This window comes from Jannaschia halovivens (genome assembly GCF_046452375.1).
In the GTDB taxonomy this organism is placed as follows: domain Bacteria; phylum Pseudomonadota; class Alphaproteobacteria; order Rhodobacterales; family Rhodobacteraceae; genus Jannaschia; species Jannaschia halovivens.
In genome coordinates, this window is sequence record NZ_JBKFDJ010000001.1 from 54,100 (window position 1) to 163,051 (window position 108,952).

The 108,952-nt window shown below is 67.7% G+C and carries 113 protein-coding genes and 2 tRNA genes (1 of these 115 cut by a window edge); 53 read left to right on the forward strand and 62 right to left on the reverse strand.

All coding sequences use genetic code 11. The annotated features are described in order from the left end of the window. Positions 1–505: 505 nt before the first annotated feature. The 6 genes from ACK8OR_RS00305 to ACK8OR_RS00330 are packed head-to-tail and all read right to left on the reverse strand — an operon-like array spanning position 506 to position 3,233. Positions 506–904 (reverse strand): DUF6527 family protein, encoded by a 399-nt coding sequence (locus tag ACK8OR_RS00305; RefSeq protein ID WP_410187493.1) that lies wholly within the window; start codon positions 902–904, stop codon positions 506–508. A gap of 5 nt (positions 905–909) precedes the next feature. Beyond that, positions 910–1,527 carry a ThiF family adenylyltransferase gene (locus ACK8OR_RS00310; protein WP_410187494.1) on the reverse strand — a complete coding sequence of 206 codons (618 nt, stop codon included), beginning with the start codon at positions 1,525–1,527 and terminating at the stop codon, positions 910–912. Then, a complete protein-coding gene (locus tag ACK8OR_RS00315; RefSeq protein ID WP_410187495.1) occupies positions 1,463–2,389 on the reverse strand; it encodes a ThiF family adenylyltransferase in 927 nt (308 codons plus the stop codon). Before ACK8OR_RS00315 ends, ACK8OR_RS00310 begins: the two co-directional genes overlap by 65 nt. Continuing rightward, entirely contained in the window at positions 2,317–2,697 is a 381-nt protein-coding gene (locus tag ACK8OR_RS00320; RefSeq protein WP_410187496.1) for an E2/UBC family protein, read from the reverse strand. Before ACK8OR_RS00320 ends, ACK8OR_RS00315 begins: the two co-directional genes overlap by 73 nt. Next, positions 2,694–2,864, reverse strand: a complete 171-nt coding sequence (locus ACK8OR_RS00325; protein ID WP_410187497.1) for a multiubiquitin domain-containing protein — start codon at positions 2,862–2,864, stop codon at positions 2,694–2,696. The genes ACK8OR_RS00320 and ACK8OR_RS00325 overlap by 4 nt, the downstream gene beginning before the upstream one ends. Positions 2,865–2,879: 15 nt before the next feature. Next, positions 2,880–3,233 (reverse strand): multiubiquitin domain-containing protein, encoded by a 354-nt coding sequence (locus ACK8OR_RS00330; protein WP_410187498.1) that lies wholly within the window; start codon positions 3,231–3,233, stop codon positions 2,880–2,882. Positions 3,234–3,555: 322 nt separating this feature from the next. On the opposite strand from ACK8OR_RS00330, the gene ACK8OR_RS00335 reads away from it, so the two are divergent. From ACK8OR_RS00335 to dgt, 5 genes are all read left to right on the forward strand, one after another. Next, complete coding sequence (locus tag ACK8OR_RS00335) at positions 3,556–4,113, forward strand: hypothetical protein (protein ID WP_410187499.1); 558 nt, start codon at positions 3,556–3,558, stop codon at positions 4,111–4,113. Then, positions 4,110–4,520 carry a hypothetical protein gene (locus ACK8OR_RS00340; RefSeq protein ID WP_410187500.1) on the forward strand — a complete coding sequence of 137 codons (411 nt, stop codon included), beginning with the start codon at positions 4,110–4,112 and terminating at the stop codon, positions 4,518–4,520. Before ACK8OR_RS00335 ends, ACK8OR_RS00340 begins: the two co-directional genes overlap by 4 nt. After that, on the forward strand, positions 4,520–5,293 hold the full coding sequence (locus ACK8OR_RS00345; RefSeq protein WP_410189844.1) for an ImmA/IrrE family metallo-endopeptidase: 774 nt from the start codon (positions 4,520–4,522) through the stop codon (positions 5,291–5,293). Before ACK8OR_RS00340 ends, ACK8OR_RS00345 begins: the two co-directional genes overlap by 1 nt. A 420-nt stretch (positions 5,294–5,713) precedes the next feature. Next, positions 5,714–5,959, forward strand: coding sequence for an HD domain-containing protein (locus ACK8OR_RS00350; RefSeq protein ID WP_410187501.1), 246 nt, complete (start codon positions 5,714–5,716; stop codon positions 5,957–5,959). Between the two features lie 75 nt (positions 5,960–6,034). Further along, a complete protein-coding gene (dgt, locus tag ACK8OR_RS00355; RefSeq protein WP_410187502.1) occupies positions 6,035–7,069 on the forward strand; it encodes a dGTP triphosphohydrolase in 1,035 nt (344 codons plus the stop codon). Between the two features lie 879 nt (positions 7,070–7,948). On the opposite strand, the gene ACK8OR_RS00360 is transcribed toward dgt, so the two are convergent. Together ACK8OR_RS00360 and ACK8OR_RS00365 are read right to left on the reverse strand one after the other, a co-directional pair. Then, positions 7,949–11,398, reverse strand: a complete 3,450-nt coding sequence (locus tag ACK8OR_RS00360; RefSeq protein WP_410187503.1) for a hypothetical protein — start codon at positions 11,396–11,398, stop codon at positions 7,949–7,951. A 57-nt stretch (positions 11,399–11,455) separates the two neighbouring features. Beyond that, positions 11,456–14,191 carry a DUF3427 domain-containing protein gene (locus ACK8OR_RS00365; RefSeq protein WP_410187504.1) on the reverse strand — a complete coding sequence of 912 codons (2,736 nt, stop codon included), beginning with the start codon at positions 14,189–14,191 and terminating at the stop codon, positions 11,456–11,458. 506 nt (positions 14,192–14,697) lie between these two features. Between ACK8OR_RS00365 and ACK8OR_RS00370 the strand changes: the two genes are divergently transcribed. Continuing rightward, the gene (locus tag ACK8OR_RS00370; RefSeq protein ID WP_410187505.1) at positions 14,698–16,761 is read left to right on the forward strand and encodes an SEL1-like repeat protein; all 2,064 of its coding nucleotides are present in this window, start codon (positions 14,698–14,700) and stop codon (positions 16,759–16,761) included. Positions 16,762–16,765: 4 nt separating this feature from the next. On the opposite strand, the gene ACK8OR_RS00375 is transcribed toward ACK8OR_RS00370, so the two are convergent. Continuing rightward, positions 16,766–18,712 carry a tetratricopeptide repeat protein gene (locus ACK8OR_RS00375; protein ID WP_410187506.1) on the reverse strand — a complete coding sequence of 649 codons (1,947 nt, stop codon included), beginning with the start codon at positions 18,710–18,712 and terminating at the stop codon, positions 16,766–16,768. 361 nt (positions 18,713–19,073) lie between these two features. On the opposite strand from ACK8OR_RS00375, the gene ACK8OR_RS00380 reads away from it, so the two are divergent. Together ACK8OR_RS00380 and ACK8OR_RS00385 are read left to right on the forward strand one after the other, a co-directional pair. Beyond that, positions 19,074–19,337 carry a hypothetical protein gene (locus tag ACK8OR_RS00380; protein WP_410187507.1) on the forward strand — a complete coding sequence of 88 codons (264 nt, stop codon included), beginning with the start codon at positions 19,074–19,076 and terminating at the stop codon, positions 19,335–19,337. A gap of 289 nt (positions 19,338–19,626) precedes the next feature. Then, positions 19,627–20,304 carry a DUF3800 domain-containing protein gene (locus ACK8OR_RS00385; RefSeq protein WP_410187508.1) on the forward strand — a complete coding sequence of 226 codons (678 nt, stop codon included), beginning with the start codon at positions 19,627–19,629 and terminating at the stop codon, positions 20,302–20,304. Between the two features lie 152 nt (positions 20,305–20,456). Here ACK8OR_RS00385 and ACK8OR_RS00390 read toward each other — a convergent pair whose 3' ends face one another. The 13 genes from ACK8OR_RS00390 to ACK8OR_RS00450 all read right to left on the reverse strand — a co-directional run bounded on the left by ACK8OR_RS00390 (position 20,457) and on the right by ACK8OR_RS00450 (position 30,346). Further along, complete coding sequence (locus tag ACK8OR_RS00390) at positions 20,457–21,428, reverse strand: IS1595 family transposase (protein ID WP_410187509.1); 972 nt, start codon at positions 21,426–21,428, stop codon at positions 20,457–20,459. Positions 21,429–21,499: 71 nt separating this feature from the next. Then, positions 21,500–22,108, reverse strand: a complete 609-nt coding sequence (gene ureG, locus ACK8OR_RS00395) for an urease accessory protein UreG (RefSeq protein ID WP_410187510.1) — start codon at positions 22,106–22,108, stop codon at positions 21,500–21,502. Continuing rightward, positions 22,105–22,482, reverse strand: coding sequence for a carboxymuconolactone decarboxylase family protein (locus ACK8OR_RS00400; RefSeq protein WP_298430877.1), 378 nt, complete (start codon positions 22,480–22,482; stop codon positions 22,105–22,107). The genes ureG and ACK8OR_RS00400 overlap by 4 nt, the downstream gene beginning before the upstream one ends. After that, a complete protein-coding gene (locus ACK8OR_RS00405) occupies positions 22,479–23,123 on the reverse strand; it encodes an urease accessory protein UreF (RefSeq protein WP_410187511.1) in 645 nt (214 codons plus the stop codon). Before ACK8OR_RS00405 ends, ACK8OR_RS00400 begins: the two co-directional genes overlap by 4 nt. After that, complete coding sequence (locus ACK8OR_RS00410) at positions 23,107–23,556, reverse strand: urease accessory protein UreE (protein ID WP_410187512.1); 450 nt, start codon at positions 23,554–23,556, stop codon at positions 23,107–23,109. Before ACK8OR_RS00410 ends, ACK8OR_RS00405 begins: the two co-directional genes overlap by 17 nt. Then, positions 23,556–25,292: an urease subunit alpha gene (gene ureC, locus ACK8OR_RS00415; protein WP_410187513.1), complete on the reverse strand. Its 1,737-nt coding sequence runs from the start codon at positions 25,290–25,292 to the stop codon at positions 23,556–23,558. The genes ACK8OR_RS00410 and ureC overlap by 1 nt, the downstream gene beginning before the upstream one ends. A gap of 10 nt (positions 25,293–25,302) precedes the next feature. Further along, the gene (locus ACK8OR_RS00420) at positions 25,303–25,710 is read right to left on the reverse strand and encodes a carboxymuconolactone decarboxylase family protein (protein WP_410187514.1); all 408 of its coding nucleotides are present in this window, start codon (positions 25,708–25,710) and stop codon (positions 25,303–25,305) included. Between the two features lie 102 nt (positions 25,711–25,812). Continuing rightward, complete coding sequence (locus ACK8OR_RS00425; protein ID WP_410187515.1) at positions 25,813–26,175, reverse strand: lysozyme inhibitor LprI family protein; 363 nt, start codon at positions 26,173–26,175, stop codon at positions 25,813–25,815. Positions 26,176–26,179: 4 nt separating this feature from the next. Next, positions 26,180–27,001 (reverse strand): cyclase family protein, encoded by an 822-nt coding sequence (locus ACK8OR_RS00430; protein WP_410187516.1) that lies wholly within the window; start codon positions 26,999–27,001, stop codon positions 26,180–26,182. Continuing rightward, positions 26,994–27,332, reverse strand: coding sequence for an urease subunit beta (locus tag ACK8OR_RS00435; protein WP_410187517.1), 339 nt, complete (start codon positions 27,330–27,332; stop codon positions 26,994–26,996). Before ACK8OR_RS00435 ends, ACK8OR_RS00430 begins: the two co-directional genes overlap by 8 nt. A 10-nt stretch (positions 27,333–27,342) precedes the next feature. Then, entirely contained in the window at positions 27,343–27,645 is a 303-nt protein-coding gene (locus ACK8OR_RS00440; protein ID WP_298430894.1) for an urease subunit gamma, read from the reverse strand. A 1-nt stretch (position 27,646) separates the two neighbouring features. Then, positions 27,647–28,540 carry an urease accessory protein UreD gene (locus ACK8OR_RS00445; protein ID WP_410187518.1) on the reverse strand — a complete coding sequence of 298 codons (894 nt, stop codon included), beginning with the start codon at positions 28,538–28,540 and terminating at the stop codon, positions 27,647–27,649. Between the two features lie 84 nt (positions 28,541–28,624). Continuing rightward, entirely contained in the window at positions 28,625–30,346 is a 1,722-nt protein-coding gene (locus tag ACK8OR_RS00450; RefSeq protein ID WP_410189845.1) for a chloride channel protein, read from the reverse strand. 40 nt (positions 30,347–30,386) lie between these two features. Between ACK8OR_RS00450 and ACK8OR_RS00455 the strand changes: the two genes are divergently transcribed. Next, positions 30,387–31,760: an FAD-binding oxidoreductase gene (locus ACK8OR_RS00455; protein WP_410187519.1), complete on the forward strand. Its 1,374-nt coding sequence runs from the start codon at positions 30,387–30,389 to the stop codon at positions 31,758–31,760. Positions 31,761–31,772: 12 nt separating this feature from the next. Here ACK8OR_RS00455 and ACK8OR_RS00460 read toward each other — a convergent pair whose 3' ends face one another. The 4 genes from ACK8OR_RS00460 to cobS all read right to left on the reverse strand — a co-directional run bounded on the left by ACK8OR_RS00460 (position 31,773) and on the right by cobS (position 37,244). After that, positions 31,773–32,114, reverse strand: a complete 342-nt coding sequence (locus tag ACK8OR_RS00460; RefSeq protein ID WP_410187520.1) for a DUF427 domain-containing protein — start codon at positions 32,112–32,114, stop codon at positions 31,773–31,775. Between the two features lie 58 nt (positions 32,115–32,172). Continuing rightward, positions 32,173–33,948, reverse strand: coding sequence for an aminopeptidase P family protein (locus ACK8OR_RS00465; protein ID WP_410187521.1), 1,776 nt, complete (start codon positions 33,946–33,948; stop codon positions 32,173–32,175). Positions 33,949–34,315: 367 nt separating this feature from the next. Continuing rightward, complete coding sequence (cobT, locus tag ACK8OR_RS00470; protein WP_410187522.1) at positions 34,316–36,184, reverse strand: cobaltochelatase subunit CobT; 1,869 nt, start codon at positions 36,182–36,184, stop codon at positions 34,316–34,318. Between the two features lie 73 nt (positions 36,185–36,257). Further along, a complete protein-coding gene (gene cobS, locus ACK8OR_RS00475) occupies positions 36,258–37,244 on the reverse strand; it encodes a cobaltochelatase subunit CobS (RefSeq protein WP_410187523.1) in 987 nt (328 codons plus the stop codon). A 103-nt stretch (positions 37,245–37,347) separates the two neighbouring features. On the opposite strand from cobS, the gene ACK8OR_RS00480 reads away from it, so the two are divergent. Further along, a complete protein-coding gene (locus tag ACK8OR_RS00480; RefSeq protein ID WP_410187524.1) occupies positions 37,348–38,484 on the forward strand; it encodes a phospholipase effector Tle1 domain-containing protein in 1,137 nt (378 codons plus the stop codon). Positions 38,485–38,518: 34 nt separating this feature from the next. Here the strand turns inward: ACK8OR_RS00480 and ACK8OR_RS00485 are convergent, their stop codons facing one another. Further along, on the reverse strand, positions 38,519–39,130 hold the full coding sequence (locus ACK8OR_RS00485; protein ID WP_410187525.1) for a J domain-containing protein: 612 nt from the start codon (positions 39,128–39,130) through the stop codon (positions 38,519–38,521). A gap of 91 nt (positions 39,131–39,221) precedes the next feature. On the opposite strand from ACK8OR_RS00485, the gene ACK8OR_RS00490 reads away from it, so the two are divergent. Together ACK8OR_RS00490 and ACK8OR_RS00495 are read left to right on the forward strand one after the other, a co-directional pair. After that, entirely contained in the window at positions 39,222–39,479 is a 258-nt protein-coding gene (locus ACK8OR_RS00490; RefSeq protein ID WP_410187526.1) for a BolA family protein, read from the forward strand. Between the two features lie 74 nt (positions 39,480–39,553). Next, positions 39,554–40,480, forward strand: a complete 927-nt coding sequence (locus tag ACK8OR_RS00495; RefSeq protein WP_410187527.1) for a hypothetical protein — start codon at positions 39,554–39,556, stop codon at positions 40,478–40,480. Here the strand turns inward: ACK8OR_RS00495 and ACK8OR_RS00500 are convergent. The 3 genes from ACK8OR_RS00500 to gatB all read right to left on the reverse strand — a co-directional run bounded on the left by ACK8OR_RS00500 (position 40,461) and on the right by gatB (position 43,456). After that, positions 40,461–40,886: a DUF4177 domain-containing protein gene (locus tag ACK8OR_RS00500; RefSeq protein ID WP_410187528.1), complete on the reverse strand. Its 426-nt coding sequence runs from the start codon at positions 40,884–40,886 to the stop codon at positions 40,461–40,463. The two genes, ACK8OR_RS00495 and ACK8OR_RS00500, sit on opposite strands and share 20 nt — an antisense overlap. A gap of 78 nt (positions 40,887–40,964) precedes the next feature. Then, positions 40,965–41,876 carry an alpha/beta hydrolase gene (locus tag ACK8OR_RS00505; RefSeq protein WP_410187529.1) on the reverse strand — a complete coding sequence of 304 codons (912 nt, stop codon included), beginning with the start codon at positions 41,874–41,876 and terminating at the stop codon, positions 40,965–40,967. 65 nt (positions 41,877–41,941) lie between these two features. Then, the gene (gene gatB, locus ACK8OR_RS00510; protein WP_410187530.1) at positions 41,942–43,456 is read right to left on the reverse strand and encodes an Asp-tRNA(Asn)/Glu-tRNA(Gln) amidotransferase subunit GatB; all 1,515 of its coding nucleotides are present in this window, start codon (positions 43,454–43,456) and stop codon (positions 41,942–41,944) included. A 66-nt stretch (positions 43,457–43,522) separates the two neighbouring features. On the opposite strand from gatB, the gene ACK8OR_RS00515 reads away from it, so the two are divergent. Together ACK8OR_RS00515 and ACK8OR_RS00520 are read left to right on the forward strand one after the other, a co-directional pair. Continuing rightward, positions 43,523–43,981: a hypothetical protein gene (locus tag ACK8OR_RS00515; RefSeq protein WP_410187531.1), complete on the forward strand. Its 459-nt coding sequence runs from the start codon at positions 43,523–43,525 to the stop codon at positions 43,979–43,981. Positions 43,982–44,182: 201 nt separating this feature from the next. Continuing rightward, positions 44,183–45,082, forward strand: a complete 900-nt coding sequence (locus ACK8OR_RS00520) for a transglycosylase SLT domain-containing protein (RefSeq protein WP_410187532.1) — start codon at positions 44,183–44,185, stop codon at positions 45,080–45,082. A 5-nt stretch (positions 45,083–45,087) separates the two neighbouring features. On the opposite strand, the gene ACK8OR_RS00525 is transcribed toward ACK8OR_RS00520, so the two are convergent. The 4 genes from ACK8OR_RS00525 to ACK8OR_RS00540 form a co-directional block, all read right to left on the reverse strand. Continuing rightward, the gene (locus ACK8OR_RS00525; protein WP_410187533.1) at positions 45,088–46,014 is read right to left on the reverse strand and encodes an AEC family transporter; all 927 of its coding nucleotides are present in this window, start codon (positions 46,012–46,014) and stop codon (positions 45,088–45,090) included. A 29-nt stretch (positions 46,015–46,043) separates the two neighbouring features. Further along, a complete protein-coding gene (locus ACK8OR_RS00530) occupies positions 46,044–46,844 on the reverse strand; it encodes an MBL fold metallo-hydrolase (RefSeq protein ID WP_410187534.1) in 801 nt (266 codons plus the stop codon). 123 nt (positions 46,845–46,967) lie between these two features. After that, complete coding sequence (locus tag ACK8OR_RS00535; RefSeq protein ID WP_410187535.1) at positions 46,968–48,749, reverse strand: SLC13 family permease; 1,782 nt, start codon at positions 48,747–48,749, stop codon at positions 46,968–46,970. Between the two features lie 67 nt (positions 48,750–48,816). Then, complete coding sequence (locus ACK8OR_RS00540) at positions 48,817–49,623, reverse strand: class I SAM-dependent methyltransferase (protein ID WP_410187536.1); 807 nt, start codon at positions 49,621–49,623, stop codon at positions 48,817–48,819. Between the two features lie 150 nt (positions 49,624–49,773). On the opposite strand from ACK8OR_RS00540, the gene ACK8OR_RS00545 reads away from it, so the two are divergent. Together ACK8OR_RS00545 and ACK8OR_RS00550 are read left to right on the forward strand one after the other, a co-directional pair. Then, positions 49,774–50,514, forward strand: a complete 741-nt coding sequence (locus ACK8OR_RS00545) for a YebC/PmpR family DNA-binding transcriptional regulator (protein WP_410187537.1) — start codon at positions 49,774–49,776, stop codon at positions 50,512–50,514. 72 nt (positions 50,515–50,586) lie between these two features. Next, a complete protein-coding gene (locus tag ACK8OR_RS00550) occupies positions 50,587–51,252 on the forward strand; it encodes a DUF998 domain-containing protein (RefSeq protein ID WP_410187538.1) in 666 nt (221 codons plus the stop codon). A 6-nt stretch (positions 51,253–51,258) separates the two neighbouring features. On the opposite strand, the gene ACK8OR_RS00555 is transcribed toward ACK8OR_RS00550, so the two are convergent. Then, positions 51,259–52,137 carry an ArgP/LysG family DNA-binding transcriptional regulator gene (locus ACK8OR_RS00555; protein ID WP_410187539.1) on the reverse strand — a complete coding sequence of 293 codons (879 nt, stop codon included), beginning with the start codon at positions 52,135–52,137 and terminating at the stop codon, positions 51,259–51,261. 69 nt (positions 52,138–52,206) lie between these two features. On the opposite strand from ACK8OR_RS00555, the gene ACK8OR_RS00560 reads away from it, so the two are divergent. The 3 genes from ACK8OR_RS00560 (at position 52,207) to ACK8OR_RS00570 (ending at position 54,485) form a co-directional block, all read left to right on the forward strand. Continuing rightward, positions 52,207–52,803, forward strand: coding sequence for a LysE/ArgO family amino acid transporter (locus ACK8OR_RS00560; protein ID WP_410189846.1), 597 nt, complete (start codon positions 52,207–52,209; stop codon positions 52,801–52,803). 46 nt (positions 52,804–52,849) lie between these two features. Next, entirely contained in the window at positions 52,850–53,746 is an 897-nt protein-coding gene (locus ACK8OR_RS00565) for a DMT family transporter (protein WP_410187540.1), read from the forward strand. Positions 53,747–53,819: 73 nt separating this feature from the next. Continuing rightward, positions 53,820–54,485 carry a thermonuclease family protein gene (locus tag ACK8OR_RS00570; RefSeq protein WP_410187541.1) on the forward strand — a complete coding sequence of 222 codons (666 nt, stop codon included), beginning with the start codon at positions 53,820–53,822 and terminating at the stop codon, positions 54,483–54,485. A gap of 42 nt (positions 54,486–54,527) precedes the next feature. Here the strand turns inward: ACK8OR_RS00570 and ACK8OR_RS00575 are convergent, their stop codons facing one another. The 3 genes from ACK8OR_RS00575 to ACK8OR_RS00585 all read right to left on the reverse strand — a co-directional run bounded on the left by ACK8OR_RS00575 (position 54,528) and on the right by ACK8OR_RS00585 (position 57,690). After that, positions 54,528–54,983 carry a CoxG family protein gene (locus ACK8OR_RS00575; RefSeq protein WP_410187542.1) on the reverse strand — a complete coding sequence of 152 codons (456 nt, stop codon included), beginning with the start codon at positions 54,981–54,983 and terminating at the stop codon, positions 54,528–54,530. A 48-nt stretch (positions 54,984–55,031) separates the two neighbouring features. Beyond that, entirely contained in the window at positions 55,032–56,411 is a 1,380-nt protein-coding gene (locus tag ACK8OR_RS00580; protein ID WP_410187543.1) for a helix-turn-helix domain-containing protein, read from the reverse strand. Positions 56,412–56,472: 61 nt separating this feature from the next. Then, a complete protein-coding gene (locus ACK8OR_RS00585; protein WP_410187544.1) occupies positions 56,473–57,690 on the reverse strand; it encodes a multidrug effflux MFS transporter in 1,218 nt (405 codons plus the stop codon). Between the two features lie 221 nt (positions 57,691–57,911). On the opposite strand from ACK8OR_RS00585, the gene ACK8OR_RS00590 reads away from it, so the two are divergent. The 10 genes from ACK8OR_RS00590 (at position 57,912) to ACK8OR_RS00635 (ending at position 64,935) form a co-directional block, all read left to right on the forward strand. Next, positions 57,912–59,444: an acyl-CoA carboxylase subunit beta gene (locus tag ACK8OR_RS00590; RefSeq protein WP_410187545.1), complete on the forward strand. Its 1,533-nt coding sequence runs from the start codon at positions 57,912–57,914 to the stop codon at positions 59,442–59,444. Next, the gene (locus ACK8OR_RS00595) at positions 59,441–59,806 is read left to right on the forward strand and encodes a hypothetical protein (protein ID WP_410187546.1); all 366 of its coding nucleotides are present in this window, start codon (positions 59,441–59,443) and stop codon (positions 59,804–59,806) included. The genes ACK8OR_RS00590 and ACK8OR_RS00595 overlap by 4 nt, the downstream gene beginning before the upstream one ends. Next, entirely contained in the window at positions 59,803–60,192 is a 390-nt protein-coding gene (locus tag ACK8OR_RS00600; RefSeq protein WP_410187547.1) for a DUF6497 family protein, read from the forward strand. The genes ACK8OR_RS00595 and ACK8OR_RS00600 overlap by 4 nt, the downstream gene beginning before the upstream one ends. Positions 60,193–60,292: 100 nt before the next feature. Continuing rightward, positions 60,293–60,424 (forward strand): hypothetical protein, encoded by a 132-nt coding sequence (locus tag ACK8OR_RS00605; protein WP_298430955.1) that lies wholly within the window; start codon positions 60,293–60,295, stop codon positions 60,422–60,424. 243 nt (positions 60,425–60,667) lie between these two features. Then, positions 60,668–60,811 (forward strand): hypothetical protein, encoded by a 144-nt coding sequence (locus ACK8OR_RS00610; RefSeq protein ID WP_410187548.1) that lies wholly within the window; start codon positions 60,668–60,670, stop codon positions 60,809–60,811. Positions 60,812–60,892: 81 nt separating this feature from the next. Beyond that, positions 60,893–61,282, forward strand: a complete 390-nt coding sequence (locus ACK8OR_RS00615) for a hypothetical protein (protein WP_410189847.1) — start codon at positions 60,893–60,895, stop codon at positions 61,280–61,282. Positions 61,283–61,589: 307 nt separating this feature from the next. Beyond that, positions 61,590–61,796 carry a hypothetical protein gene (locus ACK8OR_RS00620; RefSeq protein ID WP_298430959.1) on the forward strand — a complete coding sequence of 69 codons (207 nt, stop codon included), beginning with the start codon at positions 61,590–61,592 and terminating at the stop codon, positions 61,794–61,796. Between the two features lie 90 nt (positions 61,797–61,886). After that, positions 61,887–62,081: a hypothetical protein gene (locus ACK8OR_RS00625; protein ID WP_298430961.1), complete on the forward strand. Its 195-nt coding sequence runs from the start codon at positions 61,887–61,889 to the stop codon at positions 62,079–62,081. A gap of 108 nt (positions 62,082–62,189) precedes the next feature. Then, positions 62,190–64,217, forward strand: coding sequence for an acetyl-CoA carboxylase biotin carboxylase subunit (locus ACK8OR_RS00630; RefSeq protein ID WP_410187549.1), 2,028 nt, complete (start codon positions 62,190–62,192; stop codon positions 64,215–64,217). Between the two features lie 4 nt (positions 64,218–64,221). Beyond that, positions 64,222–64,935 carry a hypothetical protein gene (locus ACK8OR_RS00635; protein WP_410187550.1) on the forward strand — a complete coding sequence of 238 codons (714 nt, stop codon included), beginning with the start codon at positions 64,222–64,224 and terminating at the stop codon, positions 64,933–64,935. Positions 64,936–65,062: 127 nt separating this feature from the next. Here the strand turns inward: ACK8OR_RS00635 and ACK8OR_RS00640 are convergent, their stop codons facing one another. Beyond that, complete coding sequence (locus ACK8OR_RS00640; RefSeq protein ID WP_410187551.1) at positions 65,063–65,524, reverse strand: DUF4174 domain-containing protein; 462 nt, start codon at positions 65,522–65,524, stop codon at positions 65,063–65,065. A gap of 168 nt (positions 65,525–65,692) precedes the next feature. Between ACK8OR_RS00640 and ACK8OR_RS00645 the strand changes: the two genes are divergently transcribed. The 5 genes from ACK8OR_RS00645 (at position 65,693) to ACK8OR_RS00665 (ending at position 71,193) form a co-directional block, all read left to right on the forward strand. After that, entirely contained in the window at positions 65,693–66,679 is a 987-nt protein-coding gene (locus ACK8OR_RS00645) for a hypothetical protein (protein WP_410187552.1), read from the forward strand. After that, complete coding sequence (scpA, locus tag ACK8OR_RS00650) at positions 66,600–68,765, forward strand: methylmalonyl-CoA mutase (RefSeq protein ID WP_410187553.1); 2,166 nt, start codon at positions 66,600–66,602, stop codon at positions 68,763–68,765. Before ACK8OR_RS00645 ends, scpA begins: the two co-directional genes overlap by 80 nt. A 73-nt stretch (positions 68,766–68,838) precedes the next feature. After that, positions 68,839–68,913: transfer RNA gene (locus tag ACK8OR_RS00655), tRNA-Gln, on the forward strand. A gap of 122 nt (positions 68,914–69,035) precedes the next feature. After that, on the forward strand, positions 69,036–70,010 hold the full coding sequence (locus ACK8OR_RS00660) for a quinone oxidoreductase family protein (RefSeq protein WP_410187554.1): 975 nt from the start codon (positions 69,036–69,038) through the stop codon (positions 70,008–70,010). A 139-nt stretch (positions 70,011–70,149) separates the two neighbouring features. Then, entirely contained in the window at positions 70,150–71,193 is a 1,044-nt protein-coding gene (locus ACK8OR_RS00665) for a Gfo/Idh/MocA family protein (RefSeq protein ID WP_410187555.1), read from the forward strand. Here the strand turns inward: ACK8OR_RS00665 and ACK8OR_RS00670 are convergent. Next, on the reverse strand, positions 71,145–72,350 hold the full coding sequence (locus ACK8OR_RS00670) for a BaiN/RdsA family NAD(P)/FAD-dependent oxidoreductase (RefSeq protein WP_410187556.1): 1,206 nt from the start codon (positions 72,348–72,350) through the stop codon (positions 71,145–71,147). The genes ACK8OR_RS00665 and ACK8OR_RS00670 overlap by 49 nt on opposite strands. A gap of 116 nt (positions 72,351–72,466) precedes the next feature. Here ACK8OR_RS00670 and selD point away from each other — a divergent pair, with 116 nt between their 5' ends. Continuing rightward, complete coding sequence (gene selD, locus ACK8OR_RS00675; protein ID WP_410187557.1) at positions 72,467–74,629, forward strand: selenide, water dikinase SelD; 2,163 nt, start codon at positions 72,467–72,469, stop codon at positions 74,627–74,629. Here selD and mnmH read toward each other — a convergent pair. The 7 genes from mnmH to ACK8OR_RS00710 all read right to left on the reverse strand — a co-directional run bounded on the left by mnmH (position 74,626) and on the right by ACK8OR_RS00710 (position 79,610). Then, positions 74,626–75,672 carry a tRNA 2-selenouridine(34) synthase MnmH gene (gene mnmH, locus ACK8OR_RS00680; RefSeq protein WP_410187558.1) on the reverse strand — a complete coding sequence of 349 codons (1,047 nt, stop codon included), beginning with the start codon at positions 75,670–75,672 and terminating at the stop codon, positions 74,626–74,628. The two genes, selD and mnmH, sit on opposite strands and share 4 nt — an antisense overlap. After that, a complete protein-coding gene (aroQ, locus tag ACK8OR_RS00685) occupies positions 75,672–76,091 on the reverse strand; it encodes a type II 3-dehydroquinate dehydratase (RefSeq protein ID WP_410187559.1) in 420 nt (139 codons plus the stop codon). Before aroQ ends, mnmH begins: the two co-directional genes overlap by 1 nt. Before the next feature lie 5 nt (positions 76,092–76,096). Further along, a complete protein-coding gene (pcaG, locus tag ACK8OR_RS00690) occupies positions 76,097–76,648 on the reverse strand; it encodes a protocatechuate 3,4-dioxygenase subunit alpha (protein WP_410187560.1) in 552 nt (183 codons plus the stop codon). Further along, positions 76,645–77,361 carry a protocatechuate 3,4-dioxygenase subunit beta gene (gene pcaH, locus ACK8OR_RS00695; protein ID WP_410187561.1) on the reverse strand — a complete coding sequence of 239 codons (717 nt, stop codon included), beginning with the start codon at positions 77,359–77,361 and terminating at the stop codon, positions 76,645–76,647. The genes pcaG and pcaH overlap by 4 nt, the downstream gene beginning before the upstream one ends. Beyond that, positions 77,358–77,735, reverse strand: coding sequence for a carboxymuconolactone decarboxylase family protein (locus tag ACK8OR_RS00700; RefSeq protein WP_298430989.1), 378 nt, complete (start codon positions 77,733–77,735; stop codon positions 77,358–77,360). Before ACK8OR_RS00700 ends, pcaH begins: the two co-directional genes overlap by 4 nt. Before the next feature lie 87 nt (positions 77,736–77,822). Further along, a complete protein-coding gene (glnA, locus tag ACK8OR_RS00705; protein WP_410187562.1) occupies positions 77,823–79,229 on the reverse strand; it encodes a type I glutamate--ammonia ligase in 1,407 nt (468 codons plus the stop codon). 42 nt (positions 79,230–79,271) lie between these two features. Then, positions 79,272–79,610 carry a P-II family nitrogen regulator gene (locus ACK8OR_RS00710; protein ID WP_298430992.1) on the reverse strand — a complete coding sequence of 113 codons (339 nt, stop codon included), beginning with the start codon at positions 79,608–79,610 and terminating at the stop codon, positions 79,272–79,274. A gap of 151 nt (positions 79,611–79,761) precedes the next feature. On the opposite strand from ACK8OR_RS00710, the gene ACK8OR_RS00715 reads away from it, so the two are divergent. Beyond that, positions 79,762–81,270: an NAD(P)H-hydrate dehydratase gene (locus tag ACK8OR_RS00715; protein ID WP_410187563.1), complete on the forward strand. Its 1,509-nt coding sequence runs from the start codon at positions 79,762–79,764 to the stop codon at positions 81,268–81,270. Between the two features lie 291 nt (positions 81,271–81,561). On the opposite strand, the gene ACK8OR_RS00720 is transcribed toward ACK8OR_RS00715, so the two are convergent. Together ACK8OR_RS00720 and ACK8OR_RS00725 are read right to left on the reverse strand one after the other, a co-directional pair. After that, positions 81,562–82,062 (reverse strand): Hint domain-containing protein, encoded by a 501-nt coding sequence (locus ACK8OR_RS00720; RefSeq protein ID WP_410187564.1) that lies wholly within the window; start codon positions 82,060–82,062, stop codon positions 81,562–81,564. Positions 82,063–82,248: 186 nt separating this feature from the next. Next, on the reverse strand, positions 82,249–82,755 hold the full coding sequence (locus ACK8OR_RS00725) for a Hint domain-containing protein (protein WP_410187565.1): 507 nt from the start codon (positions 82,753–82,755) through the stop codon (positions 82,249–82,251). Between the two features lie 133 nt (positions 82,756–82,888). On the opposite strand from ACK8OR_RS00725, the gene ACK8OR_RS00730 reads away from it, so the two are divergent. The 3 genes from ACK8OR_RS00730 to ACK8OR_RS00740 all read left to right on the forward strand — a co-directional run bounded on the left by ACK8OR_RS00730 (position 82,889) and on the right by ACK8OR_RS00740 (position 84,721). Next, a tRNA-Leu gene (locus tag ACK8OR_RS00730) sits at positions 82,889–82,973 on the forward strand. A gap of 71 nt (positions 82,974–83,044) precedes the next feature. Further along, on the forward strand, positions 83,045–84,235 hold the full coding sequence (locus ACK8OR_RS00735) for a glycerate kinase type-2 family protein (RefSeq protein ID WP_410187566.1): 1,191 nt from the start codon (positions 83,045–83,047) through the stop codon (positions 84,233–84,235). Positions 84,236–84,265: 30 nt separating this feature from the next. Further along, complete coding sequence (locus ACK8OR_RS00740) at positions 84,266–84,721, forward strand: DUF1499 domain-containing protein (protein ID WP_410187567.1); 456 nt, start codon at positions 84,266–84,268, stop codon at positions 84,719–84,721. 378 nt (positions 84,722–85,099) lie between these two features. On the opposite strand, the gene ACK8OR_RS00745 is transcribed toward ACK8OR_RS00740, so the two are convergent. Beyond that, positions 85,100–86,128, reverse strand: coding sequence for an aldo/keto reductase (locus tag ACK8OR_RS00745; protein WP_410187568.1), 1,029 nt, complete (start codon positions 86,126–86,128; stop codon positions 85,100–85,102). Between the two features lie 46 nt (positions 86,129–86,174). Next, positions 86,175–86,957, reverse strand: a complete 783-nt coding sequence (gene xth / locus ACK8OR_RS00750; RefSeq protein ID WP_410187569.1) for an exodeoxyribonuclease III — start codon at positions 86,955–86,957, stop codon at positions 86,175–86,177. Positions 86,958–87,193: 236 nt separating this feature from the next. Between xth and ACK8OR_RS00755 the strand changes: the two genes are divergently transcribed. Continuing rightward, positions 87,194–87,412, forward strand: a complete 219-nt coding sequence (locus tag ACK8OR_RS00755) for a hypothetical protein (protein ID WP_410187570.1) — start codon at positions 87,194–87,196, stop codon at positions 87,410–87,412. 36 nt (positions 87,413–87,448) lie between these two features. Here ACK8OR_RS00755 and ACK8OR_RS00760 read toward each other — a convergent pair whose 3' ends face one another. The 3 genes from ACK8OR_RS00760 to ACK8OR_RS00770 form a co-directional block, all read right to left on the reverse strand. Continuing rightward, positions 87,449–87,997, reverse strand: coding sequence for a pyridoxamine 5'-phosphate oxidase family protein (locus ACK8OR_RS00760; protein WP_410187571.1), 549 nt, complete (start codon positions 87,995–87,997; stop codon positions 87,449–87,451). A 62-nt stretch (positions 87,998–88,059) separates the two neighbouring features. After that, the gene (locus tag ACK8OR_RS00765; RefSeq protein WP_410187572.1) at positions 88,060–88,458 is read right to left on the reverse strand and encodes a hypothetical protein; all 399 of its coding nucleotides are present in this window, start codon (positions 88,456–88,458) and stop codon (positions 88,060–88,062) included. Between the two features lie 10 nt (positions 88,459–88,468). Then, positions 88,469–89,671: a pyridoxal phosphate-dependent aminotransferase gene (locus ACK8OR_RS00770; protein WP_410187573.1), complete on the reverse strand. Its 1,203-nt coding sequence runs from the start codon at positions 89,669–89,671 to the stop codon at positions 88,469–88,471. A gap of 76 nt (positions 89,672–89,747) precedes the next feature. On the opposite strand from ACK8OR_RS00770, the gene ACK8OR_RS00775 reads away from it, so the two are divergent. The 4 genes from ACK8OR_RS00775 (at position 89,748) to tig (ending at position 92,705) form a co-directional block, all read left to right on the forward strand. Beyond that, on the forward strand, positions 89,748–90,143 hold the full coding sequence (locus ACK8OR_RS00775) for a helix-turn-helix domain-containing protein (RefSeq protein ID WP_298431016.1): 396 nt from the start codon (positions 89,748–89,750) through the stop codon (positions 90,141–90,143). Between the two features lie 29 nt (positions 90,144–90,172). Continuing rightward, positions 90,173–90,406, forward strand: a complete 234-nt coding sequence (locus tag ACK8OR_RS00780; RefSeq protein WP_410189848.1) for a succinate dehydrogenase assembly factor 2 — start codon at positions 90,173–90,175, stop codon at positions 90,404–90,406. 80 nt (positions 90,407–90,486) lie between these two features. Next, positions 90,487–90,984, forward strand: coding sequence for a MarR family winged helix-turn-helix transcriptional regulator (locus tag ACK8OR_RS00785; RefSeq protein ID WP_410187574.1), 498 nt, complete (start codon positions 90,487–90,489; stop codon positions 90,982–90,984). A 395-nt stretch (positions 90,985–91,379) separates the two neighbouring features. After that, a complete protein-coding gene (gene tig, locus ACK8OR_RS00790; RefSeq protein ID WP_410187575.1) occupies positions 91,380–92,705 on the forward strand; it encodes a trigger factor in 1,326 nt (441 codons plus the stop codon). A gap of 346 nt (positions 92,706–93,051) precedes the next feature. Here the strand turns inward: tig and ACK8OR_RS00795 are convergent, their stop codons facing one another. Beyond that, positions 93,052–94,248, reverse strand: a complete 1,197-nt coding sequence (locus ACK8OR_RS00795) for a PQQ-dependent sugar dehydrogenase (protein WP_410187576.1) — start codon at positions 94,246–94,248, stop codon at positions 93,052–93,054. 64 nt (positions 94,249–94,312) lie between these two features. After that, positions 94,313–94,981 (reverse strand): GntR family transcriptional regulator, encoded by a 669-nt coding sequence (locus ACK8OR_RS00800; protein WP_410187577.1) that lies wholly within the window; start codon positions 94,979–94,981, stop codon positions 94,313–94,315. 141 nt (positions 94,982–95,122) lie between these two features. Here ACK8OR_RS00800 and dctP point away from each other — a divergent pair, with 141 nt between their 5' ends. The 5 genes from dctP (at position 95,123) to ACK8OR_RS00825 (ending at position 100,794) form a co-directional block, all read left to right on the forward strand. Then, complete coding sequence (gene dctP / locus ACK8OR_RS00805; protein ID WP_410187578.1) at positions 95,123–96,100, forward strand: TRAP transporter substrate-binding protein DctP; 978 nt, start codon at positions 95,123–95,125, stop codon at positions 96,098–96,100. Positions 96,101–96,186: 86 nt separating this feature from the next. Beyond that, positions 96,187–96,732 carry a TRAP transporter small permease gene (locus tag ACK8OR_RS00810; RefSeq protein WP_410187579.1) on the forward strand — a complete coding sequence of 182 codons (546 nt, stop codon included), beginning with the start codon at positions 96,187–96,189 and terminating at the stop codon, positions 96,730–96,732. Positions 96,733–96,736: 4 nt separating this feature from the next. Then, positions 96,737–98,044, forward strand: a complete 1,308-nt coding sequence (locus tag ACK8OR_RS00815; protein ID WP_410187580.1) for a TRAP transporter large permease — start codon at positions 96,737–96,739, stop codon at positions 98,042–98,044. Beyond that, positions 98,041–99,279 carry a malonyl-CoA decarboxylase gene (locus ACK8OR_RS00820; RefSeq protein ID WP_410187581.1) on the forward strand — a complete coding sequence of 413 codons (1,239 nt, stop codon included), beginning with the start codon at positions 98,041–98,043 and terminating at the stop codon, positions 99,277–99,279. The genes ACK8OR_RS00815 and ACK8OR_RS00820 overlap by 4 nt, the downstream gene beginning before the upstream one ends. Positions 99,280–99,291: 12 nt before the next feature. Beyond that, complete coding sequence (locus ACK8OR_RS00825; protein WP_410187582.1) at positions 99,292–100,794, forward strand: malonate--CoA ligase; 1,503 nt, start codon at positions 99,292–99,294, stop codon at positions 100,792–100,794. Between the two features lie 104 nt (positions 100,795–100,898). On the opposite strand, the gene ACK8OR_RS00830 is transcribed toward ACK8OR_RS00825, so the two are convergent. Further along, a complete protein-coding gene (locus ACK8OR_RS00830) occupies positions 100,899–102,860 on the reverse strand; it encodes a bifunctional 2',3'-cyclic-nucleotide 2'-phosphodiesterase/3'-nucleotidase (RefSeq protein ID WP_410187583.1) in 1,962 nt (653 codons plus the stop codon). 431 nt (positions 102,861–103,291) lie between these two features. On the opposite strand from ACK8OR_RS00830, the gene ACK8OR_RS00835 reads away from it, so the two are divergent. Continuing rightward, positions 103,292–104,302 carry a Hint domain-containing protein gene (locus ACK8OR_RS00835; RefSeq protein ID WP_410187584.1) on the forward strand — a complete coding sequence of 337 codons (1,011 nt, stop codon included), beginning with the start codon at positions 103,292–103,294 and terminating at the stop codon, positions 104,300–104,302. A 78-nt stretch (positions 104,303–104,380) separates the two neighbouring features. Here the strand turns inward: ACK8OR_RS00835 and rplI are convergent, their stop codons facing one another. The 4 genes from rplI to ACK8OR_RS00855 all read right to left on the reverse strand — a co-directional run bounded on the left by rplI (position 104,381) and on the right by ACK8OR_RS00855 (position 106,296). Beyond that, positions 104,381–105,019: a 50S ribosomal protein L9 gene (gene rplI / locus ACK8OR_RS00840; RefSeq protein WP_410187585.1), complete on the reverse strand. Its 639-nt coding sequence runs from the start codon at positions 105,017–105,019 to the stop codon at positions 104,381–104,383. Positions 105,020–105,029: 10 nt separating this feature from the next. Next, on the reverse strand, positions 105,030–105,257 hold the full coding sequence (gene rpsR, locus ACK8OR_RS00845; RefSeq protein WP_298431043.1) for a 30S ribosomal protein S18: 228 nt from the start codon (positions 105,255–105,257) through the stop codon (positions 105,030–105,032). A gap of 12 nt (positions 105,258–105,269) precedes the next feature. Next, positions 105,270–105,623 carry a 30S ribosomal protein S6 gene (rpsF, locus tag ACK8OR_RS00850; protein ID WP_298431044.1) on the reverse strand — a complete coding sequence of 118 codons (354 nt, stop codon included), beginning with the start codon at positions 105,621–105,623 and terminating at the stop codon, positions 105,270–105,272. 208 nt (positions 105,624–105,831) lie between these two features. Then, the gene (locus ACK8OR_RS00855) at positions 105,832–106,296 is read right to left on the reverse strand and encodes a PRC-barrel domain-containing protein (protein WP_410187586.1); all 465 of its coding nucleotides are present in this window, start codon (positions 106,294–106,296) and stop codon (positions 105,832–105,834) included. Between the two features lie 196 nt (positions 106,297–106,492). On the opposite strand from ACK8OR_RS00855, the gene ACK8OR_RS00860 reads away from it, so the two are divergent. Together ACK8OR_RS00860 and ACK8OR_RS00865 are read left to right on the forward strand one after the other, a co-directional pair. Further along, positions 106,493–107,068: a YceI family protein gene (locus ACK8OR_RS00860; RefSeq protein WP_410187587.1), complete on the forward strand. Its 576-nt coding sequence runs from the start codon at positions 106,493–106,495 to the stop codon at positions 107,066–107,068. Between the two features lie 55 nt (positions 107,069–107,123). After that, positions 107,124–108,017: an AAA family ATPase gene (locus ACK8OR_RS00865; RefSeq protein ID WP_410187588.1), complete on the forward strand. Its 894-nt coding sequence runs from the start codon at positions 107,124–107,126 to the stop codon at positions 108,015–108,017. A gap of 10 nt (positions 108,018–108,027) precedes the next feature. On the opposite strand, the gene ACK8OR_RS00870 is transcribed toward ACK8OR_RS00865, so the two are convergent. After that, on the reverse strand, positions 108,028–108,555 hold the full coding sequence (locus ACK8OR_RS00870; RefSeq protein WP_410187589.1) for a DUF4329 domain-containing protein: 528 nt from the start codon (positions 108,553–108,555) through the stop codon (positions 108,028–108,030). Positions 108,556–108,643: 88 nt separating this feature from the next. On the opposite strand from ACK8OR_RS00870, the gene ACK8OR_RS00875 reads away from it, so the two are divergent. Then, on the forward strand, positions 108,644–108,952 hold the start of the coding sequence (locus tag ACK8OR_RS00875; RefSeq protein ID WP_410187590.1) for a vWA domain-containing protein. Its footprint extends 921 nt past the window's final position; the window shows 309 of its 1,230 coding nt (coding positions 1–309); its start codon is at positions 108,644–108,646; the stop codon falls past the right edge of the window.

Below are 108,952 nucleotides of genomic sequence, written 5' to 3' on the forward strand. Positions count from 1 at the left end.
ATTCCAAAGATATCGCAACCGGCGCGCGGCGTCGCTGCCGTAGGATTGCAGCTGTGCTGCGTCTATTTTGCAGCCGAAGTAACAACTGACCGCCTGGCCTCGAGCCTTTCGGCTGGCTCGCGTGCACGGATTGAAAGCCAATCTTCGGCAAGGAAGCGGCAAATGATAAAGATTGATGTGGTCTCCGGCAATCGCCTGCAGCCGGTTCCTAAGAGTAACGCTCGAGGGCCGTAGTTCACGCCAAAATTACGCTGTCCATGTTGCCACAGCTGTAGCTACACTCCTGCAAACATTCGTCAAACATCGGTCCTTGCATTCACGCTTTGGCAGGCGACTGTACTGCAGTGACCAGACAGAGCTCCGACCGAAAGGGTCGAAGCTGCCGCGTTTGGGGATACATGCCATGCTCTCAGTTTGTAGTACCAGTTGTGCAGAGAACGGGCCTTTCCTTTTGGTGGGCAAAGAGCTTTGACGGTTCGACGAAAGCAGACGTTCAGAAACCGAATCATTTTTGCCTAGGTCGCAATTTAGGCTGGATAGTGCCTTGGCATCTTTTGCCGGAACTGTCCCTACACCAGTCTATCCGCCCCTGCCGGATCCAGAAGTGACACCGGCATTCGTTCGTCTGGCGGACCGAGGGCGAGATGGTCGGGCGCCTCAGCCAGTCTGACATGGCCGTCCACCTGGGCCTCCGGTTCTTGCTGAGGGACAGCTTGATGGTCTCGCCGCACCCACCGGGGCAGTGGAAGCAGGCCCATTTGTCGACGCCATCGCGCACGATGATCATCTCCCCCGGCACGATCTGATCCGGCGTCGGGTGTGTGGGTGTTACTCTGGCAAGCAGGTCACTTCGTGGAATGAGGCGGAAGAGCTCAAGGCTCTTCCGCACAATGTCGATCATCATTCCACTCACCCGATACGATCCAGGAACGGGTCGACGTCGCCGAGGCCCCAGTATTCCTCGCTGCCGCAGACCGGGCAGTCCGATCGGGGCTGCGCCGCCTGTGAACGCTCGAAACCCTTGTCGAGCTTGCGATAGCGTTGCCATGTCCATCCACCGACGCCGCGGAAGTCAACGAGACCGGCAAGGAGTTCGTTTACCGCCATGGTGGCCGCCTCGGTGGTGAAGGTCACCACGGACGGTGCCGGATTGCCCCCGCCGCGGACGTAGGCCTCGGTCTTCTGCCGTTCAAATTCGGCGGGGTCCGATCGCTGGAGATCCTCCTCGCGGGCCTTGACGCGATTGACCGTGCCGCGGCAGCCGTGGCACGCCGACGTTGGATAGAGCACGCTGACCCGCGCGGCCATCTCGAGGAGGCCGGGCTCACCATCGTCACGGGGCATCAGGACCAGCCCGACATCGATCACCGGAATCAGGTAGAAATGCGCGACGCGGTTCAGGTAGAGGCGCCCGGCGTGATCGTCCGTGCATCCGAAAATGACGTCGCAGGATTTCAGCGCGTCACGGATATGCGGCGCATCCACCCAGCCGTTCATGGACCGGATGTCGACGTCGAGGCCCATCATCGTCACCTCGCGCGCCATGACGTCGACCTTGGGCACCGCGTTTGTCAGCATCCTTCCGGGTCGCGCCATACAGGCGGTTTAAGTTGGATTGCTCGACCACGTCATCGTCGATGACCACGATGCGCCCCACGCCGAGGCGAGCGAGGAGCTGGACTACCGGGCTTCCGATGCCGCCGCAGCCTACTACGGCAACGGAGAGCTGATTGAGGAGTCCGTTGACCTCCGGCCCGAAGGCCAGTGCCTGCCGGGCCAAAGCTTCCGACGGAGTCGGCACGTCGGTCGACTGGATCTCGAGCCGAGTGCCGATGACTGTCACGCGATGACAGGGCAGGTGTGTCATGTCGTCTTCCCAGACCCGCGCCCGGTAGAGGCCGTCACCGACCTGCACGACGCTCACCAGGCGTGTCCCCTTGCCGTTACGGTTCCGGGCCATGGTGAACAGGTCCCGCTCGTTGCGATCGTCCTGGTCCGAGAAACCGTCGAAGCCTGCCGGGTGACTATGAACGATCGCCGGCACCAAGCCTTCCTCCTTGGCCCGGCGACAGAGCTGGGCGAAGGAAATGGTATTCCACGTGACGTGCTTGTCGCTTGCATCGACGCGGTCCTCCTGCGGGATCGCGATGACCTCGTAGGAGGTGTAACGGGTCCGCGGCTCGAGGTCCCAGGGGTCCTGCGCGATCTCGCTTTTGCCGAGCAGCATGTAGGCGGCGCCCTCGTGCCCACGGGGGTGCGCGAGCAGCGCCTGCAGCTTGTCGCGGTGACGGGCGTGGAGAGTGATGTCGCTGCGCTTTATGCCGCCACCTCCAGGGCCTCTTCGACCCGCTTCAGCATGGTCCAGATGCCGTCGGTGCCGGGACGCCACTGGTTGTTATGGCGAGACCAGCGCTGCCAGTTCTGGCCATCGAAGGCCTGGCGTGCCTGCGTGCAGCGGGGCTCATGCTGGCCGGTAAGGAGCTTCAGGTGCGGCACGGCGTAGAACATGTCGGGGGCGACCTCGGGATACGAGGGCGGCAGCAGGATCAGGATATCCGCCTGGGCGACCTGATACTTGCCTTCCGGCAGCGTGATCCCGGTGAGGATCACGCCCTTCTTTCCGCCTTCGATGACCTCGCGAACGGTGATGCCGCGACCCTCGAGGTAGCGGCGATCCTGACGGGGGAGGAGGCTCATGCCGCACCCCCTTCCGTGGTCTGGGGCACGCCGGTGAAAAAGTGCTCCAGGCCCGCATCCGCGAGGCAGATCAGATCGGTGTCGCCAACCAGGATGTCATCCTTGCCCGGGATCACCTGCCAGACGGCGAACTTGGCGGGATCGACCCCGGCCAGCGTCTTGAGCACGCGCCCGCTGATGACCTAGTGGCCCCACTCGAGGCGTTTGCCATCGATGTCGAAGCGGAAGGATTCCGCGCTCGGGAAGACCAGGAAGCGCTCTACCTGGCCGGGGCGCAGATCCGTGGTTTCCTCGAGGCGCAGTTCCTCGAGTTCACCGTTGCGCAGCACCTGGAACACGAGGTGTTCCTCGGCCTTGCGGAAGCCGGCCTCCTCGATGATCTGGCGGCCGGTGGGCTTCGGATCGTCGATGACGGCGTCGGTGAACTCCAGGTCGTGGTCGCCGACCTTGACCTTGTAGGGGCCGTGGTCGCGGGGCTTGCGGCCGGCCTTCACGGCGGCCTGGAGATCTTCGATTTCGATCGGTTCGGTAGACATGGCAGCAAATCCTTTTCTTGTCTGCTCGACGCCAGCAGCAGGCGCCTTATGCCCCCTATGCTCCCGAGAGGCGGCCCATCGGACGCTGCCGTCAGAAAATTCGCAAAAGAGTTTCGCGCCGCCTGATGCCGGTCCTATGGCGGCACGGCGAGGTCGTCGCTTCTACCAGATATTGTCGATGAATTTTCAGGCACAACATGGTATGGTGTGCTCTCCGTCGGCGCTCCCGAAAAACGAAGCCCTCGGAAAATAATCTTCGACGAAGGTGTCCGATGGGCGTCTTTTCGGGAGCATATACGAGTGACAGGCAATCGAGCGGCTCATGAAAGACGACAAAGACGTAGACAAGTTCTACACCCCAGAAGACGCCACCGAGGCAACTCGAAACCTGTCAGCCGAACAGAAGCGAAGGCTTGAGGCGGCGGCCAGAAGGCGCGCCTGGTTCACGGGCGACCATAAAGGCCTGCTGTATGAGGCCATCGCAAGCACAGCAGAGGGGAGGAGACGATGGAACCGTTCCGTCGATATCGTGCGCCATCTGGACAAGGCGATGCAGAGCATCACCTCCAATGCCGCGAAGCGCAGAAAGGTCGCCGCCGACAATCGCGAAGAGCTATTGGCACGAGTCGAATGGCGGGGTGAGGAACCATCGACCGAGGCCGCCCTCGAGGCCCGCGAGTTCCGTGAAGAGCAACACGCTAAGGCCATCGAACTGTGCGGTGACGATTGGGAAGTGCAACTTCTCGTAGAAGGTCTGCTGAACAACAGCACGCCGGAAGAGCTAGTCGAGCTCTTCGGTAGCAAGACCTCATATGAAACGGTCCGGAGAAGAATGAATCGAAAAATTGAGAAGTACCGGGCCCAGGGTGATAACCGATGACGAAAAAGAAAGACCCCGGAGTGACCCGTCTCGAAGACGAGTTGGTGGAAGATGTCTTTGCCATGAGCGACGCTGAGATCGAGGCGGAGCTGCGGGAAGAGGGCGTCGATATCGACACGTTCGACAAGGAAATGGACGGTCTCTTTGCGTCCGCCCTCGCAGAGGGTGGACAACGGCGCCTGCAGGACGCTCGCAAGGCGGTCGACCTACATAATGAAAGACAGAAGCGGAAAGAGCAGCACAAGTCCCAGGACGAGCTTCGCGCACAGATCGCCGCGATCGTGGCCGGCAACCCTGACCTGACGATGGCCGCCCGCAACTTCGAGAAGGAGCACGACGGCGATCTAGAGGGAGTCCTTGAGGACCTGCAAGAGCTCACGGGTGATGATTGGGATGAAGATGAGTGATGCGCATCATCCGTGATCCAGAGGAGTTGCTCAGGGAATTCGGTGTCTCGCGCCCCGACCAGATAGACTTGGAGGCTATCGAGTGGACACAGAACGCGCGTGTTCAGTACCGCACCTTACACGGATGCGAGGCACGGATCATTGGTGCCGGGAACCGTGCGAAAATCTCCCTACAGCCGGATGGGAACCCGCGCCGGAGACGGTTTTCGCTCGCACATGAAATCGGTCACTGGCAATGCCACCGTGGCAAGACGCTAATGTGCCAGGCTGGCGATATCGAGACGGGTAGCACGATCGGGAAGCTTCCAGAGCGCGCGGCTGATCGCTTCGCCGCGCAGCTTCTGATGCCCGAGTTTCTGATCCGTGAGAGCCTTCGTGGTTACAACAGTCGTTTCGACATGGGAACGATCAGGGCCATGGCGGATGACTTCGACATGAGCCTGACGGCTGCAGCAATCAGGCTGGTCGAGCGCAATACGCAGCCTAGCTTTCTCGTCTGTCATACTTCGAAGGGTCGGAAGTGGTTCACTCGCTCCCCGAAGGTGGACCAGCGATGGTTTCCCATGGACCAGCTGGATAGAGACAGTCTCGCGTTCGACGTCCTGTTCGGCGGAGTGCCCGACGACAGTATGCTGCGCGCGAGCGGAGCGGATGCCTGGTTCGACAAACCATGGGCGGACGAGATACCGATCAAGGAACAGACAGTTCGCATCTACGACGATGAGGTGCTGACGCTATTGGTCGTGCAGGATGAGCGCATGCTTGCGAACTGACATTGGAAACTGCCAACTAGGCGTGCGAGCGGGTGAGCTAGCTGGTCATCTCTCTGCTCCCGTATCTCGGCCTACCATCCCGACTATCGGCTCGACTGGCCGATGAACGGCAGACTGTTGCCCTGAAGGCGGTCGATGGACTTCGTAGTCCAGAGCGCGGATAGAGGCTAGATGCAGACAGGTTCATCTGCTAATCCACTACCCATTGTATGAGCTGCACTTGAGTCCAGTGCGAGCCGGGGAGTTCGTCATCGAATGATGGATTGGAACTGTTTGCTCAGTGGCAAGCGATTCGGAGATATGCTCGGGCGTAGGAAGCCAGAGGGTAAACCAGCCGGCCCAGCGTTTGCGGGCGGCCAGTTCCGTCTACCGCAAGAGCGCGACCATGATCGCATCCTTTTCTCAACTCCTTTTCGTAGAATGGGCGACAAGACCCAGGTCTTCCCTCTCGAAAGTATCGAGAGCATTAGGACCCGTTTGACCCATTCCTATGAAGTGGCAAATCTGGCGCGTTCGCTTGGCGTAGAGATTGCGCACACGCTTTCCGACAAGTTGCCCGAGGACGCCATCAGGGTACTGCCCGCGGCACTTGCTGCCGTGGGTTTGGCGCATGATATCGGCAACCCTCCGTTCGGACATCAAGGCGAGTTCGCAATTCGGGCGTAGTTCGAAAGAAACAAAGACGTTCTCTTCGTCCCGCCCACTGAACCAGAGCTCTCCGAGGTAGCCGCAGACGTCGACTTGCTCGAAGATCAGCACAAGAACGACTTCCTTCTTTTCGAGGGTAACGCGCAAACGCTGCGCGTGCTCACGAAGCTGCAGGTTATCGGTGACGATCTTGGGCTAAATCTATCTGTCGGCACGCTCGCTGCGGTAATGAAATACGTTGCGTCATCGGACACTCTCGACAAGTCCAAGCAAGCCCGCAAAAAGGTCGGATACTTCGCGTCGGAGCGGTATCTTGTCGAGCGAATTCGCGAAGAGGCTGGTCTCAAGAACGATAGCCGACATCCGCTCGCCCTGGTCATGGAGGCTTGCGATGATATCGCCTATTCCGTTTTGGATGCAGAGGACGCGATCAAGAAGGGGCTGGTCTCGCTCAACGATCTGCTCGCGGCGTTGGATTATCACCCTGACGGTGAGGATAAGCTGGACGCGGTGACAAAGCACCTATGCGAGCTTGCGCGTTGGGAGCTGGATTTCCTGCGACGTCAGCAGCTTCATCCGAGCGAGCTTCAAGATGTTGCAACCCAGAAGTTCCGCGTTCATGCAATCCACCTGATGGTTTCGGCGGTGGCCGAAGCTTTCAGGAAAAACTACGCATCAATAATTGCGGGGTCATTCGAAGGTGAATTGATAAAAGCGTCGGAGGCTGCGAAGCTCTGTAGTGCTCTCAAGAAATTTGACCGAGAGAACGCGTTTAGTCACAGGTCAGTGCTCGAAATCGAGTTGAATGGGTACAACGTTCTCAATCGGTTGATGGATTTCTTGTGGGTTGGAATCAGTGAGCGCAAAGCCTTCCAAGACCTGGCGAGCGATCGAACAACGCCTTTTGCGGCGTATGTTTACAGCCGGATTTCAAAGAACTATCGGCGCATGTTTGAAGGCAAGGTTGATCAGTACCACCCCAATCCCAAACTGCCCATACGCTACAAGGAGATGCAGCTACTCACGGACATGGTGTCTGGTATGACGGATCAATTCTGCATTGATCTTTATCAGGACTTTGAGCCGCATTATCGGGAAATGAGACGGGTCGATGGAACGCCAGCTTGAGCGTAGGGTCCAATACTTTTTCAGGTCGCGCTATCGCGGGCGTGAGGATGTGCGCAACGTATTGAAGGATCTCCGTAGGCACGGACGTCTTGTGTTGGTTGGAGGCATGCTGCGCGACCTTGCACTTTTTGGGAACGCTGGCTTCAGATCAGACTTGGACTTCGTGATCGCGCCATATGATCTCAGCAACTTCGAAAATCATATGGCATCGATTGGAGCGCGCGTAAATCGATTTGGTGGCTACGCCCTACCGTCCAGAAAGTGGCAGATAGATGTATGGCCGTTGGAGCGAACTTGGGCGCATGTAGCTGGTCATGCGAGGGTGCGCACAGTCGGAGACCTTCGAAGAGCAACGTTCTTCACATGTGACGCCATTCTCTATGACCTTGATTATCGGAAGTTAAGGGCAGCTCCAGACTATTTTGGAGATCTTACCAAGAAGGTTCTTGAGATAAATCTTAGACCAAACCCCAATCCCAAAGGAAACGCGGTTCGCGCTTTCAAATACGCCTTGATAAAGGGTTTTCGGTGGGGGCCCCAGCTCTCCGAGTTTGTCGATGAAGTAATAGAGCGCGAGGGTTGGAGCGCACTGCTGGAAGCAGAACAGCGTTCGTTCTCTTCACGGCATCTCGAACGAGTTTGCTTTAAAGACCTAATACGAGAACTTCGGTCGCATGTTTCGGGAGGCCAGAGTGACCCTTTCGACGCCGCATCCTTTCAGAGGAATTCTCAGCTTGCACTGCCCTATTGCTGATCAGCGCCATACTCTGATCCTATCGGAGTTAACTACCTCCACAAGATAAGATGCTGATCGACTAGGGGCCCAGAGCGTCAAACACGTAAGATCAATCTCGGCAGGGCTCCAAAAAAGGTCTCAGTCTACCATCTGGCTTCGAAAATGACGGCAACCCGGCTCAGTACATCGATCGATTGCCCCTCTGACAATGCCGTGCACCGAGCAAAGAGTTCCTGCATCCTTTCACTTACAGCCGAGCGGACATCGTCTGGCTGTTCTTGGAAAGCTCGGTAGATCGCGTCGATCCCGAGGTAGTCGGGTATTTCGCCGCCAGATGCACTCCTTTGGCTAACCGTCTCCTTCGCCTCGATCCAGAACACATCGAGCTCGTGTGCCCAAGCTTCTGCCAGCTTTTCCAGCGTCGGCAGAGTTGAGGAACCGAAGAGCCTTTGACCGGCATCACCTGTGTCGTGCCCTGACAGAAAACTAGCGAGAGAGGAAAGAAGGGAAACCGTTCGAGCTGGCCGAACATCCCAGTGGGTCAGATGCGCAAGGGTGCTGCCAAGCCGGCTGAACGTAGCTGATATCGCGTTCAGTTCTGGGCGGTGGCTTTGCATGTCTCGGCGACGCGTTTCGGCATAGGCGGCGGATAGGAGCCTAGCTGCTTCAACCTGGTCGCCAATGATCTCTGCGCGCCCATCGACATCTCGAACGGCAATCAAGCGAGGCGGTAGCACCGTAGGGTCTTGGGGGCTGCCTGTGCGACCGCCCAAGAGGAGGATGGTGACTGGCTCAACCGAGGACAGAAGGCAGAGTTCCGCTCCCCAGAGACCTCGAGGGTTTGCGTTCCAGACCCGGCGCAGAACGTCAGCCGGCAGCACACGCCGAAGCTCTTCAAGCTGATCGAAGTAATTGCTGGGGCGGAGGATGCGCGGTTTCTTGACCTGTTCGAGAACAAGATCGGTCAGATCACCGGCAGAAAACTCAACCAACTCTGATGGTAGGTCTTCGGCGCCAACACCTGACAGGAGAGCGATGCTGGCGACACGAGCACGCGCCTTGTGATCCGATGACAGAACCAGCCCGGGCAGGTCGAAGGTGTAGTAGTGGATGCGGGAATTGGGACTGTCGATCCGGTCGATCCGGCCCAACCCCTGAATGAGGCTCTTGACGTCGGACGTGACGCCAATGATCCCAAGCGCCGAGGCGATTTGGAGGTTGATCCCTTCCGCCATCTGGAATGTGAGGAACATGGCCCGTGGCTTTAGCGGGTCGACATGTTTCCCATCGATGCCGAAATACTCCTGCGCATCTGCTCCCGATCGGATGTGATGCAGCTTCTTACCGGTCTTGATCCGTGCACCAGGTGCGACCACGAAGACTTCGGGTCCTCTTCCGCGATGCCCAGCAAGAAGCCTGGCATAGACCTCGAGCACGCCGACCCGCTCAGCAAGGAAGATGGCATGGCCATGCTTTCGAAGGATGCCTCGCATGACGTCGGCCCGGGCTTCATCAATGCTGTCGAGGCTGGAGTGATTCAGAAGCCTGCTGATCCGGTCACAAATCGGCGTTTCGCTGTCCTCAGCTTTGGCATCGACTTCTTCGGTTAACGCGCCATCCGGAATGGCAATACCGCGGGCGTTCTGTTTCTCGGCGCGTCTTAGGTTTTCTCCGATTGATGCCCGCCCTCGTTGATCGGCTTCGCTGTCGCGCTCGCGGGCCCATTCTTCGCGCGCAAAGGTTATCGACGCACGCAGCAGTGCAAGAAAGTTCCGAATGTGGATACGCGATTTGTCATGGAATTTGATTTCTGTGTGGGCGGCGCGTTGGGGATCAGCAGAAACAAGGGTCACCCCAGTCGTAATGCATTCCGCCAATGCCTTGATCCGCTCAATAATTTGGCGCTGCTGATCACTCAGCGCCGTATCCTCTCGGTGGCTTCGGATCGTTGGGTAGACGAAAGCGCCGGACTTTCGATTCGCACTCTCCCCAATGCAATCCCGTTGGCGCCGCACGACGTATGGCGCCAGGGCGTCGGCCAATCCTTCCTGAAGCGCACTGATTTGCAGCCCGCCGGTCTCTAGCTGGCGTTCCACTTTGTTGACTTCGCCCTGTAGTGCTTCCGCGCTGTCGAACAGGTCGTCCTGCACGCTTTGATCTTCGATCCGGCGGTTCATCTGGTCGAGGTGGCGCACGAGCTCTCCCCGCGTTCGAACCTTGGCCATGTGTTGGTTGATCTGCTCCGTGATGGGCGGAGGCACATAGATCGAGGCGCGCTTCTCATGGAATGCAAGCAAGCCGTCCAGGCCTTGGTTTCCCATTAGCGTCGCCGACAAACAGGCGGTCCAGATCGCCGGACTGCGTTCGAAGACAAGCGAACGTGCAGAAGGTGCAAGGTATCGCGAGCTCAGTCGGTGGCTTTCATCGACGATCATTGATGCAGACGAACGGACCGCCCGGTTGATCTCGTCCAATTCCGCAGTCTCCTCCTTACTTCGCCGCGACAGGTGACTGTGCTTGATCGGTTTGAAGTTCGCAGGCGCGTTTGTTGTCCAGTTCTTCAGAACGCTTGCGGGTATCAGGGCGAGCGAGCCAAGCCGTTGTTGATCGGCGCGCTCTCCCCAGGAAAAGGCTGTTTGCCCATGGCTGACCGGTAGAACTGTTGCCAGGTGTTTTCCGATGTCGGTCTTCCCCGCACCAGTTGGCGCTTCGACAAAGGCAAAGCCGTGTTCATAGACCGTCCCTGCAGCCTCATAGACAAGATCGGCCTGGAAGGGTTGAGGCGGACGTCCGGCGCTGGTTTCGCCCGCGACACGCCAGGGGGTGAAGGTTGTGGCTTCGTGAACCGTTCTGGCCACTGCTTCTTCGGGTGAGACAAGGCGGATCAGCGCTCGCAGGATTTCCAGCGCTGATTCAGTCCAATCGCGCCCCATGTCCCAATACTGCTCAGCGGCCGCGCGACGTGCAGTCGCAAGTTCGGGCCAGGCATCGGCGTCGTCCATGAATTCCAGATTCCGGCGCAGACCATTGATCGAGAAATTAGCACTTCCTGAAAGTGCATTATCCTCGCCAATAAGGAGCTTCGCATGAAGCATTGGTGGGCGCCGCCCCAGTCTATCTTCTGCTAGTTCCGGATCGAAAATGCGGAACTTGATAATTCCGCGCTCGATTGCGTTCATTGCAAGAACTGCGCGCAGGTCGGCCAAATCAACAACCGAAAAGCCCCTTGCGCCAAGGAAATGCTGGCGTACTTCTTCGGCCACTGACCGGCCGCTGCCACCTAAAGCCTGTCGTGTTTCGGAGTTGGAGCCAAAGACGATGCGGACGCTGCCTGCTGGGCGTTCGCTGAGGTTGTCGACTGTTTCGAGCAAGATGGTCAGAGAAGACAGGAAGTCCTGATAACCTGTGACAATCAAGCAACTCGGTTGCCTTAGAACGGGCTTGACCAAGTCACTTACCGAGCGCGTTGCATTGTCGCCCCAGGCCTCATGTCCAGACGCAGGAGGCACTTCGGCCGTGCGCTCATCTCGATCAGAGTCGCCTCCGCGCGAGAAGAACCGTGAAATCAGTCCCTGCCGCTCTGTGGTTGCCATGTGCCGTTGTCTTCCTATGCCGCCGGGGGCAACGCTAAATTGGTTTTTTCTAAGCTATCAGTCTTGATTTGGAATTCCGAGCTCCGCCCAAAGCTCGCGCGGTACTGGCGAGACTAAATCCCACTGTACTTCGATTGGCTTCTCACCCTTCCATCCGGCGAACCTGGGCTTCCCGCAATAGATGAACGGATTAACCTTGCCGTTCACCTTGTTCCCGCGGCGGATAAACAGGTGCACTTCGTGGCCTTCCTCGCCGTTGATGACCCGGCCATGCTTGCTGTCCTGCCGCGTCTGGTTCTGGCTGAACCATTTCAGTCGTGACGGGCTGAGAAACGCGTTTTCGTAGGTCAGGTCCTGGGTCGAGACATTTGCGAGAAGGATCATGATCTTCTTTTCGGGCAGTGCCTTCATCCCGGTGCGCCAGACGTTTTGCTTGTACTCTTCCCCTAAGAACTCAGCGATGTCCGACACATAGTAGCGCTGCCAAAGCGCCAGTTCTTTCGGTTTGCCGACAAAGGTCGCGGATGCCTCGGCGGCCTCGCGAACGATGGGCGTTTCCGCCAAGCGCCATTCGACCAACTCGCGCACAAGCGGTTCCAGCTCCCCAGAAGCGTCAGGTCGCGCCAGCCGAAAGCCGTCGCTGCCCTGCGCCAGGTGCGGGTTGAACGCCAGCTCTGACGCGCCATCGCTCGGTTGCCGCCCGGCCACGATGTCGCGCAATCCGGTCAAGGCGGATCGGGACAAACCCCTGGGCCGTTCCAATTCACCCAAGAGACGACCGTGAGTGGCGAAAGGACGTTCGGGTAAGGCATCGCCCATGTCCCGGACGAAGTCGAACCAGCCGCCGTGGCCGGAAGCGCGGGGATCGAAGCCGTTTCGGAAGACTTCGACAGCCGTAGGGCGAATACCGTTCCGGTCCCGGAAGTCGACATAGAAGGCTTCGAGCTCCGCCGCGCCTTCCTTCGGACGGAGGAGATTGCGCAGGATGTCGATGACCTCGAGCTCATAGGTGATCTCGCAGCCCTTCGGCATCTGGAATTCACCGGTCTGAAGCGCGTCCAGCTTGGTCGAGATCGAGCGATCGCCTGTGCCGGCCTGCAGAAGGGTCGCGACCTTGGTCAGGAAGCTGCGGTGGTTGCCGATATAGTCGATTACTTGCAGCACCTTGCCTTCGACGCGGCGGAGGCCGCGGCCGAGTTGTTGCAGCCAGATAATCGCGCTTTCGGTGGGGCGCAGCATTAGCACGGTGCCGATCTCGGGCACGTCCACACCTTCGTTGAACATGTCGACCGCGAAAAGGATGTCGATCTCTCCGCGACCGAGCGCTGCCAGGGAACTCGCCCGCGGTGCGGAGCTTCGACCCGAATGGACCGCGACTGCGTTCAACCCGGCGGTGCGGAAGTAATCCGCCATGTAGTCGGCGTGGCGCATCGAACAGCAAAAGCCGATTGCGGGGCCGGTTGCGCGTTTTCGGTATTGTTCCAACGCGTTTAGGGCTCGCGTCTCGGTGGCCAGGGCCGCGTCTAGCGCGGTCGGATCGAACTGGCCGGATCGCCAGGGGATCTGTGCGTAATCCACGTCATCCGGCACGCCGAAATAGTGGAAGGGTGACAGGTGCCCCGCATCGATCCCGCGAAACAGGTCGCATTCGTAGACGAGGTTTTCGCCGCAAAGGCCAAGCAAGTCGGCGCCATCCGTCCGGTCTGGCGTTGCGGTGAGGCCCAACAGGAAGCCGGGCGTGAAATGCTCGATCAGCTTCTGATAGGTGCGGGCGGCGGCGTGGTGGAATTCATCAACCACGATATAGTCGAAATGATCCCGGTCGAATTGGCGCAAGTGACCGACGCGGCCAAGCGTTTGGACCGAGGCGAAGAGGATTTCTGAATCTGCCTCCTTCTCGGTACCCGTGTAGCGGCCGAGCATGGCTTCGGGGCGCACCTTGCGAAAGGCTGCCATCGCTTGGGTCAGGATTTCGTCCCGGTGAGCAACGAACATTATGCGGCCCGCCCTGGCACGGATCGTGTCGAAGGCGGCGAGCCAGGTCTTTCCCAACCCGGTGGCCAGCACGACAAGCCCGGCGCGGTGGCCGTTCAAACGGCTTTGTGTAAGCGCCGCCAGCGCCTCCTGCTGGATCGTATGCGGCTCCGGTGGTGGACCTTCCTCTGCCGCAACGCGTGCGGTGAATTCGGGCATTGGCCGGGCCCGGCGGCGCTTGGAATAGGCATCGATCCACTCAGCCGTAAGTGGTTTCACCTCCGGACGTGCGAGAAGATCGTCAAAGGCGGCGGCCACGCTGTCTGCCGCCTCCTCGGAATGTAGGTTCCATTCCACACCATCGGTCAGCGCCGATTGAGACAGGTTCGAACTGCCGACGATCGCCGCCCCACGTGCATCGGCGGCCCGGAACAGCCAGGCCTTCGGGTGAAAGCTGAGGCCTCCCGTTTCGAACACGAAGAGATCGGCGCCTTCCAGGTCCAGCAGACGCGCCAAGGCGGTAGGGTCGGTCGTGTCGAGATAATCGCCCACCACGATCCTGAGCCGTCCGCCACGTGCCAGCAGCTCGCGGAACCAGGGCTCGAGCAAGGCCACGCCGCTGTCCATGGCAAAGGCAATCGCAAGGTCGACCGATTGCGCGGCGTCCAACCGTTCGGCGAGCAGAGGCAAGAGCGGATCGCGGCCGCCGGTCGTCAGGCGTGCGCCACTGGCTTCCCGGAGGTGGAAATGGCCGTGATCGGATGAGGCAACGAAACCAGCCGTGCCGCGACCAAGTGCGGCGCCGACCTCGGCCAGCATGGTCATCTGTTCCGGGCCGGTCAGGTCATCCCACGCGGGCACATGCCGAGGGGCGGGGATTAATCCGGCCTCACGGTGCATGCAGATCGGGCAGCTGAGGCGCGGGTTAGTCACACTCGTCCAGATTGATCTTTTCTACTGAGACCATTGGTAAGGATCGCCGCTGCCATGTCCAGGCGCTGGGGCGATGCGGTGCCGGTAAGAGCTGTGATTTCCGGCCGCAATCCCCTTCGAAAAAGTGGGACACAAATCCGAAAAAATCCGATAAACATGGTGAAAGAAAAAAGTCCCACCACCTCGTAACTTATTATAATACAAACAACAGGTTATGCCGCCCCCGGGCACCATATTTACCCCGTCATGGCCCGTGCCGCGCATGGTTCGGATGTGGTCCCTGTGTAAACGGTGCGCAGGTGCGCGATCCAGCCTATCGCCTGACCGTTGACCGACGCCGCATGACCCGGCCTAATACGCCTCGTGTATTGGGTGCGTTCGGAAGGTTTGGCATGACGGGACTGAACCTTTTGCGGGGTGCCGCGAGCGCATTTCTCCTGTTGATGCCCGTCGGGGTCGCCGGTCAGACAGTGGACGCGGGGGTCGGGCCGCTTTGGGAGCAGCTATCGACTTCCGACGATACGCTCGCGCTGAAAGCGTTCATCGACATCTTTCCGTCCAGCCCACAGGCCGACGCGGCACGGGCGCGGCTCGATCGGCTCGCCTCGGGGGCGGAGGCCGCGCGGTTCGAGATTACCGATTGCGACCGCCTGGCCGCCCACCCGGAGGACGTGGACCGCCGGGTGGCTGTGGGCGTGTCGATGGACGAATTGCGATCCGCTCCCGAAGCGGCTATCGACGCATGCTATGCGCGTGCACTGATCGATCCTTCGGGGCGCGCGGCCTTCCAACTCGCACGCGCCTACTTCGCGATCGATGATCAGGTCAGCCGTCGCAAGTGGCTGCAACGCGCGGCGGATGCCGGCTACCCGCGCGCCGTGATGCGCGAGCTCTACCTGTTGGCCGACGGGGCTGACGGCGCCACCCCGAGCGTCGCGGACTACGAGGATTACGCCCGCCGCTTTACCGAGATCGGAGCCACCTACCCGGTGTCCTATGTCAAGGCCGCCCGCATCCACTGGGATCACCTCGGCGGCCCGCGCGAGGACGCCGCGCAGATCGTTTCGCTGCTCGAGCGCGCGGTGGCAGGCGGCTGGTGGCAGGCGCGCCGTGAACTGGCGCTCTTCGCGCTCGAGGATCAGCCGCTTCTCTCGATGTTCGACCATGTAATCCTGCTCACCGGCTTGATCGATGACGACCAGTCGTCCCGTTGGGCGCAGGTCGGCCTGGCGCTCCAGATCGACGCGATCTTCGAGATGTATCGCAACGGTGAGTTCGACCGGAACGAAACGCTTACCACGACGACCGGTGCGCGGATCGGCGAGGACGGAGTCATGTCCGAGGCAGAGTTCCAGAGGGTGATCGACTGGATGCTCGATGGGATCGAGTTCTCGAACGACGTCGAGCGCCTGCCCGTGGAAGACCGCATGGCGTCGCTTCTGCGGCTTCTCTACGTCTATCCGCGCACGGTCCCGGCGCAGACGCTCGTCATGAACCGCAGCGACGAGCCGCAGTCGGACGACCGGATCGAGCGCATGTGGGCGTCGCTCTGCACGATCTTCCGCGCGCCGATGCCGACCGAGACGCAGAAGCGGCAGGTCGATGACCTCTGTCGCGAGTTGCGGGCGACGTACGACACCGAGACGATGCAACCGGCGATGAAGCGGCACGACGCTCGCCTGCAGGTGCAGGGCGAACTGGCGGAGGTTCGGCGGTTCCTCGGACGGGGACCTGGTGACCCCCTAGAGCTACGCGACTGCATCGAGGTGTCCAACACGAGCCGGATGCCGCCTGCCCGACAGGGGGAGCCTTTCACCTACAGGGCCGATGTCGCGAACAGGTGCCCGATCCCGGTACGGGCCGTGATCCAGCTGCGGACCTATGCAACGGCGCCCAACGGAAAAACGGATGCCCGCCTCAATGGGATCGTCGCACCGGGCAACACCGAACGTCTGACCGCCGAGACCGATACTGATTTCGCCTATTCGGGACGCTGGGCGTGTCACCGTCTCTGGCAGGGTGTCCGGAGCGGCGGCACGCTACAATGCGACACCGAACTGAACACCGGCATCCAGCCGATCAAGGGGTTCGTTTCCAGCTTCGGATACGTCGTCGACAGGGACGCGATCCTCGGCAGGGTGGGCGCCATCGCGCGCGGCGAAGTCGCCGGGGGCGCCGGCCCGGGCGCTGTCGGCATCCCGGCGGACCAATGTGCGCTGATCGTCGCCTCGCGCCAGACCCTTGCCGAGGCCCAGTCTTATATCGATGGATTCCCGAACACCGAGGAGTGGTTCTGGAAGGTCTTCGAGGCGCGGAACGGCTGGCTCGCGATCTCGGCAAGTCTTGTCATCGCCGAGCAGTCGTCCCAGTCGCTCGCGGAGCTGAAACGCGATGGGCTGATTCCCGACGACAGCTATTGCGCGAAGGGCGTGGGCTTCGTGCGGCGACTGCTCTAGGCGCTCATTCCAGCCCTTGGTCCTCGCCATAGACGAAGTCGTAGAGAGCGTCGGCCGACACGGCGCCCGCGTCGTCGGCTTGTTTCCCCCAGAGTGCCGCAAGTCCCTCGTCTTTCGGCAGGACCGTGCCGGAGAGATAGAGCTGCTCCAGTTCCCGGAAGGCGTTGGCGTAACCCTGTCCGGCGGCCAGGTTGATGTAGGACAGTCCCTCGCGCTGCATGTCCGTCGCCTCCTCCTCCCCGGCGAGGAGGGCGGCGTCCAGCAACCAGGCCCCGAGGACGAACTGGGCCTCGGCCATGCCTGTACCCGCGGCGGCGCGGGCCCATTCGATTGCCCTGTCGGTTCGGTCGGATTGATGCAGGTTGCGGGCGTAGCGGTATTGCGCCTCGGCATTGTCCCCGAAGGCCGCCAGACGGAGCCATGCCGAAGCGACCCAGACGGTGCCGAGACCGTTGACCGATGGACGACGACCTGCCCGGATATCGACGGCGCGCTGCACCATCTCCGCAGCCGTCAGCCCCTGCGGTGCCTGGCAGGCCAGGAAGGCGGCCTCCGTCAGGTCTGGTCCTGCCCCGTCCGAAAGCTCCTCGGCCAGATCGACCACCCCGCCGGCATCCGATCCGAATGTGAAGGGAAGGCGGGTCTCGGTCGTCAGCACCCGCGACGCCCAGCACAGCGCGGCCGCCGGGTCCCGCGTCGCGGCCGTCTGTCCGAGCGGGTCGGTTCGGGAGTAGATATAGGCCAATCGCATCCGCGCGGTGGGGCTGTCCTGAGCCCGCCTCAGATACCACGCCAGCGGGCGGGACCAATCGGCCAGATCCTCGCCCAGTTCCTGGGCGAGTTGTTCGATCGCAATCTGAAACCGGGGGTCCTGTGCCGCCTGCGCGCGTCTCAGAAGGGCCAGGGCATCGGTCTTGGTGGCGGCATCGGGCGTCGGGCCGTCCAGCGCCATCCGCGAAGCCGTGATGACCAGCGCCCCGACATTGCCGTCCTCGACCATCCAGGGCAGCCATTCCTCCAGACGCTCCTCCATGGCCGAGGCGTCGGTGCGGCCGTCGAACGTCAGACCCAGCATCAGGTCCTGTGCGGCCCGGTCGCCGGCGCGGGCGGGGGGCAGAAGGCGGGCGATCAGCGCGTCGAAGTCCGGATCGTCGCCCTCGAGTTCGGCGTGGACTGCGTCGAGGTCCGGCCCGGTCGCGGCCGGTTCGGTGATGTCGGGCGCCGGTACCGGCGTACCGCTCAGCCCCGTGCGGGCCAGCCATTGCAGGGATTGCACGCGGCCCGCCTCGGCGAGGGGCCGGTGGTATTGGGCCGCGCGCGCCAGATCCGGTTCCAGACCCAGCCCGCCGACCTCGTAGGCTTCGGCGAGATCGCGGTTGGCGAGCGCCGATCCCCCCGCCGCCGCTGCCTCGAGCGAGGTCAGCATCTCGTCGGGTCTCAGCGCGAGATCGGGCCATTCGGCGAGGGTTGCCCCGAGGCGGTAGTGCGCGTCCACGTCGCCAATCGCGATGCCCCGGCGGCTCCACTCGATGGTCGCGGCCGCGCGATCGGCCGCGTCGATCTCGGGCAGGCAGACATCGTTGAAATAGAGATAGCTCATCGCCCCGATCGCCGCCTCGAATCCCTGCGCGGCCGCCGAGGCATAGAGCGAGAAGCAGGCCTCCGCATCGAAGGCCGTGCCCTCTTCGAGAAGGTACATCGTGGCCGCGCTGTGCTGTGCCTCGGCGTAGCCCTGGTCGGCGGCCCGTCGAAACCACGCCAGGGCCTTCTCGTGGTCCTGAGCCACGCCGTCGCCGTTGTAGTAATGCCGTGCGAGCGCGTCCTGCGCCGACCGATCCCCCGCGGCGGCCTGAGACAGGAGATCCGCCATCGGGGATGTCTGCGCCGTCGCGGGCACCGCTCCCGACCAGACGGCGCCCAAGACGAAGACGAGGAGGAGGGACACACGCATGGGACAGATCTCTTGAAACAACCTCAGAAGCGTAGCGGAGCGAATACGGACTGCATAGCGACCTCATCGGCCCGCTGACCGTGAGCCCTCCGTCTGCGTCTGGCGGCCGTGCAGCCTTGGCACGCACCGGGGGCCGTCCACTGCGCCTCGGGGTGCCGCCATGGGCGACCTTTCGGCCCGTGAGACTAGAGGTGATCTTCGAGAGGCGGGCTTCGTCCGATGCCGCCCCGCGCCGTCCTGTCGCGTGGGCGACGACGAACGGACGATGCCGACCTTTCCCCCCTTTAAAGGGCGATTGTATATTTGACAAACCCGCCATGCAGAAGCATGTTCGAGCTCCGTTAGTTAGGAGATTCGGACCATGTCGCTTTTCGCCGTCACCTACGATCTGGTTGCCGCGAAGGACTACGGCAGCCTCATTGACCGCTTGAAAGAACTGGACACCGTCCGGGTTCAGGATTCGCAATGGCTGCTCTATGCGGAAAACACAGCCAAAGAGGTCAAGGACCACCTCGCCGAGTACATTGACAGCGACGACAGACTGATGGTCATCGAGTTCAACAAGAGACCGGCCTACACGCTGGCGCTGAAAGGAACGAACGCCTGGCTGGACAGGTTCCTCTAGCCCCTGTCTTGCTCCACCTTTGCGCCGTGAGCGCCGTAAGGCAGGCCGTCGACTTTGAATGTGATGCCGAATAGCCGGGCGATAGCGTTTAGAATGCGAAGTTTCATGGTATGATAGTACCCCATACGAGTGAGGTGTATCAATACCTCATTCGCCCTTGTCGTCGTCCTTCGGCTTCTGCTTCGCCAACTTGCGTAGCCGTTCGTTGAAGCGGGCCTCGTCGTCGTCCGCCTCTAGTTCGCGAGCGGCCTTGCGGAAGCGCTCCATCTGACTATCCCTGTTCTCTGACATGGTTACTGAGCCTCCCGCCCAAACTGATCGGTATCTGTTTTCAGACGAAGCGGGATGCTTCACCTTCGCAAGACGGCAGAACGTCAGCCGTTACTTTATCCTATGCACTGTCACGATGTCAGATCTATCCGTAAGCGAGGACTTGGCCCAACTTCGTCGTGACCTGCTTTGGCGCGATATCGAATGCGACGACTATTTCCACGCCACGACCGATACCCAGCAAGTCCGAAATGCCGTGTATGAAGCTATTTCAGGCCACAGCTTCCGAGTTCAAGCTACGGTCTGCGAGAAATCAAAGGCGCAACCGCAGGTCCGAGAGACCAAAGCGCGCTTCTACAAGTACCCATGGTTCTATCACTTCAAGTTCGGCATCTCGCCGCGCCTCAAGGCTGGCGACCGGCTGCTGGTTACAGCGGCTGCTATCGGGTCGAAGAAGGAGAAGCTGACTTTCTCGCAAGCGCTAAGCGATACCATCGGCCAGAGCGCGGAAGGCACCCCCTTTCGGATCGATTTCCGGCCGGCTAAGTGCGATCCGTGCCTGCAAGTCGCTGACTACTGCGCATGGGCGATTCAACGTCAGTGGGAGAGAGGCGACGATAGATCGTACAAGCTAATCCAAGATCGAATTACCTACGAGTATGAACTTTGGGAGAAAGGGCAAACCCACTACTACTAGCCCGCTGGCCATGGCCCGCCATATCGGCAATCTTGGCTATCGACTGAAGCGCCCAGGGGCGCGTATCACCAAGCAAGAGCCACCCAGCCAGCAGTACTAGCTGCCTACATAGTTGCCCCTAACACTCCGAAAGTCAAGTCTTGGGCTTCCCCTTAAACCGCTGATTTCGCGTGAGTTCCTTCATACTTGAGACGCTTGCCGACAGCGGCGCTAAGTGCAAGGCCAGCCCGCTCAGTGTCGTCCACACCGTTCGCCACGCGATTACTGTAGCGGAAGTCGAACTCAGCCGCGTAGCGATGCAGGTGTTGCTTGCCGCAGTGCTGATACACGCCCTTCATGCCGCGCTTGAAGATGCTGTAGAAGCCTTCGACGGTGTTCGTGTGAACCTCGCCCCGACCGTACTCGCCTTGACCGTGGCGGGTGAAGTCATGGTCGGCAAACTCACGCTTGAGGTTGCGATACTGGCCCGCTTCGTCGGTGTAGACCACGGCCTCACGGGAGATGTTCTCGCGCAGGATCGGCACCAGCGTGGTGGCCTTGAGGTCGTCCACGATGATCGACTTGGCGCGGCCCGTGGTGCGGTCCACCAGCGTCAGCATCTTGTGCTTGTGGTGGAAGCCACGGCCCTTCTTCTCGCCGTGGGGTTTCTTGGTGCGGTCATTGCCAATGAAGGTTTCGTCTACCTCGACCGCGCCGCCGTTGCCGCCCATCGGGGCCAGATCGCCGGAGCGCATGCACTCGCGGATGCGGTGGGTCAAGAACCACGCGCTCTTGTAGGTAATGCCCAGAACGCGGTGAAGCTGGTGGCTGCTGATGCCCTTCTTGCTGGACACCATCAGGTGAATGGCCTGTAGCCAGAGGTGAAGCGGCAGATGGCTTTCTTCGAAGATGGTGCCCTTGCGGACGGTGAATTGCTTGCGGCACTCGCGACACTTCCAAAGGCCATGGCGGACCTTGCCTTCGGGGTTCTTCTTACTAGGCTTCGTCATCACGCCTTCAAGGCGGTAAGCGCGATCCACGACACCACAGTGCGGGCAGACCGGACCGTCAGCCCAAAGCATCGCCTCGACGTGCGCGAACGCAGCGGCTTCATCGTACATGTAGGGGGCGGACAGAACGGACATTGCGGAGACCTCTAACGTGTTGAGTTAGATATAGGCTTTCCGCGTGGGTTTGTCAAATATACAATCGCCCTTTAAAGACCCCCGACGGCGCGCAGCGTGGCCACGATCGCGTCGACGCCGTCCCCGTGGCGCAGTTGCGCGAAGACCACCGGGCGGTCGCCGCGCATCCGGGCGGCATCGCGGGCCATCACGTCGAGGGACGCGCCGACATGGGGGGCGAGGTCGGTCTTGTTGATGACCAAGAGGTCCGAGCGGGTGATCGCGGGGCCGCCCTTTCGCGGGATCTCCTCGCCCGCGGCGACGTCGATCACATAGATCGTCACGTCCGCCAGCTCGGGGCTGAACGTCGCCGAGAGGTTGTCGCCCCCGCTTTCGATCAGCACGACGTCGAGATCGGCGTGGCGGCCGCGCATGTCGGCCACGGCGGCGAGGTTGATCGACGCGTCCTCGCGGATGGCGGTGTGTGGGCAGCCGCCGGTCTCGACGCCGATGATCCGGTCTCGCGGCAGGATCTGCATCCGCATCAGCGCCTCGGCATCCTCCTGCGTGTAGATGTCGTTGGTGATGACGCCGACCGAATGGGTGTCGCGCAGCGCCTCGGCCAGCCGCGCGGTCAGCGTGGTCTTGCCTGCGCCGACAGGGCCGCCAATGCCGACGCGAAGGGGGCCGTGATCGCTCATGCGTCCTCCTCCGCGAAGACCTCGAGTGCTGCGTTCAAGCCGTTGATCGCCGCAGGCAGGCCGCCATAGAGGCTCATCTGCCAGATCGTCTCGGCGATCTCCTCGCGGCTGAGGCCTGCCCTGCGCCCGGCGGCGATGTTGACCTTGAGTTGGGGCCGGGTCTGTCCGCCCAGGGCCGTCAGGGCGGCGATGGTGGCGATGAATCGATCCCGCAGGGGCAATCCAGGGCGGGCGTACTGGCGCCCGTAGGCGAAATCGACGACGCCTTCGGCCATTCCCGGCAGAAGGTGGCCGTAGCGCGCGTCGAGCGCGGCCTCCATGCCGGGGTTCAGGGTTTCGGACAAGGCGCGCCCGGTCTCGGTGCTGTCGGTCATGTGCGGAAGATCCTCGGGGACAGGGTTTCGTGGCGCATGGATGCGATGTCGGAGAGGAAGGCCGTGCTGCGCAAGGTGGCGAGGTCGCCCCCGGCGGTCTCGGTCGCGATGCGGGCGCAGGCGGGTGCCAGGTCGCGGAGGATACGCTGGCCATCGGTTTGGCCCAGCGGGATCAGGCGCATCCCCACCGCGGCGAGGTTGCCCACGAACGCCTGGAGCGCCATCTGCGCCGCGAGGATCGGGGGCAGGGCGGCCAGCCGCGTCGCCCGCCCGAGCGCCACCGGATAGGTCAGCCCATCCAAGTCGCCGGGCCAGAGCGCGGCGGTAATCTCGCAGAAGGCCGCGCCCATCAGTTCCGTCTCGCGCAGGCGCTCGGCGCTGGCGGCGAAGGCGCGGGCGGTGGCGTCGATGCCGGGAATGTCGGCGGCGTCGGCGTGATGGGCGGCGGCGAGGAACGTCGCGTCGGCGCGGCCCGCCCCGTGTTCGAGCACGCCCGTCGCCCAGTCCGTCAGCCGCCCCGCATCGGTCACCGTGCCGTCGGCGATGGCCGCTTCCAGCCCATGTGAATAGGCGAAGGCCCCGACCGGGTAGGCGGGCGAGAGCCATTGCGTGAGTGTCAGGATCTCAGTGGCTGTGACCATGGGTCCGTCCGTGGCCATAGGCCCCGCCCTCCGGCGTGAAGGGCTCGGTGACCTCGACCGCCTCGGCCCCGATTCGCGCCAGCATGTCGGCGATGACGTGGTCGCGTTGGATCAGCAGGCGATCCGGCTCGATCTGGCAGGGCGTGTGGCGGTTGCCGACATGCCACGCGATGCGGACCATGTCGGGCCCGGTGACCGCGAGCAGCGGCTCGGCGGCCGCGACGACCTCGACATGGCCGCCGCCGGACAGGACCAGCGCATCGCCATGGTTCAGTGATGTCGTATGCGCAAGGTCCACGAGAAGGCGCGCGCCGCCTTCGGTGGTCAGTACCTTCCGCCGCAGGAAGCGGTCCTCGTAGGTCAGGACGCAGCGATCCGTCGCACCGGTCCACGTCGCGGCCATCGCGACCGCCTTTGCCGTCAGGTCGGCCATCAGAACAGGAAATACCGCTGCGCCATCGGCAGTTCGGTCGCGGGTTCGCAGGTCAGGAGTTCGCCGTCGGCGCGCACTTCGTAGGTTTCGGGGTTTACGTCCATCCGGGGGAGGGCGTCGTTGAGGATCAGGTCGCGCTTGCCGATGCCGCGGGTGTTCTCGACGGCGAGCGTCGTCTTGGCGAGGCCGAGGCGCTGGCCGATCCCGTCGGCCTGCGCGGCCTCGGACACGAAGGTCACGGCCGCTTGCTCGACCGCGCGGCCATAGGCGCCCCACATGGGCCGGGTGTGCACCGGCTGCGGCGTCGGGATCGAGGCGTTGGGGTCGCCCATCTGGGCCACGACGATCATGCCGCCCATCAGCACCATTTCGGGCTTCACCCCGAAGAAGGCCGGATCCCAGAGCACGAGATCCGCGCGCTTGCCCGCCTCGACCGAGCCGATATGCCCGGAGAGCCCGTGCGCGATGGCCGGGTTGATGGTGTATTTGGCGACGTAGCGGCGGACGCGCAGGTTGTCGTTCTCGCCCGTCTCGTCCGCCAGTCGCCCGCGCTGCTTCTTCATCTTGTCGGCGGTCTGCCAGGTGCGGATGATCACCTCGCCCACCCGCCCCATGGCCTGGCTGTCCGACGCGATGATGCTGAACGCGCCCATGTCGTGGAGGATGTCCTCGGCGGCGATGGTCTCGCGGCGGATGCGGCTTTCGGCGAAGGCCACGTCCTCGGGGATCGAGCGGTCGAGATGGTGGCACACCATGAGCATGTCGAGATGCTCCTCGAGGGTGTTCACCGTGAAGGGCCGGGTCGGGTTGGTCGAGGAGGGCAGGACGTTCGGATCGCCGCAGATCTTGATGATGTCCGGCGCGTGGCCGCCGCCCGCGCCCTCGGTGTGGAAGGCATGGATCGTGCGACCCTTCAGGGCGGTGACGGTGTTCTCGACGAACCCGCTTTCGTTCAGCGTGTCGGTGTGGATCATCACCTGCACGTCCATCGCGTCCGCCACGGACAGGCAGCAGTCGATGGCCGCCGGGGTCGTCCCCCAATCCTCGTGCAGCTTCAGGGCGCAAGCCCCGCCGCGCACCTGCTCCTCGAGAGCGGCGGGCAGCGACGCATTTCCCTTGCCCGCGAAGGCGAGGTTCATCGGGAAGGCGTCCGCGGCCTGGAGCATCCGGCCGATATGCCACGGTCCCGGCGTGCAGGTCGTCGCCAGCGTGCCATGTGCGGGGCCGGTGCCGCCGCCCAGCATGGTGGTCAGGCCGGAATGGAGCGCGTCCTCGATCTGTTGCGGACAGATGAAGTGGATGTGGCTGTCGAATCCGCCCGCCGTCAGAATGCGACCCTCGCCCGCGATGGCCTCGGTGCCGGGGCCGATGACGATGTCGACGCCGGGCTGGGTGTCGGGATTGCCCGCCTTGCCGACGGCATGGATGCGCCCGTCGCGCAGGCCGACATCCGCCTTGTAGATGCCCGTATGGTCCACGATCAGGGCGTTGGTGATGACCGTGTCCACGGCGCCCTCGGCTCGCGTGGCCTGGCTTTGGCCCATGCCGTCGCGGATCACCTTGCCGCCGCCGAACTTGACCTCCTCACCGTAGCGGGGCGCGTTGCCGCCCGACCGTTCGACGCAGAGATCGCGCTCGACCTCGATGATCAGATCGGTATCGGCCAGCCGCAGCCGGTCGCCGGTCGTGGGGCCGAACATGGCGGCATAGTCGCCGCGGGAGATGGTGGCGGGCATGGCGGTCCTTTCAGTCGGTCTTGTCTGCGCGGAACACATCGTCGACGGGCACCTGCAGCGCGGTGACGAGGCCGTTGGTCTGCATCGCCATCCCGATCACCGCCAGAAGCTCGCCATGTTGCGCGTCGGTCATGCCGCGCGCGCGGGCGGCGGCGCTGTGGCTGTGGACGCAGTAGCTGCAGCCGTTGGCGGTCGAGACAGCGACGTAGAGCATCTCCTTGACCAGCGGGTCGAGCGCGCCGGGGGCCATCACGTCGCGAAGACGGTCCCAGGTCGCGCGCAGGAGCGCCGGATCATGGGCCAGCGCGCGCCAGAAGTGGTTGACGTAATCGGTGCCGCGCGCGGTCCGTATCTCGTCGAAGACGGCGGCGGCCTCGGGCAAGAGCTGCGCGTCGGACAGAAGGGGGACCGTGCTCATGGGCGGCCCCGGATCGGGACGGCGCGCGCGGGCGCGGCGGACCCGTGCCGGCCGCTCCGGGTGGAGCGGCCGGACAGGCGGGGATCGGAAGGCCCCGCCATGCTAGCGCAGCGCCCGGAGGACATCGTTCCGGGCGATCGTCATCCGGTCCATGCATTGCCAGTAGACAAGGGGCGCGATCGATCCGCCGGCATAGCTGTCGCGCTCGCCCGCACAGGTCGCATCGCGCCGTCGCAGCCACGCCCGCTGCTCGTCCAGAAGCGCGGCCCCGCTGCCCTGGCGATCGGCCTTGGGCTTCACCTCGCCCCAGAGCCGGTTGAGTTCCGCGTCCGAGACGCCCCAGCCGTCGCGGGCGCAGAAGTTCATGTCGAGCTGCGTCGCCCGGTTCGAACAATCGATGGATGTCTGCGCCATGGCCGGAAGGGCCATGAGCGTGACAAGCCCGATAGATGCCCCGATCCGCATGGCGCTATACCATTGCGAAGATGCGCGCGGGGCCACCCGTGCCGCCGCGATGTGTCGGCGCGCCGACCACGATGGTCGCACCGGCGGCGGGCACTTGGTCGAGCCCGGCGATATTCTCGATCCCGTAGCGATTGGTCGGCAGCCACGCGTAGTGGGTCGCGAAATCGGCCGAGGGTCCGTGGTCCAGCGACAGCGTATCGACTGCCATCGAACGCGCGCCCGTTTGCTCCATCAGCATCTGTGCGGCCTCGATGTGGAAGCCGGGGAAATGCATCACGCCTTCGCCATCGGCGTTCCGGAAACCCTCGGTGCCGATCTTCGCGGCCCAGCCGGAGTGCATCGCGACGCAGGCGCCATCGGGGATCTCGCCATTGGCGTCGATCCAGGCGGTCAGGTCGTCCGGCGTGACCTGCGCGTCCGGGTCCTCGGCGGCTCGGGCGGCGATGTCGATCACGGCCAGCGGGCAGACGAGGTTCTCGACCGGGATCTCCTCGACGGCCTGTCCATCTGCCGAGAAGTGCAGCGGCGCGTCGATATGGGTGCCCGTGTGTTCGTTGACGGTCAGGCTGTAGAGGTTGAAGCCGCTCTCGGCGAAATCGAACAGCTTCTCGGTCGCGATGCCCGGCTCGCCGAAATAGGTCGGGAACTCGGCGTCGTAGATATGGGTCAGGTCGACGACGCCGCCATGGCCCGCCGCCATCGCGGGCGTCCCTTGCAACAGCCCGCCGGTCGCGGCGACGGCGCCTGCCGCGGCGCTCGCCCGGAACAGGTCGCGGCGGGACAGCATCCGGTCCTTCACCGCATTCATCACGCAATGATCACACATCGGTCTTTCCTCCCTCGGTGGAACGGTCCAGCGCTCCCATGACGCGACCGTTGAACCCGTATACCACGCGCGCGCCGGACAGAGGGATCAACGCGACCTCGCGGCGCTGGCCCGGCTCGAACCGGACGGCGGTGCCGGCGGCGATGTCGAGGCGGTGGCCGCGCGCGGCGTCGCGGTCGAAGTCCAGCGCGGAATTCGCCTCCGCGAAGTGATAATGGCTGCCGACCTGCACGGGCCGGTCGCCGGTATTGGCCACCATCAACGTGATTGCCTCGACGCCGTCGTTAAGGACGATCTCGCCCGCCGCGGGCATCAGTTCTCCGGGGATCATGGACGCCTCCTCAGCGGATCGGATCGTGGACGGTCACGAGCTTGGTGCCGTCGGGAAAGGTCGCCTCGACCTGCACGTCGTGGATCATCTCGGGCACGCCCTCCATGCATTGCGCGCGGGTCACGACCTGCGCGCCTGCCTGCATCATGTCGGCCACCGAGCGTCCGTCCCGTGCGCCCTCGACCACGGCCTCGGTGATCAGCGCGATGGCCTCGGGGTGGTTCAGCTTGACGCCGCGCGCGAGGCGCTTGCGCGCGACCTCGGCGGCCATCGCGACCAGCAGCTTGTCTTTCTCTCGGGGGGTCAGCTTCATCTCAGATCATCCAGGGTCGGGGCAGGGGGCCGCCGGAAAGGCGGCGCAGGATCGGCATCAGCGCGGCGCGCAGGGCGAAGCCGTCGGGGGCGAGGATGCGCGCCACGAGGAGGTCCGGTCCGATCAGGCTGGCCCCCGCCGTCGCGGGCAGGATCGCGCGGAGCGGCGCGAGATGCGTCTCGGCCTCGGGCGCGACCATGGCGATCAGCGCGATCGCACGCGCGCCGCCCGCGATGTGGGGGCGGTCGAGATGCGCCTCGGCGTCGCCGTCAAAGCCGGTTGCATCCAGAAAGAGCGGCGCGCCGACCCGGCGGATGTCCACGCGGTCCCGGAACCGAAGGTCGGTCAGGGTCTCGCCCATGGCGCGTCGCCCGAAGATCAGCGGCTCGACGAAGAGGAGGCGCGCGTCGGCGTCGAGGTCGATCCGGGTCTCGCGTTCGAGGTTCGAGCCTTCGAAGAGAATGGTCTCCTGCGGCAGCCAGTCGAGCGCGCCCCCGCCCGCCACCGACAGCCGGTTGCGGATCCGGCCCGGCGCGCCCGGTTGCGCGCGGTAGGCGCGCTCGGCGGCCTGCGTCGTCAGGACCAGCCGCGCGTCCTGCTCGACCGTTGCGTTCAGCGTGAAGCGGTCGCCGCCGGTCACGCCACCGGCCGTGTTCACGATCACGGCCTGCTTGGCCTCAGGCGCGCTGCGCGGGAACATCACCTTCAGCGATCCGGCCTGTCGCAAGTCGCGCAGGCGCGTGACCGCCCCGTCCGTACGCACCGACAGCGCCACGGAGCCTCGCGCGCGGGGCTGGGCCGCGGGCACGTCGAGAAGCTGTGTCAGATCGTCGATGTCGGGCTCCCCCTGCCGTCCTCGGGGCAGTCTGGGACGCGCGGCGCGCGACGTCTGCATCGACCCCGCGCGGGCTGGCCCGCGTCGGACAGCGTGCCGAAGAGTTGGGCGATTTTCGCGGGATCGCGCAAAAAACGGGCGGTTTTAGGAATGCTCCTCGGCTGCGGTCGCGGCCAGTGCCCGGTTGAAGACCCGGAGCGCGTCGACATGCAGAAGGACGCCCAGCACGTTGGGTGTGTCGCCGTCGCTCAGACGCATCACCGCGAGGAAATCCGCGCCCGACTTCTCGAAGAGCGGCATCGCCTTTTCCAACGTGTCGCCGGGTGCGACGAAGAGCGCGTCGCCCACGGCCCGACGGATGCGGTCCTCCGACGGGGCCTTCGGGTGGTCGGGCGACTTCATCACGCCCGAGACCTTGATCGTCGCCAGAAGATAGCGCTGCGGCCCGGCGGCGAGATGGATGCCCCGCCGCTCCAGTTGCGTCAGGAAGAAGCTCCGGTCCACCAGCTTGGACGACAGGGCCGACGAGATGCTGACCGCGACCATCACGGCAAGGCCGGTCTGCCAGTCGCCGGTCAGCTCGAACACGATGAGCGTGGTCGAGATCGGCGCGCCCAGCACGCCCGCCGCGACCGCGCCCATCCCGGCCAAAGCGTAGAGCGTCTCGGAGCCCGAGATGTCGGGAAAGATCGCCGTCGCCACCAGCCCGAAAGCCAGTCCGGACAATGCGCCGACCATCAGCGCGGGTGAGAAGACGCCGCCGCCCATCCGCCCGCCCATGGTGATCGAGACGGCCGCGACCTTGAGGACGGCGAAGACCACCGCCTCGTGGAAGATGAGCTGGCCCGAGAGGGCGCGGGACGTCGTCTCGTAGCCGACGCCGATGATATGCGGAAAGAAGATCGCGAGCGCGCCGAGCAACAGCCCCGCTGCCGCCGGGCGGAAGAGGGCGGGGATGCGCAACCGGTCCTGCATCGCCGACGCCAGGTCCTCGGTCCAGATGATCGACCGCATCAGCGCGAAGGCGATCAGCCCCGAGGTCAGGCCGAGCAGGATGAAGGCGGGAAGCTCGGCGTAGAACGCAAGCTCCCCCGCCGTCGGCAGCGCGAACTCGGTCACGTCGCCGAAATGGATGCGGCTGATGACGGAGCCCGAGGCTGCGGCGATGGTGATGGGTGCCAGCGCGTGGACTGCGAAGTGGCGCAGCACCACCTCCATCGCGAAGAGCGCGCCGGCGAGCGGGGCGTTGAAGCTGGCCGCGACGCCCGCCGCGACGGCGCAGCCCAGCAGGTCGCGGCCGGTGATGCCGTCGGCATTGAGGCGGTTCGACACCCATCCCGCGATCATGCCGCACATATGGACGACCGGCCCCTCCCGTCCCGACGACCCGCCCGAGGACAGCGTGATGAGCGAGGCCGCAATCGAGGCCAGCCCCGCGCGCCGCTCGACCCGGCCTTCCTTGACCGCCGACGCCTCGATCACCTCGGCCACGCCACGCACGCGGGCGTCGGGCGTGAACCGTGTCAGGATGATCCCCACCACGAGTCCGCCGAGGCATGGCAGGATCAGCACCCACCACCACGGCAGCCCGGCCGCGAAGCTGTGCAGCCGGTGCGGATCGTCCGTGCCGTAGAGCGTCGTCTGGAGCAGCTCGATCCCGAGCATGAACCCTACCGCCGCGTAGCCCGAGGCGATCCCGATCACGAGGGCGATGAACCAGAACTGCACCCGGCTGGGCCCCGTCTCGCGCAGGAGCGTCCAGCTCCGCCTGATCCAGCCCCGCGCGGTGGCGCGTCGGCCGGTGGCGGGGGCAGGGGCGTCGGTCACGGGCGCTTGTCCTCGGACGGGGGCGGCGGCATCCTGCATGCGGCATGGCATGCGGCCTCGGTCGCCACGGGAGGACGGGATGGACCCGAGCGCGGCGATCGAAGAGTTGAGGGCGATGCTAGGCGAACGCCTGTCGACGGGAAAGAGCGATCTGGCGCTGCATGGCCGCTCGGAGACGTGGCACGCGGAAATGCCGCCCGATGCCGTGGCCTATCCTTCCGACACGAGAGAGGTGGCCGGGATCGTCCGCATCTGCGCCCGCCACGGGATGCCGCTGATCGGCTGGGGCACGGGCACCGCGCTCGAAGGTCACGCCTCGGCGCCGCGCGGCGGCGTGACGGTCGATTTCCGCGACATGGCCGGCGTGATCGAGGTGGCCGAGCGCGACATGCTGGTTCGCGTCCAGCCCGGCTGCACGCGCGGTGCGCTGAACGCGCATCTGCGCGCAACGGGGCTGATGTTTCCGGTCGATCCGGGTGCGGACGCGTCGCTCGGCGGCATGGCCTCGACCCGCGCCTCGGGGACGACGGCCGTGCGCTACGGGACGATGCGCGATCACGTGCTGGGCCTCGAGGTGGTGCTGGCCGACGGGCGGGTGATCCGCACGGGGACGCGGGCGCGCAAATCCTCGGCCGGGTATGATCTGACCGCGCTCTTCGTCGGGTCCGAGGGCACGCTGGGCCTTATCACCGAGCTTACCCTGCGCCTCCATGGGCAACCTGAGGCGATCGCCGCCGCGACCTGCGCCTTTCCGGACACCGACGCCGCCGTCGCCGCCGTGATCGAGGCGCGCCAGATGGGGCTGACGCCCGCGCGGATCGAATTTCTCGACCGGGCGACCGTCCGCATCGTCAACGCCGCAGACGGGATGGAACTGCCGGATGCGCCGCATCTGTTACTGGAGTTCCACGGTAGCGACGGCGCGGTCACCGAGGACGCGGACCGCTTCGGCGAGATCGCGGCCGAGCACGGCGCCGTAGGGTTCGCGGCGGCTACCCGTGCCGAAGACCGCTCGCGCCTTTGGGCGATGCGGCACCGCGCCTATCACACGATCCTCGCGACCCGCCCCGGTGCCACCGCCATCGTCACCGATGTCTGCGTCCCGATCTCGGCGCTGGCCGCCGCCATCTCGCGCGCCGAGGCCGAGATCGCCGACAGCTCCCTCGACGGACCGATCCTCGGACATGTGGGCGACGGCAATTACCACGCCATCCTGATGGTCGACCGCGACGACCCGTCCGAGATCGCGACGGCCAAGCGGCTGTCGGACGCGATGGTCGCCCACGCGCTGGAGTTGGGCGGGACGGCGACGGGCGAGCATGGTGTGGGCTTGGGCAAGCTGCACCTGATGCAGGCCGAACACGGCGACGCCTGGGACGTGATGTCGATGGTCAAGCGGGCGCTGGATCCCGAGGGCCTGATGAACCCCGGCAAGCTCGTCCGGCAGAACTGACCATGCTGGCTGTCAGACCCGCTCGACGGTGACCTTTGTGTCGTAGAACGCGATATGCCCCTCGACCCCCTTGGCGTCGGGGTTGGTGACGTCCTCGTAGGTCCAGGCAACGTCGCGGATGCGCCCCGACTGGCCGACATAGTCGTAATAATTCGCCGCGCCCTTGTGGGGGCAGGTCGATGTCTTCTCCGACCGCTCGAACAGCGCCATCGCGATATCCTCGCGCGGGAAGTAGACGACGAACCCCAGCGACCCCTCGGTCAGGAGCTTGGCGTTGCGGCTCTCGACGATGACGCCGTCATCGGAACGGACCGTCCAGACGCCGTCGGCCGGCGTGACGTTGATCTCGGTCATGTGCGGTCCTCTCCCGTTGGTCCGCCTGTCTAACCCGCCGCGCCGTCCGGGGAAAGCGTCACAGCGGTGCGGTCATGGCGTCCAGCCACGCGCGATCCGCACCATCGAGCCGGGGGCCGAGCCGCTCGGCGACGCCCGCGTGATAGATATCGAGCCAGGTGCGTTCGTCCGGCGACAGAAGCCCCGCGTCGATCATGCGCCGGTCGATGGGCACCCAGGTCAGCGTCTCGAAGCCCATCATCTCGCGCGCATCGCCGCCCTCGGGCCGCGTCATTGCGCGCACCACGACGAGATTCTCGATGCGGATGCCGAACGCCCCCTCTCGGTAGTAACCCGGTTCGTTCGACAGGATCATGCCGGGCTCCAGCGGCACGGTCGAGACGCGGCTGATCCGCGCCGGCCCCTCGTGGACACCCAGATAGACGCCGACGCCATGGCCCGTTCCGTGATCGTAGTCGCGATGCTCGGCCCAGAGCGGCGCGCGGGCCAGCGCGTCGAGATGCGCGCCCGCGACGCCCTTGGGAAACCGCGCGCGGCTGACCGCGATCATGCCCTGCAGGACGCGGGTGAAGGCGTGCACGGCCTCGGGCGGGGGCGTGCCGAGCGGTATGGTCCGCGTGATGTCCGTCGTCCCGTCGACATATTGCCCGCCGCTATCGACCAGCAGCACCGAGTCGCGGTCGAGCACGCGGTTCGTCTCCTCGTTGACGCGGTAATGCACGATAGCGCCATGGGGCCCCGATCCGGCAATCGTCTCGAAGCTGATGTCGCGGAGCGCGTTGGTGTCGCGGCGGAACTGCTCGAGGGCGCGCACGACGTCGATCTCGGTTGTATCGGGTGCGCGGTCCTCGTCGAGCCAGCGCAGAAAGCGCACCATCGCGGCCCCGTCGCGCAGATGCGCCTCGCGGGTGGCCTCGATCTCGGCATCGCTCTTGCGCGCCTTCGGCAAGGCGACCGGATCGTCCATTGCCTTCGGATCGGTCAGCATGTCGTGGATCGCCACGGGACAGGTGCCGCGATCGAAGCCGACGCGGCCCGCATCGGCCAGCACCGCCGCCATCTCTGCGGTCGGGCGGACCGTGACCTCCGGGCCCAGATGGTTTGCCACCGGATCGGCCTTGGCCGGATCACAGAACAGCACCACCGTGCCGTCCGCGCGGATCAGGGCGAAGGCCTGCGGGATCGGCGTGCGTGCGATATCCGCGCCGCGGACGTTCAGAAGCCACGCCACCGCGTCGGGCTGGTTGGTCACGAAGCCCGCAACCTCGGCCGTGCGCAGGGCGGCGGCTAGCTCCGCGCGCTTCTCGCCATGCGTGCGCCCGGCCAGCGCGTCGGGCCAAACCGAGATCGGGGCGCTGGGGGCCGGGGGGCGGTCCGTCCAGATCTGGTCGACCCCGTTCGCGCTCGCGACGAGCTCGAGGCCCGGCAGATCCGACAGCGCCTCCATCTCGGAGACCGTCTGCAGCCACGGATCGAAACCGATGCGCCCGCCCTCGGGATAGGCGCGGGGCAGCCAGTCGGCCAGCTTGGTGGCGGGCCAGTCCACCGTCTCGAACGTGTCGCCATCTGTCTGCGCCTTGACCTGCACGGTGTAGCGCCCGTCGGTGAAGACCGCCGCCCGGTCCCGACCGATCACCGCAAAACCCGCCGAGCCGGTGAACCCGGTGATCCAGGCCAGCCGCTCGTCGCAAGGGGCGACATACTCGCCCTGAAAGGCGTCGGCACGCGGCACGAGACAGGCGTCGAACCCCCGATCGGCGAGCCAGTTGCGAAGGGCCGACACGCGGGGCAGGGCCGCCTCGGGGCGGCTGGTGACGGCAAAATCCTGATACATGGGACGGATCCTCGTGGCGGGCGCGGGGCGAGGGGCCAGCCCCTCGCGCTCCCCGGCATATTTTTGGAACATCGATGGGGTGGACGCAACGAACCGTTAACGCGTTTCGGTGAGCATGACGATGCGGGACAGGCTGGCAAGCCGATGACCGTGAACGTCGAAGGACGGCGTCCCCCGCGGCTGCTGGCGGACCTCCGGGGATCCACGGAGGAGCCCACTCTCCGCGGGGGGCGCTGCTTCGATGTTCCCGAAATATGCCCGCCGGAGGCTCCGGCGGCGCGGCCTGTCCGGCGGGCTGGGCAGGGCGGTCGGGTAATCGCCGGGGGTCCGGGGGGCGTCCCCCGGCCGTGCCGCGGGCGCCGCCGGATCAGGCAACGCGGCGGAGGCCCATGACGCGGGCGCGGGCGCGGGGGTCCGCATCGAAGAGCGCGGCCAGCTGTTCGGTCATCGCCCCGGCGAGCTGCTCGACATCGGTGATCGTCACAGCCCGGTCGTAGTACCGCGTCACGTCATGGCCGATACCGATGGCCAGCAGCTCCACCGCGCGGCGCTTCTCGACCATGGCGATCACGTCGCGCAGGTGCTTTTCGAGGTAGTTCGCGGGGTTCACGCTCAGGGTCGAGTCGTCCACCGGGGCGCCGTCCGAGATCACCATCAGGATCTTGCGGGCCTCGGGGCGGGCCACCATCCGGCGATGCGCCCATTCCAGCGCCTCGCCGTCGATATTCTCCTTCAGGAGGCCCTCCTTCATCATCAGCCCCAGGTTGGGCCGCACCCGCCGCCACGGCGCATCCGCCGACTTGTAGATGATGTGCCGCAGGTCGTTGAGCCGGCCCGGCGCGGCCGGGCGGCCCGCCTTGAGCCATTCCTCGCGCGCGAGTCCTCCCTTCCATGCGCGCGTCGTGAAGCCGAGGATCTCGACCTTGACGCCGCAGCGCTCCAGCGTGCGCGCCAGCACGTCGGCGCAGATCGCCGCGATGCTGATCGGTCGCCCGCGCATGGACCCGGAATTGTCAAGAAGCAGTGTCACGCAGGTGTCGCGGAACTCGGTGTCGCGCTCCATCTTGAAGCTGAGCGGCGTGGTCGGGTTCGCCACCACCCGCGCCAGACGGCCCGCATCGAGGATGCCCTCCTCGAGGTCGAACTCCCAGGACCGGTTCTGCTGCGCCTGAAGCCTGCGTTGCAGCTTGTTGGCCAGCCGCGAGACGGCGCCCTTCAGGGGCTCGAGCTGCTGGTCGAGATAGGCGCGCAGGCGCTCCAGCTCCTGCGGCTCGGCCAGGTCCTCTGCCCCGACGATCTCGTCATGGGCGTCGGTGAAGACGGTGTAGTTCGGGTCCGCGTCCGAGACGGGCGGGGGCGGCGGCGGGTCCATCGACTCCTCCGCCTCGGGCATCTCGGCCTCTTCGCCGGCCTCCTGATCGGCCATGTCGTCCATCGACACGTCGGCCTGCGCGGGGTCATCCTGCTGGTCCTGCGACTGCTCCGGCGAGGCCTCGTCGTCCTGCTCCTGGTCGTCGTCGCCGGTCGAGTCGGGCTGCTCCTCCTCGTCCTCGGGCTGGCCCTCGTCCTCGGGGTCGTCCTCGGCATCCGGGTCGTCGCCGAGCTGGTCGCCATAGCCCAGATCGTCGATCATCTGGCGCGCCAGACGCGCGAAGGCCTGCTGGTCGCCCAGCACGTCCTGCAACCCGTCGAGCCGGTCGCCCACGCTTTCCTCGATGAAGCCGCGCCAGAGCTCGAGAGCATTCTCGGCGCCGCGCGGCAGGTCGCGGCCCGTGGCCATCTGGCGGATGAAATAGCCCGCCGCCGCGGCCAGCGGGATCTGCGCCTTGTCGGTGACGTCGCCATAGCCCTTGCGCGTGGCCTCGACCCCGATCTTGGCGTCGATATTGCCCGCCGTACCCGGCATCGCGCGCGCGCCCACGGCCTCGCAGCGGGCGGTCTCCATCGCGTCGTAGAGCTCGCGCGCCATGTTGCCCTGCGGCAGGTAACGCGCGTTGGTCGAGGCATCGTGATGCCGGTGCCGCAAGGCGAAGGCATCCGCCGTGCCGCGCGCGAGCATGACCTCGTCCCGCGTCATCCGCCGGCTGACCTGCGGCAGGCGGACGGCATCATTCGTCTGCCCCGGCGGATCGACCGAATAGGTCACGGCCAGTTCGCTGTCGTCGGCCATCGTCTTGGTGGCCTCGGCGAGTGCCTTCTTGAACGGATCGGCGGGGTTGTCGCTGGGCTTGCTCATGTCGTGCCTCGATTTGCGCATCGGGGTGCGGTCCGGGCCCACCAGGCTCGCGTACGCCCCGGCCCGCCAATCGTCATCCCAGGCTCAGGCTCACCGCGCTCTCCGGCAGCTCCTCGTCGAAGCAGCGCTGGTAGAACTCGGCGACGGTCTGGCGCTCCAGCTCGTCGCATTTGTTGAGGAAGGTCAGGCGGAAGGCATAGCCGACATCGCGGAAGATCTCGGCGTTCTGGGCCCAGGCGAGCACCGTGCGCGGCGACATCACCGTCGAGAGGTCGCCGTTCATGAACGCCGTGCGCGTCAGGTCGGCGACGGTGACCATCTGGCCGATCGTGCGGCGGCCCTTCTCGGTGTTGAAATGCGGCTGCTTGGCCAGCACGATCGCCGCCTCGGCATCGTGGCTGAGATAGTTCAGCGTGGCGACCATCGACCAGCGATCCATCTGCGCCTGATTGATCTGCTGGGTGCCGTGATAGAGGCCCGTCGTGTCGCCCAGGCCCACCGTGTTCGCCGTCGCGAACAGCCGGAAGGACGGATGCGGCGTGATGATCTCGTTCTGGTCCATCAGCGTCAGCTTGCCGTCATGCTCCAGCACGCGCTGGATCACGAACATGACGTCGGCGCGGCCCGCGTCGTATTCGTCGAACACGATGGCGACGGGATTGCGCAGCGCCCAGGGCAGGATGCCCTCGTGGAACTCGGTCACCTGCACGCCGTCGCGCAGCTTGATCGCGTCCTTGCCGATCAGGTCGATCCGGCTGATGTGGCTGTCGAGATTGACGCGCACGCAGGGCCAGTTCAACCGCGCGGCGGCCTGTTCGATATGGGTCGACTTGCCGGTGCCGTGATAGCCCTGGATCATCACGCGGCGGTTCCAGCCGAATCCCGCGAGGATCGCCAGCGTCGTGTCGGGGTCGAACTTGTAGGTGCTGTCGATGGCGGGCACGCGGTCGGTGCGGTCGGCGAAGCCCTTGATCGTCATGTCGCTATCGATGCCGAACACCTCGCGCACCGAGATGTCTTCGGTGGGCTTCGCGCCGATATCCATGCTGCCGTCCGCCATGCGCCGCCTCCTCGTCTCGTGACCGCCCGTCGGATTGCAACATATGCCGAGGCACCGCAAGGGCCAGCGCCGACCGTCGCGCCGGACGCGGCGATGTGCCATCATGGCGGCCATGAAACGCATCGTGATCTTCTGCGACGGGACGTGGAACGCGGCGGCGGCCGCCAACCCGACCAACGTGGTCCGCATCGCGCAGGCCCTGGCGCCCGTCGACACCGACGACATCCAGCAGGTGCCGATCTACGTGCCGGGCGTCGGCACGGGCCGGCGCGGCGTCACACCCGTCGGGCGCTGGACCGACCGGGTGCTGGGCGGCGCGCTGGGTCTCGGGTTCGCGGCCAATATCGTCGAAGCCTACGAGGCGCTCGTCTTCATGCACGAACCGCGCGACGAGGTCTTCGTCTTCGGCTTCTCGCGCGGGGCCTATGCCGCGTGGACGCTGGCGGTGTTCCTGCGGCTGGTGGGGCTTCTGGGGCGGGGCGACCTGCACCGGCTGGACGAGGTGGTGGCCTGGTGGCGGGCGCATTCGCGCGGGCGCCAGTCGCCCGACACGCCCGAAGCCATGGCGCGGCGCTTCGCCTTCTCGCCGCAGGTCACCACCGGGCCCGAGGACGCCGCATTCTGGGCCGCGCAGGGCGTCCCCGAGGCCGAGCCCCTGAACATGCGCTATCTGGGGCTCTTCGACACGGTTGCCTCGTTGGGGGTGTCGTGGCTGGTCAACCGCCGGGACATGCCGTCCGATACGCGCCTGCCGGATTTCGTCGGCCTCTGCCGCCATGCGCTGGCGCTCGACGAACGTCGGGCGACGCTGCGTCCGACGGTGCTGTCGCCCGCGCAGGGCCATGACGACCGGCTCGAGCAACTGTGGTTCGCGGGCGAACACGGGGCGGTCGGCGGGGGCGGGCGGCTCGACGGGATGTCGTCCATTCCTCTCAGCTGGATGATCGAGGGGGCCGAACGGCAGGGCCTCTATTTCGACAGCCATCTGCCCGAGGAATATGCCAGACGTCACGCGCCGCTCTCGTCGGTCTATGACAGCGAGCCGCCGCGGGGCGGGCTGCCCTCGGCGATCCTGCGGCGGGCGGGCCCCGATCGCGTCGGCCCCGATTGGCCCGATGCGGTGGCGCCGTCCGCCGTGACCCGCTGGACGGACCTGCGGCCCCGCTGGCGCCCCGGCAGCCTACGCCGGGTCGCGCGCGACCTGCCCGAGGGGCCGGACGACCCCTCCGCCGAGACGTAGATCCCTTGGGGAAGACGTGAACGCCGTGCCGCAACTATTTGAAGTTGCGGCTGTCCTTCAGCTGGTCCCAGGCCCAGACGACCTCGGCCAGCTGCTCCTCCTGGCTGCGGTCGCCGCCATTCATGTCGGGATGCAGAACCTTGATGAGCGACTTGTAGGCCTTGCGGATATCCGCCTTGGTCCAGTCGTCCTTGGCCTCGAGGATGTCGATGGCCTTGCGCTCGGTCGGCGGCAGCTTGCGCCCCACCACGCCGCGGCCCGGATTGCGCGTGGCGTTGCCGCCCAGCACCTGATGCGCGTCCTCGATCCCCAGCCGCGCCCAGGCCCGCTCCTCCACCGTGCGGCGAAACGGCTTGGTCGGCTTGTCGCGCGCCTCCTGTGCGGCGATCTCGGCCTCGGTCGCGCCGTCGAAGAAGGACCACTTGGCGTTGTACTCGCGGACATGGTCCTTGCAGAACCAGTAGTAGTCGTCGCTCGTGTCGCGCGATTTCGGCGCGCGGTACTTGCCGCCCTTTTCGCAGCCGTCGTGATCGCAGATCCGCGTCGACGTCTCGATCGCGCCGGACATGCCCCGCTTGCCTCGCGGATTCCGCTTCTTGGCGGTCGACACACGCATGTCGAAATTGAACGGATCGCTCTTGCTCATGGACGGCCCCTTCCGGTCGGAGGCGTCACACTCTAAGCATGGCTGGCCGGAAGGAAAGGCCTTGACGTGCGAAAAGGCGGGGGGAAACGTCATGACGATGGAAACACTGATGCGGGAACGGCTGGAGGCGGCCCTCGCGCCGACCCGTCTGGAGGTCGTGAACGAGAGCCATCGCCACGCCGGGCATGCCGGCGACGACGGCTCGGGCGAGAGCCATTGGCACGTCGTCATCGCGGCCCCGGCCTTCGCGGGCCAGTCTCGGATCGCACGGCACCGGATGGTGCACGCCGCTCTCGGCGATGTGATGCTCCGGATACACGCCCTTTCGATGGATCTCAGCGACGGGTAGGGATTGCCCGACTTGGCCGCCGTGATGGCCGTGGTATTTCATGAAATCGCCACACCAGTCCGGGAGAGGAGCACATGTCCGCGTCGGAATACCTCCGCACTCTACCCGAGCAGCCCGAGATCCGGGCGCTGACCCGTGCGCATGGCGCGCTGGGTCTGGGCGCGGGCGAGCCCGGCGGTCTGGAGGCGGCGCTGGCCGAGGCCGCGCCCGACACGACGCGCGCCGACCGCGTGGCCCTGCATATGGAAACCGATCCCGACGCGCGCGCCGCGCTGATTACCCGGATCATGACCGCCCCCGAGGACGGTATCGGGCCGATGGGCCTGGCGCTCGTGATCGCCTGCCTCGGGTCGCACGGTGCGATGCCTCGCGTCCTCGCACGGGTCATCGGCCACGCGACGGCGGGCGCGATCCTGGTGCAGTTCGATGACGGGGTGGACCTGGCCGACATGGATTGCGCGCTGATCCTCGACGTCGCCTATCCCGCGCCTGGCCAGATGACCGCGACCGTTTCGACCGCGCTCCGATCCGAGGCCGAGGCCCGCATCGCGCGCGGCAAGCTGCACAACGCGGGCGGCGGCATCGTCGTGGTGCATGGCGGGTTGCGCGGCCTGCTGCGGCGCACGGGGCTCTGGCTCGACAACGGGCTCGAGCGGCTGGCCGGCGCGGTGGGCGAGGCCTGGCTCGCCGTTTCGACTCATATCTCGGGGCAGATGATCCACGCGATGGGCCGCGCGATCGAGGCGGTCGACCTCGCCGCCGCGCTGGAACACGATCCCGACCTGCGCATCTCGGGTGCCAGCTCCGATCGCTGCGGGGCGGAGGCCGCAGAGGTCGGCGCTTCGCTGGCCTTCCTCGCCGGGCTGGCGTTCGGCGGTGCGGAATGGACCAGTGCGCGGGCCTTCGCCTTCGCGGGCGACGGGCACGGCTTCGACGACTGGACCCGCGTCCCGTTCGAGCCGATCGCCGATCCCGAGCTGACTACTCCGCAGCCAGTTTAGGCGCCGCGCGCGCCGCCAGGATGTCGATGATCTCGGCCTCGTGGAGCTCCTGGTCCTCGAACCCGGCCCATTCCGGCGCGGGCCGCGTCAGGAGAAGCGGCGGCCGCGGTGCCTCGATCACCGGCTGGACGACGATCGGCTGCGGCGGCGCGGTCGCCCGGCGAAACACCAGAAGCGCGTGATACCGGATCTCGCTGCCCGTCAGGCCGACACGTTCCTCGGAGGGCAGGGTGTCGGCGCGGACATACTCCCAGCCTTCGGCCCCCATCCGGTTGAAGAGACGCGACATCGCAAGCGCGAACCGTCCCTCGCCCGAGCGGACGCCCTTGGCCTTCTCGCCCTTTCGCGGGGCCGGGACCACGCGATATTCGTAGGTCTGGAGCGGATCATCGGCGTCATCTGACATAGGGCGCGACGTTACGCGGCGCCCGCGCCGGAGTCCCGCCGGGCGACGCGAACAAGGTGTTTCCGCGCCGGATACGGTTCAGGGCAGGGCCAGCACCTGATCGCCGTCGCGCCGGGTCTTGCGCGTCGTGATCGCCGCCGTGGGCGTGCCCGCCACGACCTGCGCCATGTCCGCCACCGCCACGGGATCGTCCAGCCACCACCCGTGCGACCGGATCACGCCCGCGTCGCCTGGCCGGATGCGCGTGTCGTAATATACGCGCCCGTCCACGTCGCCCTGCGCGGGCAGGCGGTGGCCCATCAGACCGTCCTTGCCCAGCCGCGGTCCGAAGCCCCACACCGCAGAGGACGCCAGCAGCACGCGGTCGAGCGCCGAGTGGTAATTCGTCACCCGCCGCGCGGCGACGCGCAACGCCCGGCGATAGAGCGTGCCCGGTTTGGCGTCGGCGGCGCGCACGTCGGCGGCGCAGAACATCACCTCGTCGAGCGGGCGCAGCATCCGCACTCCGTCGGGGCGCACCTTCGAGATCGCCTCGAGAAAGAGATAAGCGCCCATCGAATGCGCAAGCAGGCTGATGCGGCTGGCGGGCAGGGCGCGCTGGACGGGCGCGATCAGGTCGGCGATCAGCGTCGTGGCCACCCGCTCGGCATCGGACCGATCGCCGTTATAGACGAAGAAATTACCGTCGCTGGGCCAGTCGAGCCCGACCACGAGGTCGTCGCACCCCTCGGCGGCCAGTCCCTTGGCCAGCCGCGTCATCGCCGCCAGCATCCGCGATTGCGGCGTGTTGTAGCCATGCAGGTAGAGGACGACACCGCGCGTCCCCGCCGCCGCCCGAAGGTCCGCGATCCAGCGGTCCCGCCCGATCAGCCGTCGCTCCCATCCGTCGCCGGTGCCGGTGGCGCGCACGTCGAGGTGATGGGGCGTGTGGGAGACCGCGTCGCGGAACGTGCCGCCGATGATCCGGCGACGGCTGAGGACGAAAGGCATGGGCCGACCCCGAACTGGATCGGGTCAGCCTAGCACGGGGCCGCGATGGCGCAAAATGCGGGGGGCTAGAGCCCCAGCTTCGCGCTCACGATCTGGTTCACGGCGGCCGGGTTGGCCTTGCCGCCGGTGGCCTTCATCACCTGTCCCACGAACCAGCCGGCCAGCTTGGGGTTCGCCTTGGCCTTCTCGACCTGTGCGGGGTTGGCGGCGATGATCTCGTCGACCGCGGCCTTGATCGCGCCGGTATTCGTGACCTGCTTCATGCCTTCGGTCTCGACGATCTCGGCGGGGTCGCGACCGCTCGTATAGGCGATCTCGAACACGTCCTTGGCGATCTTGCCCGAGATGTCGCCCGCCTCGATCAGCTTGAGGATCCCGCCCAGCTGCGCGGGCGTCATCGGGCTCGCCTCGATCTCGGTCTCGTCTTCCTTCAGCCGCCCGAAGAGGTTGTTGATGACCCAGTTAGCGCTGGCCTTGCCGTTCCCCGAGACCGCCGCGACCTCCTCGAAATAGGAGGCGGAATCGGTGTCGGCGGTCAGCACGCTCGCGTCGTAATCCGACAGGCCGAAATCGCCCACGAACCGCGCCTTCTTGGCGTCGGGCAACTCGGGGAGGTCGGCGGCGATATCGTCGACCCAGCCCTGCTCGATCTCGAGCGGCAGAAGGTCGGGGTCGGGGAAGTAGCGGTAGTCATGCGCCTCCTCCTTCGACCGCATCGACCGCGTCTCGCCCTTCTCGACATCGTAGAGCCGCGTCTCCTGCGTGACCGCGCCCCCGGCTTCGACGATGGCGATCTGACGCCGCGCCTCGACTTCGATGGCGGCCTGGATGAAGCGCAGCGAGTTCATGTTCTTGATTTCGCAGCGCGTGCCGAGATGGCTGAAATCCTGCGTTTCTTGGTATTTCTCGTATTGGCCCGGACGGCAGATCGACACGTTCACGTCCGCGCGCAGGTTGCCGTTCTGCATGTCGCCGTCGCAGGTGCCCAGATAGCGCATGATCTGGCGCAGCTTGGTGACGTAGGCCGCGGCTTCCTCGGGCCCGCGGATGTCTGGGCGGCTGACGATCTCCATCAGCGCCACGCCGGTGCGGTTCAGGTCCACGAAGGACATCGCCGGGTCCATGTCGTGGATCGACTTGCCCGCGTCCTGCTCGAGGTGGATGCGTTCGATCCGCACGACCCGCGCGGTGCCGTCGCCCAGCTCGACCAGCACCTCGCCCTCGCCGACGATGGGATGGTAGAGCTGGCTGATCTGGTAGCCCTGCGGCAGGTCCGGATAGAAATAGTTCTTCCGGTCGAAGGCCGAGTTCAGGTGGATCTCGGCATTCAGGCCCAGCCCCGTCCTCACCGCCTGCGCGACGCAGTATTCGTTGATCACCGGCAGCATTCCGGGCATCCCGGCATCGACGAAGGCGACGTTGGAGTTGGGCTCGGCGCCGAAGCGCGTGGACGCGCCCGAGAAGAGCTTGGAATTCGACGCGACCTGCGCATGGACCTCCATGCCGATCACGAGTTCCCAGTCGTGGCGTTCGCCCGCGATGACCTTCGGGCGCGGGGCGGGCAGGGCGGTGTCGAGCATGGAAGCCTCCGGATGGACGGGCCGGGTTTACGGCCCCGCCGGGACGGGAGCAAGCGGGAGGACGGGATGCGTGTGGAGCTGCCGGACTGGAGCCGAATGGCCGGGGCGCTTGCGCCGGGGGACTATGTCGATTGCTTCGCACGCGACGTCGGGGGCGAGGTGCCGCTCGCCCGCTTCGTCTCGGCGTTCTTCGGGTCGCGGATGTTCGCACCCGAGGGGGCGATTCTCCGGGCGGTTCTCGGCAAATCGGGCGATCTTGAGGCGTTCGCGCGGGGTGAAACGGATTGTTTCGCCGCCTGGACGGTCGTGGATCGGGATATGCGCCAGCTCTGGCTGGCGGATGTCGCCGGGGCGACGCAGACATGGCTCGCCGTGGCGCCTCTGGCGGGAAAAACGCGTTTGTTTCTAGCGTCTCGCGTGGTGGCACGGTCCGGCGCGCTCGGGTGGCCGACCCGCGCGCTCCTGCCTGTGCACCGGGCCTATGCGCGTGCCCTTCTGGCGGCGGCGGTTCGTGGCCTGCGCTGATGCCCCACCCCGCTTTCCTTTGCCGGAGTGACACATTTCCGCTAGGACATCCGAGCCCGACGGGGGCCTCGGCTGCGGCCGATTCCCGCCGGGCCGTTCTCATGCGCGGTTGCCGGGTTTGTCCGGCGTCCTAGCTGGCGGGCGAGTTCGGGTGGCATCGCGACGATGCGCCCACGGCTGGAAACGGTGTCCGGGGGGACGATGGAACGAGCGACGGCAATGGGGCAGGCCCGCAGGGTGCTGACCGGGCTTCTGGCCGTGCTCCTGTGCTGCGCCGGGATGGCGACGGCCGAGACGCGCCCCGTCGCCCGCCTCCTCGAGACGACCGGCAGCTCGATGTCGCTGGCCGTCACGCCGACCCCGCCCGACCTGTCGCTGCTGGCCCCCGATACTTCGCTCCGCCCGATCCTCCGCCCCCGCGTCGAGGAGATGCCCGATCTGCGCTGGGACCACGTCCGCGGCTCGTCGCGCTGGACCCGCGCCGCGATGCGCGCGCTCGACAGCCATGGCGACCGGCTAATCGACACGGTGCCGCGCGATATCGAGCAATGGTGCCCGGCCTATCCCGAGGCCGATCGCTGGACGCGCAAGGCGTTCTGGGCCGGCCTGCTCTCGACCCTGTCCAAGCACGAGAGCACCTATCGCCCGACCGCCGTCGGCGGGGGCGGCCTCTGGTACGGCCTCGTCCAGATCCTGCCCGCGACGGCGCGCGGCTATGGCTGCCAGGCCCGCTCGGGCGAGGCGTTGAAGGACGGCGCGCTCAACATGTCCTGCGCGGTGCGCATTCTCAACGTCACCGTGCCGCGCGACGGCGTGGTGTCGCGGGGCTATCGCGGCGTCGCCGCCGACTGGGGCCCGTTCCATTCCAACAAGAAGCGCGAGGACATGCGTCGCTGGCTCACCCGGCAGCCGTTCTGCAACGGGCTGAACCGCTCGGTGCGTCCCGTGGCCCGGCCCGACTGGCTGCTGGAACCCGCGGGCGAGCCCGAGGAGATTCCGACCTTCGTCGCGTGGGAGCTGGACAAGGCGTTCTTCTCGCGGGTCCGTCTCGAGGTTTCCGCCGACAGCGAGATCGCGCAGGTCGCCGCGGTCGACGGCTGACCGGCTCAGAGCACCAGAAGCCAGCCCGACGCCGTCAGGACCGACAGCGCCGTTCCGATCAGCACCGCCGACGCCCCGATCCGCACCGCGCGCCCGTGCATCGCCGCGAAGAGATAGCTGTTGACCCCCGGCGCCATCGCGGCCGTCAGGACTGCGCCCCGCAACTGACCCTCGCTCAGTGCCAGCGCCGTGCCCACGCCGTACGTCCAGGCCGGATGCACCATGAGCGACAGCCCGCAGACCAGCACGATGCCCCGCACGTCGCCCTCGGGCCGGTACTGCACGAGGACGCCGCCCAGCGCGAAGAGCGCCGTCGGAAGGGCCGCGCGGGCGATCAGGTTGGTCGCCTCGTCCACCGGGCCGGGCAAGGGCAGGCCCGTCAGGTTGACCAGCAATCCCAGCCCCACGCCGATCATCAGCGCGTTGGTCGACAGCGCCCGGGCGACCGATTTCATGCCATGCACCATCCCGCCGCCCCCGGCGCGCACGATCTCCATCGCGGTCGTGCCCAAGAGGTAGCAGAACGCCGCGTGGACGGCGATGATCGCGAAATTGGGCGTGAGGCTGCCCCCGCCATACGCCCGTTCCGCGATCGGCAGGCCCAGCAGGACCGTGTTCGCGAACATCGCCGCGAAGCCGATCGCCACCGCGTCCTCGGGGCCGCGATTCAGCCAGAGCCGCGCGCCCAGCATGCCGCCCGCGAAACACAGGATCGAGCCGGAGTAATAGGCCGCCAGCAGTCGCCAGTCGAAGCCCGCCGCGAGGTCCAGTCGCGCGATCCCCAGAAACAGCAGCGCCGGGATCGCAAAGCGCTGGGTGAACACCATCAGGCCGTCGACCTGGGCCTGGGTGAAGAGCCCGCGCCAGACCGCGAGATAGCCTGCGCCGATGATCAGGAAGACGGGCAGCGTGACCGAGAGGACGTCCAGCATCTCAGGCGCGATTCCCGCCGGGCAACCGCTCAGTCATCCTCGAGCTCGATCACCATGCCGTCGAAGGCGGCGGAGACGTGGTCGGGCGTCTCGGCCTCGACCGTCGCGTGGTCGAGGTCGATATGCATGTTCGTCAGCACCGCCCGCTCGGGCGTCATCCGCTCGATCCAGGCCAGCGCCTCGCCATAGCTCAGATGCGAGGGGTGCGGCGTCCGGCGCAGCGCGTCCAGCACCCAGACCTTCAGGTCGGTGATCAGCCATTCGGCCTCGGGCGGGATGGTGTTGACGTCCGGCATGTAGACGAGATCCCCGATCCGCAGGCCGAGCGCTCCCATGTCGCCATGTCCCACCGGCACGGGCGTCACCGTCAGCGGTCCGCCGGCCCCGTCGACGGTGATCGTGCCCTCGAACGGATGCCGCGTCAGGATCGGCGGATAGGACGAGCCGGGAGGCGTCTCGAACGCGTAGCCGAAGCGGTGGTCCAGCGCGGCCCAGGTCGGAGCGTCGGCCCAGACATCCAGGATCCGGCGCCGGTTGAAGACGATCATCCGCAGGTCGTCCAGCCCGTGGACGTGATCGGCATGGGCATGGGTCCAGACGACGCCGTCGAGATGCCCCACGCCCGCGTCGAGAAGCTGCGCGCGCATGTCGGGCGAGGTATCGATCAAGACCGTGGTCGTTCCGGCCCCGGTCACCCGCTCGACCAGCATCGAGCAGCGCCGCCGTCGGTTCTTGGGGTTCTCGGGATCGCAATCGCCCCAGTGCCCGCCCAGACGCGGCACCCCGCCCGAGGAGCCGCAGCCGAGGATCGTGAAACGCAGTCGGGCCATGCCCGCTTCATGCGCCCCGCGCGCGGCGGGGGCAAGGGCGCGGTCGGGCGCGCGTCCCCTTCGATGTTCCCCAAGTATGCCGGGGGTCCAGGGGGCGGAGCCCCCGGCGTCCCGCGAGGCGGATCAGAGCGGCCAGAAGACGAGGATCGCCGGGATCGAAACCGCTACCACCAGGATTTCCAGCGGCAGGCCCATGCGCCAGTAATCCCCGAAGCGGTAGCCGCCGGGCCCAAGGATGAGCGTGTTGTTCTTGTGCCCGATGGGGGTCAGGAACGCGCAGGACGCCGCCACCGCGACCGACATCAGGAACGGGTCGGGCGACACGTCCAGCGTTTGCGCCATGGAGATGCCCACGGGCGCCGCGACGATCGCCGTCGCCGTGTTGTTGAGCACGTCCGACAGCGTCATCGTCACCACCATCAGCACCGTCAGCGCGACCCAGGCCGGCTGGCCCGCTGTCAGCGTCGTCAGCCACCCCGCGATCAGTTCGGTCCCGCCCGAGGTCTGCAGCGCCGCGCCCAGCGGGATCATCGAGCCCAGGAGCACCACGACCGGCCATTCGACATGGTCGTAGAGCTCGCCCAGCGGCACGATCCGGGTCACGACATAGGCCATTACCACCACGCCCAGCGCCACGGTCAGGTCGACCATCCCGAAGCTTGCGAAGCCCACGGCGGCGGCGAAGAACCCGACCGCGGGCCAGATCTTGCGGTTCTCGGTCACGGCCAGGCCGCGATCCGCCAGCGGCAGCACGCCCAGCCACGCCACCACGTCCTCGGCCTGCTCGGTCGGGGCGAGCAGCAGGAGGATGTCGCCCGTCCGCACCTTCGTGCGCCGCAGCCGGTCGGTGATCCGGCGCCCCCGACGCGAGATGCCCATCATCACCGTCCGCTGCCGCCAGGCGAGGCCGATCTCCTGCGAGGTGCGCTTGTTGATGCGCGAATTCTCGGGAACGACCACCTCGATCAGCGACAGGCCCTGTTCGGCGGCCTCGAGGAGGGTCATCCGACGATCGTCGGCGAAGGTGAGGTTCGCACCCGCCCGGAACTCGTCGAGCGCATCGGGTTCGGCCTCCAGCACGATCGCATCGCCCGCCTTCAGCGCCACCGCGCGGGCCGAGCCGAACATCCGCCGCCCGTCGCGGATCAGGCCCATGACCTGCACGCCCGTCTCGTCGGCCTCCTCGTGGAGATCGCCGAGCTTTGTGCCGATCAGCTTCGAGCCTTCGGGCACCGAGAGCTCGGCCATGTAGGACGCGACCTCGACCTCGGTCTCGCCGCCCTGCGCGCCCTCGGACACGCCGGGGATCAGCCGCCAGCCCACGAGGGCCACGAAGATCAGGCCCGCCGTCGCCGTCACGAGGCCCACGGGCGCGAAGTCGAACATCGAGAAGCTTTCGCCCAGCTGGTCGCGCCGGATGCCCGCGATGATGATGTTGGGCGGCGTGCCGATCAGGGTGATCATGCCGCCGAGGATCGTCGCGAAGCTCAGCGGCATCAGCGTGGCCCCCGGCAGGCGTCCTGCCTTGCGCGCCGTCGCGATATCCACCGGCATCAGGAGCGCGAGCGCCGCCACGTTGTTCATGAAGGCCGACAGCACCGCGCCGATCCCGCCCATGATCGAGATATGCGCGAAGATCCCGCGCGAGCTGTCGACCAGCGTGCGGGTGATCAGGAGGACCGCGCCCGACCGCACCAGCCCCGCCGAGACGATCAGCACCAGCGCGACCACCAGCGTCGCGGGATGCCCGAAGCCCGAGAAGGCGTCGTCCTTCGGAACCACGCCCAGGATCACGCCCAGGAGCAGGGCCGAGAAGGCGACGATGTCGTAGCGGAAGCGACCCCAGAGCAGCATCGCGAAGACGCCGCCGAACAGGGCGAAGAGAATGATCTGGTCGGTCGTCATGGGTGCGGCAATCAACGGGGCATTGAGGGGTGCAGGTAGGGCGAATGCCCACTGCCGCAAGCGCGCGCTAGCCCGGTTTGCGCGCGACGAAGGAGTGGAACGAAATGAACCCGAACAGGCGCCCCGCCGCGTGCCGCGCGGCGATCTCGCCGTGAAGCGCCGCGCAGAGTTCGGTCCCGATCAGCCCGCCGGCCGCGAGCGCATCGGCCCCGCGCCCCACCAGCGAGCGGAAATACACCGCCTCCCCGTGCGACAGGTAGCCATGCGCGTCCTTCCGGATCAGAGCGAGGTCCAGCGCGGCCAGTCTGGCGGGCAGGTCGCGGCAGATATGGGTGTCGTGGATCATGATGTCGGCAAAGGCGTCGACGCAGCATTGCAGGGGATCGAAGCGTCCGAGGGCCGCCGTGTTCGCGGCGTAGTCGCCATCGAACACCACGAGCAGACCGCCGGGCTTCAGAACGCGCCGGGCCTCGGCCAGGGCGGCATCGGCACCGTCGATATGGCACAGCGTCGTGTGAAAGAGCACGAGGTCGACGCTTGCATCCGCCGCGCCGAGCGCGCGCGCGTCGCCGATCTCGAAGGAGAGCCCCGCGCGCCCGGCATAGGTCTCGGTGGCGCGGCGGGTGAAGACGGGGCTTGGGTCGATGCCGGTCGCGGTCGCAAGCGATGTCCGCTCCAGCAGATCGGCCACCACGTCGCCGGGTCCGGACCCGATTTCCAGCGCCGAGCCACCCGGCGGAAGGTCGAGCCAGTCGAAATAGGTCCTGCGGATCTCGCGCATCCGCGCATCTTCGGCCCGTGCGACCAGAAGGTCGCCCATCATGTCCTGCATCGCCTCCGGCAGCTCGGCGATATCGAGATAGAGATCCGTCATGACGCCCCCATTCGCCCCTCCGGTAACCACGCGGTCTATCACGTCCCGCACCGTTTCCCAAACCGCCGCGCGGGCGGCCCGCGGCGCACTTGCGGGCAGCGGGCGGCTGGCCCTATACCGCGCCGACATCCAGAACCGGGGAGGCGTCCCATGGCGGGCCACAGCAAATGGGCGAATATCCAGCACCGGAAGGGGCGGCAGGACAAGCTGCGCGCCAAAATCTTCAGCCGTCTGTCGAAGGAGATCACCGTCGCCGCCAAGATGGGCGACCCCGATCCCGACAAGAACCCCCGCCTGCGCCTCGCCGTGAAGGAGGCCAAGTCCAACTCGATGCCCAAGGACAACATCGAGCGCGCGATCACCAAGGCCACCGGCGGTGACGGCGAGAATTACGACGAGATCCGCTACGAGGGCTACGGCCCCGGCGGCGTCGCCGTGATCGTCGAGGCGATGACCGACAATCGCAACCGCACCGCATCCTCGGTCCGCTCGCTCTTTTCCAAGAACGGCGGCAACCTGGGCGAGACGGGCTCGGTCGGCTTCATGTTCGACCGTAAGGGGCAGGTGATCTATCCTGCCGCCGCAGGCTCCGAGGATGACCTGATGATGGCCGCGATCGAGGCGGGCGCCGAGGATGTCGAGAGCGACGAGGAGAGCCATGTCGTCTGGTGCGCCGATACCGATCTCAACGCCGTGTCCTCGGCGCTGGAGGACGCGCTTGGCGAGAGCGAGAGCACCAAGCTCGTCTGGCGGCCGACCACCACGACCGAGCTCGATCTCGAGGGGATGCAATCCCTGATGAAGCTGATCGACGCGCTCGAGGATGACGACGACGTCCAGAACGTCACCGCCAATTTCGAGGCCAGCGACGAGGTCATGGCCGAACTCTAGGCGGCCCGGCAGCGGAACCGCCGGTGCGCCCCGGCGGTTCGCCCTCCGACCCTGAACCGGAGGATGCCCGCCATGGACGCCAATCTCGACCCGCGCGACATCCCCGAGAGCCCCGGCGACCCGCTGCCCGAACATCCCGACATCCTGCGCGGGATGGCATGGATCGCCATCGGCGGCTGCGTGATCTTCACCCTCTCGATCCTGGTCGCCGATTTCGTCGTGCCCCATCACGACTGGATGGCCGACACGATCAGCGATCTGGGCGCGGGCGAGTACGAATACATCGTCGATATCGGCATCTACTGCTTCTCGGCCGCACTGATCGCCTGCGCGGTCGGCGCGGCCCATGCGCATCTGGGCGGGCGCGGCTGGACGACCGGCATCTACGGGCTCATCGTCACGGGGCTGATCGTCTTCCTCGTGGGGGCCCGCAACGAATACGGCGATCAGGATCAGGACGGCACCGTCATCCACATCTACCTCGTCTACGCGCTGGGCGTGGCCTTCGCGATCATCCCCTGGGCCATGTCCTACGGCGCGGGCGCGATCTCGTCGCGACTGGGACTGGCCTGCAAGGCGGCGACGGTGCTCTGGATACCGATGGCGCCGATCTTCTTCTTTCTGCCCGACAGCATCGATGGCCTCTACGAACGGGTGCTCGGCGGCATCACCTTCCTCTTCGTGATCGCCATCGCCCTGACGCTCCGGGGTCGCGCCGCTGCGATCGAGGCACGCTGACCCCGCTCAGCCGTCCGCCCGGATCAATGCCGCGCGCGCCGTCCGCCGCATCGCCCGTGTCAGGGGCGACAGCACCTCCGCCATCGCGCGGCTCACCTGCCAATGGAGCGGCGTGTCGAGCGGCGTGTCCGCGATCATCTCGACCAGTCGCCCCGACGCAAGGTCGCCCGCGACCGCGACCTCGGGGTTCAGCCCCCAGCCGAGCCCCGCGCGCGTCGCCTCGGTAAAGGGTCCCGGTGCGGGGATGCGGTGCGCAGGCGGCGGCGTGCCCGGCGCGTGCGAGGACAGCCAGCGATGCTGGAGCGCGTCCATCGACGTGAATTGCAGGACCGGCGCCGCGGCGATGGCCGCCGCCGTCACCCCGTCCGCGAAATAACGGTCCCGGAAGGCGGGCGTGCAGGTCGCGCGGTAACGGAGTGCGCCCAGCGGATGCGCCACGCAGCCGGGGATCGCCCGCGCCTCGGAGGTCACGGCCGCGCTGACCTCGCCCCGGCGCAGCGCATCCGCCGTATGATCCTGATCCAGAACCACCACGTCGAACCGGAAGCCCGGTGCGGCGGCCAGCGCATCCACGGCCCAGGTCTCGAGGCTGTCGGCATTGATCGCGACGGTCACCGGGCGCGGGCCCGTCGTCGCGCCCAGATCGGCGGCAAGGTCGGCCTGCAACGCCGCCACGTCGCGCGCGTGACGCAGAAGGCGCAGGCCCAAGGGCGTCGCCTCGGCGGGCCGGGTGCGCGCCAGCACTGGACCGCCCGCCGCCTCGGTTAGCGCCCGCATTCGCTGGCTGATGGCGGGCGGTGTGACGCCCAGCCGCGCGGCGGCCCGCTCGAAGCTGCCGGTCTCGATCACGGCGGTCAGCGTATGCAGAAGGGCCGGCGGAAACATAAGGTGTCCTTATCGACAGGGTCCGATCCTTAGTTGCGCATCAAAGCAGACACGTCCATCCCGCCCTCCATGACCGCCTCGCTGCTCTCCGGCTTCGGCCTCGGCCTCTCGCTCATCCTCGCCATCGGCGCGCAGAATGCCTTCGTCCTTCGCCAAGGCCTCCGGGGCGAGCATGTGGTCGCGGTCGTCCTCGTCTGTGCGCTCTCCGAGAGCCTCCTCGTGACCTCCGGCGTCCTCGGCTTCGGCGCGCTGGTCGAGGCGGCGCCCTGGATCGTGCCGGTATTCCGCTGGGGCGGCGCGGCGTTCCTTGTCGTTTACGGCGCACGCGCCGCGTGGTCGGCCTGGACCGGCGGCGCGGCGCTCGCCGCCGAAGGGCAGGGCGGTGGCTTGCGCCGCACGGTGCTGACGGCGCTGGCGATCACGTGGCTGAACCCTCATGTCTATCTCGACACGGTGATGCTCCTCGGTTCGATCTCGACGCAGGCGCCGGTGCCGCTCGCCTTCGGGGCGGGGGCCATCGTCGCGGCCTGGGTCTTCTTCGGCGCGCTGGGCTTCGGCGCGGTGCTGCTTCGCCCGATTTTCGCACGCCCCGCCGCGTGGCGCGTACTCGACGCGGGCATCGCGCTGGTGATGTGGGCCATCGCGGCGGGCCTCCTGTTCGGCTGAGCCCCGCCCCCTTGCCATCGCTCGACCCGGGGCGCAGGGAAGGGGCATGACGACGCCGTCCCGCCCGCTGCAAGGCATCCTGTGGATGATCGCGACCGGGCTCTGCTTCATCGCGGTCACGGCCATCGTCAAATACGCCGCACAGGACCTCCCCGCCGCCGAGGCCGCCTTCCTGCGCTACCTTCTGGGGCTCGTCTTCCTGCTGCCGGTCGCGCGCACGCTCCTGTCCGAGCGGGTGTCGCTCGGCGATCTGAGGCTCTTCGGGTTGCGCGGTCTCGTCCACGCGCTGGGCGTGATCCTGTGGTTCTACGCAATGACCCAGATCCCCATCGCCGAGGTCACGGCCATGAACTACCTCAATCCCGTCTACGTCACGCTCGGGGCCGCGATCTTCCTCGGCGAACGGCTGGCCATCCGCCGAATCGTCGCCGTCCTCGTGGCGCTCTGCGGTGTCGTCGTCATCCTCCGCCCCGGCTTTCGCGAGATCGAGACGGGCCACTTCGCCATGCTCTTCACCGCGATCCTCTTCGGGGCGTCCTATCTCTGCGCCAAGCCGCTCTCGGGGCGCTATTCGGCTGCGATGGTGGTGGCGATGCTGTCGATCACGGTGACGATCGGGCTGGCGCCCTTCGCCTTCGCCGTCTGGGTCACGCCGACGCCGACCGACATCGCCTTCATGTTCGCCGTCGCCCTCTTCGCCACCGCCGGGCACTACGCCATGACGCGCGCCTTCGCCGCCGCGCCCATTTCGGTCACGCAGCCGGTGACGTTCCTACAGATGGTCTGGGCGGTGCTGCTGGGCTGGCTCGTCTTCTCCGAGCCGCCGGACGGGTTCGTCATCCTCGGGGCGGGGATCATCATCGCCTCGGTCAGCTTCATCGCCTGGCGCGAGTCGCGGCTCCGGCGGCAGGTGACGCCCTCCTCCTACGCGACCAAGGGGTAACCGGGCCACAGGTGTTAACCTTTCGCTAACGTCGCCGCTTGAACCGGCGCGATCCGGGGGGCATCTCCCGGCCATGTTCAGACTTTGTTCACTTCTTCTGGCCGGCGCGCTCGCCGCGCTTCCCGCCGCGGCCGAGACCCTCTCCGGCCCGATCCGCGTGATCGACGCCGACACCATCGATATCGGCGCCGCCGCCAGTATCCGCCTGGTCGGCATCGACGCCGCCGAGGGCGAGCAGACCTGTCGCGACGGGGCCGAGATCCTGCCCTGCGGCCGCATCGCGACCGAGGCGGCGCGCGCGTTGTATCAAGGGCTTACGGCGCGTTGTTCGACCGAAGGGCGCGACCGATTCGACCGCTACCTCGCCCGGTGCCGGGTCGGCGGCGTCGAGATGAATGCCGAACTCGTGCGCCTCGGCCTCGCGCGCGTCTACCGCGACGACCGAACGTATTTCGAGGAGCAGAAGGAGGCCGTCCTGATGGAACGCGGCCTCTGGCGCTACGACATGCAGGACCCGGCCGCGTTCCGGGCCGAGGCGCGCGCCACCCGCGCCGGTGACGCGCCGTCCGCGACCGGCACCTGCGCCATCAAGGGCAACATCTCGGGCAACGGTCGCATCTACCACATGCCCGGACAGGAGTTCTACGACCGCACCCGGATCAATCCCGCGCGGGGCGAGCGGCTGTTCTGCACCGAGGGCGAGGCCCGCGCCGCCGGGTGGCGCCGCGCGCAGCGCTAGGGCCGGGCGCCAAAAATCTTCGACGAAGATTTTTCGCCCGCGTCAGGCGCTGGCGTCGGTGCCTTCGACCTGCGCCTGGAAATTCTCGAAGAACTGGTCGGCCATCTTGGCCGCGAAGCTGTCGATCAGGCGCGAGCCCAGCTGCGCGATCTTGCCGCCGACCTTGGCGTCGACGGCATAGCTGAGCGCCGTGCCTTCGGGCACCTCGGCCAGCCGCACATCCGCGCCGCCCTTCGCGAATCCCGCGACGCCGCCCTTGCCCTCGCCCGCGATGCGGTAGCTTTTGGGCGGGTTCACGTCTGAGAGGGTGACCGCCCCTTTGAACGTCGCCTTCACCGGACCGACCTTCTGCTTCACCACCGCCTCGAACCCCTCCTCGGGCGAGCCGGTCAGCTCCTCGCAGCCGGGGATGCAGGCCTTCAGCGTTTCGGCATCGTTGAGCTTGGCCCAGACGATGTCGCGCGGCGCGGCGATGGTACGGGTGCCGGTCAGTTCCATGTCTCACTCCCTCGGTTCCGCCCAAGACTTGGCGCGGACGCGCGCGCGCTACAAGTCGTAAGGCAACCGCCCGCGATCATCGGGGTCGATGCGCACCGGACGCTCCAGCGGCGGGACGGCGCGCTGGGCGCAGGCGACGCGCTCGCAGATCCTGCAGGAGATGCCGATCGGCTCGAACCCCGATCCGAGGTCCAGCCCGTCTGCATAGACCAGATGGCGCGCATGCTTGACCTCGCAGCCCAGCCCGATCGCCTGCCGCCGCGTCGGCGCGCCGAAGGATCCGCCCGGCTTGGAGACGTCCCGCGCCAGGCAGAAATAGCGCACGCCGTCCGGCGTCTCGGCCAGCTGCCGCAGGAACCGGCCGGGCGTCTCGAAGGCGGCATGCACGTTCCAGAGCGGGCAGGCCCCGCCGAACCGCGCGAATTGCAGGCGCGTGGCCGAATGGCGCTTGGTGATCTGGCCCGCGGGGTCGACGCGCACGAAGAAGAACGGCACGCCCTTGGCGCCCGGCCGCTGCAGGGTCGAGAGGCGGTGTCCGACCTGTTCGAGCGACGCGCCGAAGCGGCGGGCCAGCGCCTCAAGGTCGTGGCGGAGGTCGGCCGCGGCCGCGCGGAACGTACCATACGGCATCAGCGCGGCCCCCGCGAAGTAGTTGGCGAGGCCCACGCGCGCGATGGCGCGGGCATCGTCGGAGGCGAAGCGCCCCTCGTCGAGGATCGCGTCCAGAAGGTCCGCGCGCGTCACGAGGGCGAGCTGGTGGAGTTGCTGGAATCGTAGGGTCGGCGCGTCGGCACGGGCCGCGAGCGTCAGCGTTCCGGCTCCCGCGTCGTGGTGGCGCAGGCGGTCGCCCTCGGCCAGGACGACGCGCATGTTCCGCTGATCCCAGACCCGCGCGAGTCCGGCGTCGACGTCGGGCCCGAGCTTGTCCGCGACCTCTTCGGCGGCCCGGTCCAGCGCGTCGAGATAGTTGTCGCGGTAGTGGAAGAAGTCGCGCACCTCCTCCCAGGGGGAAGGCGCCGAGAGACCCGTCTGACCCAGCGCCGCGTCGAGCGAGGCCAGTCGCTCGGCCCCGTCGCGATAGGCGCGGTGCAGCGTCAGGAACGCGCGGGCGAGGCCGGGCGCGTTCAGGCCCGCCATCCGCAGATCGGCCAGCGGCACCGCGTCGGCGAAGATCGGGTCGGCCAGCGCCTCGCGCATATCCGAGACGAGGCGTTCGTCGTCGCCCGCGCCCAGCTCGGTCACGTCGAAGGCGAATTCGCGCGCCAGGGCCAGCAGGACCGTCGTCGAGACGGGCCGGTTGTTGTTCTCCATCTGGTTGAGATACGGCAGCGAGACCCCGAGGCGCGCGGCGAAATCGGTCTGGGTCAGGCCGAGGCGGGTGCGGACCTCGCGCAGCTTCGCCCCGGCATAGAGTTTCGGCGCGGCCATGGCGTCCCCCTGTTTGCAAACCCGCGCTTAGCAGGCTTAGCATGTAGGGGTCGAGAGGCTGTCAGCCCGCCGCGGCCAGCCGGGCGTTCCGCCGGATCGTCAGCACCGTCGCCGTGACCGAGGCCGCACCCGACGCCACCATCAGGATCACCAGTGGCAGCGCGCCGCCGCCGAAGCCCAGAAGCCAGCCCGCGATGGCCGAGAGCGCCGCACCCCCGCCGATCATCATCGCCCCGCCCAGGCCGCTGGCCGTGCCCGCGAGATGCGGCCGCACCGAGAGCATGCCCGCCGTCGCGTTCGGGATGACGAGGCCGTTGCCCAGGCCCACGAAGGTCATGAAGCCGAAGAACACCCAATGCGAGGTGAAGCCCGACAGCGTCAGCAGGAGGAGAAGCGAGAGGCCGAAGACCTGCCCCAGCGCGCCCCAGAGGATCATCCGGTCGATCCCGAACCGCTGCGAGAAGCGGCCCGACAGCCCGTTGCCCACCAGGTAGCCCAAGGCGGGCGCGCCGAAGAAGAGGCCCAGCGTCGCCGGGTCCATGCCGAAGACCTGCGTGCCGACGAAGGGGGCGCCGCCAAGATAGGCGAAGAACGCGCCCGACGCGAAGGCCGACGACGCGCAATAGCCCCAGAAGCGGCGCGAGGTCAGGAGTTCGGGATATTCGCGGACCTGATCGCGGAAGGTGCCGCCGGTCTTGGGGGCCGTCTCGCCCAGATCGGTGTAGGTGACCGCCCAGAGCAGCGCGCCCGCCCCGAGCAGCAGCCAGAAATTCGCCTGCCAGCCGAACCAGCCCTCGAGCACACCGCCGATGGCCGGGCCGACCATGGGCACGACCGACATGCCCATCGTGACGTAGCCCAGCATCGAGGCCGCCTTGTCCTGTGGGTAGAGATCGCGCACGACCGCGCGGCTCAGCACCATGGCGACCACGATCGCGGCCTGCGCCATGCGGAAGGCGAGGAAGATCTCGACCGTCGGCGCAAAGATACAACCGACCGTCGCGATCATGAAGAGCACGAGGCCCGTCAGGATCACCGGGCGGCGGCCGTAGCGGTCCGAGATCGGACCGACCACCAGTTGCAGCACCGCGTTCACCGCGAGGTAGAGCCCGACCGAGAGCTGGATCAGGCCGTAATCGGCGGCGAAGAACTCGGCCATCGCGGGCAGCGACGGCAGGAACACGTTCATCGACAGCGTCGACAGCCCCACGAGCGCGACGAGCGTGAGGATATGCGGCGGCGTGCGGGCCGCCGGTGCGGTGTCGGTGAGGATGGCCATATGGGGGGAGATATGCCGCAAAGCGCCGCGCGTCCAACCCGGTCGTTGCACAGGCGGGTGTGCGGGATGCGCGGCGGCGGCGGACGCGACCGGGGCGCGGCGGGGTTTGCCGATTTGCAGATTGGGGCCGGGTACTGCGACCGCCTTTGCAAATTATCCAGATCGGGCTTTTCCGGCCTGCGCCGCGCGCGTAGGCATGGGGAAACGGGAGGGCCTCTGCCATGAAGGACATACTCGGAGAGCTGGAGGCGCGGCGCGACGAGGCGCGGCAGGGCGGCGGCCAGCGCCGCATCGACGCCCAGCACGCCAAGGGCAAGCTGACCGCGCGCGAGCGGATCGAGCTTCTGCTCGACGATGGCTCGTTCGAGGAGTTCGACATGTTCGTGGCCCACCGCGCCACGGATTTCGGGATGGCCGAGGACCGGCCCGCGGGCGACGGCGTCGTCACCGGCTGGGGCACGATCAACGGGCGTCTGGTCTATGTCTTCAGCCAGGATTTCACCGTGTTCGGCGGGTCGCTGTCGGAGACGCATGCCCAAAAGATCTGCAAGATCCAGGACATGGCGCTCCAGAACGGCGCGCCGGTCATCGGGCTCAACGATTCCGGTGGTGCGCGCATCCAGGAGGGGGTGGCCAGCCTCGCGGGCTATGCCGAGGTCTTCCAGCGCAACATCGACGCGTCCGGCGTCATCCCGCAGATCAGCGTCATCATGGGCCCCTGCGCGGGCGGCGCGGTCTATTCCCCCGCGATGACCGACTTCATCTTCATGGTGAAGGATTCGTCCTACATGTTCGTAACCGGCCCCGACGTCGTGAAGACCGTCACTAACGAGGTCGTCACCGCCGAGGAGCTGGGCGGCGCGGTCACGCATACGAAGAAGTCCGGCGTGGCCGACGGCGCCTTCGAGAACGACGTCGAGGCGCTGGCCGAGGTGCGGCGGCTCTTCGATTTCCTGCCGCTCTCGAACCGCGAGATCCCGCCGGTTCGGCCCTTCTTCGACAGCCCCGACCGGATCGAGGACAGCCTCGACACGCTGATCCCCGACAATCCGAACGCGCCCTACGACATGACCGAGCTGATCACGAAGCTGGCCGACGAAGGCGACTTCTTCGAGATCAAGGCCGAGTTCGCCAAGAACATCCTGACGGGCTTCATCCGCATCGAGGGGCGCACCGTGGGCGTCGTCGCCAACCAGCCGATGGTGCTGGCCGGGTGCCTCGACATCGACAGTTCGCGCAAGGCCGCGCAGTTCGTGCGGTTCTGCGATGCCTACGACATCCCGCTCCTGACGCTGGTGGACGTGCCGGGCTTCCTTCCGGGGACGAGCCAGGAGTATGGCGGCGTCATCAAGCACGGCGCGAAGCTCCTCTTCGCCTATGGCGAGGCGACGGTGCCGAAGGTCACGGTCATCACCCGCAAGGCCTATGGCGGAGCCTATGACGTGATGGCGTCGAAGCACCTGAAGGGCGATTTCAACTACGCCTGGCCCACCGCGGAGATCGCGGTGATGGGGGCCAAGGGCGCGGTCGAGATCCTCTACCGGAGCGAGCTGGGGGACGCCGACAAGATCGCGGCGCGAACGAAGGATTACGAGGACCGCTTCGCCAACCCGTTCGTCGCCGCCGAGAAGGGCTTCATCGACGAGGTGATCCAGCCCTGCGCCACCCGCAAGCGCATCGCCCGCGCCTTCGCCTCGCTCCGCCACAAGCGGCAGGAGCGGCCGTGGCGCAAGCACGACACGATCCCGCTGTGAGCGGGTGGACCCCCGACGGGCGCGGCTGGCAAGCCCGCCGAGACGGCGCGACCTTCGCGCTCTCGCGGCGCCTGCCGCTGCGCTGGGACGTGGCGGCCGAAACGCGGCTGCCGGACCTGGGGCGGCGGCGGCTGGCCCATGCCGTGCGGCAGGATCTCTGGCGGGCGCTGCGCGACCTGCGGGGCTTCGCGCCCGCCGTGGAGGTGACGCGCGACGCGGGCGGCTGTCACGTTCGCGCCGGGGGCCGGGTCGAGGGCGCCGTGGCCGGCGGGCTGACGGCACGGGTCGCGGCGGTGCTGGCCGATCCGGGCCTGCGGGCCGGTTGGGTCCGCGCGGCGCGACATCGGGAGAGCGCGGCATGATCGGGCGGAGCATTCTCGCAACGCTGGTCCTGGCCGCGCCCGCCGCGGCGCAGGACACCATTCCGTCGGGCCAGGCGGTCGTGCTCTGGCAGGTGCTCTGGGAGCGCGTGGACGGGCAGGGGACCCAAGCGATCCTGCGCTTCATCGCGCCCGGCGTCGCCCGTGACGGCGGCACGGTGGATTTCGAGGCGGCGCAGGCCGACATGGACTGGCTCTGCGCGACCCATGCCGTGCCGATCGCCGCACTGCCCCATGCGCGCACCGAAAGCGTGCTGGTCAACCTGATGGACCGGCCCGTGCCGCGCGGCGCGACCGACCCCGAGGCGCAGCAGTTCTTCACCGTCTACACCATCGAGAACGGCGCATGTTCGCCGGAGGCGTTCTGATGAAGGTTGAGGAACCACGCCGTCCGGGTATGTGTTACGGTCAGGGGGGAGCCGCGAATCCGCACCGCATCCCGACCCGAAACGACAGGAGAGAGACTCTATGCGTAAGCTCATCAAGACCGTCGCCGTTCTCGGCATCACCGCCACCCTCGTTGCCTGTGGCGCGCCCGCCGAAGAAGAGATCGTCTTCGTCGAGCCGGTCACCGTCGACCCGGTGTCCACGAAGTTCTGATCGCGCGACGGGCCGCGCACACGCGTCCGGCCCGTCCGCCCACCGGGAACAATCCCGGCGGATCGGCGCCATTGATGCCACGTCGCCACAAGGGCCCCGCACAACTGGGGCATTTCTGGGGCACCCGTATCGCGGTGATCTGACGTCTGATAGGTTCTCCACAGGCCGCAGCCATGCGGTCCGCATCACGGGCGGCGTGAGGGTTGAACCCCTCGCGCCGCCCGTCAACGTCAGGAGACCTGGATGTCCAACATCATCAAAGCCGTCGTCGGTCTGGCCGCGCTCACCGCGTTGTCGGGCTGCTTCCTCTCGAACCCTGAGCCGGAAGAGATCATCATCGTCGAGCCCGCACCCGTCGTGGTCGAGCCCGTCAGCGGCAAGTACTGAGACGCGCACGGGGCGGGGCTTCGGCCTCGCCCCGGCCACCCCGACCGCGGGCGTCGCGACATGAGCGGCGGGCGCGATCCGATGCACAAGCATCGCGGCTTTCCGGGCCGTCTTCCGGGAACTGACTTCCAATTCACCATCCGGCGCGCGAACCCCAAGGGCGTGACGCCCCTGAAGCGGCTCGAGCGCTTTCGCGATCGGCGCCATACCGACCGTCTGGCGGATGCGGCGTTTCTCGGCGCGCTCTGGGATCATTTCGAGGACCAGCCCTTCGAGCGCGGCAATCTCGATGCCGGGCGGCTGTCCTGGCTCTTCGGCCGCGAGGTCGTCCCGGCGGAGGAGCCGTTCGATCCCGCCTCCTACGACGCGATGCTCCGGATCGACGAGCGTCAGGCCCGTGCCTCGTTTCCGGACGTCTTCGCCGAGGACGATGCGCCATCGGGCGACGTGGATGATGAGGATTGGGCGTGAAGGCGCCGATCCGGCCCCCCCATGGGCGGAGGAGCGCCGATGGCGCCGAGCGCGCCATTTTGCGTTTTGACGTGCGCCCCGCCCGGCGCAGCGTGACTTCGTGCCCCACCGGCCCGATCCTCTCCGGGAGATGGCCGGACACGCACGAGTGGAACCGTACCCCTTCCCCTCCCGGACGATGGGTCTGCCTGCGGGCCGAGCCATCGTCCGGACCCTTTTCCGACTGCGCCATACAGGCAGAAGCGCGGCGGTTCGGGGGAGGATGCGGACCCACTCTGATAACAACGAAGAAGGCAGGAGCAGTTCCATGTTCAACACACCCATTCGGGCCGCCGGCATCGTCGCCGCGCTGGCCCTGTCCGGCTGCATCGGGACCGATGTGGAGCGTGCCGCGGGCGGCGCGGTCCTCGGCGGGCTCGGCGCCAAGGCGCTGGACGGAAACGTCGCGGCGGGCGTCCTCATCGGTGCCGCCGGCGGCGCGCTGGCCGACGACGTGGCGGATTGGGGGCGGTAATCCGCCGCGGGCGCGGAACTTTTCACGCCCCCTTGCAACCCGGTGCCAAATCGGTGCGTTACGGTCAGGCATAACCTACGGAGATTTTCCATGCATCGTACCTTCATCGTGCCCGCCATCGCCCTCGTCACGCTGCTCGCAGCCTGCAACACCGGCTCGGACCTCGAGCGCGCGGCCGTCGGCGGCCTCATCGGCTGTGCCGTGGGCGAGATCGTTCAGGACGGCGCATGTGTCGCGGGTGGTGCCATCGGCGCCGCGGGCGGCGCGCTGGCCAACGACATCTGATCACCGGCCCCTCGGGGCCGCCAAAACCAGCTTCGGGGCTGTCCGGTCATGCGACCGGGCGGCCCTTTTTTGCGTCGGCCCGGCGGAAGACCGGGCGAGGGGGACCGCATGTTCGACAAGATCCTGATCGCCAACCGGGGCGAGATCGCCTGCCGCGTCATCAAGACGGCGCGCCGCATGGGCATCCAGACGGTGGCCGTCTATTCCGACGCCGATCGCAATGCGCTGCACGTAAAGATGGCGGACGAGGCGGTGCATATCGGCCCGCCGCCCGCCAACCAGTCCTACATCGTGATCGACCGCATCATGGATGCCATCCGGCAGACGGGCGCGCAGGCCGTCCATCCGGGCTACGGCTTTCTCAGCGAGAACCCGAAATTCGCCGAGGCGCTGGAGGCCGAGGGCGTCGTGTTCATCGGCCCACCCAAGGGCGCGATCGAGGCGATGGGCGACAAGATCACGTCGAAGAAGATCGCCCAGGAGGCAGGGGTCAGCACAGTGCCCGGCCATATGGGCCTGATCGAGAACGCCGAGGAGGCGATCCGCATCTCGGGCGAGATCGGCTATCCGGTGATGCTCAAGGCCAGCGCGGGTGGCGGCGGCAAGGGCATGCGGATCGCGTGGTCCGAGGACGAGGTGGCCGAAGGCTTCCAGGCGTCCAAGAACGAGGCGGCGTCGAGCTTCGGCGACGACCGCATGTTCATCGAGAAATTCGTCACCCAGCCCCGCCATATCGAGATCCAGGTGCTTTGCGACGGGCACGGGAACGGCGTCTATCTGGGCGAGCGTGAGTGTTCCATCCAGCGCCGCAACCAGAAGGTCGTCGAGGAGGCGCCGTCGCCGTTCCTCGATCCCGAAACGCGCCGCGCGATGGGCGAGCAGAGCCTCGCGCTGGCCCATGCGGTCGGCTACGCCAGCGCGGGCACGGTCGAGTTCATCGTCGACGGCGACCGCAATTTCTACTTCCTCGAGATGAACACCCGGCTGCAGGTCGAGCATCCGGTGACCGAGCTCATCACCGGCGTCGACCTCGTGGAGCACATGATCCGCGTCGCAGCCGGCGAGACGCTCGCCATGTCGCAGGAGGACGTGACCCTGACCGGCTGGGCGATGGAGAGCCGTCTCTATGCCGAAGACCCCTATCGCGGCTTTCTGCCGTCCATCGGCCGGCTGACCCGCTACCGCCCCCCCGAGGAGACCGAGGGCTACTTGCCCGGCACCGCCGCCGGGACGGTGGGCGACGTCGTCGTGCGCAACGATACCGGCGTCTACGAGGGCGGCGAGATCAGCATGTTCTACGACCCGATGATCGCCAAGCTCTGCACCTGGGGCCCGGATCGGGCAGCGGCCATCGCGGCGATGCGCGACGCGCTGGACGGGTTCGAGGTCGAGGGGATCGGGCACAACCTGCCCTTCCTCAGCGCGGTGATGGACCACCCCAAGTTCGTCGCCGGCAACATGACGACCGCCTTCATCGCCGAGGAATATCCCGACGGGTTCGAGGGTGTGGACCTGCCCGAGGATCATCTGCGCCGCATCGCCGCCGCCTGCGCCGCGATGCACCGGGTGGCCGAAATCCGGCGCACCCGCGTGTCGGGCCGGATGGACAACCACGAGCGAAAGGTCGGCTCGGATTGGGTGGTGACACTGGGGGGGACGCGGTTCGAGACGGTGATCGCCGCCGATCCGGGCGGCTCGGACGTGACCGTCGACGGCGAGACCCTGCGGGTCACCGGCGCCTGGACGCCGGGCGACGCGCTGGCCCGGATGGAGGTCGCGGGCGCGCCCGTTGTGATGAAGGTCGGCAAGATTTCGGGTGGGTTCCGCATCCGCACGCGCGGCGCGGACCTGCGCGTCCATGTCCGCACACCCCGGCAGGCCGAGCTGGCCGCGCTGATGCCCGAGAAGGTGCCGGCGGATACCTCGAAGCTCCTGCTCTGCCCGATGCCCGGCCTGATCGTGCGCGTCGACGTGGCCGAGGGCGAAGAGGTGCAGGAGGGGCAGGCGCTGGCCGTGGTCGAGGCGATGAAAATGGAGAACATCCTGCGCGCCGAGCGCCGCGGCACCGTCTCGAAGGTCAATGCTGCGGCGGGCGACAGCCTCGCGGTCGACGACGTGATCCTCGAGTTCGAGTAGGCGCGTGCAGGACGGCTGGCCCATCTTCCTCGGGACGGTGGCGGTGTCGGCCGTCATCCTGTTCGGCCTGTCCGCCGGGTGGTTCGAGGGCCTGAGCGCACGGGCGCTGAGCGACTGGCTGCGGGGGCTGGACGCGCGCATCTGGCAGGCGGTGATCGCGGGCTTCTTCGTGGCGGCGGGCTGGCTGGTGAACGGCTGGCAGAACCGTCGGGTCGCGGCCAAGCTGCGGGCCGAGCGGTTGCGCGATGCGCACCGCGCCATCTTCGCCGAGATCGATGCGAACCTGTCGAATCTGCTGGAGGAAGGCGCGTTGCGGCGGGCGGGCGCGCGGATGGTGCGTCGGATGCGGGCGGACGCGGCCTTCGTGCCCCTCATCCCGCGCGAGAAGCATGACCGGATCTTCAGCGCGCTGGAGGCCGAGATCCACATCCTGCCCCGCGTGACCATCGACCCGATCGTGGCCTATTACTCGCAGCTCGGCAGTCTCGCCGCCCATGTGGAGGATATGCGCGACCGCAGGTTCACCCTCCTGTCGACGCGGCGGAAGATCGCGATGTACCTGGATTATCTCTACATGAAGATCGCGGCGTTACGCCTTGGTCGCAAAGCCGTTTGGCTGATCGAGGTCTATGCGCGCGATGGCAAGGATGCGGCCGAAGCGGAGGTCCGGCGGCTGAACGTCAGTAGCCTTCGGGACGGGGCCCGGTCCGTCCCGTGACCGGCGGGGTCGGAACATACGGGATGTCGTCCGGCGAGGCCTGGCGGGGTGTGGCTGTCTTGGACATGGCGTCCTCCTTGGACAACAACATAAGCCCGGGTCGGGTGCGTCGCAACTGCCGCAGCGCCTACGACCCCTCGCGCAGCTCGCGCTGGCGCATGGGCATCTTGTCGATCGAACGCGACAGCTCGCGCGTGGTCCAGGGCAGGGGCTTGCGCAGTTTGACCTGCCCGTCCTTGCCGATCAGCACCAGCATGAAGCCGCGCGGGCGCAGCCGCGTCCGCAGCTCCGACCGGGCGGCGGGATCGGTGTCGACGACGACCACCACGTCCCGGTCGACCATCTCCGAAAGCCCGTCCTCCAGCTCGCCCATCTGTTCGATGAAGGCGGGATCGCGCGGCGAGTTGGCGAAGACCACGATGGGCCGCGCGGCGTACAGGAATTCCGCGAGATCGATCTCGGTGGCGTCGAAGACGAGGGTCGGATCCTCCTCCCAGGCGGCCAGCGGATCGGGCGTATCGGCCGCGTGCCCGCCCGCGCCGAAGGTCAGGGCGGCGGCGAGGATCGGCAGAAATGTCTTGAGCGTCATGGGCGTCCGTATCCGTGCGGTTGCCCTAGATATAGGGGCATGGGCGCGCGGGGCGAAGGCCCCACGGCACGGATGCGACGCTTTTGCCTTGAATTCGCGGGTTAACGCGCCGGTCAGGCATGGTGGGGCAGGCTCCGGGCCGACCCGATATCGCGCCCCGGAGGTTCCATGCCGCGCCTGACCCAGACCCCGCCCGTCACCCTTCACCTGGGCGCCCATCGCAGCGCGTCCTCGGCGCTCCAGCGCCTGCTCGAGCGCAACGAGACGCATCTGGGCCGCTGCGGCACCGCCATCTGGACGCCACGCCGCACCCGCGCGGGCCTTCTGACCGGCGTGCTGGGCGACCCCGGCCGCCGCGAGGCGCGGCGCGATGGCGCGGCGCATCGCGCGGCGGGCCGGGTGGCGATGCTGCGCCACGAGATGACGGGCCAGGGCATGGGCCGCCTGATCGTCTCGGACGAGAACGGCCTCGGCGGCCTGCGCGAGAACGTGTTGATGGCACGGCTCTATCCGACGGTGTCGGGGCGGATGGCCCGCCTGTCGCTGGTCCTGCCGGGGGTCGACCGGGTGTGCCTCTGCATCCGCTCGCCCGACGGCTGGTGGTCCAGCGCCTTCGCCTTCCTCATGACGCGCGGCTTCGCGCCGCCCGACCGGGCCACGCTCGACGCCATCGTCGCCGCGCGGCGCGGCTGGCGTGACGTGATCGCCGACCTTGCCGCCGCGTTGCCGGATGCGCGGCTCTCGGTTTGGGACTATGATGGGTTGGGCGGGCGCCCCGAGACGGCCTATGCGCACATGACGGGCCACGCGGCGCGCTACGCCGATACGGGCCGGGTGAACGTATCGCCGGGGCTGGCCGATCTCCGGGCCCGGCTGCGCGACGAGGGTTGTTTCGAGACCGTCGCCGGCGAGGGCGACCGTTTCATGCCCTTCGCGCCCGCGGCGCGCGACCGGCTCCGGACGCGCCACGCGGCGGATCTCGCCTGGCTGCGCGCGGGCGCGGACGGGCTTGCGACCTATATCGAAGGGGCACGCGACGACGATGCCCCACGGGACGACGGGAAAGGACGACGGCATGAGCGCCAAGGACACCTCCGACAGGACGGACGGCTCGGGCAGGCCGAGGGACAGATGGGCGCGGCTGGCCGAGGGTGAGCTGCGCAACAGGTCGCTGGACGACCTGACCTGGGACACGCTGGAGGGCATTCCGGTCCAGCCAGTCTACACCGCCGACGATCTGGACGGGCTGGACCATCTCGGCACGATCCCGGGCGAGGCGCCGTATACGCGCGGCGTGAAGGCCACGATGTATGCGGGCCGGCCCTGGACGATCCGGCAATATGCGGGCTTTTCGACGGCCGAGGAATCCAACGCCTTCTACCGTCGCGCGCTGGCCGCCGGGCAACAGGGCGTCTCGGTCGCCTTCGACCTCGCCACCCATCGTGGCTACGACAGCGATCATCCTCGCGTCGTCGGCGATGTCGGCAAGGCGGGCGTCGCCATCGACAGCGTCGAGGACATGAAGATCCTCTTCGACGGCATCCCGCTGGACCAGGTCAGCGTCAGCATGACCATGAACGGTGCGGTGATCCCGATCCTCGCGAATTTCATCGTCGCGGGCGAGGAACAGGGCGTCGCGCGTGCGGCCCTGTCGGGCACGATCCAGAACGACATCCTCAAGGAATTTATGGTCCGGAATACGTATGTGTATCCGCCCGAGCCCTCGATGCGGATCATCGCGGATATCATCGAATACACCGCCGACGAGATGCCGAAGTTCAACTCGATCTCGATCTCGGGCTACCACATGCAGGAGGCGGGCGCGAACCTCGTCCAGGAGCTGGCCTTCACGCTGGCCGACGGGCGCGAATACGTCCGCACCGCCATCGCGCGCGGCATGGACGTGGACCGCTTCGCCGGGCGGCTCAGCTTCTTCTTCGCCATCGGCATGAACATCTTCATGGAGGCCGCCAAGCTGCGCGCCGCGCGCCTGCTCTGGCACCGCATCATGTCGGAGTTCGAGCCGAAGAACCCCAAATCCTCCATGCTGCGGACCCATTGCCAGACGTCCGGGGTGTCCCTGCAGGAGCAGGATCCCTACAACAACGTCGTCCGCACGGCCTACGAGGCGCTGGCCGCGGTCCTCGGTGGGACGCAGTCGCTCCACACCAACAGCTTCGATGAGGCCATCGCGCTCCCGACCGAGAATTCCAGCCGGATCGCGCGCAACACCCAGCTCATCCTGCAGGAGGAGACGGGGGTCACCAACGTCGTCGACCCGCTGGCCGGGTCCTATTACGTCGAACGGCTGACCGCCGACCTGGCCGAGGCGGCCTGGGCCCTGATCGAGGAGGTCGAGGAGATGGGCGGCATGACCAAGGCCGTGGCTTCCGGCATGCCTAAGCTGCGCATCGAGGAGAGTGCCGCGACCCGCCAGGCCCTGATCGACCGGGGCGAGGAGGTGATCGTCGGCGTCAACAAGTACCGCCGCGAGACCGAGGACGCGATCGACATCCTCGATATCGACAACGACAAGGTCCGCGAGGCGCAGGTCGCCCGGCTGGAGCGCATCCGCGCGACCCGCGACGCGGCCGCCTGCGACGCGGCGCTGGCCGAGGTGACGCGCCGCGCCGCCGAGGGCGGCAACCTTCTGGAAGCCGCGGTCGAGGCGGCGCGCGCCCGGGCCACGGTGGGGGAGATCTCGATGGCGATGGAAGACGAGTTCGGGCGCCACCGCGCCGAGGTGAAGACTCTCGCGGGCGTCTACGGTGCCGCCTACGAGGGCGACGAGGGCTTCGCCGCGATCCAGAAGGATGTCGACGCCTTCGCAGAGGAGGAGGGGCGCCGCCCCCGGATGCTGGTCGTGAAGATGGGGCAGGACGGGCACGACCGGGGTGCCAAGGTGATCGCGACGGCCTTCGCCGATATCGGCTTCGATGTGGATGTCGGCCCGCTCTTCCAGACCCCGGAAGAGGCCGCGCAGGATGCCGTCGATAACGACGTCCACGTGGTCGGCATCTCGAGCCAGGCCGCCGGACACCGGACGCTCGCCCCGAAGCTGATCGAGGCGCTGGCCGCGGCCGACGCTTCCGAGATCATCGTGATCTGCGGCGGGGTCATCCCCCAGCAGGACTACGATTTCCTCAAGCGCGCGGGGGTCGCTGCGATCTTCGGGCCGGGCACCAACATCCCCGATGCGGCGCGCGATATCCTCGGGCTGATCCGGGCCGCGCGGGACTGAAACGGGCGGGGTCGCGGGGCCGGATTTTTCCCTTGCGACCCCTTTTGCCCTCCACTATCTCACGCCGCACGGTTGGGGTGTGGCGCAGTGGTAGCGCGACGGTTTTTGGTACCGCAGGTCGTAGGTTCGAATCCTACCACCCCAGCCAATCCGCCCATCCCGCGACATGCCCCGCACTTCGACGCCGCGACCCGAACGCCCTGCGCGATCCCGGGGCTCGCGCGGCGTCGCGTTCCGGCTATGCTGCCCCGCGACAGCAGGGAGTACGCAATGGTCAAGACCGTCATCATCGAGGCCGCCGGGGGCGCGGAGCAGTTGAAGCTCGTGGACCGCGAGGTCGGCGCGCCCGGCGCGGGCGAGCTTCGGATCCGGCACCGGGCCTGCGGTCTGAACTTCATCGACGTCTATCAGCGGATGGGCCTCTACCCGCTGGAGCTGCCCCACGCCCTCGGGATGGAGGCGGCGGGCGAGGTGGTCTCGGTGGGCGAGGGCGTCACCCACCTGTCCGAAGGCGACCGCGTCGCCTATGCCGCCACGCCCCCGGGTGCCTATTGCGAGGAGCGGGTGATGCCCGCGGCCCAGGTCTGCCGCCTGCCGGACGGTATTTCCTACGAGACGGCGGCAGCGATGATGCTGCAAGGCATGACGGTCGAATACCTGTTCCACCGCGTCACGCCGCTGGGCAAAGGCGACCGGGTCCTGTTCCACGCGGCGGCGGGCGGCGTCGGGCTGATCGCCTGTCAATGGGCCCGCTCCGAAGGGATCGAGCTGATCGGCACGGCGGGTGGCCCCGAGAAATGCGCGCTGGCGCTGGAGCATGGCGCGACGCATTGCATCGACTACACCGCCGAGGATTTCGTCGCCCGCGTGAAGGAGCTGACGGACGGCCAGGGCGTCGACGCGGTGATGGACGGGGTCGGCGCGGACACGTTCGACGGCTCGCTCGACTGCCTGCGCCCGATGGGGTTCATGATCTCGTTCGGGAACGCTTCGGGGCCGGTGCCTCCGGTGAGCCTGCTGACCCTAGCGCAAAAGGGATCGCTCAAGCTGACGCGGACGACGCTCTTCAACTTCATCGCGCGCCACCAGGATTGCCAGGAGATCGCGGCCCATCTCTTCGAGAAAGTCGCGGCGGGGGCGGTGAATGTCCGGATCGGCCAGACCTTCCCGCTGGGCGAGGTGGCCGAAGCGCATCGCGCGCTGGAGGGGCGGCGCACCACCGGCTCGACGATCCTGACCCTCTGAGCAGAGGTGCCCGGCGGAGGCGACCGTGCCGGTGCCGCGCGTCCCGACCAACGGGCGCGGATCGATGTCGCCCTCGCATCCCCGTCCGTGTCCCGCTAGGGACGGGGCCGGGTGGCAAGGGGTCGCCGACGGGGGGATCATGACCGAGACGACACGCATCCTCGTGGTGGGCGCGGGCCTCGTGGGACGGCGTCACGTCACCGCGATCGGGCAGGTGGCGGGGGCCGCGCTGGCCGGTATCGTGGATCCCGGTCCCGACGGCGCGGCCTATGCCGCCGGGATCGGCGCGCGCCATTTCGTGGATCTGGACATGGCTCTCGCGGCAGGGGCGGACGGCGTCATCCTTGCGACACCGACGCCGCTCCACGCCGCGCAGGGCATGGCCTGCATCGCCGCGGGCGTGCCGGTCCTGATCGAGAAGCCGCTGGCGGTCACGGCCGAGGAGGCCGAACCGCTCGTCGCGGCCGCGCGCGCCGCCGGCGTGCCGCTCGCCACAGGGCACCACCGCCGCCACAACCCTCTGATCGCACGCGCGCACGAGTTGATCTCGGGCGGGGCCATCGGGGCGGTCCGGGCGGTGCAGGCGAGCTGCTGGTTCCAGAAGCCGGACGACTACTTTGCCGAGGCGCCGTGGCGAACGCAGGCGGGCGCGGGGCCGATCTCGGTCAACCTCGCCCATGACATCGACCTGATCCGCCATCTCTGCGGCGAGGTGGCGTCGGTTCAGGCGCAGGCGATCCCGTCGGCCCGTGGCCACGCCAACGAGGACGTCGCCGCCGCGCTCTTGCGGCTGACCAACGGTGCGCTGGTCACGATCACCGTCAGCGACGCGATCCCCGCGCCGTGGTCGTGGGAAATGACGTCGGGCGAGTACCCGATCTATCCGCGCGTGTCCGAAGCCTGCCTTCGGATCGGCGGCAGCACCGGATCGCTCTCGGTGCCGGACCTCACGATCTGGCAGCACAAGGACGATGGCGGCTGGTGGACGCCGCTCACCACCGAGGTGGCGCCGGTCGCGGCGGCGGACCCGCTGATCCGCCAAATCGCGCAGTTCGTCGAGGTCATCCGGGGCCGTGCCGATCCGCTCGTCTCCGGCGAAGAGGGTCTGCGGACGTTGCGCGTGATCGAGGCGATTCAGGTCGCCGCGCGCGACGGCGGCACGGTCGCGCTGCCGCCCGACTGACGCGCGGCCGCGATGGCGCGGCCCGCCGCCACGCCCGACGCCCAGGCCCATTGGAAGTTGTAGCCCCCGAGCCAGCCGGTCACGTCCACCGCCTCGCCGATGGCATAGAGGCCGGGGACCGTCCGCGCCTCCATCGTCTTCGACGATAGTCCATCCGTGTCGATGCCGCCCGCCGTCACCTCGGCCTTGGCGTAGCCCTCGGTTCCCGTCGGGTGGAAGGTCAGCGCGCCGAGCGCGGCCGCGACCCGGTCGAGTTCGGCATCCGAGGCGTTCCCCAGCTCGGAGCCGAGCGGGATGCGCGCGGCCAGCGCCTCGGCCAGACGGTTCGGCAAGTGTTCGGACAGGGCGGCGCGCAGACGGGCGCGCGGCATCCGGGCGCGCGCCTCGCGCAGGAGGGCGCCCGCCTCCGGCAGGATATCGAGCGTCACCGCCTTGCCCGGCGACCAGTAGGACGAGACCTGCAGGATCGCAGGCCCGCTGAGCCCCTTATGGGTGAAGAGCGCCGCCTCCTCGAAGCGTGCGCCGCCCGCCATTGCTACCGACGGCACCGCGACGCCTGCGATGCCCAGCATCTCGTCCTCGGCCAGCGTGAAGGGCACCAGCGCGGGGCGGGGCGGCACGACGGCCAGCCCGAAGCGCCGCGCGATGTCGAAGGCCACGCCAGTCGCGCCCATCTTCGGGATCGACGGCCCGCCCGTGGCGATCACCAGCGCGGGCGCCTCGGCCCCCGCGACGCGAAAGAGCCCGTCGCCCTGCCCGATCTCGCCGATCCCGGTGCCGAGCCGGACCTCGACCCCGCCCGCCGCGCATTCCTCCAGCAGCATCGCCACGATCTGCCGCGCCGACCCATCGCAGAACAGCTGCCCCAGCGTCTTCTCGTGCCAGGCGATGCCGTGCCGCTGAACGAGGTCGAGGAAATCCCACTGCGTGTAGCGGCTGAGCGCGGATTTCGCGAAATGCGGGTTCTCGGAGAGGAAGCACTCCGGCTCCACGCCCATATTGGTGAAATTGCAGCGCCCGCCGCCCGAGATCAGGATCTTCTTGCCCGCCTTCGGCGCGTGGTCGATCACCAGCACCCGCGCGCCGGCCTGACCGGCGGTCGCCGCCGCCAGAAGGCCCGCGCCGCCCGCGCCGAGGATGATTGCATCGTACCGCATCCGCGCCTTCTATGCGGCCCGGCGCGCGGCGAAAAGCCATGGCCCCCGCGCCCCGCTGCCGCATCCGTGATGGCGGCACCGCTGGCCCCCGGCGTCCGGGATGCTATGACCAGCCAATGCGCGCGCCCGACCCCATCCTGACCCGCGACCTCCTCCTGATCGGGGGCGGTCATGCCCATGCGCTGGTGCTGCGGCGCTGGGGGATGGACCCGCTGCCGGGCGTCCGCGTCACGGTGGTCAATCCGGGACCGACGGCGCCCTATACCGGCATGCTGCCCGGTCATGTCGCCGGGCATTACACGCGCGACGACCTCGATATCGACCTCGTGCGGCTTTGCCGATTTGCGGGGGTGGCCCTGATCGACGGCGCGGTGACCGATATCGATGCGGATGCGCGGATCGTGCGGATCGGGAACCGGACCGTCGCTTACGACGTGGCGTCGGTCGATATCGGCATCCATTCCGAAATGCCCGAGATCGAGGGCTTCGCCGACCATGGCACCGGGGCCAAGCCCCTCGACCGGTTCGCCACCGCGTGGCGGGCCTTCCGCGACGATGCGCTTGCGGGGAACGTTCCGGCCGAGATCGCGGTGATCGGCGGTGGCGTCGCCGGCGTCGAGTTGGCCATGGCGATGGCCCACGCCCTGCGCGACCGGGCCCCGACCGTAACCGTGATCGAGGCCGAATCCCGCCTGACCGGCATGTCGGACCGCACCCGCGCCCGCCTGCGGGACGCGATGGCCGATCTCGGCGTCGAGCTGCGGGCCGATGCGCGCGTCGCCCGGATCACCGGCACGGACGTGGTGTTGGAGGATGGCGCGACGATCCCCGCGCGCTTCGTCACCGGGGCCGCGGGTGCGCGCCCCCACGCGTGGCTCGCCGACACGGGCCTGCCGCTGGCGGATGGGTTCGTGGCGGTCGGCCCGACATTGCAGGTCGAGGGCCACGACACGCTCTTCGCGGCGGGCGATTGCGCGCATATGAGCCATGCGCCGCGTCCGAAGGCGGGCGTCTTTGCCGTCCGCGCCGCGCCGGTCCTCCACGACAACCTCCGCGCCGTCCTGTCGGGGCGCGGGTTGCGCCCGTTCCGACCGCAGCGCGGCTATCTCAAGCTCATCTCGCTCGGCGGCAAATCCGCGCTGGCCGAGAAGGCGGGCGTGACGCTGGCCGGGCCGCTCCTCTGGCGCTGGAAGGACCGGATCGACCGCAGTTTCATGACAAAGCTGACGGACCTGCCCGCGATGTCCGTGCCCGAACCCAAGGGGCCGCGCGCGCTGGGCGCAGACGATGTGCCCAAGGCGCTCTGCGCGGGCTGCGGCTCCAAGGTGACGGGGGCCGCGCTGGGGGAGGCGCTGGCCGTCCTGCCGGAGGTGCGGCGCGACGACGTCCTGTCGCGGCCCGGCGACGACGCGGCGGTGCTGACCGTGGGCGGCGCGCGGCAGGTCCTGACGACCGACCACCTGCGCGCCTTTACCGGCGATCTGGACCTCATGGCGCGGATCGCGACCGTCCACGCGTTGGGTGACGTCTGGGCCATGGGCGCGGCCCCGCAGGCGGCGCTGGCCTCGGTCACGCTGCCGCGCATGTCCGAGCCGCTCCAGGCGCGCAGCCTCGAAGCGATCCTCGCAGCCATGGCCGATGTGCTGGGCGACGCGGGGGCCGAACTGGTGGGAGGGCATTCGACCATGGGCGCCGAGACCACGCTGGGCCTTTCGGTCACCGGCCTCGCTGCCTCGGACCCGATCGGCCATGACGGCGCGCGGCCCGGCGACGCGCTGATCCTGACGCGGCCGATCGGGACGGGCACGATCCTCGCCGCAGAAATGGCCGGTGCCGCGCAGGGCCGCGCCGTGACCGACATGCTGCACGCGATGGCGCGGCCCCAAGGTGACGCCGCCGCGATCCTCTCCGGGGCGCGGGCGATGACGGACGTGACGGGCTTCGGGCTGGCCGGGCACCTGATGGCGATCTGCCGCGCGAGCGGGGTAGGGGCTGCGCTGACGCTCGATGCGATCCCGCTCTATCCCGGTGCGGCGGCGCTGGCCGAGGCGGGGCACCGCTCGACGCTGTGGGCATCGAACCGCGAGGCCGCGCCGGTCGCGGGCGGGACAGGTGCGGCGCTGACGCTGCTCCACGATCCGCAGACGGCGGGCGGGCTTCTGGCCGCGGTGCCCGAAGGGCAGGCCGACGCGCTGGTCGCGGCATTGCGCGACGCGGGCCACGACGCGGCGCGGATCGGCGAGATCGTCGAATCCGCGCCGGGGATCGTCTGCGTCTAGGTCGCGCCGGTCAGTACCAGAGCCTCGGTCGCGGCGCGCGCGAGGTCGGCCTTAGATAGATCCTTCAGCGTGATCCGACCGATGGCCGTCCGGCCCTCGCGCGGGATGCGGTTGTATTTCGGGTCGTAGTGATGCGCGATCAGCTCGGCGGCGAGATCGGCATGGCGGCCCCCGCGGGCCAGCCCATGCCACGCCTCGATCCGGTCGCGCGGCTGGTAGGGGCGCAGGCTGTCGATGCGTGCGGTCAGCCGGGCCGCGTCATCCATCAGGTCGGGATAGGTCGTCGTCAGGAAGCGCGCGCGGGCCTCGAGCGGCGCCTCCAGCCGGATCACCTCGGCCCGGCCCATCCCGGCCCAGAGCGCGGGCGGCAGGCGCAACTGGCCGATGGCATTGCTCTCGGCCTCGACGAAGACGGGCTGCGTGGGATCGGCGTCGGCAAGCAGGGGCAGCAGGCGGCTCTCGAACATCTTCTGGCCGGGCTGCGGCTCGGGCCAGCCGCCGAAATTGGATCCGCGATGATGCGCCAGCCCCTCGAGGTCGACGACCTGTCCACCGGCCCGCGCGATCTGGTCCAGAAGCGCCGTCTTGCCCGTGCCGGTGCCGCCGTCGATGAGCACGATCCGGCGGTCGAGCGGCGTGTCGTAGAGCGTCTCGACCACCGCGCGGCGATAGGCGCGGTAGCCGCCGTCGATCGTGTCGGCGCGCCAGCCGACCTGCTTGAGGATCGTCGTGAACGAGCCCGACCGCTGCCCGCCGCGCCAGCAATAGACCAGCGGACGCCAGCCGCCGCCGCGATCCGCCAGCGGCCCCTCGAGATGGGCGGCGGCATTGCGCGCGACCAGCGCCGCGCCGATCTTGCGGGCAAGGAAGCGGTCTTCCTGCACGTAGATCGTGCCGACGCGGGCGCGCTCGGCATCCGAGAGAACGGGCAGGTTGATGGCACCGGGGATGTGATCCTCGGCGAATTCCGAGGGCGCGCGGACGTCGATGATCTCGTCGAAGGGCAGGTCGCGCAGCGGCAGCGCCGGCAGCTCGATCGGCATCAGCCGCGTTCGGCCAGCCAGCGCACCGCCACCGGGTAGCCCGCGACGCCGAGCCCCGCGATCACCGCGTCGGCGCGTCCCGAGACGTGGCTGTGGTGGCGGAAGACCTCGCGGCGATGGATGTTCGAGACGTGGACCTCGACCACCGCGCCCTCGAAGGCGTTCAGCGCGTCGAGGATCGCGATGGAGGTGTGGCTGTAGGCGCCGGGGTTGATGACGATGGCGTCGGCGTCGCCCCGCGCCTCCTGGATCCAGTCGACCAGTTCGCCCTCGTGGTTCGACTGGCGGAACGTCAGGTCGGCCGCGTCCAGCGCGCGGCAGGTCGCCTCGACATCGGCCAGCGTGTCGCTGCCGTAGATCTGGGGCTCGCGCTGGCCCAGCAGGTTCAGGTTCGGGCCGTTCAGGATCAGGATCTTCATGGCGCTCACATGTCGAGGAACACGGTCTCGGCGTCTCCTTGCAGACGGATGGTCATATGCCAAGCCCCGTCCGCCTCGTGCGCCAGAAGCGTGGCGGCCCGGTCGGGCGGGTCGATCGCGGTCAGGAGCGGGTCGGTCGCGTTGGCCGGATCGCCGTCGAAATAGAGCCGGGTGTGGAGCCCCAGATTGATGCCCCGCGCAACGATCCAGAGCGTCAGGTGCGGCGCGTGTTCGCCCGCGGCACCGGGCCGGACGGTCGAGAGACGGGCGGTGCCGGTCTCGTCGCAGGCCCGCCGGGCCCAGCCCGCCAGATGCGGATCGCGCGGGGGCAGGTGGCCCGTGGCATCCGCCTGCCAGATCTCGACCAGCGCGTCGGCCAGCGGTTCGTCCGCCCCGTCGAGGATGGTGATCGCAATCTCGATCCGGTCGCCTTCGGCCGCGCCCGTGATCATCTCGGCCCCGGGATCGGCGCCACCATACATCCCGATCCCGGCCGCATTGGGAAGCAGCCCGATATGGACGTAGGGCCCGGCGGTCTGGCTGGCGCTCTCCCTCATCGGCCCGCCTCGAACGGGGTTTCGCGATGGCCGCGCAGCACGATGTCGAAGCGGTAGGCCCGCGCGTCCATCGGGATCGTCGCATCCATGTCGAGCCGAGCCGTCAGCCGGTCGATGGCCGCCGGATCTGGGATAGACTGCACGATGGGGCAGAGCGCGATATGGGGATCTCCCTCGAAATACATCTGGGTGATGAGGCGCTGGCCGAAGGCGTGCCCGAACAGGCTGAAATGGATATGGGCGGGCCGCCAGTCGTTGCCGCCGTTGGGCCAAGGGTAGGGGCCGGGGCGCACGGTGCGGAACGCGAACGCCCCGTCCGCGCCCGTCATGCAGCGCCCACAGCCGCCGAAGCCGGGATCGAGCGGCGCGAGATAGCCGTCTTTCTTGTGGCGATACCGCCCGCCCGCATTGGCCTGCCAGATCTCTATCAAAGCGTCGGGCACCGGTCGCCCGATCTCGTCGCGGACATGGCCCAGCACGATGATCCGCTCACCGATGGCGTCCCCGGTGCCGAAGTTGCGGATCAGGTCGGCATCCATCTCGCCGATGATGTCGTGCCCGAAAGTCGGCCCCGTCTCCTCGGACGGGGTCGAGGGGAATGCGATCGGCGCATGGCGCGGCGACCGAAGCACGGTGCTGCGATAGGGCGGGTGGAGCGGTGGCGGGTGGTTGCCGGGCGCGCGGGGGATCAAGCGGCCGCCGCCGGTATTCATTCGGACCGCTCCGCAAGGATGCGCTTGGCCAGCTGGATCGCGTGGTTGGCGCGCGGGATGCCCGCGTAGATGCCGACATGCTGGATCAACTCGGCCACGTCCTCGGCGGTGGCCCCGGTATTGGCGGTCGCGCGCAGATGCAGCTCGAATTCGCCCCAGTTGCCCGTTGCCGCAAGGATCGCGAGCGTCAGCATCGACCGCTCCCGCAGGGTCAGCGCGTCCGAGGCCCAGACCGTGCCCCAGGCGGATACCGTTGTCAGGTCGACGAACTTCGCCTCCAGCCCGTCGGGGTCGGATTGCGAGCGGTCCACATGGGCATCGCCCAGGACTTGGCGGCGGCGGGCCTCGCCGCGGATGCGTCTGTCATCGGTCATGGACGCGAAGATGGCGCGCGGGCTCCGGCGGCGCAAACGAAAAGGGGCGACCCGAAGGCCGCCCCGTTCCGTGGTCCCGAAAGGGGATCAGCAGCTGTAATACATGCCGTACTCGACCGGGTGCGGCGTGTGCTCGTAGGCGTAGACCTCGTCCCACTTGAGCGCCATGTAGCCCTCGATCTGGTCGCGGGTGAACACGTCGCCGGCCAGAAGGAACTCGTGGTCCTTCTCCAGCTCGTCCAGCGCTTCGCGCAGCGAGCCGCAGACCGTCGGGATCGACGCCAGCTCCTCGGCGGGCAGGTCGTAGAGATCCTTGTCGGACGGCTCGCCCGGATGGATCTTGTTCTGGATGCCGTCGAGACCGGCCATCAGCAGAGCGGCGAAGCAGAGATAGGGGTTCGCCGCCGGGTCCGGGAAGCGGGCCTCGACGCGCTTGGCCTTGGGGTTCTCGGTCCACGGGATGCGGACGCAGCCCGAGCGGTTGCGCGCGGAATAGGCGCGCAGCACGGGGGCCTCGAAGCCGGGGATCAGGCGCTTGTAGCTGTTGGTCGCCGGGTTCGTGAACGCGTTGAGCGCCTTGGCGTGCTTCAGGATGCCGCCGATGAAGTAGAGCGCCTCCATCGACAGATCGGCGTACTGGTCACCCGCGAACAGCGGCTTGCCGTCCTTCCAGATCGACATGTTGACGTGCATGCCGGTGCCGTTGTCGCCCGCGATGGGCTTGGGCATGAACGTGGCCGACTTGCCGTAGGCATGGGCGACGTTGTGGATGACGTACTTGTACTTCTGAAGCTCGTCGGCCTGCTTGGTCAGGCTGCCGAAGATCAGGCCCAGCTCGTGCTGGCAGGACGCGACCTCGTGGTGATGCTTGTCGACCTTCATGCCGATGCGCTTCATCGTCGAGAGCATCTCGGAGCGGAGATCCTGGCTCGCGTCGGTGGGGTTCACGGGGAAGTACCCGCCTTTGACGCCGGGCCGGTGGCCCATGTTGCCCATCTCGTACTCGCTGTCGGTATTCCACGCGGCGTCGGCCGCATCGACCTCGAACGAGACCTTGTTCATCGTGTTCGAGAACCGGACGTCGTCGAACAGGAAGAACTCCGCCTCGGGGCCGAAGAAGGACTGATCGCCGATGCCGCTGGAGATGAGGTAGGCCTCGGCCTTCTCCGCGGTGCCGCGCGGGTCGCGGTCGTAGCTCTCGCCGGTGTCGGGCTCGACGATCGAGCAATGCACGCAGAGCGTCTTCTCGGCGTAGAACGGATCGACATAGGCGCTGTCGGTATCCATCATCAGCTTCATGTCGGAGGCTTCGATCGACTTCCAGCCCGCGATGGACGAGCCGTCGAACATGAAGCCTTCCTCGATGAAGTCGGCATCGACCTGATCGGACATGACGGTCACGTGCTGCAGCTTGCCGCGCGGGTCGGTGAAGCGGATGTCGACATACTCGATGTCCTCATCCTTGATCTGCTTGAGGACGGCATCCGTGCTCATGGGCGTTTCCCTTCCTGGTTTGATGTGAGTCTGTGCGTGGGGTCAGATCGCGTCCTGACCGGACTCGCCGGTGCGGATGCGGATCGCCTGTTCGACGGGCGAAACGAAGATCTTGCCGTCGCCGATCTTGTCGGTCTTGGCCGCGCCGACGATGGCGTCGATGGCGGCGTCGACCATGTCGTCTGCCAGCACCACCTCGATCTTCACCTTGGGCAGGAAGTCGACGACGTATTCGGCCCCGCGATAGAGTTCGGTATGGCCCTTCTGGCGGCCGAAGCCCTTGACCTCGGTCACCGACAGGCCCTGGATCCCGATCTCCTGCAGCGCCTCCTTCACCTCGTCGAGCTTGAATGGCTTGATGATGGCTTCGATCTTTTTCATGGCGTCCTCCCGCAGCGTCGGGGGTGGCTTTGCAGGCTGGACGGGGGGCGTCCATCGGGTAGCCTTTCGGCAGGCGGGGTCGGACGGGGAATCCCGAACCGCCGCCTTCTGATCGGGCAGTGTGCCCAAATAATGTGCGATTGGCGAACTGATGTCGGACATCCTCCTGACCGCGGCCCAGATGCGCGCCCTGGAACGGGCCGCCATCGATTCAGGGGCGGTGCGGGGGATCGACCTGATGGAGCGGGCGGGCCGAGGCGCGGTCGAGGTGGCCCTCGCCCACTGGCCCGCGCTGGCCGCCGCACCCGGTCGCGCGGTCGTGCTCTGCGGGCCGGGCAACAACGGCGGCGACGGGTTCGTGGTCGCGCGCCTGCTGCATCAGCGGGGATGGGCGGTCGACGTTCAGCTCCGTGGCGCGTCCGAGGCCCTGCCGCCGGATGCCCGCGCCAACCACGACCGCTGGCGTGCCTTGGGCGAGGTCCGGGCGCTCGCCGTCGGCCACGTCCCGGAGGCCGATCTCGTCGTCGACGCGCTCTTCGGGGCGGGGCTGTCGCGCGATCTACCGGACGATATCCTGGCTCTGGCGGCGCATTGGGGCGACGCGCGGCCCGCGCGGATCGTCGCCCTCGACGCGCCGACCGGGCTTTGCCTCGATTCGGGGCGCCGTCGTGGCGGCAGCCTTCCGGCGGATCTCACAATCGCATTCCACGGTCTGAAGCCCGGCCATGTGCTGGCCGATGGCCCGACCGCCTGTGGCACGGTGCGTGTCGTCGGCATCGGGCTGACCTCGCCCGACGACCAGTCGCTGGCCCGTCTGGTTGAGGGCGATCGTCGGGTCCTCAAGGTCGCGGGGCACAAGTACGATCACGGGCACGCGCTCGTGCTGTCCGGCGGGCTCGGGCGCACCGGTGCTGCCCGGCTGGCCGCACGCGGTGCGCTGCGCGTCAGCGCGGGGCTGGTGACGCTGGGCGCGCCGGGGGCCGCGATGCTGGAATGTGCGGGTCAGGTCACGGCGATCATGCTGCGGCGCTGCGATGACGGACCGGCGCTGACGGCGCGACTGGACGACGTGCGGATCAATGCGCTCTGCCTTGGGCCGGGGCTGGGTCTCGATGCACGGGGCGGCGATCTGGTAGCCGCCGCGCTCGCTTCCGGTCGCCCCGCGGTGCTCGACGCCGACGCGCTGACCATCCTCGCGGGGGCGGGCATCGGCGTGCCCCATGGCCGCTGCATCCTGACGCCACATGACGGCGAATTCGCGCGGCTCTGTCCCGAGATCGCCGCACGCCTCGCCGCGCCGCCGAACGAGGGGCCCGCGATGTCTCGCCTCGATGCCGCATGTGCCGCGGCCGCGACGCTCGGGGCGGTGGTCCTGCTCAAGGGGCCGGACACCGTCATTGCTGCGCCGGATGGCCGCGTCGCGGTGAACGCGGCCGTGGGCGCGCGGGCTGCCCCGTGGCTCGCCACCGCCGGGAGCGGGGATGTCTTGGCCGGGATCGCGACGGGACTGCTGGCGCGGGGCTTCGCGCCGTTCGATGCGGCGTGCCAGGCGGCGTGGCTGCATGTCGAAGCCGCCCGCGCCTTCGGGCCGGGCCTGATCGCCGAGGACCTGCCCGAGATGCTGCCGCGCGTATTTTCTGAGCTTGCGAGGGCGGGCTAGACCGGGTGGGCCAGGCGCGGTGCGCGTAGGTTTCGGAGGTTCGAGGCGCCGCCCTCTGAGCCATCGATTTCGAGATGCCCCGACCCGCGATGGAGCGCCGCCTGCCACGGGCCGCGACACTCCACGCGGTCGGGCCATGGCGCGCGAGGATGCCCGCCCTGCGCGATAAGGCGAAATGACGGCCATTCGAATTCGGGAGAGGGAGGCACTGCCGCTGGTGAAGATGCGACCAAGACAGGTGCCGACGGCCCCGGCGCATTGATCCGCCGCAGCGACCCGTTCCGCGGTGCGTCAGCGGGCGGGAATCGCGTCGCGCGCGCCGGAGACGATCTCGATCCCGTCGACATAGAGCGCGGAGGGAGCGTCGAGCACCAGCGAGTAGGTCGTCATCGCCGGAGTGCGGACCCGACGAATGATCGCGCCATCGACCAGCCGCGTCGCGGCGATCCGCGCCTCGCGGGCGTTGTAGATCGTCTTTGCACGCCAGTCGCGGATCACGACCGGCTGATCCAGCGGCAGGTGAAGGTCCCGCTCGGGTCGGTTGCGGCCCATCGCGCCGGCGGGGATCGCGACCATGGCCGTTCCGGTGGGGACGTCGTTTCGTATGATGTTGCGCAACTCTACCATGCCGCGATCGCGGGTGACGATGCGGTCGCCGGGGCGTAACGTCTCGACCCGGCAATCGCCCGCCGCGGTCAGGACGCGGCTTCCGGGCGGAAGGGCGTGACGGAAGGATCGGTCGGCCAGGACCGGGACCCCGGGCGCAGGCGCCGGGTTGGAATCTGTGGTCATGTCACTGCTCGCGCGATTGTTCGCTTGTCGTGACATCAGGCTAGCCCCCACGGCCATGCGGAGCACCAGGTTTCTCCGCGACGTTCATCATGCCGTGGAAAGTGTTGCGAAATCGTTAATGCGGACGTGAAAAGGCCCGGGCGGGGGGGCCGGGCCAGCGCTCGAATTCTGCCGGTGCGAGAGCGTTCAGTCCGCGTCGGTGATCTCGATCACGCCGGTCTCGGTGCGGCCCGTCGCCGTCTCGAGCCCGTTGGCATAGACCGTAAGCGCGCCGTCGAAGGCCAGCCGGAAGAACGCCGCCTCGCCGAAGGCGGCGATCTGCTTGCCGTCACACAGGCGCCGTGCGGGCACCATGGCGACATCGGCGTCGAACAGCGCCTTGGCGCGCCAGTCGCGGACGGTGACATGCTGGTCGGCGGCGACGGTCGTGTCGCGCTCGGGGCGGGCGAGCCCCAGGCTGTCGGTTCGGATGGTGCAGGCGGGGGCCTCGATCGCCTCGATGGCACGGATCACGGCCATGCCGCGCTCGCGGGTGATTACGCGGTCGCCGACCTTGAGTTGTTCGATCGGCATCTCGCCCTTGGCGGTCAGGATCATCGATCCCCGCGCAATGCCGCCGCGCACGGTTGCCTCGGCCACGGGCGATGCCGTCTCGGTGAGCGTGTCTGCATTCTGTCGGAGCTGAACGGTCATGGCAGTGATCCCGTGTCGGTGATTTATGGCAGTAACCATAATCTCTGCGCCAATTGCGGCACGATCTGGGCACGGGTGAGGACTCTTTCGGACACTTCAATGTCCAAATCGCGGGTGCTACAGGGACCGCGGAGCGGGTGTGGCGGAATTGGTAGACGCACCAGATTTAGGTTCTGGCGCCGCGAGGCGTGGGGGTTCGAGTCCCTTCACCCGCACCAGACTGACGCCCGAAGGGGCCCGAATTGCGGCAGCGCGCGGGCGATTGCGGGCCATTCGGGACGGGGGCGGCATGCGGGACGGATTGCGCGACATCTTCATGGCCGGCGTGGCGCGGGCCGATCCGGGGGCGGCGGTCGCGGCGGCCATGCCGGTGGCCCGGCCCGACCTGATCCTCGCGCTGGGGAAGGCGGCGGTGGCGATGGCGCGGGCGGCGCTGGCCCGTCATCCGGGCGTGCCCTGTCTCGTCGTGACCAACCCCGAGAACGCGGCGGATGTGCCGGGCGCGACCGTCATGAGCGGCGGCCATCCGGTGCCCGATGCGGGCTCAGCCGAGGCGGGGGCGGCGCTTCTGGATGCGGCGGGGCCCCTCGGGGCGGATGCACGTTGCCTCGCGCTGATTTCGGGCGGGGGGTCGGCGCTGGCGGTGGCACCGGTGGCGGGCGTGACGCTGGAGGACAAGGCGGAGGTCTCGCGGCTCCTGCTGGCGGCGGGTCTGGATATCGAGGCGATGAACCGGGTGCGCCAAGCGCTCAGCCGCCTGAAGGGGGGCGGGTTGGCGCGGGCGGCGGCCCCGGCGACGGTCGAGGCGCTGATCCTGTCGGATGTGGTGGGCGACGACCTCGCGGCGATCGCGTCCGGTCCGACCGTGACGCCGTCGGGCGGCGCGGCCGAGGCACGCGCGATCCTGAAGGACGCGGGCCTCTGGTCGCGCATCCCCGAGAGCTGTCGCGCCGCGCTATCGCGGGGTAGCGACGCGGCAACACCGCCCGCGACGGCGCGGCTGATCGGGTCCAACGCCCTTTCGGTCGCGGCGATGGCCGAGGCAGCGCCCGATGCGCGCATCGACCCCGACCCGCTGGTCGGCGACGTGGCCACGGCGGCGGCGCGGGTCGCGGCGGCAGCGGCGCGGGGTGCGGGCACGACGCTCTGGGGCGGCGAGACGACCGTGGTGCTGCAGGGCGCCGGGCGGGGTGGCCGCAACCAGGAGCTGGCGCTGCGCGTGGCGCGCGCGCTGAAGGGGTTCGACCGGCCCTGGGCGTTCCTTTCGGGCGGCACGGACGGGCGCGACGGGCCGACCGACGCGGCGGGCGCGCTGGTCGACAACGGGACGCTGGGGCGGATCGCGGCGGCGGGGCTCGAAGTGGACGCGATGTTGGCGCGCAACGACAGTCACCCCGCGCTCGACGCGGCGGGCGACCTCCTGATGACGGGCGGAACGGGGACGAATGTCGCCGATCTCCAGATCCTGCGGGTGGGGTGACAGGGTGGGGGCGCGCCCTAGATGTGCGGCATGGTTGGACGCATTCTAATCCTCGCGGCGCTGGGCGCCGGGGCCGCCGCTGCGATCGGCATCCGCAGTGCCGACATGTCCGCCGAGGCGTGGCACGTCGACCCGGATCTCGGGGCGCGCACCGGCAAGCCGAACGATTACCTCGTGGCCGAGGGCGGGGACCGCCCGCCTTTCGTGTCGTCGCTGGCCCCTGCCGATCTGGGCGCGCGGCTGGATGCGGTGGCGCTGGCCGAGGCGCGGACCGAGGTGCTGGCCGGTGCGGCTTCGGAAGGCTGGGTCACCTATGTGCAGCGTTCGGGGCTGATGGGGTTCCCGGACGCGGTGTCTGTGCGCATCGTGCCGGAAGGGGACGGCGCGCGACTGACGGCCTGGAGCCGTTCGCGCTACGGGCATTCCGATCTCGGGGTGAACAAGGCCCGGCTTGAGCGCTGGCTGGCGGCGCTGGAGGCAGGCTGAGCGCTATTCTCGGGGACCGGGCCAGGTTCGAAACAGGACGGACGCCGATGCCAGCGCGCGGCACGGTCGGCGCGCGCGACGATGGCGCGGGGACCGGCAGGGGGCATCGTGGCACGCCGGCCGGGCCGACCGGCGGATACGCCGGGGGCCGTGTGCCGGTATCTCGCGAGATCGGTCGGATGAGTGACGCGGCGCCGCGTGCGGGCGGACGTCCCTTCGGGTGAATCGCCCCCGTGCCAGGGGGGCGATGTCGGATCGGGCCCGATCCGTGCGGCCACGGCGCGTATGCCATGACCCCTCGGGATCGTCCTTGGTCGTCATGCTGCAGCGCGGACCTCTATTTGCCCGAGCGGTGAACGATCCGTTAGCGCGGGGCGCTCAATAGGGCATCGGATGCGCCTTGTGGGTCTCGTCGATGGCGGCGACCAGCTCCTGCGAGAGCGTCACGTCCGCGCCCGCCAGCTCATGCTCGAGCTGCTCGGTCGTCGAGGCGCCGATGATCGCGGCGCAGCGGAAAGGGCGCGTCCGGAGCCAGGCCAGCGCCATGTGCACCGGATCGACGCCGTGGGCGCGCGCGAGGTCCAGATAGGCGGCCACGGCGGGCTGAAGCCGGTCGGTCCAGCGCCCGCCGAGGCCATCGTTCACCGACCGCCGCGAGCCGTCGGGGATCGCGCCGCCCTGGTACTTGCCCGTCAGGATGCCGGCGGCCAGCGGCGAGAAGGCCAGCATCGTGATGCCTTCATGGACCAGCGTCTCGGCGATGTCGGTATCGGCGAGGCGGGCCAGCAGCGAATATTCGTTCTGGAGCCCGACGACGCGCGGGCCACCCGTCGCCTCGGCGGCGGCGTTCCACTGCATCATGCCCCAGGCCGATTCGTTCGAGAGACCGAACTGCCGGATCGTGCCGCGCTCGACCTCGCGGGCCAGCGCGCCTGCGCAATCGGCGAAGTTCTGGCGGATCGCGGCGCGCTCGCCTTCGGGAACGTAGGTCCAGTTCTTGCGGAACTGGAAGCTGCCGCGATTGGGCCAGTGGAACTGGTAGAGGTCGATCGTGTCCACCCGCAGACGCTTGAGATTGCCCTCGAGCGTGACGGGAATGCTCTCGGCGGTGATGGGCGCGCCGTCGCGGGGATGGGCGCCCTCGCCGGAATGCTTGGTCGCGATCCGGAGGCCGGTGCCGCCCGCGGCGATCCAGTCGCCGATGATCTCCTCGGTGCGGCCGATCGTTTCGGGGCGGATCGGATTGACGGGATACATCTCGGCGGTGTCGAGCCAGGTGATCCCCGCATCGACCGCCATGTCGAGCTTGGTGTGGGCCTCCGCGGGTGCGGTCTGGGTGCCGAAGGTCATCGTGCCGAGGATGAACTCGGAGACGGTGTCGTCGGACCCGAGGGGGACGGTGCGCATGGAGGTATCTTTCGTGCAGCGGGCGGCCCGGCGGACGGGCGGCCGGTCAGATGTCGAGGTCGAGCCAGACGGGAACATGGTCCGACGGCTTGGTGCGTCCACGCATCTCGGCCTGGATGGTGCAGTCGGTCAGGCGGTCGGCGATGGCGGGCGACAGAAGGAAATGGTCGATGCGGATGCCGTCGTTCCGGTCCCACGCGCCCGCCTGGTAATCCCAGAAGCTGTAATGGCCGGGCGAGGGATTGCGGGTGCGGAAGGCCTCGGTCAGCCCCAGGTTGCAGAGCCGGCGCCACGCCGCGCGGGTCTCGGGGCGGGCGAGGGCGTCGTCGCGCCACGCCTCGGGGCGGGCGGCGTCGCGGTCGTCGGGGATGACGTTGAAGTCGCCGGTCATCAGGAACGGCTCCTCGGCGGCCAGAAGGTCGCGCGCCCGCGCCTCGAGCCGGGCCATCCAGCCCAGCTTGTAGTCGTATTTCGGCCCCGGCGCCGGGTTGCCGTTTGGCAGGTAGAGGCCGCAGATTCGGACCGCGCCCGTCTCGCCGATCGCCGTGCCCTCGATATAGCGGGCCTGCTCGTCCGAATCGTCGCCCGGCAGGCCGCGCGTGACATCCTCGAGCGGGGTCTTCGACAGAAGGGCGACGCCGTTGAAGCCTTTCTGCCCGTGGGTGTGCAACTCGTAGCCGGCATCTTCGACGACCTCGCGGGGGAAGGCCTCGTCGACCGATTTGATTTCCTGCAGGACGGCCACGTCGGGCGCGTCCTCGGCCAGCCAGCGGGCGACGGTCTCGTGCCGGGCCTTGATGCCGTTGATGTTGTAGGTCGCGATTTTCATGGGACCGGGCTTAGGGCAGACGGCGGGGCCTGTCACGGGTCGGGGTGCGGTCGGGCGCGGCTTACCTGTTATCGCATAGCGGCGCGGCGGCCGGCGGCGGTGATCGCATGTCGCGGCGGACGGGACCTATCTGCGCCCATGCCGACAGGCGACGCATCCGGACGAAGCGGAGCGGCGAGGGTCGGACGACTTCCAAACCCGAACGGCCCGAGACGGCCGCACCAGGAGACCCGATCATGAAACTGCATCTTGCGCTTGCCGCCCTTCTGACCACGCTCGCCGCCTGCGGTCCCGGCGGCCCCATCGACAGCGACGTGGAGCGCGGCCTCGTCGGCGCGGCCATCGGCTACGGGGCTGCCAAGGCCGTGGACGGCAATGGCGACCGCGGCGCGATCGTCGGAGGCCTCGCGGGGATCTTCTGCGACGATCTCGGCGGCTGCGCCCGCTCGCGCTGACTTCCAGGCTGCGCGGCCCGGCGGGTCGCGCGGCCCTCAGTCCCGGATCAGCCCGGTGTCGAACCCGTCGATCGTCTCGGCGTTCTTGCGGCGCCAATAGGCGGCGATCTGGTCGTCATCCAACCCCTCCCAGTACGGCACCAGTTCCTCCATCGCGCGGTCGCCCTGCGGCACCATGCGTGGCACGCCTGTCCCGCAGGAGGTCTGGACCCCCTCGATCGTGACGTCGAAGATCTGCCGGCTGCCCGCGAGGTCGGGGAACATCGCGATCCGCGCCGCCCAGTCGGCGTCGTGGGGATGGATCGTGCGGGCCGTGCCGTAGAGCCGTAGGATCAGCGCGTCGCCCTCGAAGGCACAGAACATCAGCGTGATGCGGTTGAGCTGCGCGACATGGCCCGCCGTCACGTTGCCGCTGCCCGACAGGTTCAGCCAGCTCAGATGCGTGTCGTCCACGATCCGCAGCGTGTCGGCCCCCTTGGGCGAGAGGTTGACCCGCCCGTCGGCGGCCGCGCTGGCCACGAAGAACATCGGCTGGCGTTCGATGAACGCGCGGAGCGTAGGGTTGAGCCTGGCGCCGAGCGCCATAGCGTCCTCCGTCCGGGTCGGTAGAACGTTAGCGGAACATCAGCATTGCGGCAATGCCGGGGTCAGTCGCCCTGCAGCCGGTCCGCGCGCTTCTTGGCCAGCACGGTGCGCAGGTCGTGCATCGCCATCAGCAACCGGTCCGTCACCGCGTCGAGCTGGTCGTCGGTGGCGCGCGCCTGCGCCCAGTGCGCCGTGAGGTTCAGGTGGTCGACGGTGCGAAGGATGTCGTCGACGTCGCGCGCGGCCAGCGTCGCGCTCCGCTCGGCCATCCACGCGTCGATGGCGGCCTTGTCCGCGGGTGTGAGGATCGTGTCGCCCTGCGGCTTCACGGCACCGTTGTTGACGTTCACGGTCGCGATCTGGTCAAGCTCCAGCCGCCGCTGCCGGTTCTCGGCATCGACCCGGAACACGAGCGCGCCGTTGTCCTTCACCCGGAAGTAGTAGGGGGGCAGGCCGCTCATGCGAGGATGCTCAAGACAGCCCCTCGCAGAACCGCTTGATGCGGGCGCAGGCCTCGGTCAGCGCCTCGTCCGAGGTGGCGTAGGAGACGCGGAAATGGGGGCTGAGGCCGAAGGCCGCGCCGAACACGACGGCGACGCCTTCCTCCTCCAGTAGGGCCGTCGCAAAGGTCTCGTCATCGGCGATCTCGGTGCCGGCCGCGCTGGTCTTGCCGATGCAGCCCGCAATCGAGGGATAGACGTAAAACGCACCCTCGGGCTTCGGGCAATCGATGCCGGGGCAGGCGTTCAGGCCCGCGACGACCAGGTCGCGGCGGCCCTTGAAGAGCGCCTGGTTCGGCCGGATGAAGGCCTGCGTCCCCTCCAGCGCCTCGACCGCGGCCCACTGGCTGATGGAGCAGGGGTTGGACGTGGATTGCGACTGCACCTTCCGCATGGCGGCAATCAGCGTCTCGGGCCCTGCGGCATAGCCGATGCGCCAGCCGGTCATCGAATAGGCCTTGGAGACGCCGTTCATCGTCAGCGTCCGGTCGATCAGCTGCGGCTCGACCTGCGCGGGGGTGGCGAAGACGAAATTGTCGAACACGAGATGCTCGTACATGTCGTCGGTCAGGATCCAGACATGCGGGTGGCGCAGGAGCACGTCGGTCAGCGCCTTGAGCTCCGACGCCGAATAGGCGGCACCCGTCGGGTTCGACGGCGAGTTGAAGATGAACCACTTGGTCTTGGGCGTGATCGCCGCTTCGAGCGCTTCGGGCGTCAGCTTGAAATTGGTCTCGATGCCGGCTTCCGCGATCACCGGCTCACCGCCCGCGAGCAGGACCATGTCGGGATAGCTCACCCAGTAGGGGGCGGGGATCACCACCTCGTCGCCTGGGTTCAGCGTGGCCACGAAGGCGTTGTAGAGCACCTGCTTGCCGCCGGTGCCGACGGTGACCTGCGCAGGCGTGTAGTCGAGGCCGTTGTCGCGCTTGAACTTGGCACAGATGGCCGCCTTCAGTTCGGGAATGCCGTCGACGGCGGTGTACTTGGTCTTGCCCGCCTCGATGGCGGCGACCGCTGCGGCCTTGATGTTCTCGGGGGTGTCGAAATCAGGCTCGCCCGCGCCGAGGCCGATGACGTCGCGCCCCTCGGCCTTCAATTCGCGGGCCTTGTTTGTAACCGCGATGGTCGGCGACGGCTTCACGCGGGAGAGGGTGTCGGACAGGAAGGCCATTGGGTCGTCTCCGGTTGGCAGCGGGCTCGTGCCCGTCCTAAGTTGCGTACGACCCGCGATCAAGGAGCCCGAGCGCATGAGCGACACCGACACCGCCGAGGGCGACTGGTACGATCCCGACGAGACCACATTCGGCGACCGGCTGTCGGGGGCGCGATCGGCCTCGGGCTACACCCAGGCGCAGCTGGCCGAGAATATCGGCGTCAAGCTCAAGACGATCCGCGCATGGGAGGAGGACCGCGCCGAGCCGCGCGCCAACCGCGTCTCGATCCTCGCCGGGGTGCTGAACGTGTCGCTGGTCTGGCTTCTGACCGGCGAGGGGGACGGGCCCGCCGACGACGACGCGATGCCGGTGCGCGACGCCCGCCTCGTGCGAGAGGTCCAAATCCTGCAGCGCGACGCGCTGCGCATCGCGCGGCGGCTCGACATGCTGGAACGGCGGCTGCGCGAGCGGCTGGACACCCCGTCGTGACCACCCCGGCCGAGGCCCGCATCAAGCGGATGCGCATCCGGGCCTGGCGGCGCGGGATCAAGGAAATGGACATGATCCTGGGGGGGTATGCCGATGCCGAGCTGGGTGGGTTGGACGCCGAGGGGCTCGACCTTTTCGAGGCGGTGCTGGGCGAGAACGACCACGACCTCTTCGCATGGGTCACGGGCCAAGCCGAGGCGCCCGCCCGCTTCGCACCGCTGATGGGCGAACTGGCGGCGCGGGTGCCGGGCGGCGCGCGCTGAGAAATCGAATGGCAGTTTAACAGAATATTCGGAAAGTTCGGTCAGAGAGGGGACGAACGACCAAGCCGGGATGACCTGCCATGAGCCGACTCGAGAAGTTCCAGCCGCGCCACACGCCGGATTTCATGTCCGGCTACCTCGATGCCCTGACCCTGGTGGAGCGGCTGCATCGCTTGCTTCTCGATGTCATCAAGGACGAGTTCGAACGCCTCAACATCCTCGAGATCAACGCGGTGCAGGGGCTCTTGCTGTTCAACATCGGCGACAACGAGGTCACGGCGGGCGAGCTAAAGACGCGCGGCTACTACCAGGGCTCGAATGTCAGCTACAATCTCAAGAAGCTGGTCGAGATGGGATACATGCATCACCAGCGCTGCGAGATCGACCGGAGGGCCGTCCGCGTGCGCCTGACTGCCAAGGGCCGCGAGGTGCGGGACGCGGTGGCCGCGCTCTTCTCGCGCCATGCCGACGGTATCCGTCATACCGGCGTCCTGTCGGATGCGGGCCTGATCGAGATCGTGGGCACGCTCCGGCGCGTCGAGCGCTACTGGGGCGAACAGATCCGCTATATCTACTAGCGCGACGCGTGCTGCACGGCGGGGCGCCGCGGCTGGTGCTCGGAGCCGAGACGGGCTAAGGCGATCGGCCGCGTTCGGTGCGATCCCGAATGCTGGTGAATCCACAGAAACACACCATGCGTTGATCCGCCTCGCGACCGCGCCATCGGCATCGCGGAAGGCCACCCGGAGCGACCCGACCCGATCGCGCGCATCTCGCGCCGGGCGCCGCCGCATCGGGCCGACCGACGCCGCGCCGGTGCCGTCGCCGCAGCCCGGCGGGCCTCGGGAATCCGCTTGCTTCCCCCCACCCGCCTCCATAGACAGGCGCCGATTTGCACCCGCCGCTTTCCGGCGGGGTTTTCGCTTATGGGGGCCCGCGAGCGGCCCGGTATCAAACGACAAGGACGAGACACATGCAGGTGACCGAGACCCTGAACGACGGCCTCAAGCGCGGCTACACCATCACGGTCCCCGCCGCCGATCTCGACGCCAAGGTCAACGAGAAGCTGACCGAGGCGCAGCCCACCATCGAGATGAAGGGCTTCCGTAAGGGCAAGGTCCCGATGGCCCTGCTCCGCAAGCAGTTCGGCGAGCGCCTCATGGGCGAGGCCATGCAGGAGACCGTCGACGGCGCGATGGCCGGTCATTTCGAGAAGTCGGGCGACCGCCCCGCCATGCAGCCCAGCGTCGTGATGACCAACGAGGACTGGAAGCCGGGCGACGACGTCGAGATCAGCATGACCTACGAGGCGCTGCCCGAGGTGCCGGATGTCGACTTCTCGGGCGTCGCGATCGACCGCCTCGTGGTCGAGCCGGCGCAGGCCGATATCGACGAGGCGCTGGAGAGCCTGGCCAAGACCGCCAAGACCTTCGTGACCAAGAAGGGCAAGGCCGCCAAGGGCGACCAGGTCGTGATGGATTTTGTCGGCAAGGTCGATGGCGAGGCCTTCGAGGGCGGCTCGGCCGAGGATTTCGCGCTGGAGCTTGGCTCGGGCCAGTTCATCCCCGGCTTCGAGGAGAAGCTGATCGGCGTGAAGGCCGGTGAGGAAACGGCCGTCGAGGTGACCTTCCCCGAGGAGTACCAGGCCGAGCATCTGGCCGGTAAGGCCGCGGTGTTCGACTGCACGATCAAGGAAGTGAAGAAGCCCGGCGAGGCGAAGATCGACGACGAGATGGCCAAGACCTTCGGTGCCGAGAGCCTCGACGCCCTGAAGGGCCAGATCTCCGAGCGTCTGGGGGCCGAGTACCAGGGCGCCGCGCGCCAGGTCGTGAAGCGTCAGCTGCTCGATCAGCTCGACGGTCTGGTGACCTTCGATCTGCCGCCGAGCCTCGTCGAGGCGGAAGCGGGCCAGATCGCGCACCAGCTCTGGCACGAGGAGAACCCCGAGGTCGAGGGCCACGACCACGAGAAGGTCGAGCCGACCGAGGAGCACACCAAGCTCGCCGAGCGCCGCGTGCGTCTGGGCCTTCTGCTGGCCGAGCTGGGCCAGAAGGAGGAGGTTCAGGTCTCCGACGCCGAGATGACGCAGGCCATCATGAACCAGGCGCGCCAGTATCCCGGTCAGGAGCGCGAGTTCTTCCAGTATATCCAGCAGAACGCCCAGGCGCAGCAGCAGGTCCGCGCCCCGCTCTTCGAGGACAAGGTCATCGACCTGATCCTCGAGCGCGCGAAGGTGACCGACAAGACGGTGACCAAGGACGAGCTGCAGGCCGAGGTCGAGAAGCTCGAAGACGCGTAAGCGCCGCGACACGCATGACCGAACCGGGGCGCCCATTGCGGCGCCCCGTTTTGTTTCAGTGGGTTATCGGGCGACATTCACGTCCTGGGATCGTCGACGATCCTAGTGCCATCGTGGCGGGCCTCGCCGGTTCGGATGGCTTGTAACGCGAGTTCCGTCAGGGGGCCCGAAGGCATCGCGCGGCCCTCGGTGCGGCTGCGACGGTCCTCGCGGACGAACACCTGGCCGCCGCGGGTTCGCCTGGACGGCGAACCCCCGTGGTGTTGCGCTATGACCATTGGTGCGGCTGTGACGGTCCTGCGGACCGTCACCTTGCCGCCGCGGGTTCGCCTGGACGGCGAACCCTTTATTCCGGCGTGACGTGGAGGACGCTGCCGTTCTCGAAATCGGTCAGGACGATGAAGCTGCCGTCGGGCTGGATCTCGATGTCGCGGACACGGCCGATGTCGCGCAGGAGGCGCTCCTCCTCGACCACCATCCCCGCGGCATCGAGCGACAGGCGGACGACGCCGCCGGGCTTCAGGGACGAGGCGAGGATGTCGCCGTTCCAGTCGGCGAAGGTCTCGCCCGAATGGAACGCCATGCCGCCGGGCGCGATGACCGGATCCCAGAAGTAGACCGGCTGCTCCATGCCGTCCTGCACGGCCTCGCCCGATCCGATCGGGCCGCCGCCCGTGAAGCCGTAGCGTTCGCCGTAGGAGATGACCGGCCAGCCGTAGTTCAGCCCCGCCTCGGGGCGGTTGAGCTCGTCGCCACCGGCGGGACCGTGCTCGATCGTCCAGAGCGTGCCGTTCGCATCGACGGCCGCCCCCTGGATGTTGCGGTGGCCCAGCGACCAGATCGTGTCGATCGCGCCGTCTTGCCCGACGAAGGGATTGTCGTCCGGCGTACTGCCGTCGGCATTGACGCGGATGACCTTGCCGTAGGTCTTGTCGAGATCCTGCGCGAAGGGCCGCTCCTCGTCGGAGAAGTGCTCGCCCGTGGTGATCGCCACGGTGCCGTCGTCGAGGAAAACGACGCGGCTGCCGAAATGCATCGGATTCTGGCTGGCGGGGGTCTGGACGAAGATGTCCTCGACGCCCGAGACCGACGCGAGATCCTCGGCGAGTGTCATGCGGGCGGCAGCCGTGGCCGAGCCGCCATCAACGGGCTTGGCGTAGGTGACGTAGATCATCCGGCTATCTGCGAAATCGGGGGCCAGCACGACGTCCAGGAGCCCACCTTGCCGCGCGGCCACGACCTCGGGCGTGCCGGTGATCGGATCGGACAGGGTGCCGTCGGCCGCAAGATGGCGCAGGCGGCCCGGTCGTTCGGTCACGAGCCAGCCGCCGCCCTCCGGCAGCGTGGCGATGCCCCAGGGATGCACGAGCCCGCCGGCGAGAAGCTCGGTCTTCAGCGAGACATCCGAGGAGACCAGCTCGGCACGGAACTGCTCGGGGAAGGCGGGCGGGAAATCGGTGTTCCGCTCGCCATAGGTGAAGCCCTGCGCCGTGGCGGCGAGGGGCAGGGCGACGAAGGTGAAGGTCAGGACGGTGTAGCGCATGGGATGGCTCCGGGTCGGCGTTTGCAGTACCCGAAGACCTAGGGCGCAGGGCCCCGCCGTCACCTCAGCGCGCGCGGCGCAGGGAATTGATCAGGTAGCGGAATTTTTCGCCCTGCACGGCGACATGGGCGCGCATGAGATCGGCGGCGCGCGCGGCGTCGCCTTCGGTCAGGGCGGCGAGGATGGCCTCGTGCTCGCGCATGGCCTGCGGCAGACGGCCCCGGACATGGAGCTGGATTCGGCGGAACGGGCGCAGGCGGCGGTTGAGCCGCTCCGTCTCGGCAGCGAGGAAGGCGTTGCCCGATTGCTGTCGGATGAGATCATGGAAGGTGGCGTTGTGATCGTAGAACTCGTCGGCGTCGCGGCGGTCCACGGCGGCCCGGCAGGCGTCGTTCGCGGCCCCCAGATCGGCGATGGCGGCGTCGGTGGCGCGCGCGGCGGCGAGGCGCGCGCAGGTCGCCTCGAGTTCGGCCATGACCTCGAACATCTCCATCAGCTCGACCGGGCCCGGCTCGCGGACGAAGACGCCGCGGCGGGGCACCTGTTCGACGAGACCGGATTGGGTCAGGCGCTGGAACGCCTCGCGGACGGGGGTGCGCGACACGCCGAACCGCGCCGCGACCTGCACCTCGTCCAGCCGGTCGCCATCGGCGTAGTCCCCGTCGACGATCGCCTGTTCGAGGTCGCGGGTGACGCGATCGGCGCGCGTGTGTGTGGGGCTCGCTCCGTCCATGCGGTGCATCGTGCCCCGGAAGTTCTTCGTATGCAAGGTTGTCGTCTTGTATGCAAGATTGTTGACAACGCATGCGGCCGCCGCCTACCCCTAGGGCAAGCGCGCCCCGGGGAGGGGGCGACGCAGATCAGGGAGAACAGCATGAAACTCGCACTCACGGCCACCGTGGCCGCCTTCGCATTGACCGGTGCCGCCACGGCCGCCGAACTGCGCCTGTCGCACCAATGGTCGACCGGCGATATCCGCCACCAGGTGGCCGAGATGGTGGCCGAAGGCGTCGCGGCCGCCGATGTCGACCTGGAGATCAAGATCTTCCCGTCCGCCTCGCTCTTCAAGGCGCGCGAGCAGTACCAGCCACTGAGCCGGGGTCAGCTCGATATGACGGTGCTGCCGCTGAGCTACGCGGGCGGCGTCCAGCCCTCCTACAATCTCACCCTGATGCCCGGCCTCGTGAAGAACCACGACCACGCCGCGCGCCTCAACGAGAGCGCGTTCATGGCCGCGATCGAGGAGAAGATGGCCGAGGACGATGTGATGGCGCTGGTCCACGGCTATCTCGCGGGTGGCTTCGCGGGCAAGGATTCCTGCATCACCTCGCCGGACGACATGGAAGGCAAGCAGACCCGCGCCGCCGGCAAGGCGTTCGAGCAGATGCTCGCCGGGGCGGGCGCGTCGATTGCCTCGATGGCCTCGTCCGAGATCTACAACGCCATGCAGACGGGCGTGCTTGACGCGGCGAATACCTCGTCCTCGTCCTTCGTCAGCTACCGCATCTACGAGCAGGTCGCCTGCTACACGCCTGCGGGCGACTACGCGCTGTGGTTCATGTATCAGCCGCTTCTGATCAACAAATCGACCTTCGAGGGGCTCACCCCCGAGCAGCAGGCGGCGCTGACCGAAGCCTCCGCCGCCGCCGAGGCCTTCTACCTGGAAGAGGCCAAGAAGGAGGACGCCGAATCCCGTCGCGTCTTCGAGGAGGCGGGCGTCGAAATCGCCGACATGACCGCCGAGGAGTTCGAGGCCTGGCGCGCGCTGGCGACCGAGACCTCCTACAAGGCCTTCGTCGAGGAGACGCCGGGCGGGCAGGAGCTGCTGGACCTCGCACTCAGCGTCGACTGATCCCGGTTCGGGCGGGGCCACGCGCGCCCCGCCCGACTGCACGCCCGCGCCGCGCGGCCCGTCCACCCGAACCGATCGGAGGCCCCATGGCCGGCCAGACCACAGCACAGGCCGCCCGCGACGGCGGCAACCCGTTCCTGCGAACCGTCGCCTGGATCAGCACCCTCGCCGGATGGGTGTCGGCGGCGATGATCGTCGCCGCGGTCGCCATCACCTGCCAGATGATCTTCGTACGCTTCGTGCTGAACGGCTCGACCGTCTGGCAGACCGAGGCGGTGATCTACCTGATGATCGCGGCGACGCTGGTGGGGCTTCCCTACGTCCAACGCCTGCGGGGCCACGTGAATGTCGACCTGATCCCGCTGGCCTTGAAGCCGCCGGTGCGGCGGCTGCTGGCCATGGTGACGCTCTCGGTTTCGGCGCTCGTGATCGGCGTGATGCTCTTCTACGCCTACGAGTTCTGGCACCTGGCGTGGTCGCGGGGCTGGAAGTCGGACACCGTCTGGGGCGTGCGGCTCTGGATCCCGTACCTATCGCTGGTCGTGGGTCTGGGGCTCCTGCTGCTCCAACTTCTGGCCGATCTTCTGGCGGTGATCCTGCGGATCGACGCGCCCTTCGGACTGGAGGATTGACGCCATGGATCCGCTCGTTCTCGGACTGCTCGTCGCGCTTGCCACGATCTTCGTCCTCTTCTCCGGCGTGTCGGTCGCCATCGGCCTGCTGATCGTCTCCGGGGGCTTCCTGATGCTGTTCGATGGCCTCCGCTCGCTGGAGCTGATGCCCGAGATCATGTTCGGCAAGCTCGACAATTTCGCCCTGCTGGCGATCCCGATGTTCATCATCATGGGGTCGTCCATCGCCTCGACCCGCGCGGGCGCCGATCTCTATGAGGCGCTCGAGCGCTGGATGACGCGGGTGCCCGGCGGCCTCGTGATCTCGAACCTCGGGGCCTGCGCGCTCTTCTCGGCGATGTCCGGGTCCAGCCCCGCGACCTGCGCGGCCATCGGCAAGATGGGCATCCCCGAGATGCGCAAGCGCGGCTATCCCGACGGCGTGGCCGCGGGCTCGATTGCGGCGGGCGGCACGCTGGGCATCCTGATCCCGCCCTCGGTCACGATGATCGTCTACGGCATCGCGACCGAGACCTCGATCGGGCGGCTGTTCCTCGCGGGCGTGATCCCCGGTCTTCTGCTCGTCGGTCTCTTCATGGCGTGGTCGCTCTATTCGACCTGGCGGTCGGGAGACGTGAACCTCTTGACGCCACGCGTCTACAGCTGGCGCCAGAAGGTCGAGATCCTGCCCCGCGTCCTGCCGTTCCTCGCGATCATCGTGGGCGTGCTCTACGCGATGTATGGGGGCATCGCGACGCCGTCGGAGACGGCGGCCGTGGGCGCGCTCCTCTGCCTCCTGATCGCGATGGTGATCTACCGGCTCTGGTCGCCCGCCAAGCTCTGGGACGTGCTGCGCGACTCTACGCGGGAATCGGTGATGATCCTCTTCATCATCGCGGCGGCGGGCGTCTTTTCCTACATGCTGTCCTCGCTCTTCATCACCCAGAGCATCGCGGAATGGATCGGCACACTCGAGGTGAACCGCTGGGTGCTGATGGGTGCCGTGAATGTGTTCCTGCTGATCGCGGGATTCTTCCTGCCGCCGGTCGCGGTGATCCTGATGGCGGCGCCCATCCTGCTGCCGATCATCCTGACGGCCGGGTTCGACCCAATCTGGTTCGCGGTGATCCTGACGATCAACATGGAGATCGGTCTGATCTCACCGCCCGTCGGCCTGAACCTCTACGTCATCAACGGCATCGCGCCCGACATTCCGCTGAAGACGATCCTGATGGGCTCGCTGCCCTTCGTGGCCTGCATGGTGGTTGCGATCATCCTTCTGTGCATCTTCCCCGGCCTCGCGACCTGGCTGCCGACGGCGGTGATGGGGTGATGCGGCTGGGCGGTCTCCTCGGGCGGGTCCTCGACCGGCCGCTGTCGCTGGGCCGGACCGTGCCCGACAGCCGTCCGCTGGACGCGCTCTGCCGTGCGCTGCTGGACGAGGCGGGCGAGGCGACGGGCCTGTCGCTGACGCGCACGATCCTCGACCGATACGACGCACTGGACGATGCGGGCCGGCTGGAGTTCTTCGGGATGCTGGCGCGGGACATGGATGTCGACGCGGGCGAGGTGCGCGGCACGCTCGACGCCTACGCCGACGCGCCCGGCCGGGCGAGCTACCGCGCCTTCGCCCGCGCCGCCGAGCCCGCCCGGCAGGAGTTCATCCGCCGCCTGAACCGGGCGCCCGGTGCGACGGCGCGGCTGGTACGGATGCGGGCCGATCTTCTGCGGCTGGGCGATCTGGACGGGGTCCTGGGCGCGCTGGACCTCGATTTTCGCCATCTCTTCGCGTCGTGGTTCAATCGTGGGTTCCTGCTGCTGCTGCCCGTCGATTGGCGAAGCCCGGCGCTGATCCTCGAGAAGATCATCGCCTACGAGGCCGTCCACGACATCGACGGTTGGGACGATCTGCGCCGCCGCCTGCAGCCACCCGACCGGCGCTGTTTCGCGTTCTTCCATCCGGCCATGCCCGACGAGCCGCTGATCTTCGTCGAAGTCGCGCTGACACGGGGCGTGCCCGGCTCGATCCAGACGCTGCTGGCCGACGACCGCGCGCCGATCGAGGCCGAGGACGCGGATACGGCGGTGTTCTACTCGATCTCGAACTGCCAGGCGGGGCTGGCGGGGATCTCGTTCGGCAACTCGCTGATCAAGCAGGTGGTCGCGGATCTCTCGGCCGATCTGGCGGGGCTCTCGACCTTCGTGACGCTGTCGCCGATCCCGGGCCTGATGGATTGGCTGACCGAGGGGACGCGGAGCGCGGATACGACCGATCCCGAAACGGTGCGGCGGCTGGCGGCGCTCTATCTGCTGGACGCAAAGCGGGGGCAGGGGCCGCGCGACCCGGTGGCGCGCTTCCATCTGGGCAACGGCGCGCAGGTCCACGCGATCCATGCCGGGGCGGATACGTCCGAAAAGGGGATGCGGCAATCTGCCGGTGCCATGGTCAACTACCTTTACGACCCCGCGCGGCTGGCCCAGAACCACGAGGGGCTGGCCACGCGTGGCACGGTCGCCGCCAGCGGGCCCGTGAAGGCGCTGGCCGTCGCCGCCCGCCGCCAAAGCTGACGGAGGCGCGCGATGAACCCGCTCTACGACAGGCTGTTCGGGCGCCACGCGGCGCGGGATGCGCCGTTCCTGCATCTGCCCGACGGACGGGTCATCAGCCATCGCGATTTCGGCCACATGGCAGGACGGATGGCCAACGCCCTGACGGCGGGCGGGCTGGTGCCCGGCGACCGGGTGGCGGCCCAGATCGACAAGTCGCCCGAGGCGCTGGCGCTCTATGCCGCCTGCGCGCGGGCGGGGCTCGTCTTCCTGCCGCTCAACACGGCCTATACCGCGGACGAGGTGGGATATTTCGTCACCGACTCCGGGGCGCGGCTGTTCGTCTGCGATCCCGGCCGGTCGGGCGAGATGGCGGAGGTGGCCAAGGCCGCGGGCGCGACGTTGGCGACCCTGTCGGGCGACGGGCGCGGCAGCCTGGCCGAGGACGCCGCCTCGGCCCCGTCGGAATTCGCGACCGTGGCGCGGGCAGGCGGCGATCTCGCGGCGTTTCTCTACACCTCGGGGACGACGGGGCGCTCGAAGGGCGCGATGCTGAGCCAGGACAACCTTCTGTCCAACGCCGAGACGCTGGCCGCGGCCTGGCACTTCACCGAAGGCGATGTTCTTCTGCACGCGCTGCCGATCTTTCATACCCACGGGCTCTTCGTGGCAACCAACGTGACGCTGGTGGCGGGGGGCGCGATGATCTTCCTGCCGAAATTCGACCTGGGCGAGATGATCGCGCAGATGCCGCGTGCGACCGCGATGATGGGCGTGCCGACATTTTACACGCGGCTTCTGGACGACGCGGGGTTCGACCGCGATCTGGTGGCGCATATGCGGCTTTTCGTGTCGGGCTCGGCGCCGCTCCTGGCCGAGACCCACCGCGCCTTCACCGAACGCACCGGGCATCGCATCCTCGAGCGCTACGGCATGACCGAGACGAACATGAACACCTCGAACCCCTACGAGGGCGAGCGGCGCGCGGGGACCGTGGGCCAGCCCCTGCCGGGCGTGGAGTTGCGCATCATGGAGGGCGGAACCGAAGTCGGGCCGGGCGAAACGGGCACGATTGAGGTCCGGGGACCGAACGTCTTTCAAGGCTATTGGAACATGCCCGAGAAGACCGCCGAGGAGCTGCGCCCCGACGGCTGGTTCATCACCGGCGATCTCGGGACGCAATCCGAGGACGGCTACGTCACCATTGTCGGGCGCGGCAAGGATCTGATCATCTCGGGCGGATTCAACATCTATCCCAAGGAGATCGAGCTGTTGCTCGACGACCAGCCGGGCGTGCTGGAGAGCGCGGTCGTGGGCGTGCCGCATCCCGATTTTGGCGAGAGCCCAGTGGCCGTCCTGGTCCCCGCGCCGGGGGCCGCGCCGGATTTCGACGCCATCCGCGCGGCGGTAAAGGATGGGTTGGCCCGGTTCAAGCACCCCGCGCGCTACGAGGTGGTGGACGAGCTGCCGCGCAACACGATGGGCAAGGTGCAAAAGAACGTTCTGCGCGACCGATATGCCGGTGCCTTCGGCTGAGCCCGGTGAGGGGGGCGCCGCCCCCCGTCCTGTGGACTCCCCCCGAGGTATTTCTGGCCATAGGAGCGGGCGGCGTTTTGGTTAACGACGCGTGAACGCCTCGGTCACATCGTCATGCGGAAGCGTAGGAAGCCCTCGTCCGAGGTGCCCGCTTCTTCGAGCACAACACCGGGCACACCGTCGGCATAGGATGCGCCGCCGGGACCCGTCTCGAAGATCGCGGTCGTGCCCTCCATCGGGACGAAGCTCCAATTGGCGTCGGCCGAGGGGCTGATCGTGCCCTGTTCGACGATGTAGCGGACGATGACGTCGCGGTTCGTGTCCGGTGCCTCGAGCACGATGGTCGAGCCGTCCGCACCGGGGAAGCTGCCGCCGCCGGAGGCGCGGTAATTGTTCGTGGCGATGATGAACTCCTGTTCGGGATCAATGTCCTGACCGTCGAACTTCAAGTCGGTGATGCGGTTGGCATCGGGCGCCACGACCGCGCCCTCGGGGTCAAACCGGGCGGGCTGGCTGAGGTCGATGCGGTAGGTGACGCCGTCGATCACGTCGAAATTATAGCTGGGGAAGTCGGGGTTCAGCAGGATCGCGTCCTCGGCCCCCGGCTCGACCTGGTTGAACATGCCCGCCGAGCGCTCGAGCCAGTCCTTGACCTGCGCGCCGGTGACTTTCACGGCACGGACGGTGTTGGGGTAAAGGTAGAGATCGGCCACGTTCCGGATCGCAACGTCGCCCGCGGGCACGTCGGTATAGTACTCCGGCCCGCCGCGGCCGCCGGCCTTGAAGGGCGCGGCGGCGGAGAGGACGGGCAGACCCTCGTTCTCGGTGCCCGCAAGAAGCTGTTCGACATACCATTTCTGCGCGATCGACACGATCTGGACCGACGGATCGTCAGCCACGAGCGCGAAGTAGCTGTGAAGCGGGGCGTCGGTCTTGCCGACCGCGCGCCGCACATATTCCAGCGTCGCCTGGTGATCGGCCTCGGTCGCGGCGAGGACGGCGGCGACGCTTTCGACCTGCGGTTGCCAGGAGCGATCCTCCTGACGGACGGCGATGGGTCGCAGCTCGGAGGTGGAGGAGGCGATCCGCCAGCCCGCGCCGTCACGCTCCAGCATCAGGTCGATCAGGCCCATATGGCTGCCCCAGAAGCCGGGCATCACGGCGGGCTTGCCGTGGATCGTGCCCGCTTCGGCGTCCACGTTCGGGATGTCAGCATAGGCGTCGCCGGGGAACTCGCGGTGGTGGTGGCCGGTCAGGACGACGTCGATGCCCGGCACGGCGGCGAGGGGAACGGAGGCGTTCTCCATCATGTCCTCGCGCTCGGCGGGGCCGATGCCCGAATGGCTGAGCGCGATGATGATGTCGGCGCCCTCTTCCTTCATCTGGGGGATGTAGGCCTCGGCGGTGGCGACGATGTCGCGGGCGGTGACGTTGCCTTCCATGTGACGACGATCCCAGAGCATGACCTGCGGCGGGGTGAAGCCGATGATGCCGATGCGAATGGGCGCGGTCTCTCCGGCGCCATCTGTGATCTCGCGATCGAGGATGACGTAAGGCGGCGCGAAGGTCGTGTCGGCGGTGATCTCGGCGGCTTCTTCCCGAACGATATTGGCGAGGACGACGGGGAAGCCCGCACCAGCCAGCGCCTTCTCGAGGAAATCGAGGCCGTAGTTGAACTCGTGGTTGCCGATCGTGGCGGCGTCGAAGCCGACGGCGTTCATGGCGGCGATCACCGGATGGACGTCGCCGGCCTTGAGCCCCCGCTCATAGGCCATGAAGTCGCCCATCGGGTTGCCTTGCAGGAAGTCGCCATTGTCGAGGACGAGCGTATTGCCTGCCTCAGCGCGCACATCCTCGATCAGGGCGGCGGTCCTGGCGAGGCCGACGGTGTCGATCTCGCGGTCGCCGTAATAGTCGTAGGGCCAGACATGGACATGGAGGTCGGTCGTCTCGGCGATGCGCAGATGGGCCTGTCCCGCCTGGGCGCGGGCGGCAAAGGGGTGAACCATCACGAGGGTCGCGGCCCCGGCGGTGGTGGTCAGGAAATTGCGGCGGCTGAGGGACATGGGGCAGGCTCCGATCCGGGGTTGGGTCGGGCGTATGATACGCGCGCCCGTGACGATTGCACGTCGTCCATCGAGAGTGTGCCGGGCGCGCAGCGGATTGCCGCAAGAGGGCGCAGCGACGGACGTCGGGACCTGGCGCGTCGGATGCGCGAACGCGCAGCCTGCCGGTTCGGCATGGACCTCGGCCGGGTGGCCTGCGAATCCGGCGGGCACGGGACCGGGGCGTGCTGCGCCATCTGCGCGAAAAACCGGCACCGGTCGCATCCCTGTAGCGACCAATGGTCGCGTTCATGCCGGTCTTCTGCCTAAGCCCTCGATCCATCGGTTGAATTCGGCTCAAAATTGCCTAAATCTCGCCTTGTTCTAGACACGCTGCCGACCGGGGACGCTTCCTCGTTTCGACAGCTTCTCATCCGAATGGGAGACGACGCATGCCGGTTTTTCCCGTTGGGTTCATACCGTTCTCGGACATGACGGCGCTGCGGGGCAACCCGCTGAGCACGAGTGCCACGGCAAGCGCGTCCGGCCGCTTTCGCGTCGACAGCGATGCCGAACCGGTGCTCATCCAGATAGACGATGACGATAACGAGTTCGACGACGGGTTCATCGATCCAGGGACGCCGCAGACCTTGGCCGTTCCGGTCACCGTCAACGGGACGACCTTCGCCGCGGGATCGGTCGTGGAGCTGGAATTCGCGATCGAGGCCGATCCGCGGGGCGCGGGCGGGGAGCAGACATTCTATTACGTGCGCATCGATGGCGTGAATGTCGGGCTGACGGGGGAAACCCTGCCCGAGGCGGGCGGCCGCTACGACATTGAAGATTCGCAAGATGGCGAGGAGATACCTTACGCGTCGCTGCCCTGCTTTGCGGAGGGCACCCTGATCGAAACGCGGGACGGTCGCCGGCCCGTCGAGGCGCTGGCGATCGGCGACATGATTCGGACGATGGACCACGGCTGGCAGCCGATCCGCTGGATCGGCCAGCGCCATCTCGAGGCGCGCGACCTGGACACCCAGCCCGATCTGAAGCCCGTGCGGATCGCCCCGGGCGTCCTCGGCAACGATCGGGCGCTTCGGGTGTCGCCGCAGCACCGGATCTGCGTGAGCGGATGGCGGGCCGAGTTGTGGTTCGGTGAGCCCACGGTCTTCGTCCCGGCGAAGGCGCTGATGACCTGCGACGGCGTGCACCGCGACGAGGCGCCCGGCGGCGTGACCTATTTCCACCTGCTCTTCGACCGGCACGAGGTGATCTATTCCGAAGGCTGCGCCACCGAGAGCTTCCATCCCGGCGACATCGCGCTCGATGCCGTGGGGCAGGGGCAGCGGGCCGAGCTGGAGGCGATCTTCGGGGCAGGGACGCTCGATGCCTTCGCGTCCCGGCGGACGGCCTACCCGACGGTCAGCGTGCGCGAGGCGCGGGCGGTCTATACGGCGCACTGATCGTCAACCGACGGTGCCGGACAATGAAAAAGGGCCGCCCCGAGGGGCGGCCCTTTCGCGTTTCGGATCAATGAGCGATCAGCTCTCGGACGTCTCGTCGTCGCCGTCGTCGCTGGCAGGCGCCTCGGCGGGACGGTCGTCGCCCTCGCCGAACTCGTCCGCGGCCGCACCGATATCGTCGAAGAGCTGGCTGACCTCGAATTCGGCCGCGGCCTCTTCCTCGGCGGCCAGTTCCTGGATCGACTTGCCGGCGGCTTGAAGCTCCGCTTCTTCGGGGGAGCGGGCCACGTTCAGCTCGATCTCGACCTCGACCTCGGGATGCAGCTTCACGGTCACCATGTGGAGGCCGAGATACTTGATCGGCTCCTTCAGGGCGACCTGGCCGCGGGCGACGTCGAAGCCACCGTCGGTCGCCGCTTCGGCGGCGTCACGAGTGGTGACGGAGCCGTAGAGCGCACCGGCGTCGGAGGCCTGGCGGATGATGACGAACTGCTCGCCGTTGAGCTTGTCGCCCAACTTCTGCGCTTCGTCGCGCGAGGCGTCGTTGTCGGCCTGAAGCTGGGCCTTGCGGCCCTCGAACGCGGCGACGTTGGCGTCGGAGGCCGAGAGCGCCTTGCCCTGCGGCAGGAGGTAGTTGCGGGCGTAGCCGGGCTTGACGTCCACGACCTCGCCCATCTGGCCGAGCTTGGCCACGCGTTCCAGAAGGATCACTTGCATGTCGCGCTCCTCACTTCACGGCGTAGGGCAACAGCGCGAGGAAGCGCGCACGCTTGATCGCGCGGGCCAGACGCCGCTGGTTCTTGGCCGAGACGGCCGTGATGCGGGACGGCACGATCTTGCCGCGCTCGGAGATGTAGCGCTGCAGGAGGCGCGTGTCCTTGTAGTCGATCTTGGGCGCGTTGGGGCCCTCGAACGGATCGGTCTTGCGACGGCGGAAGAAGGGTTTGGCTGCCATTGTTCCGGTCTCCTATCGACGTTCGCGGCGGTCGGGCCGCTCGTCGCGCTTCTGCATCTGGATGGACGGGCCATCCTCGTGGGCATCGACCTTGACGGTCAGCACGCGCATGACGTCGTCATGCAGGCGGGCCAGACGCTCCATTTCCTGCACGGCATCCGACGGCGCGTCGGTGCGCAGAAAGGCGTAATGGCCCTTGCGGTTCTTGTTGATCTTGTAGGCCATCGTCTTGACGCCCCAGTACTCGCTTTCGACGACGGTGCCGCCGTTATCCGCGAGGACGGTGCTGAAATGTTCGACGAGGCCCTCGGCCTGCGCGTTGGACAGATCCTGACGCGCGATCATGACATGCTCATAGAGCGGCATGCGATCTCCTGACGTATCGGTGCGTGTTTCATAGACCGGGCAATCCCGCCGCCGGGTCACGAGAGCCACGCAGATGAAGGATGTGGCGGGATGGGCGGGGTATAGCGATGTCGGGACAGGGCGCAAGGGGCAGCAGGCGGGGTCCGGGCACGAAAAAGGGGGCCGCGCGGGCCCCCTTTCCTGTCATGTCGCCGATCGAGCGGTCGGGTCAGTCCCAGAAGCCTTCGTCGACGCCCGGCAGCTCTTCGAGTTGCTCTTCGGAGAAACGCGTGACGTAGGCATAGCTGCGGTCGTCGATCGCCTGCAGGCGCAGGTCGTCCACCGGAAGCACCACGTGCTTGTCGCCGATGTCGAGGAAGCCGCCGATCTCGGCGATCAGGCCGATCATCTGGCCCGAACGGTCGAGGACGATATCCTCGATCTCGCCGATCTGGTTCACGCCGTCGGAATTCACGTCCCAGGCATCCATGGAGCCGGCCGTGTCACCCCAGGTCGCCTCGTCGTATTGCGCGGCGATGGAATAGATCGGGCCGCCGGTGATGTCGCGGGTGCGGATCATCTGGGCCATGTCCTCTTCGCTCATCACGTGACCATCGGCCAGTGCGGGCGTGGCGAGGGTGAGAGGGGCGGCGAGGGCCGCGGCGATGGCGGTCGATGTCAGAGTGCGAAGCATGTTGCAGGTCTCCTTTGCACGTGGATGCGGTATTGCGTCCTATCAACGCCTTGGCCCCCCGCCGCGGTTCCGGCGGATGCCGGATCACCCTGCGTCACCGCACAGGGTCTGTTGACGTCATGGGCTTTTCATTCGTGCGTGCGACGCTCTCTTTTACACCATGACGAAAACGTCCGTATCCCAAGGAGATACCCAGATGATCCGCACGACCCTCGCCGCCGCCGCCCTGCTCGCCGCTGCCCCCGCCTTCGCCGAGCCCGAGGCCTACGCGCTCGATGCCAGCCACAGCCAGATCGTCTTCAACTACAACCATCTCGGGTTTTCGACGACCTGGGGGATGTTCTCGGGCTTCGAGGGCGAGATCATGTTCGACGCCGAGAACCCGGCCAATTCCTCGGTCAACGTCTCGATGCCCGCCTCGATGATGTTCACCGGATGGGAGCAGCGCGACCAGCATCTCCAGTCGCCCGACTTCCTCGACGTCGCCGCCAACGACACCGTTAGCTTCAGCTCGACCGGGATCGAGGTCACGGGCGACGACACCGCGCTGATCACCGGTGATCTGACCGTCGGCGGCGTCACGCAGGAGGTCGTGCTCGACGCCAAGCTGAATCAGCAGGCCGATCATCCGATGGAGAACAAGCCGTGGCTGGGCTTCGACGCCACGACGACGCTTTTGCGGTCCGAGTTCGACGCGGGCCAGTTCGCGCCCTTCGTGTCGGACGAGGTCAACGTGATCATCTCGATTGAAGCGCAGAAGGCCGGCGCCTGACGCCGCATGGCCGGGCGGGTTGACCCCGCCCGGCCCCCCATGCCCCATGGGGCGCATGACGACACTCTCCTCCATCGACGACGTACAAGCGGCCCTCGCGGCGCAGGATTACGTCTGCGGCCGCCCGCTGGCGACGGTCGTGTTCCTGTCGCTCAGACTCGGGCGGCCCCTGTTCCTCGAAGGCGAGGCGGGAACGGGCAAGACCGAGATCGCCAAAGCCATCGCCGCCGCGCTGGGACGGCGCCTGATCCGGCTGCAATGCTACGAGGGGCTGGACGCGGCGAGTGCCGTCTACGAATGGAACTTCGCCGCACAGATGGTCGCGATCCGACGGGCCGAGGCCACGGGCGAGACGCCGCCGGACCTCTTTTCCGACGATTTCCTGATCGCGCGCCCCCTGCTCGAGGCGATGCGGCCCCATCCCGATGGTGCGCCCGTCCTCCTGATCGACGAGATCGACCGCACGGATGCGCCATTCGAGGCATTCCTTCTGGAAGCGCTCAGCGATTTCCAGGTCACCATCCCCGAGACCGGCACCGTGGCGGCCCCCGAGCCGCCGATCGTCATCCTGACCTCGAACCGGACGCGCGAGGTGCATGACGCCCTCAAGCGGCGGTGCCTCTATCACTGGGTCGACTACCCGACCCATGCCCGCGAGATGGAGATCCTCGCCGCCCGCGCGCCCGAGGCGTCCGAGGCGCTGAGCCGTGAGGTGGTGGCCTTCGTGCAGGCGCTCCGGACCGAAGATCTCTTCAAGAAGCCGGGCGTGGCCGAGACGCTGGACTGGGCCAAGTGCCTGCTTGCGCTGGACATGATCGAGCTCAGCCCCGAGGTGATCGCCGACACGCTGGGCGCGCTGCTGAAATACCAGGACGACATCCAGAAGCTTCAGGGCTCCGAGGCCAAGCGCATTCTCGACGAGGTGCGCGCCGAGGCGGCGGCCGAATAGGCCGCGCCGCTCAACCGTCCTCCTCGCGGCGGATCAACTGCCCTTCGGAGTAGCGGTTCGCGATCTGGCCAAAGGCGCCCGGCTGGAAGCGCGGATCGGAGGGCAGGCAGCCGAGGCCACAGATCTGGCGCACCTCGCCCCGGTCGATATCCACGAACCAGAACCGTCCGCCGGGCGTGGCGACATAGCCGTCGATCCCCTCGTCGGTATCGGCATAGAGGTCGTCGAGCGACGGTACTTCGGCATCGGCATCCAAGTCGAAGCGGCCATGTGTGTGGTAGGAAGCCAGAAGCTCGACCAGCCCCGAGCTGTCGCGCGGCCGACAGCCGTCGCGACCGCCCCGGCGGGGCGGTGTCGCCACGATGCGCCCCGCGGCGTCGGTTCCGATATAGCCGCAATACTCACGATTGCTCTGGAAACTGGGACCTTGGGCCTGCGTCAGCAGCGAGCGGGCGGCGCTGGTCGTGGCACGGTCCTGGGCCGCCGCGACGGCGGGCAGAACGCAGAGGATGGCGGCGGTGGCGGCGGCGATACGCATGGAACTTCCTTTCGAACCGGAACGCCGCGCAGACTAAGGCGTCATGCGGGTCTGTCCAGCGGCGCGGGCGCGCCCTATCGTATAGGCGATGGAACACGCCCCCCTCGACCTGCCCGACGACCCGAAGCTCGGCGGCAACATCGCGCATTTCGCCGCCGCGCTCCGTCGGGCGGGGCTGCCCGCCGGGCCGGACCGCGTGATCCTCGCGACCGAGGCGGTGGCGGCGGCGGGGTTCACCGACCGGACCGACTTCTTCCATGCGCTGCAGGCGGTCTTCGTGCGGCGTCCCGAGCATCGCGCGACCTTTGCACAGCTCTTCCGGCTCTATTGGCGCGATCCGCGCTATCTCGAACACATGATGGGGCTTCTGACGCCGACGGTGCGCGGCGTGCAGGAG

Coding starts and splice junctions, on each gene's coding strand:
- ACK8OR_RS00305 (WP_410187493.1), bottom strand. CDS start 904: ATGATGATCGACATTGTGCGGAAGAGCCTTGAGCTCTTCCGCCTCATT.
- ACK8OR_RS00310 (WP_410187494.1), bottom strand. CDS start 1,527: ATGATGGGCCTCGACGTCGACATCCGGTCCATGAACGGCTGGGTGGAT.
- ACK8OR_RS00320 (WP_410187496.1), bottom strand. CDS start 2,697: ATGAGCCTCCTCCCCCGTCAGGATCGCCGCTACCTCGAGGGTCGCGGC.
- ACK8OR_RS00330 (WP_410187498.1), bottom strand. CDS start 3,233: ATGTCTACCGAACCGATCGAAATCGAAGATCTCCAGGCCGCCGTGAAG.
- ACK8OR_RS00335 (WP_410187499.1), top strand. CDS start 3,556: ATGAAAGACGACAAAGACGTAGACAAGTTCTACACCCCAGAAGACGCC.
- ACK8OR_RS00340 (WP_410187500.1), top strand. CDS start 4,110: ATGACGAAAAAGAAAGACCCCGGAGTGACCCGTCTCGAAGACGAGTTG.
- ACK8OR_RS00345 (WP_410189844.1), top strand. CDS start 4,520: ATGCGCATCATCCGTGATCCAGAGGAGTTGCTCAGGGAATTCGGTGTC.
- ACK8OR_RS00350 (WP_410187501.1), top strand. CDS start 5,714: ATGGGCGACAAGACCCAGGTCTTCCCTCTCGAAAGTATCGAGAGCATT.
- ACK8OR_RS00360 (WP_410187503.1), bottom strand. CDS start 11,398: ATGGCAACCACAGAGCGGCAGGGACTGATTTCACGGTTCTTCTCGCGC.
- ACK8OR_RS00365 (WP_410187504.1), bottom strand. CDS start 14,191: ATGCTGGCCGAGGTCGGCGCCGCACTTGGTCGCGGCACGGCTGGTTTC.
- ACK8OR_RS00370 (WP_410187505.1), top strand. CDS start 14,698: ATGACGGGACTGAACCTTTTGCGGGGTGCCGCGAGCGCATTTCTCCTG.
- ACK8OR_RS00375 (WP_410187506.1), bottom strand. CDS start 18,712: ATGCGTGTGTCCCTCCTCCTCGTCTTCGTCTTGGGCGCCGTCTGGTCG.
- ACK8OR_RS00380 (WP_410187507.1), top strand. CDS start 19,074: ATGTCGCTTTTCGCCGTCACCTACGATCTGGTTGCCGCGAAGGACTAC.
- ACK8OR_RS00385 (WP_410187508.1), top strand. CDS start 19,627: ATGGTTACTGAGCCTCCCGCCCAAACTGATCGGTATCTGTTTTCAGAC.
- ACK8OR_RS00390 (WP_410187509.1), bottom strand. CDS start 21,428: ATGTCCGTTCTGTCCGCCCCCTACATGTACGATGAAGCCGCTGCGTTC.
- ureG (WP_410187510.1), bottom strand. CDS start 22,108: ATGAGCGATCACGGCCCCCTTCGCGTCGGCATTGGCGGCCCTGTCGGC.
- ACK8OR_RS00400 (WP_298430877.1), bottom strand. CDS start 22,482: ATGACCGACAGCACCGAGACCGGGCGCGCCTTGTCCGAAACCCTGAAC.
- ACK8OR_RS00405 (WP_410187511.1), bottom strand. CDS start 23,123: ATGGTCACAGCCACTGAGATCCTGACACTCACGCAATGGCTCTCGCCC.
- ACK8OR_RS00410 (WP_410187512.1), bottom strand. CDS start 23,556: ATGGCCGACCTGACGGCAAAGGCGGTCGCGATGGCCGCGACGTGGACC.
- ureC (WP_410187513.1), bottom strand. CDS start 25,292: ATGCCCGCCACCATCTCCCGCGGCGACTATGCCGCCATGTTCGGCCCC.
- ACK8OR_RS00420 (WP_410187514.1), bottom strand. CDS start 25,710: ATGAGCACGGTCCCCCTTCTGTCCGACGCGCAGCTCTTGCCCGAGGCC.
- ACK8OR_RS00425 (WP_410187515.1), bottom strand. CDS start 26,175: ATGCGGATCGGGGCATCTATCGGGCTTGTCACGCTCATGGCCCTTCCG.
- ACK8OR_RS00430 (WP_410187516.1), bottom strand. CDS start 27,001: ATGTGTGATCATTGCGTGATGAATGCGGTGAAGGACCGGATGCTGTCC.
- ACK8OR_RS00435 (WP_410187517.1), bottom strand. CDS start 27,332: ATGATCCCCGGAGAACTGATGCCCGCGGCGGGCGAGATCGTCCTTAAC.
- ACK8OR_RS00440 (WP_298430894.1), bottom strand. CDS start 27,645: ATGAAGCTGACCCCCCGAGAGAAAGACAAGCTGCTGGTCGCGATGGCC.
- ACK8OR_RS00445 (WP_410187518.1), bottom strand. CDS start 28,540: ATGCAGACGTCGCGCGCCGCGCGTCCCAGACTGCCCCGAGGACGGCAG.
- ACK8OR_RS00450 (WP_410189845.1), bottom strand. CDS start 30,346: ATGCAGGATGCCGCCGCCCCCGTCCGAGGACAAGCGCCCGTGACCGAC.
- ACK8OR_RS00455 (WP_410187519.1), top strand. CDS start 30,387: ATGGACCCGAGCGCGGCGATCGAAGAGTTGAGGGCGATGCTAGGCGAA.
- ACK8OR_RS00460 (WP_410187520.1), bottom strand. CDS start 32,114: ATGACCGAGATCAACGTCACGCCGGCCGACGGCGTCTGGACGGTCCGT.
- ACK8OR_RS00465 (WP_410187521.1), bottom strand. CDS start 33,948: ATGTATCAGGATTTTGCCGTCACCAGCCGCCCCGAGGCGGCCCTGCCC.
- cobT (WP_410187522.1), bottom strand. CDS start 36,184: ATGAGCAAGCCCAGCGACAACCCCGCCGATCCGTTCAAGAAGGCACTC.
- cobS (WP_410187523.1), bottom strand. CDS start 37,244: ATGGCGGACGGCAGCATGGATATCGGCGCGAAGCCCACCGAAGACATC.
- ACK8OR_RS00480 (WP_410187524.1), top strand. CDS start 37,348: ATGGCGGCCATGAAACGCATCGTGATCTTCTGCGACGGGACGTGGAAC.
- ACK8OR_RS00485 (WP_410187525.1), bottom strand. CDS start 39,130: ATGAGCAAGAGCGATCCGTTCAATTTCGACATGCGTGTGTCGACCGCC.
- ACK8OR_RS00490 (WP_410187526.1), top strand. CDS start 39,222: ATGACGATGGAAACACTGATGCGGGAACGGCTGGAGGCGGCCCTCGCG.
- ACK8OR_RS00495 (WP_410187527.1), top strand. CDS start 39,554: ATGTCCGCGTCGGAATACCTCCGCACTCTACCCGAGCAGCCCGAGATC.
- ACK8OR_RS00500 (WP_410187528.1), bottom strand. CDS start 40,886: ATGTCAGATGACGCCGATGATCCGCTCCAGACCTACGAATATCGCGTG.
- ACK8OR_RS00505 (WP_410187529.1), bottom strand. CDS start 41,876: ATGCCTTTCGTCCTCAGCCGTCGCCGGATCATCGGCGGCACGTTCCGC.
- gatB (WP_410187530.1), bottom strand. CDS start 43,456: ATGCTCGACACCGCCCTGCCCGCCCCGCGCCCGAAGGTCATCGCGGGC.
- ACK8OR_RS00515 (WP_410187531.1), top strand. CDS start 43,523: ATGCGTGTGGAGCTGCCGGACTGGAGCCGAATGGCCGGGGCGCTTGCG.
- ACK8OR_RS00520 (WP_410187532.1), top strand. CDS start 44,183: ATGGAACGAGCGACGGCAATGGGGCAGGCCCGCAGGGTGCTGACCGGG.
- ACK8OR_RS00525 (WP_410187533.1), bottom strand. CDS start 46,014: ATGCTGGACGTCCTCTCGGTCACGCTGCCCGTCTTCCTGATCATCGGC.
- ACK8OR_RS00530 (WP_410187534.1), bottom strand. CDS start 46,844: ATGGCCCGACTGCGTTTCACGATCCTCGGCTGCGGCTCCTCGGGCGGG.
- ACK8OR_RS00535 (WP_410187535.1), bottom strand. CDS start 48,749: ATGACGACCGACCAGATCATTCTCTTCGCCCTGTTCGGCGGCGTCTTC.
- ACK8OR_RS00540 (WP_410187536.1), bottom strand. CDS start 49,623: ATGACGGATCTCTATCTCGATATCGCCGAGCTGCCGGAGGCGATGCAG.
- ACK8OR_RS00545 (WP_410187537.1), top strand. CDS start 49,774: ATGGCGGGCCACAGCAAATGGGCGAATATCCAGCACCGGAAGGGGCGG.
- ACK8OR_RS00550 (WP_410187538.1), top strand. CDS start 50,587: ATGGACGCCAATCTCGACCCGCGCGACATCCCCGAGAGCCCCGGCGAC.
- ACK8OR_RS00555 (WP_410187539.1), bottom strand. CDS start 52,137: ATGTTTCCGCCGGCCCTTCTGCATACGCTGACCGCCGTGATCGAGACC.
- ACK8OR_RS00560 (WP_410189846.1), top strand. CDS start 52,207: ATGACCGCCTCGCTGCTCTCCGGCTTCGGCCTCGGCCTCTCGCTCATC.
- ACK8OR_RS00565 (WP_410187540.1), top strand. CDS start 52,850: ATGACGACGCCGTCCCGCCCGCTGCAAGGCATCCTGTGGATGATCGCG.
- ACK8OR_RS00570 (WP_410187541.1), top strand. CDS start 53,820: ATGTTCAGACTTTGTTCACTTCTTCTGGCCGGCGCGCTCGCCGCGCTT.
- ACK8OR_RS00575 (WP_410187542.1), bottom strand. CDS start 54,983: ATGGAACTGACCGGCACCCGTACCATCGCCGCGCCGCGCGACATCGTC.
- ACK8OR_RS00580 (WP_410187543.1), bottom strand. CDS start 56,411: ATGGCCGCGCCGAAACTCTATGCCGGGGCGAAGCTGCGCGAGGTCCGC.
- ACK8OR_RS00585 (WP_410187544.1), bottom strand. CDS start 57,690: ATGGCCATCCTCACCGACACCGCACCGGCGGCCCGCACGCCGCCGCAT.
- ACK8OR_RS00590 (WP_410187545.1), top strand. CDS start 57,912: ATGAAGGACATACTCGGAGAGCTGGAGGCGCGGCGCGACGAGGCGCGG.
- ACK8OR_RS00600 (WP_410187547.1), top strand. CDS start 59,803: ATGATCGGGCGGAGCATTCTCGCAACGCTGGTCCTGGCCGCGCCCGCC.
- ACK8OR_RS00605 (WP_298430955.1), top strand. CDS start 60,293: ATGCGTAAGCTCATCAAGACCGTCGCCGTTCTCGGCATCACCGCCACC.
- ACK8OR_RS00610 (WP_410187548.1), top strand. CDS start 60,668: ATGTCCAACATCATCAAAGCCGTCGTCGGTCTGGCCGCGCTCACCGCG.
- ACK8OR_RS00615 (WP_410189847.1), top strand. CDS start 60,893: ATGCACAAGCATCGCGGCTTTCCGGGCCGTCTTCCGGGAACTGACTTC.
- ACK8OR_RS00620 (WP_298430959.1), top strand. CDS start 61,590: ATGTTCAACACACCCATTCGGGCCGCCGGCATCGTCGCCGCGCTGGCC.
- ACK8OR_RS00625 (WP_298430961.1), top strand. CDS start 61,887: ATGCATCGTACCTTCATCGTGCCCGCCATCGCCCTCGTCACGCTGCTC.
- ACK8OR_RS00630 (WP_410187549.1), top strand. CDS start 62,190: ATGTTCGACAAGATCCTGATCGCCAACCGGGGCGAGATCGCCTGCCGC.
- ACK8OR_RS00640 (WP_410187551.1), bottom strand. CDS start 65,524: ATGACGCTCAAGACATTTCTGCCGATCCTCGCCGCCGCCCTGACCTTC.
- ACK8OR_RS00645 (WP_410187552.1), top strand. CDS start 65,693: ATGCCGCGCCTGACCCAGACCCCGCCCGTCACCCTTCACCTGGGCGCC.
- scpA (WP_410187553.1), top strand. CDS start 66,600: ATGAGCGCCAAGGACACCTCCGACAGGACGGACGGCTCGGGCAGGCCG.
- ACK8OR_RS00660 (WP_410187554.1), top strand. CDS start 69,036: ATGGTCAAGACCGTCATCATCGAGGCCGCCGGGGGCGCGGAGCAGTTG.
- ACK8OR_RS00665 (WP_410187555.1), top strand. CDS start 70,150: ATGACCGAGACGACACGCATCCTCGTGGTGGGCGCGGGCCTCGTGGGA.
- ACK8OR_RS00670 (WP_410187556.1), bottom strand. CDS start 72,350: ATGCGGTACGATGCAATCATCCTCGGCGCGGGCGGCGCGGGCCTTCTG.
- selD (WP_410187557.1), top strand. CDS start 72,467: ATGCGCGCGCCCGACCCCATCCTGACCCGCGACCTCCTCCTGATCGGG.
- mnmH (WP_410187558.1), bottom strand. CDS start 75,672: ATGCCGATCGAGCTGCCGGCGCTGCCGCTGCGCGACCTGCCCTTCGAC.
- aroQ (WP_410187559.1), bottom strand. CDS start 76,091: ATGAAGATCCTGATCCTGAACGGCCCGAACCTGAACCTGCTGGGCCAG.
- pcaG (WP_410187560.1), bottom strand. CDS start 76,648: ATGAGGGAGAGCGCCAGCCAGACCGCCGGGCCCTACGTCCATATCGGG.
- pcaH (WP_410187561.1), bottom strand. CDS start 77,361: ATGAATACCGGCGGCGGCCGCTTGATCCCCCGCGCGCCCGGCAACCAC.
- ACK8OR_RS00700 (WP_298430989.1), bottom strand. CDS start 77,735: ATGACCGATGACAGACGCATCCGCGGCGAGGCCCGCCGCCGCCAAGTC.
- glnA (WP_410187562.1), bottom strand. CDS start 79,229: ATGAGCACGGATGCCGTCCTCAAGCAGATCAAGGATGAGGACATCGAG.
- ACK8OR_RS00710 (WP_298430992.1), bottom strand. CDS start 79,610: ATGAAAAAGATCGAAGCCATCATCAAGCCATTCAAGCTCGACGAGGTG.
- ACK8OR_RS00715 (WP_410187563.1), top strand. CDS start 79,762: ATGTCGGACATCCTCCTGACCGCGGCCCAGATGCGCGCCCTGGAACGG.
- ACK8OR_RS00720 (WP_410187564.1), bottom strand. CDS start 82,062: ATGACCACAGATTCCAACCCGGCGCCTGCGCCCGGGGTCCCGGTCCTG.
- ACK8OR_RS00725 (WP_410187565.1), bottom strand. CDS start 82,755: ATGACCGTTCAGCTCCGACAGAATGCAGACACGCTCACCGAGACGGCA.
- ACK8OR_RS00735 (WP_410187566.1), top strand. CDS start 83,045: ATGCGGGACGGATTGCGCGACATCTTCATGGCCGGCGTGGCGCGGGCC.
- ACK8OR_RS00740 (WP_410187567.1), top strand. CDS start 84,266: ATGGTTGGACGCATTCTAATCCTCGCGGCGCTGGGCGCCGGGGCCGCC.
- ACK8OR_RS00745 (WP_410187568.1), bottom strand. CDS start 86,128: ATGCGCACCGTCCCCCTCGGGTCCGACGACACCGTCTCCGAGTTCATC.
- xth (WP_410187569.1), bottom strand. CDS start 86,957: ATGAAAATCGCGACCTACAACATCAACGGCATCAAGGCCCGGCACGAG.
- ACK8OR_RS00755 (WP_410187570.1), top strand. CDS start 87,194: ATGAAACTGCATCTTGCGCTTGCCGCCCTTCTGACCACGCTCGCCGCC.
- ACK8OR_RS00760 (WP_410187571.1), bottom strand. CDS start 87,997: ATGGCGCTCGGCGCCAGGCTCAACCCTACGCTCCGCGCGTTCATCGAA.
- ACK8OR_RS00765 (WP_410187572.1), bottom strand. CDS start 88,458: ATGAGCGGCCTGCCCCCCTACTACTTCCGGGTGAAGGACAACGGCGCG.
- ACK8OR_RS00770 (WP_410187573.1), bottom strand. CDS start 89,671: ATGGCCTTCCTGTCCGACACCCTCTCCCGCGTGAAGCCGTCGCCGACC.
- ACK8OR_RS00775 (WP_298431016.1), top strand. CDS start 89,748: ATGAGCGACACCGACACCGCCGAGGGCGACTGGTACGATCCCGACGAG.
- ACK8OR_RS00780 (WP_410189848.1), top strand. CDS start 90,173: ATGCGCATCCGGGCCTGGCGGCGCGGGATCAAGGAAATGGACATGATC.
- ACK8OR_RS00785 (WP_410187574.1), top strand. CDS start 90,487: ATGAGCCGACTCGAGAAGTTCCAGCCGCGCCACACGCCGGATTTCATG.
- tig (WP_410187575.1), top strand. CDS start 91,380: ATGCAGGTGACCGAGACCCTGAACGACGGCCTCAAGCGCGGCTACACC.
- ACK8OR_RS00795 (WP_410187576.1), bottom strand. CDS start 94,248: ATGCGCTACACCGTCCTGACCTTCACCTTCGTCGCCCTGCCCCTCGCC.
- ACK8OR_RS00800 (WP_410187577.1), bottom strand. CDS start 94,981: ATGGACGGAGCGAGCCCCACACACACGCGCGCCGATCGCGTCACCCGC.
- dctP (WP_410187578.1), top strand. CDS start 95,123: ATGAAACTCGCACTCACGGCCACCGTGGCCGCCTTCGCATTGACCGGT.
- ACK8OR_RS00810 (WP_410187579.1), top strand. CDS start 96,187: ATGGCCGGCCAGACCACAGCACAGGCCGCCCGCGACGGCGGCAACCCG.
- ACK8OR_RS00815 (WP_410187580.1), top strand. CDS start 96,737: ATGGATCCGCTCGTTCTCGGACTGCTCGTCGCGCTTGCCACGATCTTC.
- ACK8OR_RS00825 (WP_410187582.1), top strand. CDS start 99,292: ATGAACCCGCTCTACGACAGGCTGTTCGGGCGCCACGCGGCGCGGGAT.
- ACK8OR_RS00830 (WP_410187583.1), bottom strand. CDS start 102,860: ATGTCCCTCAGCCGCCGCAATTTCCTGACCACCACCGCCGGGGCCGCG.
- ACK8OR_RS00835 (WP_410187584.1), top strand. CDS start 103,292: ATGCCGGTTTTTCCCGTTGGGTTCATACCGTTCTCGGACATGACGGCG.
- rplI (WP_410187585.1), bottom strand. CDS start 105,019: ATGCAAGTGATCCTTCTGGAACGCGTGGCCAAGCTCGGCCAGATGGGC.
- rpsR (WP_298431043.1), bottom strand. CDS start 105,257: ATGGCAGCCAAACCCTTCTTCCGCCGTCGCAAGACCGATCCGTTCGAG.
- rpsF (WP_298431044.1), bottom strand. CDS start 105,623: ATGCCGCTCTATGAGCATGTCATGATCGCGCGTCAGGATCTGTCCAAC.
- ACK8OR_RS00855 (WP_410187586.1), bottom strand. CDS start 106,296: ATGCTTCGCACTCTGACATCGACCGCCATCGCCGCGGCCCTCGCCGCC.
- ACK8OR_RS00860 (WP_410187587.1), top strand. CDS start 106,493: ATGATCCGCACGACCCTCGCCGCCGCCGCCCTGCTCGCCGCTGCCCCC.
- ACK8OR_RS00865 (WP_410187588.1), top strand. CDS start 107,124: ATGACGACACTCTCCTCCATCGACGACGTACAAGCGGCCCTCGCGGCG.
- ACK8OR_RS00870 (WP_410187589.1), bottom strand. CDS start 108,555: ATGCGTATCGCCGCCGCCACCGCCGCCATCCTCTGCGTTCTGCCCGCC.